The sequence below is a fragment of the Micrococcus sp. R8502A1 genome (assembly GCF_006704135.1).
Lineage (GTDB): Bacteria > Actinomycetota > Actinomycetes > Actinomycetales > Micrococcaceae > Micrococcus > Micrococcus luteus.
The window spans coordinates 1-113,126 of record NZ_VIGS01000001.1; the positions used below are offsets into that span (position 1 = coordinate 1).

Below are 113,126 nucleotides of genomic sequence, written 5' to 3' on the forward strand. Positions count from 1 at the left end.
AAAGCCCCCCCCCCCCCCCCCCCGCCCCCGCCTCGGATGAGGCCGTCGAGCGCGCCCCGGCACCTGATGGAGATCCCACCATGGACGATGTGGTCCGCCCCTGCACGCCCGCCGACGAGACCTCGTGGCTGCGGTGCCGCGTGCTCCCCTCCCTCCCGCGAACGGAGCCGCCGCGAGATCGTCGCAGCGCGGCGCCGCCCCCTGCCCACACGGCCGTGCGCGTCACCCGCCACGTCCGCCCCCTGCGGACAGCTGCCTAACGCGTCCGCGCACCCCTCTACCCTGAGAGCATCGGGCCACCCGACCGCGGCGGCCCAGAGGAGACCATGACTGAGAAGAACCAGCACACCCCCGGCCCCCAGGGCGCCCACGGCTCCGAGGACGAGATCCAGGCCGTGATCGACCGCATCCTGGCCGCCGATGACGCTCGCCGCGCCTCCGAGCGCGAGGCGACCGGGCACGGCTCCGCGGACGGCGCCGCCGAGCACCGGGACGCCCCCGACGCCGGCGCCCCGGACCGCTCCGGCGCGCTCGCGGGCCGCGCACTCGCCCTGGACGAGGGCGAGGACGGGCACACGGACGCCGACGGCGACCAGGACGAGCTCGCCGCGCGCCACTCCCTCAAGCGCGTGCAGGGTTTGTCCACCGAGCTCGAGGACATGACCGAGGTCGAGTACCGCCAGCTGCGCCTGGAGCGCGTGGTGCTGGCGGGCGTCTGGACCGAGGGCTCCGCGGAGGATGCGGAGAACTCCCTGCGGGAGCTCGCCGCGCTCGCCGAGACCGCGGGCTCGGAGGTGCTCGACGGCGTCATCCAGCGCCGCGCCACCCCGGACCCGGCCACGTTCCTCGGCAAGGGCAAGGCGCAGGAGCTCGCCGAGATCGTGGCGCTCTCCGGTGCGGACACCGTGGTGGTGGACTCCGAGCTCGCCCCGTCTCAGCGTCGCGCGCTGGAGGACGTGGTGCGGGTGAAGGTGATCGACCGGACCGCGCTGATCCTGGACATCTTCGCCCAGCACGCGAGCTCGCGTGAGGGCCGCGCCCAGGTCGAGCTCGCGCAGCTCGAGTACCTGCTGCCGCGCCTGCGCGGCTGGGGCGAGTCCATGTCCCGGCAGGCCGGCGGCCGTGCCGCCGCCGGCGAGGGCATCGGCTCCCGCGGCCCCGGCGAGACCAAGATCGAGCTGGACCGCCGCCGCATCCGCACCCGCATGGCGAAGCTGCGCCGGGACATCGCCGGGATGAAGCCGGCACGCGAGGCCAAGCGCGCCAACCGTCGTCGCAACCGGGTGCCGTCCGTGGCGATCGCCGGATACACCAACGCCGGCAAGTCGTCCCTGCTCAACCGCCTCACCCACGCCGGGGTGCTCGTGGAGAACGCCCTGTTCGCCACGCTGGACCCCACCGTGCGCAGGGCCATGACGCCGGACGGCATCGGCTACACCCTCTCGGACACGGTCGGCTTCGTGCGGAACCTGCCCACGCAGCTGGTCGAGGCGTTCCGCTCCACCCTCGAGGAGGTCGCGGACGCGGACGTCATCCTGCACGTCGTGGACGGCTCACACCCGGACCCGGAGGGCCAGATCGCCGCGGTGCGCTCCGTGTTCGCGGAGGTGGACGCGCACCGGATCCCCGAGATCATCGTGCTGAACAAGGCGGACGCGGCGGACCCGGCCGTCGTCGCCCGGATCCGGTCCAAGGAGCCCCACGCCGTGGTGGTCTCCGCGCGCACCGGCGAGGGCATCGACGAGCTCGAGCGCGCCATCGCGGCCACCATCCCGCGGCCGGACGTGCGGCTCGAACTGCTGATCCCGTTCACCCGGGGTGAGCTGGTCTCCCGCCTCCACTCGGCGGACGCGGAGATCCTGGCCGAGGGCTACGAGGAGGGCGGCACCCGCCTGTCCGTGCTGGTCCGTGAGGACATCGCGCCGGACTTCGCCGAGTTCGTCGTGGAGGCGGACGCGTTGTGAGCGGCGGGGCGGAGGAAGTCGGGGCGGGCGGCGCGCAGCCCCGCACGGAGCACGAGCGCGAGGCACTGCGCCTGCTGGACGCCGCGGTGCAGGCCACCGGCGGCCAGCACCGCGCGGGCCAGCGGGAGATGGTGCTGCAGGTGGCGCGCGCCCTCGAGTCGCGCCGCCACCTGCTCGTGCAGGCCGGCACCGGCACCGGCAAGTCCCTGGCCTACCTGATCCCCGCGATCCAGCACGCGATGACGCAGGAGGACCCCGTCGTCGTCGCCACGGCCACGCTCGCCCTGCAGGCCCAGATCATGAAGCGGGACGCCCCCCGGCTGGTCGAGGCGCTCAAGGACGAGCTGCCTCGCGAGCCCGTCGTCGCCCTGGTCAAGGGCCGCTCCAACTACCTCTGTCGCCACAAGGTGGACGGCGGCTACCCCGGGGATGAGGGCGAGGAGGCCCTCTTCACGGTCGCCGACGACGGCGGGGTGATCGGCTCCGCCACGGACGGCGCCGCCGGGCCCTCCTCCCTGTTGGGCAAGGAGGTCATGTACCTGCGGGCGTGGGCGGACCAGACCGAGACCGGGGACCGCGACGACCTCGAGGTCCCCGTCACCGACCGCGCGTGGCGGCAGGTCTCCGTCACCGCGGTCGACTGCCTCGGCGCGTCCCGCTGCCCCCAGGCCGAGGAGTGCTTCTCCGAGCGTGCCCGCGCGGACGCGGCGGACGCGGACGTCGTGGTCACCAACCACGCGATGCTCGCCATCAGCGCCTTCGAGGGCCTCGCGGTGCTGCCGGCGTACTCGGCCGTCGTCGTGGACGAGGCCCACGAGCTGCAGGACCGGGTGACCGGTGCGGTCACCGGGCAGCTGTCCGGGTCGATCGTGCACGGCGCGGCCACCTCGCTGCGCCGCCACACCACCGTGGCCGTGGAGGACCTGATCGAGGCCGGGGCGGCCCTGGACCGCGCGTTCACGGACACTCCGTCCGGTCTGATCGCCGCGGGCCCGGACGAGGTCCAGGAGCAGGCCCTCACCGGCGTCCTCACGGCCGCGCGCCAGTGCCTGTCCGACCTCGGCCAGGACAAGGACAAGGAGGCCGACGCCGACGGCGGACGGCAGATGGCGCGCTCGCGGATCCTCGAGGTCCTCGAGGTGGTGGAGCGCATGCTCGCGGCCCGGCCCGAGGCCGACTTCCCCGAGGTGCTGTGGGCCACCCGCCCCGGCCACTTCGAGCCCGGCGTGGGCTGGCAGCCGGGGGACGAGACCGACCCGCCCCAGCTCTACGTGGCCCCGCTCTCGGTGGCCGGCAAGCTGCGGGAGGGCCTGTTCGGCAAGGCGACGACGGTGCTCACCTCCGCCACGCTCACCGTGGGCTCGGGGGAGCGCCGGTTCGACTCGGTGGCCGGCGACGTGGGCCTGGCCGGCCCGGACGCCCCGAAGTTCGAGGCCCTCGACGTCGGCAGCCCCTTCGACTACCCGCGTCAGGGGGTGCTCTACGTGGCCCGGCACCTGCCCCGGCCCGGCCGGACGGCCTCGCCCGAGTCCCTGGATGAGCTCGAGGCGCTCCTGAGGGCGTCGCGGGGCGGGGCCCTCGGCCTGTTCTCCTCGCGCCGGGCGGCCGAGGACGCCGCCGCCGAGATGCGCCGTCGGCTCGGGCCGAAGACCACGATCCTGTGCCAGGGGGACGCGACCCTCTCCGCCCTCGTGCGCCAGTTCTCCGAGGAGCCGGACACGTCCCTGTTCGGGACCATGAGCCTGTGGCAGGGCGTGGACGTGCCGGGGAACTCGCTGCGGCTCGTGGTGATCGACCGCATCCCGTTCCCGCGGCCGGACGACCCGCTCTCCCAGGCCCGCACCCGGGACGTCGCCCGGCACGGCGGCAACGGGTTCATGCGGATCTCCGCCACGCATGCGGCCGTGCGCATGGCCCAGGGCGCCGGGCGCCTCGTGCGCTCCGTGACGGACCGCGGCGTGGTGGCCGTGCTGGACCCCCGCCTGGCCACCGAGCGGTACGGCGGCTACATCACGAGCGCCCTGCCGGACTTCTGGCGCACCACGGACCGCGACGTCGTCCGCGGGGTGCTGGCACGGCTCGCCTCGGGCGATTGACCTCGCTCGGCCTCGGGCCGTCGGCCCGGCCGGAGGGAGCGGGTCAGAGCGAACGCAGGACCGTGACGACCCGCCCCATCACGGTGGCGTGATCGCCGAGGATGGGCTCGTAGGCCGTGTTCTGGGGGAGGAGCCAGGTGTGCCCGTCGCGGCGGCGGAAGGTCTTCACGGTGGCCTCGTCGTCGAGGAGGGCCGCGACGATGTCGCCATTCTCCGCCGTGTCCTGCCGGCGCACCACCACCCAGTCGCCGTCGCAGATCGCGGCGTCCACCATCGAGTCGCCCGTGACGCGCAGCATGAACAGCTCGCCCTCGCCCGTGAGGCGTCGCGGGATCGCCATGACGTCCTCGACCTGCTGCTCGGCCAGGACGGGGCCGCCCGCCGCGATGCGGCCGACCCAGGGGACCGGCACGCTGTCCGCCTCGTCTGCGCCGGTGTGCCACGCGGGGATCGCGGAGACCCGCGACGACGGCGCAGCGGTGGGGGAGGCGGCCTCGCCCAGCGGGGTGCCGTCCACGTCGAGCAGCACCTCGAGGGCACGCGGGCGTCCGGGGTCGCGCCGGATGTAGCCGTGCCGCTCGAGACGGCCCAGCTGGTGCGTGACGGAGGAGAGCGAGGCCAGGCCCGCGGCGTCGCCGATCTCGCGCATGGAGGGCGGGTAGCCGTGGTCGGCGATCGCGTCCCGGATGGTCTGCACGATCCGCCGCTGGCGGTCGGTGAGCGGCGCGCGCGCCGCCGGCTGATCGTCGGTGGTGCTCATGGCTGCCGTCCGTTCTCCCGGGGTGATGGTGGCCGGACTCGTGTTCCGGCGTCCGGCTGCCGTCCGGACGCTTACCGTGTCCGCCCCCGCTGGTTGCCTGTGTCTTGGCGGTCCCGGGGCGTTCCGGGGCGTCCGTGCATGGCCTCGAGCCTAGAGGAGAGCCGCCTCTCCTTCAAAGATATGTTCGATCTCGTCGTGGCATGTCTCGAACACCTGTGCTAGAAAGGCATTCGAACGGATTCGAACACATGTTCGATCACCTGGAGGGCATCCGCCCCGGAGGAGGACACCATGACGCTCACCACCGCCCAGTTCGCCGGCTCGCCCGCGACGGCGCGGCCGCGTCCGGCCACCATCCGTCTGACCCGCCGCGGCCGCCTCGTGCTGCGGGGGATCCCCGTGATCGCCGCGGCCGTGGCCGCCACGCTGGCGGCCGCCTTCTTCCTGGGTGTGCTGCTGTCGCCCGCCGCGGTGTCCGCGGACACCGCGGGACCGGCCACCCAGTCCGTCACGGTCATGCCCGGGGACAGCCTGTGGACCATCGCCACCACGGTGGCGCCGGAGGCGGACGTCTACGAGGTGATCGCCACGATCGACGAGCTCAACGGGCTCGAGGGCCGGGCACCCGCCCCGGGTGAGGAGCTGTTCGTCCCGGCCATGCGGTGACGCACGGCGGGCCTCGCCCTGCACGGTTCCTAGACTGGCGGCCATGACCGACCTCAGCACTCTGCCCCTGCGCGAGAACCTCCGCGGCCTGAGCCCCTACGGCGCCCCCCAGCTGGACGTGCCGTACATGCTCAACACCAACGAGAACACGCACCCGGTGCCGGAGGAGGTCGCCGCCGCCATCGCCGAGCGGGTCGCGGCCGTCGCCGGGGGGCTGAACCGCTACCCGGACCGCGAGTTCACGGGGTTGCGCCGCGCGCTCGCCGGCTACCTCGGCCACGGCCTCACGGCGGATCACGTGTGGGCCGGCAACGGCTCCAACGAGATCCTGCAGCAGATCCTCCAGGCCTTCGGCGGCCCCGGGCGGACACTGCTGAGCTTCCTGCCCTCGTACTCGATGTACCCGCTGCTGGCCGGCGGCACGGACACCGTGTTCGTGGACGGCGGCCGCGCCGAAGACCACAGCCTCAGCGCCGAGCACGCGGCGGCCATGGTGCGGGAGCACCGTCCGCACGTCGTCTTCCTGGCCTCCCCCAACAACCCGACGGGCACCGCCCTGGACCTGGCGACCATCGAGGCCGTGTACGCCGCGCAGGCGGAGAACGAGGCTGCCGGCGGGCCCGGCGCGATGGTCGTCGTGGACGAGGCCTACGCGGAGTTCGCCCTCGCCGGCACCCGCTCCGCCCTCACGCTCCTGCCCGGCCGTGAGCGGCTGATCGTCACGCGCACCATGTCCAAGGCGTTCGCCCTGGCCGGCGCGCGCCTGGGCTACCTGGCCGCGGACCCCGCCGTCGCCGACGCCCTGCGCCTGGTGCGCCTGCCGTACCACCTCTCCGCGGTCACGCAGGCCACGGCGGAGGCCGCCCTCGATCACGTGGACGCGCTGCTGCGCACCGTGGAGGACATCAAGGCCCAGCGCGACCGCATCGTCTCCACCCTGCGCGGCCTGGGACTGAGGCCCTCGGTGTCCGACTCGAACTTCGTCTTCTTCGGTCACCTCGAGGACGCGTCCGACGTGTGGCGCCGCCTGCTCGACCGCGGCGTCCTCGTGCGGGACGTCGGCATCCCGCACCACCTGCGCGTCACCGCCGGCACCGAGGCGGAGACGACGGCGTTCCTCACCGCTCTCGCGGAGGTCCTCGGCGAGACCGGGCACCGGTCCTGAGGCGTCACCGGAGTCTCGGCGTCCGCCCGGCTCCCTAGGATAGGGACAGCGCGCGCGGCGCCCCGGCCCGCCGGCACCGGCCGCGCGCACCCGCATCCCCCCGCACCCGTCCCGGACCGGTGCGGACCCAGCCCGAGGAGGACCCGTGGCAGCCGAGTTGATCTCCGGACGCCGTGCGCGCATGACGCGCACCACGAGCGAGTCGGACGTGTACGTCGAGATGGATCTGGACGGCACCGGCCGCGCTGAAATCTCCACCACCGTGCCGTTCTACGACCACATGCTCACCGCGCTGTCCCGGCACTCCCAGATCGACCTGACGGTCCGTGCCACCGGGGACACGCACATCGACGTGCACCACACGGTCGAGGACGTCGCCATCACCCTGGGCGAGGTGCTCAAGACCGCGCTCGGGGACAAGTCCGGCATCCGCCGCTTCGGCGAGGCGTCCGTGCCGCTGGACGAGGCGCTGGCGCGCGCCGTCGTCGACGTCTCCGGCCGGCCGTACCTCGTGCACGAGGGCGAGCCCGAGGGCCAGCAGTACCACCTCATCGGCGGGCACTTCACCGGTTCCATGACCCGCCATGTGTTCGAGTCGATCACGTACCACGCGGCGATCTGCCTCCACATGGACGTCGTGCGAGGCCGGGATCCGCACCACATCGTCGAGGCGCAGTTCAAGGCCTTCGCCCGCGCCCTGCGCGCCGCCGTCGAGGACGACCCCCGCATGACCGGCGTGCCCTCCACCAAGGGCGCCCTCTGATGGCCCGCCCCACCACCGTCCCCGGCGTGCGGCCGCGCGTCGCCGTCCTGGACTACGGCTCGGGCAACGTGCACTCGGCGCTGCGTGCCGTGGAGCGGGCCGGCGCGGAGGTCGAGCTCACGCGCGATCCGCAGGCCGTGCAGGAGGCCGACGGGCTGCTCGTGCCCGGCGTCGGGGCGTACGCGTCCGTGATGCGGGCACTGACCGAGGTCGGCGGCACCCGCTGGATCGGCCGCCGCGTGGCCGGGGGCCGACCCGTCCTCGGCATCTGCGTGGGCCACCAGATCCTCTTCGACGCCGGCGTCGAGCACGGCGAGCGCACCGCAGGCATGGGGGAGTGGCCGGGTGTCGTCGCCGAGCTGCCCGCCGAGGTCCTGCCCCACATGGGCTGGAACACCGTCCGGCCGCCCGAGGGCAGCGCCCTCTTCGCGGGCATCGAGGACGAGCGGTTCTACTTCGTCCACTCCTACGGCGTGCTCGAATGGGAGTTCGACCAGACGATCTCCGCCATGCGTCCGCCCCAGGTCTCCTGGGCGCACCACGGCGCGGACTTCATCGCCGCCGTGGAGAACGGCCCCCTGTCGGCCACGCAGTTCCACCCCGAGAAGTCCGGGGACGCCGGGCTGCAGCTGCTGCGCAACTGGCTGGAGACCCTCTGATGCCCTACTGGTCCGTCCTCTACCTCGCCCTCGGCGGGCTGCTGCTCGGCGCCGCCTGGTCCATGCGCACGCAGAAGGCGCCGCTGTGGGCCATCGTGATCGTCCTCGTGCTGGCCGGCATGGCCATCGCCGCCTCCTTCCTGACCGTCGGCGCCTGACCGCGCCGGCCGCCCCACCCGAGAGGAACCCCATGACCCCGAACGCCCCCGCCCTCGAGCTGCTGCCCGCCGTCGACGTCCAGGACGGCCAGGCCGTCCGCCTCGTCCAGGGCGAGGCCGGCAGCGCCACCTCGTACGGCGACCCGGTCACCGCCGCCCTGGACTGGCAGCGCGCCGGCGCGGAGTGGATCCACCTCGTGGACCTGGACGCGGCCTTCGGTCGCGGTGACAACCGCGAGGTCATGCGCCGTGTGGTGGAGGAGATCGGCGTGAAGATCGAGCTGTCCGGCGGCATCCGCGACGACGCCTCGCTCGAGAACGCCCTCGAGATGGGTGCGGCGCGCGTGAACCTGGGCACCGCCGCCCTCGAGGACCCGGACTGGACCGCGCGCGTCATCGAGCGCTTCGGCGACCGGGTGGCCGTGGGCCTCGACGTGCGCGGCACCACGCTCGCCGCCCGCGGCTGGACCAAGGAGGGCGGCGACCTCTGGGAGGTGCTCGCCCGCCTCGAGGATGCCGGCTGCGCCCGCTACGTGGTCACCGACGTCACGAAGGACGGCACGCTCAAGGGGCCGAACACGGAGCTGCTCGCCCAGGTCTGCGCGAAGACCGCGAAGCCGGTCGTCGCCTCGGGCGGCATCTCCTCCCTCGAGGACGTTGCCGCGCTCGCGGCCATGACCGGCCAGGGCGTCGAGGGCGCGATCATGGGCAAGGCGCTGTACGCCGGCCGCTTCAGCCTGGAGCAGGCGCTGGCCGTCGCCGGCGGCGCCACGGTGGAGCAGGCGCGCTCCGAGCAGCCCGGCCCGGTCGCCCCGTGACGGGCTCGCACGACGACGGCGGCCTGGGCCGCGACGACGGGCTCGGTCCGATCGACGAGACGGTCGCGGTGCCGCATCCGGCGGCCCGGGAGCTGCCGGGGCACATCCGGGCCGCACTCGACCGCATGCGGGAGAAGACCGCGGGCGAGAACACCGCGGACACCGCGGGCGTCCCGTGGCAGGGCCGTGACCTCTCCGGCCCCGGCGTGGACGGCTCCGCGAACCCGTTGCACGTGTTCGACGAGGACGACGGCACCAGCCCGGCCGAGTGGACCGCCGTCATGGCGGCCCTGACGGACGGCTCCGCCGGTGAGCGGGAGGTGACGGAGGTGCTCGCGCGCATCCGCGTGTTCGCCGCCGTCGTGCCCACCCTTGCCGTGGACGAGGACGACGTCCACGACCACGCCGACCACACCGGTCACGAGCACGACGTCGCGGCGCACGGGGACAAGGCCGCGGACGTGGCCCTCGTGACCATGCGCGCGCCGGACGGCCGGCAGGCGCTGCCGGTGTTCACGAACGTGCCCGCGCTGACGGCGTGGAACCCGGTCGCCCGACCCGTGGCCGTGTGGCTGCCGCGTGCCTGCCTGTCCGCCGTGGACGAGGGCTGTGAGCTCGTCGTCATCGACGCCGGCGCCGAGCACACGTACGTGGTGCGACGCCCGGCCGTGTGGTCGCTCGCCCAGCAGAGGGAGTGGACCCCCGCCTATCGGGACCAGGAGATCGCGGACGAGATCGCCGAGGTCGCCGACCTGGTCCCGAACCTGCTCAACCTGGGCCTCGCACCCGGGTCGGGGGTGGCCACACACACGGGTTCCGGCGCGGTGATGAACGGAGGCGGGGCCGGGCCCGAGCTGCAGATCGTCGCGATGCCCACCCGGGACGCCGACGCGGCCGGGGTGCGCCTGATGACGGCCACGCTCAAGACCCTCCTGGCAGACCTGCCGCTGCTGGCCGAGCGGGCCGACTCCGTGGAGATCACGGTCCGCCGACCCTGATCGGTCGCCCGGCCTGTCCGGTACCGTTAAGGGGGAGGGGAGGGCCCGTGGTGGCCCCACCCCGTCCTGGAGGCCGTGCGCCGCGCGCCGGCCCCATGCCTCCCATCCTCCGAGGAGTACCCATGAGAACCAGAACCTTGACCGGCGTCGCCACCGCGGCGCTGGGCGCGGTGGTGGTGGCCGGCGCCGGCCCCGCCCTCGCGCAGACCACGCTCACCCAGGGCTCGGCGATCAGCGCGCCGGCCGGGGCGTGCAGCCTGACCATCGTCGACGAGGCCACCGCCTACACCGCTGCCCACTGTGGTGCGGGCCAATGGCAGATCGGCTCGACCGTCCGCGACGTCGACGGCACCGCGATCGGCACCGTCTCGGCACTGCCCGGCGATTCGGGCGTGGACGCGGTCCGCGTGGCCCTGGCCGACGACGTCGACGTCGTGGGCGACTGGTCCACGCGGCCGGCCTCGTCCATCGGTGTGGGCGAGACCGTCTACACCCACGGCTCGTCCGTGCCGCTGGGCGCGCCGAACACCGTGTCCCACACGCAGACCTTCGAGGCCGCCACGGTCTGCGACGACGCGTACGCGGATCAGGTTGCCCTCGACACCGCCTCGACCTACGCCGGCGACTCGGGCGGGGCCGTCTATGACGCCCAGCAGCGGGTGGTCGGGGTCATCTCGGGCATCGCCCCGGTGACCTTCGACGCCGAGGGCAACGTGGTGGGCTGCGACGCCCAGGCGATGTCCTCGATCATGGTCCCGGTCGAGTCCCTCGACGCGCTGGACGCCTCCGCGGCGCCCGCCGCCGAGACCGCCGCGGCCGCGGAGACCGCCGCGGCCGCGGAGACCGCTCCGGCCGCCGAGACCGCCCCGGCGATCGCCGACGTCGCGGGCCCCGTGGCCGACGAGGACCTGCCCACCGGCGGCGAGCCCGCCGTGGACGAGTCCGAGCTGACGGAGTTCACGCCGGCCGAGGAGGAGGCCATCGCGGCCGAGCTCAAGGCCCGCGCCGAGGCCGCCGCGGAGGAGGAGGCCGCCGAGGCGGCCCCCGCTGCTGAGACCCCGGCCGCCGAGGCCGCCGCGCCGGGCGTGACCGACGTCGTGGCCGCGCCCGCCGAGGGTGTCGCCTACGGCACCCAGGTGGTCGCGCAGACCGAACAGGGCGGCTTCGCCTCCGTCACCGTCACGGCCTATGACGCGGACGGCACCGTCCTGGGCCAGGACGGCCTGGACCTCACCGGCGAGTACCGCGCCTGGCTGCCCGTGCCGGCCGAGGTGCCCGCGGGCGGCTCCGTGGTGGTGACCGTGGTCGACGCGGCCGGCGCCGCCACGGACGCCACCGTGACCCTGGGCGGTCAGCTGGTCGGCTGATCGATTCCGCCCCCAACGGCACGACGAGGCCCGGTGATCCCGCACGGATCACCGGGCCTCGTGACGTCCCGGGGCGGCCCCGGCCAGGTGGGGACGCGGTCAGCACAGCCCCTCGAGTCGCCGCCCCAGGCGGGAGAAGATCCGGGTGAGGGACTCCGCCTCGCCCGGCGCCAGGTCGCCGAGGAAGAGCTCGTCCACCTGCCGGGCGTGCTCGATCGCAGCGCGTCGGAAGGCGGACCGGCCCTCGTCGGTGAGGACGGCCTCGAAGCCCCGCCGGTCACAGGCCACCGGGCGGCGGTCGATCAGGCCGCGGGCCACGAGCGTCTTCACCTGGTAGGTGATGCGGGACGGCGAGAAGACCATCCGGGACGCCAGCTCTCCCAGCCGGAGCCGGCCCTCGGGGGACTCGTAGAGGAGCAGCAGCAGGTTGTAGTCGGCCAGCGACATGCCGCAGTCCTGTTTCAGGCGGCGCTCCAGGACCTCCGTGAGCATCTGGGTGGCCTCGAAGTACGCGCGCCAGGCGCGCTTGGGCGGGTCCACCGGGCGGTGCGCCTCCGAGGCGGAGCCGAACCAGCCGCCGTCGGGCTCCGCCGGCGCCGCGTCCTGCGTGGCGGGCTCAGGGGCCGGGGTTGAGGAGCTGCTCAAAGGGGGTCACCTCCAGGTCGAGGTCCGCGGGCGCGGCGGCGCGTGCCCGCGGGGGGCGGTTCAGGGTGATCTCGGCCAGGTCGCGTCCGGCGGCCCGGATGCGGGACTGCAGCGGGTCGGTCCGCATCGAGGCCTGCACGCCGGCCGCCTCGCCCCAGTCGTCCGAGGCCGCGAAGACCGCGGTCGGCACGATGCGGGCCTTGAGGTAGGCGAACAGCGGCCGCATGGCGGTGTCGATCATGAGCGAGTGGCGGGCGGTGCCGCCGGTGGCGCCGAGGAGCACGGGCACCCCGACGACGGACGTGGGCTCCGCGAGGTCCCAGAAGGACTTGAACAGGCCCGAGTAGGAGGCCTTGTACGTGGGCGAGACCGCGATGACGGCGTCGGCCTGGGCGACCTCGTCCAGGGCGGCGCGCAGGGCCGGGGAGATCGCGAAGGTCACCAGGGCCTGCGCGATGTCCGTGGCGAGCTCCCGCAGCGTGATCAGGTGGATCTGCGGGACCACGCCGTGCTCGGAGAGCGCGGCCGAGGCGGACTCGGCCATGCGTTCGGCGAGCATGCGGGTCTGGGACGGGTCCCCGGATCCGCCGGAGACCACGGCGAGGTGCCGGGCCTGCGGCGTGAACGGGGCGGAGGCATCGGGGGCGCCGGGGGTGGTCACTGCGCGGCACCGCCCTTCGCGGCATCGGCGGTGGCGCGCTGCTCGGCGGCCGCCGCGCGGTCGAGCTGGGCCTGCGATCCCTCCTTGCCGCCGGGCACGGGAGCCTCGCCGCGGCGGGCGCGTGCCACGAGGAACTCGTGGGTCGGGGCCGCCGGGACGTCGTCCGGCTTCAGAGCGTCGAACTCCTTGCGCAGCACGGGCAGGACCTCCTCGCCGAAGAGGTCGATCTGCCGCAGGACGGTGTCCGTGGGCAGGCCGGCGTGGTCGATGAGGAACATCTGACGCTGGTAGTCGCCCACCCAGTCGCGGAACGTGAGCGTGCGCTCGATGACCTGCTGCGGCGAGCCGACCGTCAGGGGCGTCATCCTCGAGAAGTCCTCGAGGGACGGGCCGTGGCCGTAGACCGGCGCGTTGTCGAAGTAGGGGCGGAACTCCGCCACGGCGTCCTGCGAGTTCTTCGCCATGTAGGCCTGGCCGCCCAGGGCCACGTACGCCTGATGGGCCTTGCCGTGGCCGTAGTACTCGTAGCGCTGGCGGTACAGGCGCACCATCTGGATGACGTGCTCCTTGTTCCAGAAGATGTTGTTGTGGAAGTAGCCGTCGCCGTAGTAGGCGGCCTGCTCGGCGATCTCGGGGGAGCGGATGGAGCCGTGCCACACGAAGGGGGCGACGCCGTCCAGGGGCTGCGGGGTGAGGGTGAAGTCCTGCAGCGGGGTGCGGTGGTTGCCGCTCCAGTCCACGGTCTCCTCATGCCACAGGCGGTAGAGGAGGTTGTAGTTCTCCACGGCGAGTTGGATGCCCTGGCGGATGTCCTTGCCGAACCACGGGTACACGGGGCCGGTGTTGCCGCGGCCCATCGTCAGGTCCACGCGACCGTCGGCGAGGTGCTGCAGGTACGCGTAGTCCTCGGCCAGACGCACCGGGTCCATGGTGGTGATCAGGGTCGTCGCCGTGGAGAGCTGGAGGGTCTCGGTCTGCGCGGCCAGGTAGGCCAGCAGCGTGGGCGGGTTGCCCGGGGCCACGAAGGGCGGGTTGTGGTGCTGGCCGGTCGCGAACACCTCGAAGCCCGCCTGCTCGGCGTGGCGGGCGATCTTGACGGTGTCCTTGATCCGCTGATGCTCGGTGGGGGCGGTCCCGTTCGTCGGATCGGCGGTGATGTCGCCGATCGTGAAGACGCCGAACTGCATGGTGTGCTCCTCAGTGTGCCCGGGGGCGGGTCTCACGGTGCCGGCCGCGCCGTCGCCGTGTTCTTCAAAAATGAACTATACCGCACAACGAGCCGCCCCGTCCTGAATATTCCGCAGGGCCCGACACGGCAGACTGGTCCCATGAGCCCCGCCTTCGACGCCGGTCGCCTCGCCCACACGGACGTCCTCATCCTGCAGCAGGTGACGAGCTTCCTGTCCAACGACATCCAGGTGACGGACCCGGACGGGCGCACCGTCGTCTCGGTGGTCACTACGGGCGGGGGCCTGGGCCGAATGCTGATGGGGAACCGCAGCTTCGACGTGGTCGACGGTGACGACGGCCGCGTGCTCTTCCGCCTCGCCGACCCGGCCACGTTCGGCCGCGACCGCTTCGCGATCCTGGACGCCGACGGGCTGCCCCTGGCCCACCTCGTCCGCCAGTTCGCGTTCCTGCGGACGTCCGTGAACGTCGAGGTCGTGGACGGCACGTGCTTCGCGGTGACCGGCGACCTGTGGGACCATGACTACGCCATGACCGTGGGCCAGCAGCCGATCGCCCGCGTGACCGCGCGGTTCGGAGGCGTCATGAACGCCCTGGCCGGGCGCTCGCGGTATGAGATGCGCCTGGACCCCGGCATGCCGCCCGTGGTGCGCTGCGCCGTGCTCGGCACGGCCATCGCCCTCGACCTGATCAGGGCCAAGGACCGGCGCAGCAACGGCTGAGTCCGCCGAGCGCGCGGCCGTCTCGGCGGCGCCTCCGGGGCGTGCCTTGACGCCTCCCATAGGATTCGACGGTGGACTTCGGAGCGTACGGACGGCTGTTGCAGGACCCTCGGATCCGCCATCTGCTGGCGGTGGGGTTCATCGCCCGCTTCCCGCACACCGCGGCCGGGGTGATCCTCACCCTCCACGTGGCCCTCACGCTGGGCCTGGGCTACGGCCAGGCCGGCCTGGCCGGGGCGGCGATGACGCTGGGCATCGCAGTGGGCTCGCCGTGGCGGGGCCGCGTGGTGGACGCGAAGGGGCTGCGCCGTGCACTGCTGCCCTCCGTGATCGCGGAGGCGGTGATCTGGCCGATCGTCCCGTGGCTGCCGTTCTGGCCGATGCTCCTGGCCGTGTTCCTGGGCGGCGTGTTCTCGCTGCCGATCTTCTCGGTCGTCCGGCAGGGACTCGGCGTGCTCACCCACGGCAAGGACCGGCAGACGGCCTTCGCCCTGGACTCCATCGTCACGGAGACGATCTTCATGATGGGCCCGGCGCTGGGCGCCGTCGTCGCGGCCACGTGGTCGAGTGCCCTCGGCCTGACCATCGTGGGCCTGTCCAGCGCGCTGGGCGGCATCCTGCTGATGTGGTTCAACCCGCCCACGCGCTCGAGTCAGCTGGCCGTCGTCGGGCCGGCGACCGAGGACCCGTACACCGAGGAGCAGGACCGTCAGGAGGCGATCGCCCAGGCGGTGACCGCCGCGCCCATGCACGTGGAGATGGCCGCCCCCAGCCTGGCCACCGGCGCGCTGCCGGCGATCACCGAGGCCATCCCGATCGTCACCGGGGCGCTGCCGGTGATCGCCACGGACGGCTCCGGGCCGACGACGGCGCCGCGTCGGGCCCGGGCCGAGCGGCTGCGGCAGTGGCGGCGGAGCCACTTCTCCTGGGTCGGGTCGGAGGTGCTCGGCGTGCTCGTGGTGTCGATGGCGGCCGGGATCGTCATGGTCGGCACCGAGGTCTCGATGGTGGCCGAGCTGGAGTCCCAGGGCGCCGCGGCGTCGGTGGGTCTGGTGTATGCGTTCTGGTGCGGCGCCTCCGCCGTGGGCGGGCTGTTCTACGGGGCGTGGGGCCGCCAGGTGCACCCGTACCTGCTGATGGCGCTGTTCGCCGTGGCGACGGTGCCGCTCGCGGTCGTGGACGGGGTGTGGGCGCTCGCGCTGGCCTCGATCCCCTCGGGTCTGCTCACGGCGCCGACCTTGGCCTCGGCCTCGTCGCGGCTCTCGCACCTCGTGGTGGAGGAGCGGCGTGGCGAGGCGATGGGCTTCTACGGCTCGGCCATGACCGCGGGCGCCGCCATGGGCGCCCCGTTGGCCGGCGTGTTCATCGACGGCATCGCCCCGTCCGCGGGCTACGTGTTCGCGGCGGCCGCGGGCTTCGTGCTCGTGCTGCTGGCCGCCCTGGCGACGGTGGCGCGCGGGCGGCGCTCCGCCTGAGTCGGGCCCGCTCCGCGGCTCAGGCCAGGAGCTCGTGGATGCGTCGGATCAGCACGGCGGTGAGGTCCGCGTCGAAGTCCGCGGTGGAGGAGTCCATGAACAGGTGCCGGTCCGTGTCGTACTCGAAGAGGTCGGCGGGGCGGTCCGGGTGCTCGGCGGTGGCCGCGTAGGAGCGGGCGGTCTCGAGGTCGCCCTCGAGGGCCCAGGGGTCGCGGGTGCCGAGGTGGATCTGCAGGGCGGTGTGGGGCTGCCAGAGCGGGGCGTAGGCGTCGAGGGCCTCGGCGCCGGCCATGGCGATGCACGCGCGGAAGCCGGGGACCACCTGGGCGGCACGCCAGGCGGGCATCACACCCATGCTGATGCCCGCGACGACGGAGGCCTCCTGGTGCTGGGCACACGCCCGCATGCCGCGCCGGCCGATCTCCTCGAAGCCGATCTGTTGGGCGTGGGCGACACCCTCGTCCACGGTGGCGAAGGTGCGGCCGTCGTAGAGGTCAGGGGTGTGGACCGTGTGACCGCCGGCGGCGATCTGGTCGGCGAGCGCGCGCACGCCGTCCGTGAGACCGAGGGCGTGGTGGAAGAGGATGATCTGCGCCATGGGTCAGAGCGTAGACCGCGGTGAGCGGCTGCCCCATCGTGGGGGTGTGTGAGCGGGGGCGAAGACGTGAGGTGGCTCGCGTCTGTCGCCACGGGTGAGTTGGCGCTCATTGCGTGGAGGGCAAGCGCAGTGCTTCCCCGACTGGTGCCCTGGGTTCTCGTCTCGGCGGCCCCAGGACAGCACCGTCTCAGTCTTCACGTCGCGCGGTCGGAGACTGCGCGAGCGAGCGGCGAGGAATCTTCTGCATGAGTGCCGAGGCACTCGTGCGATCGGTCACGGGGCTGCTCGAGGCAGGAGCGGCCAGCGGCCTCCTGGCCTCATCCGTCCTGCGACCTTCGGGACGTCTTCGCCGGACGATGCCGCGGCCGCTTCGGACGTACGGCGACGAAGGGGCGCCCTGTCCGACTGCTCCTGGCGACCTCGACCACGGCATCCACGTTCGACGGAGGACGGGAGAACGTCTCGCCGGGTGGACGTCGGAGCTGAGTCCACCGTTCCGCTGCGGTCACACGGGAATCGCCGTCAGTGCGGTCACGCCGGGGCGGGAGACGCGAGCTGGCAGGGCATGCCGGGTTCGGGGACGGCGGGACTGATGTGCACGGCCCGCCCCGGCAGGGGCTCGACCTCGGTCAGCCGGGGCCAGATGAGCCGGTGCTCGGCGTTCGTCCCGGCCGGCACGAAGAAGCGGTGGGGCAGGTGCAGCAGCAGCCGGCCCGTCGCCAGCTCTCGGCCGCCGAACACCGCCAACCGCAGGCCGGCGGCGGTCGGACGGCCGAGCCAGTCGTGCACGTCCTCCTCGACCGTGCGGTAGGTGTCCCCGACGCGCAGGCCGGACCACGCGTTCCAGCCCGTGATCACCGCCGTGCCGCCGGCGGCCGCGAGCTCGCGCAGGCGGGCCAGGGCGGCCTCCCCGGCCCCCTCGACGTCCGGGGTCAGCACCGGCGTCCCGGACCGCGCGGCCGCCGCGGCCTCCCCGGTGCCGTCCAGCACGGCCACCGGCCGGCCGCTGCGCAGCGCCACTTCGACGACGGCGGCCAGCGTCTCCGCGCGACCGCCCGCGGCCTCGACGATCCATGCGGTGCGTCCCTCCGCGCCGGTCGGCCACCGCCAGGGACGGTGCCGGCCGTGGGCCGCGTCGTCGAGCAGGGCCAGGGCCGTGGCCTCCGCCCGGCGAGCGCGGTCCGGCACCCAGCGCTCCGGCAGGGCGGGGGTGACCACGGGCGGGGGTGTCGGCCAGTCACCCGCCGCGTACTTCTCCACCAGGACCGAGACGACGGCCTCCCAGGGGGCGACGGCCGGGGCGGCCGCGGCCTCGCCCAGCCGTCGCCACACGGGCGTGCCGCCGTCGACCGTCCACTGGGACGCGCGGAACGCGACCGTCGGGCGCCCCGCCGTCGAGAGGATCGCGGAGCCGGGGCGACGCGGGTCGAGCCGGGCCGCGGCGGCCGTGCCCACCAGGTCCCACGACTCCTGCTCCGTCGCGGTGCGCAGGGCGATCGTGCTGCCCAGGTTCGAGCGCAGGTCCGAGCCCACCGCGCCCGTGGCCCGCTGCGTGGCCAGGATGAGGTGGAAGCCGAGGGAACGGCCCGTGGCGGCCAGACGCTGCAGGACGGCGGCCGCGTCCGGGTGGTCGTCCACGAGCACGCGCAGTTCGTCGATCGCCACGACGAGCCGAGGCAGCGCCGCGTCCGGATGGCGGCGACGGAAACCGGGATAGTCGCTGACCCCGGCCTCTGCGAAGAGGGCCTCGCGGCGATGCAGCTCCGCCCGGATGGCGCTCAGCGCCCGCAACGAGGCCGTTCCCACGTGGTTGGTCTCCAGGCTCATCGTGTGGGGGAGCGCGCCCAGCGGACCGAACGACGCGCCGCCCTTGAAGTCCAGCAGCAGGAACGCGACCTCGGCCGGCGGGTGGTGCGCCGCAGCCCCCAGCAGGAGGGACAGCAGGAGATCCGACTTCCCGGATCCCGTGGTGCCCGCGATGAGCAGGTGCGGCCCGTCGGCGGCCAGGTCCATCTCGACGACGCCCGTCTCGTCGCCGCTACGGGCGAGGGTCACGGTGAGCCCGTCGACGGCATCGCGGGCGCCCACCTGCCCCGGTGGTGTGAGCGTGCCGTCGCCGTCGTCGGTGGGCAGCAGGCCGAGGTCCACGACGTCGTCGGCCAGCTCGGTCAGCCAGGCGACCAGGGTGCCGTCGGCGAGGCCGTCGGCGGTCACGTCCTCGAAGCGCTGTTGTTCGGCCGGGACCACGACGGTGCGCCCGCGCAGGTCGACGACGGCGTCCCCCGGCGCAGGCGACGGCCCGGTGAAGTCGTACCGCGTCCAGGGCAGATCCGCCCGGGCCGTGGGCGTCGTCCCCGCGTCGCCGCCGATGGCGGCCCGCCACGCTCGCCACGCCGGATCCAGTGCCGCGTCCTCAAGAGCCGACACCAGCAGCCGCGGGCCGGACCCGCCCGACCACCAGGTGCGGCGGACTCCACCGGCCTCCACCACGAACGCGCCGTCGGCGGCCACCGCGTGCCGCAGGAGCTGGAACACCGCCCACCGGCAGGCCCCGGCCACATCGCGCGGCGGCCCGAGCACGACGACGCGCGACTCCGGCGGTGACGTCGTCATCACGGTGCGCCGCGACGTGACGGCCTCCACCCATGCCTCGTCCGGGTCGTCCCGCGACAGGGACAGCGCCCCGACGCCGGAACCCCACGAGACCGCCACGGCCTCGTCGGCCCCCGACGTCAGCCCGAAGCGGTCCGTCGCGCCGGAGCGGACGGCGCGGGCCACCGCACCGGGGCTCAGTGCCGCCTGAGCCCGCCGGCGCACGACCGCGTCCGCGCGGGCGGCGAGCAGCCGCGCATGCCGCAGCCGGGTACGGCGCTGCATCGCCAGCATGACCAGCGCCACCGTCACGGACAGCACACCGAACAGCAGGAACACCGGGTTGCCCATCATCAGGACCAGGGCGACCCCGAGCACCAGCGGGCCCAGGGCCGCCACCAGCGGGATCACGACGGACTGCCGGGCCGGTGGGGATCCGAGGTCGACGGCGGGCGGCTCCGGCGTGACCGGCCGCGGCAGGGCGGCCCCGGGCCCGCGGACCAGGCCCAGGGCGGTCCGGCCCACAGGGAGCGGGCTGCGGCCGTCCCACAGGCGTCCGGTGTCCCGAGGACCGTCGTGGACGTGCAGCCCGGTGGGCGCGAGCCGCAGACGCATCGGCCGCGACGGGGCAGAGGGGTCGTCCAGCAGCAGCCGCGCCCCACCGCGTCCCGTGCTCAACCCGCCCTCCCCCAGAGGGACGAGGCGGCCGGCGTCGGGTCCGTGCTCGGTGACCACCGCGAGCTCCGGCCCCCGGGCCGGTGCACTCCCGACCCGTTCCGCGTACGTCACGCTGCGCGGCCCGGCAGCGCACCGGTGCAGCGACCGGGCGGGAAAACGTTCCCGCACCGCCCGGTCCTGCTCGTCCGCGTCGGCGGGGAAGTGCTCCACCCGCCATGTCTCGGGAGCGGCCCCGCCCAGGATCCGCACGCTCCAGGCCATCCCCGCCCCTCCCTCCTGAGACCGGCGACCGGCCCGTCCGGCCGCCTGGGGACGACCCTGCCACGGCCTGATGGCGGTTCGGGCGGCCTGTGGACAACTCCCCGTCGAACGGGACCGCCGCCACGTTGTCCACAGTCATGGTGTCCTGGACCACACGCATCGACGGAACGGGGTATCTTCCTGATCGAGACATGTGCGGCGCTGGGGATGGCGCCGAATCGGGCACAGGAGGGACACATGGATGCGGTGCGCATTCTCGAGGACGAGATCCGGGAGATCGTCCGGCGGCAGGGCATCGACCCGCAGCGTGAGCACGCCCGGGTCCTGACGCTCATCCAGGACGCGGCCGCGGACTACGAGTCCCGCGCGATGGTCAGCTCGCTGCCGGACCTGGAGGATCCCGTGGCGGCGCGGCAGGACCTGTTCGACCGCATCGCGGGCCTCGGGCCGCTCCAGCGGCTCATGGACGATCCCTCCGTGGAGGAGATCTGGCTGAACGCGCCGGACGCCGTCTACTGCGCGCGGTCCGGCCGCTCCGAGCTGACGGGCATCGTCCTGACCGAGGAGGAGGTGCAGGACCTCGTCGAAGTCATGTTGAAGTCCTCGGGCCGGCGGCTGGACCTGTCGATGCCGTTCGTCGACGCGGCCCTGCCAGACGGTTCGCGCCTGCACGTGGCCATCCCCGACATCACGCGGCGGCACTGGGCCGTGAACATCCGGAAGTTCATCGCCCGGGCGCGCCGGCTGGACGACCTCGTCCGGGGCGGTTCCCTCACTCCGACGGCGGCCCGCTTCCTGGACGCGGCCGTGGACGCGGGCATGAACATCCTCGTCAGCGGGGCCACCCAGGCGGGCAAGACCACCCTGCTCAACTGCCTGGCTTCGGCCATCGGCCCGCGGGAGCGGGTGATCACCGTGGAGGAGATCTTCGAGCTGCAGATCCCGGTGCGCGACGTCGTCGGGCTGCAGTGCCGCCAGCCGAACCTGGAGGGCCACGGCGAGATCCCGCTGCGTCGCCTCGTCAAGGAGGCGCTGCGGATGCGCCCGGACCGCCTGATCGTCGGCGAGGTGCGCGAGGCCGAGGCGCTGGACATGCTCGTCGCTCTGAACTCCGGCCTGGCCGGCATGTGCACGATCCACGCGAACTCGGCCGCGGACGCGCTCACGAAGCTCTGCACGCTGCCGCTGCTGGCCGGGGAGAACATCTCCCGGGACTTCGTCGTCCCGACGGTCGCCACGTGCATCGACGTCGTCGTGCACTGCGAGCGCGACCGTCAGGGCCGCCGGCGGGTGCGGGAGATCCTCACCGTCGGCTCACGGGTGGAGGGCGGGGTCATCGAGACGTCGGCGCTCTTCCAGCGTGACGCCGAGGGCGACCTGCGCCTCAACGAGGGTGCGAACCTGGAGTTCGAGGCGCTCGCCCGTCGCGGCGTGGACGTCCACGAGCTGGTGGGGCTGCGCTGATGGCCGCGCTGCTGGGGCTCGCGCTCGGCTGCGGCCTGTTCCTGCTGTGGTGGTCCCTCTGGTCCCCTCCCACGGAGAAACCCGGGGCCGCCCGCCCCGACTCGCGCCTGCGTGTGCTGATCGCCCAGTCCGGCATCCAGCGTCTCAGCCCGGCCGGCGTCGTGTCCGCCATGGCCGTCGGCGGTCTCGTGGTCGGGCTGCTCGTCCTGTCGCTGACCAGTACGTGGACCATCGCCGCGTGCTTCGCCGTCTTCGGCGCGGCCGTGCCCTGGCTGCTGTTGTCCTGGCAGGCCCGCCGGCGGTCCACGGCACTGCGCGAGCTGTGGCCGGACGCGATCGACCACGCCCGGTCGGCCATCCGCGCGGGCCTGACTCTCCCGGAGGCGCTCATCCAGCTCGGGGAGACCGGGCCGGAGGGGCTGCGCGAGCCGTTCCAGCAGTTCGCCCGGGACTACCGGGCCGGAGCCCGCTTCGTGGACGCACTGGACCGGCTCAAGGCCCGGATGGCCGACCCCGTCGCGGACCGCCTGGTGGTCTCGCTGCGCCTGACCCGCGAGGTCGGCGGCGCCGACATCGGCCGTCTGCTGCAGACCCTCTCCGAGTTCCTCCGGCAGGACGCCCGCATCCGCGCCGAGCTCGAGGCCCGGCAGTCGTGGACCGTGAACGCGGCCCGGTTGGCGGTGTGCGCCCCGTGGCTCGTGCTCCTGCTGCTGGGGACCCAGCCCGCCGCGGTCGCGGCCTACCGGTCCGCCGCCGGCGGGGCCGTGCTCCTCGCCGGCATGGTGGCCTCCGTCGTCTGCTACCGCGTCATGCTCCGCATCGGCGCGCTGCCCCGGGAGAAGCGGGTGTTCGCATGACGTCCGCGCTGATCTGGGCCGCGCTCCTGGGCCTCACCCTCGGGGCGGGACTGCTCCTCATCCTGGTCACCCAGCCGGTGGGCTGGCGCCCCAGCCTCGAGCAACGGGTCGAACCGCAGCTGCGCCACCACATCCCGGCCTCCCGCCTCCTCGAGGAGGAACGTGCGGGCGCCTCACCCTGGGGAGCGTGGGGACGCATCCTCGATCCCGTGGTGCAGGCCGGAGTCGGCTGGGTCCAGCGCATCTCCCCGGGCGGGGTGGCGCTCGACCGCAAGCTGGCCGCCGCGGGGCTCGCGGTCACGTCGACGGACTTCCGTGCCCAGCAGGTCCTGAGCGGAGCCGCGGGGGCCGCCGTGGCGGCCGTCCTCGCGCTCAGCCTCACCGTCACGGGCCGCGTGCCGGTGATCACGGGGGTCGCCCTCGTGATCGCCGGCGGCATGGCCGGGTTCCTGCTCCGGGAGCAGCTGCTCTCCCTGCGGGTGCGACGGCGGCGCGAGGCCATCCTCTCCGAGTTCCCGTCCGTGGCCGAGCTGTTCGCGCTCTCGGTGGGCGCGGGGGAGAGCGCCGCCGGAGCGCTCGAACGCATCGCGGGGACGGCGCGCGGGGAGCTGGCCGGCGAGTTCCGCACCACGCTCGCCGACATGCGTGCCGGGGCGTCGCTGTCCGCGGCGCTCAAGGCCATGGGACGGCGCGTGCAGCTGGCCCCCGTCGAACGGTTCATCGGGGGCGTGCTCATCGCGCTCGACCGCGGCACGCCCCTCGCCGACGTCCTGCGCGCGCAGGCCCAGGACGTGCGTGAGATGGGTCGCCGCGAGCTCATGGAGGCCGCCGGCCGGAAGGAGATACAGATGATGGTGCCCCTCGTGTTCGGCATCCTCCCGCTCACGGTGATCTTCGCCGTCTTCCCCGGCATCTCCCTGATGCGCCTGGGGTTCTGAAGACCCACAACTGAATAGTCCATCCATCCACCCACGATCACCATCCACTCCGGCCGCACGGGCGGCCGGCCACCCGAGGAGGGGACCATGCTCCACCACCACGCCATCACCGTCCTGGCCGCCCTGCGCGCCCTCATCCACGACGACGTCCGCGACGAGCGCGGCGACGTCCCCGGCTGGGTGATGATCACCCTCATGTCCGCCGTGCTCGTGGCCGGCCTGCTGGCCCTCGCCCTGCCGGCGCTCCAGGGACTGTTCAACCAGGCCATCTCCCAGGTGTCCCAGGGCGGCTGAGCATGCCCCGGGGTGCTGCCCACGGCGCGCAGGCGCCCCGTGGCGGCCACACGGGTGTCCGCTGGCGGGACGACCGGGGCGCCGCGGTGGCCGAGTCCACCATGGTGATGACCCTGGTCGTCCTGCTCTTCGCGGCGCTGCTCCAGGCCGGCGTCGTGATCCACACGCGCAACGTGATGATCGACGCCGCCTCCGCCGGCGCCCGGTACGGGGCGCTCGCGGACCGGAGCCCCGAGGACGGCGTCCAGCGGGCTCGGGAGCTGCTCTCGGCCGGCGTGCCCGGCCAGTCCGGGGCCGACGTCGCCGCGGAGCTCACCAGCCAGGACGGGGTCCCGGTCCTGCGCGTCACGGTCTCGAGCTCGCTGCCCGGCCTGGGGTTCCTGCCGGGCCCGATCCCCGTGGAGGTGAGCGGTCATGCGTTCCGTCAATGACGTCCGCGACGAGCGGGGAGCGGCCACGGTCGAATTCCTGGGCCTCACCCTCGTCCTGTTGATCCCCGTGGTGTACCTGATGATCTACGTCTCCCAGGTCCAGGCCGCGGCGTTCGCCTCGGTCGCCGCCGCTGACCAGGCCGTCAAGGCCGTGGTCGCCGAGGCTGATCACCCCAGCGCAGGCGCCGCCCACGCCACCGTCGAGCTCACGCTGGCCGACTACGGCGTGGGCGCCGGCCAGTACGACCTGACCGTCGGCTGCGATCAGGGCGGCTGTGGCACGCTCGAACCGGGCGAGGTCGTCGCCGTGCGGGTGGACGTGGGGGTGCCCGTCCCTCTCACGCCGGCAGCGTGGTCGCTGACCCCCGTGACGGTGGGTTCCGACGCCCGGCAGACTGTGCCGAGGTTCTGATGCGCCGCCGCCTCACCGCTCGCCTGGGTCACGACGACGGGCAGACCACCGTCCTCACCGTCGGCCTGTGCGCCGTGCTCGTGGCCCTCATGCTGGTCATGCTCGCGGTCACCACCGTGCAGTTGCAGCACCGCCGCCTGCAGTCGCTCGCGGACTCGGCCGCCATCGCCGGGGCAGAGGAGCTCGGCTTCCGGCTGGGGGAGGACCCGGGCGTCGTGCTCTCCGACGACGACGTCGCCGCCTCCGCCAGCGCACACCTCGCGGCCGTCGGTGCCCAGGAGGCCGTGCCCGGGCTCGGCGGGATGAACGCCCGCGTGGCCGACGACGGCACCACCGTCGTCGTCACCCTCGACGCCCGGGCCGATCTGTTCGCCATGACCGGCCCGTTCGCGGGGACACTGCCCCTGTCGGTCCCCCTCGAGGCGACGGGCAGCAGTCGCACTAGCCTGGCCCGGTGATCCGCTTCCTCCACGGCATCGGTGGCCGGCCCGCCCACTTCGAGCCCCTTGCTGACGCCCTCGGCGCCGTGGCCGACCTCGCCGCCTCGCCCGCCCTGCCCGGCCACCCGGGCACGGACGCCGGCGGTCAGGGCCGCCCCCGGGCCGCACGGCCGGCGACCGATGCGGACCCCGTCCTCGACGCCGCCCGCACCTGGGCGGCGCAGGCCGGCCCCGTGCCGGGGCTGCTGATCGGCCACAGCACGGGCGGGGTCATCGCGCTGCGCGCCGTCGCCGACGGGCTGGTGCGGCCCCGCGCCCTCGTGGTCATCGACTCGAACGTCCCGGTGACGGACACCGCCCTGGCCGCCCGGGCGGCCAAGGCCCGCCTCGCCGCCCGCCCGGACTGGCGGAGCGTGCTCCGCGCCTCGCTCGCGCGGGACCTCCTCGTCCCGGAGCCGTGGCGCGAGCGGATCCTGACCGACCTGGACGCCACGCCGGACCATCCGATGCGCGAGCTCTGGGCCGCCGTCCTCGCCGCGGACACCCGTGCCCTCTGGGCCGGCATCACCGTCCCGACGCTATACGTGCGCAGCACCCGGGACGTCCACCAACGGGACCTGGACGCGGTCACGCAGCACGCCACCGTCGTCGATGTCAGCACGGGCCACTGGCCGCACGTCACGGAGCCCGAGGCCGTCGCGGCGGCGATCCGCCGCTGGCACACGACCGGCGTCCACCCCACGCGGTAGGCTGGCCGAATCATGGCTGACACTGACTTCTCCGCGGAGATCGACTCCCTGCGCCACACCCTGGCCTCCATCGAGCAGGTCTCGGACCTCGACCGCATCAAGGCGGACATCGCCGAACTGGAGCAGCAGGCCTCCGCACCGGACCTCTGGGACGACCCGGAGGAGGCCCAGAAGGTCACCTCCAAGCTCTCCCACCGTCAGACGGACCTCAAGCGCATCACCTCCCTGGAGAGCCGCATCGAGGACCTGGAGACCATGGTCGAGCTCGCCGCGGAGGAGGACGAGCCCTCCCTCCTCGACGACGCGAACCAGGAGCTGACCTCCATCCGCAAGGCCCTGGAGGAACTCGAGGTCGTCACGCTGCTCAGCGGCGAGTACGACCAGCGCGACGCCGTCGTGACCATCCGCGCGGGCGCCGGCGGCGTGGACGCGGCCGACTTCGCCGAGACCCTCATGCGCATGTACCTGCGCTGGGCTGAGCAGCGCGGCTGGTCCACCAAGGTCATGGACACCTCCTACGCGGAGGAGGCCGGCCTGAAGTCCGTCACCTTCGAGGTCAACGCGCCCTTCGCGTTCGGCACCCTCTCCGTGGAGGCCGGCACGCACCGCCTCGTGCGCATCAGCCCCTTCGACAACCAGGGCCGCCGCCAGACGTCCTTCGCGGCGGTCGAGGTGGTGCCGCTGATCGAGTCGGACGACTCCATCGAGATCCCCGAGTCCGAGATCAAGGTGGACGTGTTCCGCTCCTCGGGCCCCGGCGGCCAGTCCGTGAACACCACGGACTCCGCCGTCCGCATGACGCACCTGCCCACCGGCATCGTCGTGTCCATGCAGAACGAGAAGTCGCAGATCCAGAACCGTGCCGCCGCCCTGCGCGTGCTCCAGTCTCGCCTGCTGCTGCTGCGCAAGGCCGAGGAGGACGCGAAGAAGAAGGAGATGGCCGGCGACGTCAAGGCGTCCTGGGGCGACCAGATGCGCTCCTACGTGCTGAACCCGTACCAGATGGTCAAGGACCTGCGCACGGGCCACGAGGAGGGCAACCCCTCCTCCGTGTTCGACGGCCACATCGACGATTTCGTGGACGCCGGGATCCGCTGGCGCGCCGAGCAGGTCAAGGCCGCCCAGGAGGACTGAGCCCCGCGGCACGGCCCCGTCGCCCGGGCCACCACGACGCCGGCCCGCACCTCCGCAGTGAGGCGCCGGCCGGCGTCGCCGTTCAAGCCCCCGCAGGGGCCTCGGGCCTGGCCCGGGAGACCGGCCCGGTGGGATGCTCGAAGCACCGGGCAGGCGCCCCCGCGCGCCGGTCCGGCACCAGACTCCATTCCCACCCAGGAGGTCGACCAGCATGACCATGCGCGCCGCCCGTTGGCACGGCAAGAAGGACATCCGCATCGAGGAGATCGACTCGCCCACGGCCGGCCCGGGGCAGGTCCTCGTGGACGTCGCGTGGTGCGGCATCTGCGGCACGGACCTGCACGAGTACCTCGAGGGCCCGATCTTCATCCCGCCGGCCGGGCACCCGCACCCGATCTCCGGCGACGCCGCCCCCGTCACGCTCGGCCACGAGATGTCCGGCACCGTCGCCGCCCTGGGCGAGGGCGTCACGGACCTCGAGGTCGGCCAGAAGGTCGTCGTGGAGCCGTACATCGTGCGCGAGGAGGACCGGGACCGACCGGACTACAACCTCGCGCCGGACATGAACTTCATCGGCCTGGGCGGCGACGGCGGCGGACTGGCCGAGCAGATCGCGGTGCAGCGCCGCTGGGTCCACCCGGTGGCCGACTCCGTGCCTCTCGACCAGGCCGCGCTCATCGAGCCGCTCTCCGTGGCCCACCACGCGTGGGTGCGGGCCGGCTCTCCGACGTCGGGCGTGGCAGTGATCGGTGGCGCCGGCCCCATCGGCGCGCTCACGGCGGCCGTGCTCAAGGGCAAGGGCCTGACGGTGTACGTCTCCGAGCTCTCGGAGCTGCGCCGCCAGAAGGTGCTCGAGGCCGGCGTGGTAGACGAGGCATTCGACCCCCGCGAGGTGGACGTGCCCGCGAAGATCCGCGAGCTGCACGACGGCCAGGGCGCGGACGTGGGCTTCGAGTGCACCTCGGTGGACGTGGTGCTGGACATGCTGCTGGACGCGGTGCGTCCCGGCGGGGTGATCGTCAACGAGTCCATCTGGGGCCACGAGCCCGCCGTGGCCCTGCACAAGCTGGTGATGAAGGAGATCGACCTGCGCGGCACCATCGCGTACGCGAACGACCACGCGGACACCATCCGCATGGTCGAGGACGGCGCCGTGGACCTCGCGCCGTTCATCACCGGCAAGATCGGCCTCGACGACCTGGTCGACCAGGGCTTCGAGACCCTCATCCACCACAACGAGACGGCCGTGAAGATCCTCGTCTCGCCCACCGGCCAGGGCCTCTGAGGCTCCGGCCCGATCCCCGGACGTCCCGACGACGGCCCGCACCCGCGCGCTGCGGGTGCGGGCCGTCGTGGTCCCTGTGCCGCGGCGCGCCGTCACAGACGCGTCGCTCCCTGGCGCGCCTGTGACCGGGGTCATAGACTGCATTTGAGTGAATCGTGATGAACCGAGTTGAACGTCCCAGGAGGACCGCATGACCGCCGAGCTGCCCCAGCCTCAGCCCACCGATGCCGTGATCGTGGGCGGTGCCCGCACGCCCTTCACCCGGCTGCTCTCGCAGCAGGCCGACCTGCGCGCCGTGGACCTGGGCGCCCACGCGATCACGCACGCGCTCGAGCGCGCCGGCGTGGCCCCCGAGGACGTGGACATGGTCTACATGGGCCAGGTCGTGCAGGCCGGCGCGGGCCAGAACCCGGCCCGCCAGTCCGCGCTCGCCGCGGGCATCCCGTTGAACGTCCCGGCCATGACGATCAACAAGGTGTGCCTGTCCGGCCTCACCGCCGTGATCGACGCCGCCCGTCTCATCCGCCTCGGCGAGGCGGACGTGGTGGTGGCCGGCGGTCAGGAGTCCATGACCAACGCCCCGCACCTGCTGCCCGGCGCGCGCAAGGGCTTCAAGTACGGCCCGGCCACCATGCTCGACGCCGTCGCGTGGGACGGCCTCACCGACTCCCTGAGCCACGAGGCCATGGGCGAGCTGACCGAGTCCGGCAACGGCGAGCGGAACATCGCCCGCGCCGAGCAGGACGAGGTCGCCGCGGCCTCGCACCAGCGGGCCGCCCGGGCCCAGTCCGAGGGCGTCTTCGAGGGCGAGATCGCCCCGGTGGAGATCCCGCAGCGCAAGGGCGACCCGCTGGTCGTCTCCCAGGACGAAGGGGTCCGCCCGGACACGACCGCCGAGTCGCTGGGCGCCCTGCGCCCGGCGTTCGCGAAGGACGGCACCATCACGGCCGGCAACTCCTCGCCCCTGTCCGACGGCGCCGCCGCCCTCGTGGTGACCTCGCGGGCCTTCGCCGAGGAGAAGGGCCTGACGATCCTCGCCACGGTGGGCGCACCCGGCCAGACCGCCGGCCCGGACAGCTCGCAGCTGCACTCGCAGCCTTCGGACGCGATCGCCGCGGCGGTGCGGAAGCAGGGCTGGGACGTGGCCGACCTTGACTTCATCGAGATCAACGAGGCGTTCGGCGCGGTGGCCGTGCAGTCCCTGCGCGACCTCGGCTACCCGCACGAGAAGACCAACATCCACGGCGGCGCCATCGCCCTGGGCCACCCGATCGGCGCCTCCGGCGCCCGGCTGGCCCTGCACGCCGCCCTCGAGCTCGACCGGCGCGACGGCGGCCGCGCGGCCGTCTCGCTCTGCGGCGGCGGCGGCCAGGGCGAGGCCCTGATCCTCTTCCGCTGACAGACCGCCCCTGACAGAAAGGACCCCGGACATGGCTCTCGACAAGACCGTGGCCACGCCCGCCGAGGCGGTGGCGGACGTGCCGGACGGCGCGTCCCTGGCCGTCGGCGGCTTCGGGCTCTCCGGCAACCCCGTGCAGCTCATCGAGGCCCTGCTCGAGCAGGGCGCCACGGACCTGTCCGTCGTCTCCAACAACTGCGGCGTGGACGGCTGGGGCCTGGGCATCCTGCTCGGCGCGCGCCGGCTGCGGAAGATGACCTCCTCCTATGTGGGGGAGAACAAGGAGTTCGCCCGCCAGTACCTCAAGGGCGAGCTCGAGGTGGAGCTCGTCCCGCAGGGCACCCTCGCGGAGAAGCTCCGCGCCGGCGGCGCCGGCATCCCGGCGTTCTACACCCGCTCCGGCGTCGGCACCCAGGTGGCCGAAGGCGGCCTGCCCATGCGCTACGACGCGGACGGCACCGTGGTGAAGTCCTCGCAGGCCAAGCCCACGGACACGTTCGTGCTCGGCGAGGGCTACCTCAGCCAGACCCCGGACGAGCCCGAGACCTATGTGCTCGAACGCTCCATCGTCACCGACTTCTCCCTCGTGCACGCGTGGAAGGGCGACCGCCACGGCAACCTCGTGTTCCGCAAGGCCACCCGCCAGTTCGGCCCGCCCGCGGCCATGGCCGGCCGCGTGTGCATCGCGCAGGTGGAGGAGCTCGTCGAGCCCGGCGAGATCGACCCGGATGACGTGCACCTGCCCGGTGTCTTCGTGCACCGGATCGTGGAGGTCGGCACGGACATCGAGAAGCGGATCGAGAAGCGCACCGTGCGCGCGTCGGGGGAGGGGCGGGCATGAGCGAGCAGACCACCGGGCGCCCCCGGGGCCTGAGCCGCGACCAGATGGCGGCCCGCGCCGCGCAGGAGCTGCCGGACGGCGCCTACGTCAACCTCGGCATCGGCATGCCCACGCTGATCCCCAACCACATCCCCGCCGGGCGGTCCGTGGTGCTGCAGTCCGAGAACGGCATCCTCGGCACGGGCCCGTACCCCACGGAGGACGCCGTGGACCCGGACCTGATCAACGCGGGCAAGGAGACCGTCACCGTGAACCCGGGGGCGTCCTTCTTCGACTCCGCGCTGAGCTTCGGCATGATCCGCGGCGGCAAGATCGACGTCGCCGTCCTGGGCGGCATGGAGGTCTCCGCCGCGGGCGACCTGGCCAACTGGATGGTGCCCGGCAAGATGGTCAAGGGCATGGGCGGTGCGATGGACCTCGTCCACGGCGCCGGCCGCGTGATCGTCATGATGGACCACGTGTCCAAGGACGGCACCCCCAAGATCGTCGACCAGTGCACCCTGCCGCTGACCGGCCGCGCCGTCGTCGACCGCATCATCACGGACCTGGCCGTGATCGACGTCGTCGGCACCCCGGAACAGCCCCGCCTGGCGCTCGTGGAGACCGCGCCCGGCATCACCGAGGAGCAGGTCCGCGCGCTCACCGGCGCGCCGCTGGACTGAGCCGACGACGCCGCCCCGCGGCCCCGGCGCACCGCCTCGGCGGGCATCGGGCCGGCACGGGATAGACTGGACGGCCGCGCCCTGATCGGGGCGCGGCCGTCGCCGTGGACGCTGGAAGGACGTGAGGCCATGGGCAAGAACAGCAAGGGCAAGGCCGCCAAGCAGCCGGCCCCCGGCGAACGCCAGGTGATCGCCAACAACAAGAAGGCGCGCCACGACTACACCATCCTCGACACGTACGAGGCCGGCATGGTGCTCACCGGCACCGAGGTGAAGTCGCTGCGCGAGGGCAAGGCCTCGCTCGTGGACGGCTTCGCGGTCTTCTACCGGGACGAGCTGTGGCTCGAGCAGGTCTACATCCCGGAGTACCTCAACGGCTCGTGGACCAACCACGCCGCCCGCCGCCGCCGCAAGCTGCTGCTGCACCGCGCCGAGCTGACGAAGATCTCCCGCCAGATCCAGGATCCGGGCCTGACCATCGTGCCGCTGTCCCTGTACTTCCTGAACGGGCGCGTGAAGGTGGAGATCGGCGTCGCGCGCGGCAACCGCGAATACGACAAGCGGCACAAGCTGCGCGAGCAGCAGGACAACCGCGAGGCCCAGCGGGCCATGCGGATGCGCAACCGGCGCGCCGGCGTGGCCTGAGCGCGGTGGACCCCTTGGGAATGCCTCGGGGGCGTGCTACGTTGTATCTCTCGCAGGGCCGGTTTCAGGACCGGCGGGCCTCGCGCCCTCCGCCTGCAGTGGTGATTGACAACCTCATAGAGGAGTCGCCCCCATGGGGCCGATCGGTTTCGACGGTGTGTGTCGCGTCGGGAGAAGCGGGCCGAGGATGCAGAGTCATCTCGTCAAACGCTCTCTGCAAACCAATAAGTGCCGAATCCAAGCGCACTGACTTCGCTCTCGCTGCCTGATCAGTGATCGAGTCCGTCACCCCGAGGTCGCTGTCGCCTCGGATCGTGGCGTCAGCTAGATAGCCACTGGGCGTCACCCTCGCCGGGGGTCGTGACGCCGACATCAATCCGGCTGGGTCCGGGTTGGCCGCCCGTCTGCGGGACGGCCAGGACCGAGCAACACCCACAGCAGACTGCGCCCGGAGAAGACCTGGCAACACCTCATCGGACGCGGGTTCAATTCCCGCCGGCTCCACTCACCACCACGGGAAGGCCCCGGAATCGTCACGATTCCGGGGCCTTCGTCGTGTCCGCGCCCGGTGTGCGGCGGCCCGTCCCTCAGCCGGCCAGGACGGTGTGCAGCCCCAGGCCGGCGCCCCAGCCGACGACGACGGCCACCAGCCCCAGCCCCAGATGCGCGGCCCACAGGCGGGCGGCCGCGCCCCATCGACGGGCGAGCACGGCGTCGGCGGCCTCAGCGGCCACGGTGGACCACGTCCCCAGGGCGAGGCAGAACCCGGACACCACGGCGGACACCGCCGCGACGAGCATGAGCGCCTGCCCGTCGCCCCAGCCCCCGGACGCGTACACCAGCTCCGGCACGGCCAGGCCGACGGTGACGCCGAGGAGCAGGGCCGCCGTCGTGTTGGCGGTGAGCAGACCCCGGGGGCCGAGCCGGTCGGTCAGGCGCCCGCGCGCCAGGGCGCCGAGCGCCCCGCCCGCCGCGAGGCAGGCCAGGAGGGCCCCCTGGAAGAGAGCGAAGACCTCGTATCCCGCGCCGCTCATGCGTCCTCCTCCGAACGATCCGTCCCGACCACGCGCGACCCCGGGGCGCCCCCGGCGTGCAGGCCGAGCACGGCCGCCGCCGTCGAGAGTGCAGCCATCAGCGCGAGCACCAGCAGCACCGAGGCCGCCGCGGCGAGGACGACACCCGCCCCGGACGCCGCGGCGCCCAGCCGCACCGGCCACAGCGCCAGGGCGACGGCGCTGGAGATGGTGGTGAACGCACCGAGGAAGCCGGTTCCCAGCCCCGCCACCAGGCGTGGACGCCAGTCCGGCCCGCGGCGTCGCGAGGCCGCCCACAGCAGGCCGAGCAGGAACGAGCCGAGCACGTTCACCACGAACAGCGGCAGGGCCTGGACGAGGACGTCGACCACCCCGAACGCGCCGCCGAACGCGCCGCGGAAGTTCGGCGCCCCGGCCAGCGCGGTCACCGCGTTCATCACCCCCACACCGCACAGCACGCCCGCGGCACCGCCGAGGGCCACCGCACCCGCAGTGCGGGGCCGGCGATCTGTCCCGCGCCCGCCCCTCCGGTCGGCCGCCGGCTCCCCCCGCGCGGCCATCAGGCGCCGTCCTCGGTTTCGTCACCCGTGCGCAGGCGGGCGAGGACGTCGTCGTGGAGCAGGCCGTTCGTGGCCAGCGCGTGCCCGCCGAACGGGCCGTCCTCGCCGTCCAGCGAGGTGAAGCGGCCGCCGGCCTCGCGCACGATCGGCACCAGAGCGGCCATGTCATGCAGCTCGAGCTCGGGCTCGGCCGCGATGTCCACGGCGCCCTCGGCGACGAGCATGTAGGACCAGAAGTCGCCGAAGCCGCGCACGCGCCACACGTCCGAGGTGAGCTGCAGGAACGCGCGGATCGAGCCGCGTTCGCGCCAGCCCTCGATCGAGGAGAAGGACAGCGACGCGTCCTCGACCCGGTCCACGCCGGACACGGTGATCCGCTGAGCACGCGTGAGCGAGGTGCCCGCGAAGGCGCCCTGGCCGGCCGCGGCCCACCAGCGACGGTGCAGGGCGGGGGCGGAGACGACGCCGACGACGGGCTCGCCGTCGATCAGCAGCGCGATGAGGGTGGCCCACACGGGCACGCCGCGCACGAAGTTCTTGGTGCCGTCGATGGGGTCGACCACCCACTGCCGGCCGGAGCGGCTCAGAGATCCGCCGAACTCCTCACCCACGATGCCGTCGCGCGCCCGGGCACGGGACAGGGTCGAGCGGATGGACTCCTCGGCGGCGCGGTCCGCATCCGTGACAGGGGTGAGATCCGGCTTGGTGCTGACCTCGAGGTCCTGGGCCTTGAACCGGGACATCGTGATCGAGTCCACGTTGTCCGCCAGCATGTGGGCCAGCCGCAGGTCCTCCGTGAGGTCGCGGCCGCGGGTCGCAGGGTTCTCAGGTCGCTCCATGCCGCCCACGCTATACCGCGCGGGCCGCCTCAGTCCTCGGACGACGCCGCGTCCTCCGCCCCCGAGGGGGCCAGCCGGTTGCCGAGCAGACGCCGCAGCGAGGCCAGGCGTGCCGCTCCCGAGGGGCCGGCGTGGCCCGCGGCCACCCATGCGTCCAGGCCGCAGCCGGGGGAGTCGGCGGTGTGGGTGCAGCCGCGCGGGCAGTCCGCCAGCCCGCCGGCGAGGTCGTCGAACGCCTCCACCACGCGGTCCGGCTCGACCCAGCCCAGCCCGAAGGACCGGATGCCGGGGGTGTCCACCACCCAGGTGTCCGGCAGGGGGGCGCCGTCGTCGCCCGTCAGCGGCAGTGCGAGCGCGGACGAGGAGGTGTGCCGGCCCCGGCCGGTGACGGCGTTGACGTGGCCGGTGGCCCGTTCCGCGCCGGTGAGCGCGTTCAGCAGCGTGGACTTGCCGACGCCGGAGGGCCCCACGAACGCGCTCGTGTGCCCGATCAGCCGCTCGGCCACCCGGGCCACGAGCGAGGCGTCCAGGGCGGTGTCCCCGGTCTCGGCCTCGAAGGTCGCCGCACCGGAGGTCATCACCTCCAGGTCCAGGGCCTCGTAGTGCGCCACCAGCGCGGCCGGATCACGCAGGTCGGTCTTCGTGATGAGCAGCACCGGGTGGATGCCGGCGTCGTAGCAGGCGACCAGGGCGCGGTCGATGAAGCCGGTCCGGGGCTCCGGATTGGCCGCGGCCACCATGATCACCAGCAGGTCGGCGTTGGCCACCACCACCCGCTCGACCTCGTCCGAGTCGTCCGCCGACCGGCGCAGGACCGTGCTGCGCTCCTCGACACGGACGATGCGTGCGAGCGTGCCCTCGTCCCCGGAGAGGTCCCCGACGACGGCCACCCGGTCGCCCGTGGCGATCGGCGTGCGGCGCAGCTCGCGGGCGCGCATCGCCGTGATCCGCTCGTCCAGGCGATCCGGCAGCACCACGGCGTACCGGCCGCGGTCCACCGTGGTGACCATGCCGACCTGCGCATCCTCGTGCTTGGGCCGCTCCTTGGTGCGCGGGCGGGTGCCGCGTTTGGACGGGCGCACCCGGACATCGGACTCGTCCCACGCCGAGGGATCGAGGCGCCGGGCCATCAGCGGGCCTCCTCGGCCGCGTCGCCGGGTGCCACGAGCGCGGTCCACAGTGCGGGGAAGTCCGGCATCGTCTTCGCGGTGGTCGCCACGTCCACGATGCCGGTCCCCGGCACGCGCAGGCCGACGACGGCGGCGAAGGTCGCCATCCGGTGGTCGTGGTAGGTCTCGAGGGCGGCCGGCGACAGCGGCCCCGACGCGTCCGTGCCCGGGAAGCCGAGCGTCGTCTCTCCCTCGTCCACGGTGACCCCCAGGCGGGCGGCCTCGGCGGTGAGCGCGGCGAGCCGGTCCGTCTCATGGCCCCGCAGATGGCCGATCCCCGTCAGGCGGGTGGGCCCGGAGGCCAGCAGGGCGAGCGCGGCCGCGGTGGGGGCGAGCTCGGCCGTGTCCGCGATCTCACCGGCGCCGGTGATGCGGGGCGTGCCGTCGTCCTGGACCACCCCGGTCACCGTGAGGCGGCCGCGGGAGCGGTCCGTGCGGTCGACCGTGAGCGCCACGCTCGCCCCGAACTGCGGCAGGATCCGCCGCCAGCGGTCGCCGATCTGCGTCGTGCGGGTCGGCCAGTCCGGCACCGTCACGGAGCCGCCCGTGGCCACGGCGGCGGCCAGGAAGGGGCCCGCGTTGGACAGGTCCGGCTCGACGGTCGCCTCGTGCCCCGGGATGCGCCCCGGGGCCACGGTCCACGCCCCGGGGCCCGTCTCGGCGACGTCCACCTCGAGCGCGCGCAGCACCCCGACGGTCATCGCGACGTGCTCCGGGCTCGGCACGGTCTCCCCGGTGTGCCGCAGCCGAAGACCGCGCGGCATCCCCGCGGCCGCCAGCAGCGCGGCGGACAGGAACTGGGAGGAGCCGGAGGCGTCGACCGCGACCTCCGGCACGTCGCCGTCGGGGGCCACCGTGGCCGCGTCCGCGCGGGTCGTCGTCGTGAAGGGCAGGCGACCGGGCTCACCCTCCTCGACGACGGCCACCCCGAGCTGGCGCAGCGCGTCCAGGACCGGGGCCATCGGGCGCAGGCGCGCGCCGGTGTCGCCGTCGAAGCGGACCCGGCCGGGCCGCAGCGCGGCGACGAACGGGACGAAGCGCATGACCGTCCCCGCCAGTCCGCAGTCCACGGCGACATCCCCGGCCAGCGGCGCGCCGACCGGCATCGGATGCACCCGCAGTCCGCCGTCGGACAGGGGCTCGAACCGGGCCCCGAGCGCTGTGAGCGCCGTGCGCATCAATGCCGTGTCCCGCGACTCGAGGACGCCGTGCAGGACGCACGGACCGTCGGCGAGCGCGGCGAGCACGAGATGCCGGTTCGTCAGCGACTTCGATCCCGGCAGCCGCACCTCTCCGCGCACCGGGCCGCGCGCCACGGGCGCGGGCCAGGTCTCGGCGGCGTCGGGACGGGGGGCGGGGGAGTGCGCGGCGGCACGCGTGGGGCGGGTCACCGGACCAGCCTATCCGGCGGCTGTCGGCCGGGGTCGGCCTGTCGCGGGGGAATACCTGGAACGCTCCTGGCGCTCCACTGGACGACCCCGTACCCGTGTCGGCGCACCGGTCCCGCTCGCCGCGGACCGCAGCCGGAGAGGAGCCCCGCATGAGCGCCGCCCTGCTGACGCATCCCTCCCGGACCGTAGACTGGCCCGCGATGAGCACTGACAACAGCCGGCCGGAATTCGCCCGGCCCGAGGACGCCCCCGAGCACGACCGCGCCGACATCGACGTCGCCGCCGAGTCCGAACAGCAGCGCCGTGCCCGGTTCGAGCGTGACGCCCTCGAGTTCGTGGACCAGTTGTACTCCGCTGCGCTGCGCATGACGCGCAACCCGCAGGACGCCGAGGACCTGGTCCAGGAGGCGTACACGAAGGCCTACTCCTCGTTCCACCAGTACCGGCCCGGCACCAACCTCAAGGCCTGGCTCTACCGGATCCTCACGAACACGTACATCAACCTCTACCGCAAGCGGCAGCGCCAGCCCCTCGAGGCGGACAACCCTGAGGTGGAGGACTGGCAGATGGCCCGGGCCGCCGAGCACACCTCCGGTGGCCTGCGCTCGGCCGAGACGGAGGCCCTCGACCGGCTGCCCGACTCCCAGGTGAAGGACGCCCTGCAGGCGATCCCGGAGGAGTTCCGGCTCGCCGTCTACTTCGCGGACGTGGAGGGCTTCGCCTACAAGGAGATCGCCGAGATCCTCGACGTGCCGATCGGCACCGTCATGTCGCGGCTGCACCGCGGCCGCAAGCAGCTGCGCGAGCGCCTCGCGGACTACGCGGCCGCGCGCGGCATCAAGGCCCAGCCGAAGAAGAAGACCGGGCGCGGCGGCACGAAGCAGACCGAGACGAGCACGAAGGAGGCCACGCGATGACCGCGGACCAGCACGGCCATGAGTGCCGCGACGCCCAGGACGCCTCCCTGGAGCGGCTGTACCAGTACCTGGACGGCGCCCTGACGCCCGAGGACATCGAGCAGGTGCGCGCCCACGTGGCGGAGTGTCCGGACTGCCGGCACCAGAAGGAGCTCGAAGAGCTCATCCGCTCGGCGGTGCGTCGGTGCTGCCAGGAGAAGGCGCCCGCGCAGCTGCGGGCCACCATCATGACCCGCATCACCCAGATCTCGACGACGACCGTCACCTGGGGCTGACACCGCGACATGCGGACCCGTGGGCACCCGATCGGGCGCCCCGACGATGACGAAGGGCCGTCCCCTGAGGGGACGGCCCTTCGTGGTCTGCGGTCGCCGGGTGGCACCCGGCCGGTCCGCGACGCCGATCAGCGGATCAGGCGTTGGGACGCTTGCCGTGGTTGGCGCCGTTCCTGCGGCGGTCGCGACGCTTGCGTGCACGCTTGCTCATGACGTCTCCCTTCAACGAGTCGGTCGGTGGTCCATTCTGTCACATCAGGCCGTGGGCTCAGGCAGACCGAGCCACTGGTACCAGCCCCGGTGCAGCACGAGCCACGCGATGAGCCCGTGGCCCGCCTGGCCCGGCCGGCCCTGGCCGGAGGCGAGGTCCGCGCGCCACTGCTCGTGTCCCACCAGCGGGGTGAACGTGTCCACGTACACGTGGTTGCGCCGGTCGGCCACATCCAGGTAGGCGGCGTTGAGCTCGGCGAGCCGGGCGTTGCGCTGCTCGTCCAGGGTGGGCGTGGGGCCCACCACGAGCACCGGGATGTTCCGCTGCGAGGCGGTGTCCAGGACGTTGGCCAGGTTCAGCCGCGAGCGGGCGGTCGAGGTGGCCTCCAGGTCCAGGTCCGCGTCGGACAGGGCCACGACGAGGCGGTTCTCCGTCTCCTCGGAGAAGCGCCGCGAGGCCTCGCCCCACCAGCGCTCGTTGAGGTCCTCGGTGGTCTCGTGCGGCACGGCCAGCACGTAGTTCTCCAGCTCCACGTCGGGGGCCTGGGTGCGGGCGAGCACGCGGCCCCACCAGCCGATGGCGCGGGCGTCGCCCGCACCGGCCAGCAGCTGGTCGCCGACGGCGGCGATCCGGATCCGGCGGTTGTGCACAGTGTGTCCTTTCGTCGGCCGATCCGGCGCCGCCGCCGCACCGGAGGGTGCGGCGGCGGCGCAGGGTCGGTCCGGGTCAGCGGCCGAAGGCGGCGTCCAGCAGCGTGCTGAGCTCCTGGTCGTGGCGGCCCTTGGTGCCCGCGGAGGTCGCGGCCGAGGCCGGGCGGGACACGAGGGTCACGGGGCCGTCGAGCTGCGGCACGAGGTTCAGTGCCATGAACGGCCACGGGCCCTGGTTCGCGGGCTCGTCCTGCACCCAGGTGACGTCGGCGACCGGGTAGGCGCGGAGCGCCTTGCGGATCTCGTCGAGCGGCAGCGGGTAGAGCTGCTCCACCCGCACGATCGCGGTGGACGTGTCACCGGACTTCTCGCGGCGGGCGAGCAGGTCGTAGTACAGCCGGCCGGAGACCAGCACCACGCGCGTGACGTCCTTGGCGTCCACCCCGGCGTCCGGGATGACCGGCTGGAAGCCGCCCTCGGTGAAGTCCTCCACCGAGTTCGCGGCGGCCTTGAGGCGCAGCAGCTGCTTCGGGGTGAACACGATGAGGGGCCGACGCGGGCGGGCGTAGGCGTGCTCGCGCAGCAGGTGGAAGTGGTTCGCGCCCGTGGAGGGGTTGACCACGCGCATGTTGTCCTCGGCGCACATCTGCAGGAAGCGCTCGATGCGGGCGGAGGAGTGGTCCGGCCCCTGTCCCTCGTAGCCGTGGGGGAGGAGCAGGACCACGGACGAGGTCTGCGACCACTTCTGATCGGCCGAGGAGATGAACTCGTCGATGATCGTCTGCGCGCCGTTCACGAAGTCGCCGAACTGGGCCTCCCACAGCACGAGGGCGTCGGAGCGCTCCACGGAGTAGCCGTACTCGAAGCCGAGGGCGGCGTACTCGGACAGCAGCGAGTTGTAGACCCAGAACTTCGCCTGGTCCTCGGAGAGGTGCCTCAGCGGCGCCCACGTGTCGCCGGTGATCCGGTCGTGGAACACCGAGTGGCGCTGCGTGAAGGTGCCGCGCTGGGAGTCCTGGCCCGCCAGGCGGACCGGCACGCCCTCCATGAGCAGCGAGCCGAAGGCCGCCAGCTCGGCGAAGCCCCAGTCGATGCCGCCGTCGACGGCCATCTTGGCGCGGCGCTCGAGCAGGGCCGCGAGCTTGGGGTGGACCGTAAAGCCCTCGGGCACGTCGATGTGCGCCTGCCCGATGGCCCGCAGCGTCTCGGCCGAGATGGCCGTGGACGCCGGCGCCTCCGGGGCCGCGTCCCGGTCCTCGGCCGGGCGGAGGCCCTCGTCGCCGGAGGTGGGCGCGTCCTCGTGGGTCTCCGCGAAGACCCGCTCCAGCTGCTGCTGGTAGTCCTTCAGGGCGCTGTCCGCCTCCTCCTGCGTGATGTCGCCGCGGCCCACGAGGGACTCGACGTACAGCTTGCGGGTGGAGCGCTTCTGCTCGATGAGGTTGTACATGCGCGGCTGCGTCATCGACGGGTCGTCGCCCTCGTTGTGGCCGCGGCGGCGGTAGCAGACGAGGTCGATGACGACGTCCTTGTTGAACCGCTGGCGGTACTCGAAGGCGAGCTGGGCCACGTGCACCACGGACTCCGGCTCGTCGCCGTTGACGTGGAAGATCGGGGCCTGGATGGTCTTGGCCACGTCGGTGGAGTACACCGCGGAGCGCGCCTGGGTCGGCGGCGTGGTGAAGCCCACCTGGTTGTTCACGATCACGTGGATCGTGCCGCCGGTGCGGTAGCCGGGCAGCTGCGAGAGCTGCAGGACCTCGGTCACGACGCCCTGGCCCGCGAAGGCCGCGTCGCCGTGCACGAGGATCGGCAGCACGGAGAAGGAGTCCGGGCGCTGGCCACCCAGATCGAGGCGGTCCTGCTTGGCGCGCACGACGCCCTCGAGGACCGGGTCCACAGCCTCCAGATGCGAGGGGTTCGCGGCGAGATACACGCGGGTGCTGTTGCCGGCGTCGGACACGAAGGTGCCCTCGGTGCCCATGTGGTACTTCACGTCGCCCGAGCCCGAGGCGCCGCCCGGGGTGGCCCCCTCGAACTCGCGGAAGACCTGGCTGTAGGTCTTGCCGGCGATGTTGGTGAGCACGTTCAGGCGACCGCGGTGCGCCATGCCGATGGCGACCTCGTCCAGTCCGGCGTCGGCGGCGTCGCCGAGGATGCCGTCCAGCAGCGGGATGAGGGACTCGCCGCCCTCCAGGGAGAAGCGCTTCTGGCCGATGTACTTGGTCTGCAGGAACGTCTCGAACGCCTCCGCGGCGTTGAGGCGGCCCAGGATGCGCAGCTGCTCCTCGCGGGTGGGCTTGGCGTACGGCTGCTCGAGCTTCTCCTGCAACCAGGCGCGCTCGGCCGGGTCCTGGATGTGCATGTACTCGACGCCGATGGCGCGGCAGTACGCGTCACGCAGCACGCCGAGGATCTTGCGCAGGGTCAGGCTGCTCGCCCCGCCGAAGCCGCCGGTGGGCCACTCGCGGTCCAGGTCCCACAGGGTGAGCCCGTGCTCGCGGATGTCGAGGTCCGGGTGGTAGGCCATCGAGTACTCGAGCGGGTCCACGTTGGCCAGCAGGTGGCCGCGGTCCCGGTATGCGTGGATGAGCTGCTGGATGCGGGCGACCTTGCCGACCTGCTCCTCCGGGTTCACCTGCACGTCCTGGGCCCAGCGGACGGGCTCGTAGGGGATGCGCAGGGAGTGGAAGACCTCGTCGTAGAAGCCGTCCTCGCCCAGCAGGAGGCCGTGCACGATCTTCAGGAACTCGCCCGAGCCGGCGCCCTGGATCACGCGGTGGTCGTACGTGGAGGTGAGGGTGATCGTCTTGGAGATCGCCAGGTCGTGCAGCGTGGACTCGGCGGCGCCCTGGAAGGCGGCCGGATAGGTCAGCGCGCCGACGCCGATGATGGCGGCCTGGCCCTGGGACAGGCGGGGCACCGAGTGCACGGTGCCGATGCCGCCCGGGTTGGTCAGGGAGACCGTGGTGCCGGCGTAGTCGTCCATCGTCAGCTTGTTCTTGCGGGCGCGCTGGACGAGGTCGTCGTACGCCTTCCAGAAGCCGCGGAAGTCGAGGGTCTCGGCGGCCTTCACGTTCGGGACCACGAGCGCGCGGGTGCCGTCCGGGCGGGGCAGGTCGATGGCCAGGCCGAAGTTCACGTGGGCCGGCTCCACCATGGTGGGCTTGCCGTCGCGCTCCTCGTAGGTCACGTTCATCGAGGGCATGGCCGCGAGCGCGCGGACCACGGCGTAGCCGATGAGGTGGGTGAAGGAGACCTTGCCGCCGCGGGTGCGGGCCAGGTGGCTGTTGATGACCACGCGGTTGTCGATCAGCACCTTGGCCGGCAGGTCGCGCACGGTGGTGGCGGTGGGCATGGATAGGGAGGCGTCCATGTTCGTGGCCACGGCCTTGGCCATGCCCTTGAGGACGGTGGCCTTCTCCTGCTTCTCGTCCGCGGTGGTGGCGGTGTCGGCGGGCTCGGAGGGCACGGCCTGGGCCGCCGGGGTCTTCTTGGGCTTGGGGCCGGTGCTGACCGAGGTCTCCTTGGGCTGCGCACCCCGGGCCGGGGCGGTCGCCGCCTTCGGCTCGGTCACCTTGGCGGTGGCCTTCGGCTCGGCCTTGGCGGCGGTCTTCGGCTCGGTCTTGGCGGCGGCCTTCGGCTCGGCCTCGGCGGCGGGGGCGCTGGCCTCGAGACGGGCGAAGATCTGTGCCCACTGCCGGTCCACGGAACCGGAGTCCTCGCGGTACTTCCGGTAGATCTCGGCCACCAGCCGTTCGTTCCCCGGGAACTCCTGTGCGAGCCGGTCCGACGTGAGTTCTGGCACTGTGTAACGCCTCTTCCTGAGCCTTGGGATGCGATGTGCTGCGCCGGGCCACCCGCGCGGCGCGCGTGGGGCCGGGAACGCCTCGAGACATCATAGTTCTTCGACGCCCCCGGTCGGAATGCCGCGGCCTCGGCTCGACTCCGCTCCCGGCGGACGCGCGGGGGCCTCACGGCGTCCGCCTCGTCTGGGAGACTGACGCCATGCGCTTCCTCACCGACCCGGCCGTCGACCTGACGTACAACGACGTCTTCCTCGTGCCCTCACACTCGGACGTCGCCAGTCGCATGGACGTGGACATCGCCCCGGATGACGGCACGGGCGCCACCATCCCCCTGGTCTCCGCCAACATGACCGCCGTCACCGGGCGCCGGATGGTCGAGACCATGGCCCGGCGCGGCGGTCTCGGGATCCTGCCGCAGGACATCCCGGCGGACGTGATCCGGGACGTCGTGCGTCGGGTGAAGGCGGCCCACCCCGTGGCGGACACCGCCCTGACCGTCGGCCCGCAGGACACGGTGCTGGACCTGCTCCACCTCGTGGACCGCCGCAACCACGGGGCCGTCTGCGTGGTGGACGCGCACGGCGGGCTGCTCGGCGTGGTCCGCCCCCAGGACTGCGAGGACGTGGACCGCTTCACCTCGGCCGCCTCCGTCATGCACCCTCCGGTGGTGACCCTCACGCTCGCCGAGCTCGGCGGCACGGACGGCGCCCCGGACAAGGACGCGCTGCGGGCGGCCTTCGAGCGCCTGCACGCCGCGCACCAGGAGATGGCCCCCGTCGTGGACCCGGCGGTGGGCACCGCCGCCCCCGTGCTGCGCGGGGTCGTCACCGCGGCGGGCCTGCTGCGCTCGTCCTTGTTCACGCCCGGTCTCGACGACGGCGGACGGCTCCGGGTCGGCGCCGCCGTCGGCATCAACGGGGCGGTGGGGGAGAAGGCCGCCGCCCTGGTCGAGGCCGGCGTCGACGTGCTCGTCGTGGACACCGCGCACGGTCATCAGCAGACCATGCTGGATGCGCTCGCCGCCGTGCGGGCCCTCGACCCCGGTGTGCCCGTGGTGGCCGGCAACGTCGTCTCCGGCGACGGCGTCCGGGACCTGGTCGCGGCGGGCGCGGACATCGTCAAGGTGGGCGTGGGCCCGGGCGCGATGTGCACCACGCGCATGCAGACCGCGGTGGGCCGACCGCAGTTCTCGGCGGTCCTGGAGTGCGCCGCCGCGGCCCGCGAGCTCGGGGCACGCGTGTGGGCGGACGGCGGGGTGAAGCACCCGCGGGACGTGGCGCTCGCGCTGGCCGCCGGAGCCAGCTCGGTGATGATCGGCTCGTGGTTCGCGGGGACGCTCGAGTCTCCGGGCGACCTCGTGCACGGTCCGGACGGTCGGCGGTACAAGGAGAGCTTCGGCATGGCCTCGGCCCGCGCGGTCCAGCACCGCACCCGCCACGAGGACGCCTTCACCAAGGCCCGCAAGGCGATGTTCGAGGAGGGCATCTCCTCCTCGCGCATGTACGTGGACCCGCGCCGCCCCTCGGTGGAGGACCTGCTGGACACCATCACGTCCGGTGTGCGCTCGTCGCTGACCTACGCCGGCGCCCACGACCTGGCGGAGTTCCGTGAGCGCGCCGTCGTCGGCCTGCAGTCCGCGGCGGGCTACGAGGAGGGCCGGCCGGTCGCCTCGTCGTGGTGAGGCGGCCGCATGCCCCTGCTCGTTCCGCCGGGGCCTGACGCCCCTATACTGGGCGGACTATGGATCACCCTGACACCTGTGTGCCAGACCGCTCGTCCGCCCACGCGGACGCGGCCGGATCGGAGCCTTCCAGTCCCGGTGCCCCGCACCGCCGCCCGGCCCGCCGTCGAGGGGGTGAGGTCGGGTGGAGTGGCTCCTGCTGATCCTCGGCCTGGCCCTGATCGTGGGCACCGGGTTCTTCGTGGCCGTCGAGTTCGCCATGATCGCGATCGACGTGCCCACCGTGCAGCGCATGGTGGACGCGGGTGACCGCGGCGCCGAGCCCCTGCTGCGCTGTCTCAAGTCACTCTCGACCCAGCTCTCCGCGTGCCAGCTGGGCATCACCCTGACCACACTGCTCACCGGCTACGTGATGGACCCGGCGATCAGCCGGCTCATCGACCCGCTGCTGCTCCAGGTGGGGCTGCCGGCCGGCGTGGTGGGCACCGTCTCGCTCGTCGTCGCGATGGTCGTGGCGACCCTGCTCTCGATGCTCCTCGGCGAGCTGATCCCCAAGAACATGTCCATCGCCGAGCCCATGGCGATCGGCCGCGCACTCGCCCGGCCCCAGCTCGTGTTCAGCACCGTGTTCAAGCCGGCGATCCTGGTCCTGAACGGGTTCTCCAACGGCGTGCTGGCCCGCGTGGGCATCGAGGCCAAGGAGGAGATCTCCGGCGCCCGCAGCCCCGAGGAGCTCTCCTCGCTGGTCCGCCGCTCGGCCCAGCTGGGCACGCTCGACGCGCAGACCGCCACGTTCCTGGACCGGACGCTGCGCTTCGCGGACCGCACCGCCGCGGACGTGATGACCCCGCGCATCCGCGTGGAGACGGTGAGGGAGGACCAGGCTCTGCCCGAGGTCCTGGACCTGGCCCGCAGCACCGGCTACTCGCGGTTCCCCGTGATCGGCGACTCCTCGGACGACATCCGCGGCGTGGTGCACGTGAAGAAGGTCGTGGCCGTGCCGCGGGAGCGCCGCGCCGACCTCGAGGCCGGTGCACTGATGACGGAGGTCATCCGCGTGCCGGAGACCGTGCACCTGGACCAGCTGCTGGCCGAGCTGCGCGACGCGAACCTGCAGATGGCCGTCGTCGTGGACGAGTACGGGGGCACCGCAGGGGTGGTCACGCTCGAGGACGTGGTGGAGGAGATCGTCGGCGAGGTCGCGGACGAGCACGACCGCGTCACCCCGGGGGTCCTCCAGACGGCCTCCGGCCGCTGGTACTTCCCGGCGGAGCTGCGGCCCGACGAGGTGCGGACCCAGATCCCGGCCCTCGTGGTGCCGGAGGACGGGGCCTACGAGACCGTCGGCGGGTACATCCTGGCCCGACTGGGGCGCCTGGCGGAGGTCGGGGACGTGGTGGACGTGGACGGCGGCACCCTGACGGTCGAGCGGATGGACGGCCGCCGCATCGAGCGCGTGCGCTTCGACCCGGCCGCTGAGGACGAGGAGACGCGCGCATGAACGGGGACGTCGTCGGACTGCTGTGGCTGGTGGTCCTGTTGGCCGCCAACGCCTTCTTCGTGGCGGGCGAGTTCGCCGTCATGGGCGCCCGCCGGGCGCAGATCGAGCCGCGGGCCGAGGCCGGCTCCCGCCAGGCCCAGGTGGCGCTCTACGCGATGGAGCACGTCTCCCAGATGCTGGCCGTCTGCCAGCTCGGCATCACGGTGTGCTCCCTGCTCATCCTCAACGTGTCCGAGCCGGCGCTGCACCACCTGCTCGTCGTCCCGATGGCCGCCCTCGGGGTCCCGTCCGCGGCGGCGGACGTGACCGCCTTCGTGCTCGCGCTGCTGGTGGTCACCTTCCTGCACGTGACCCTGGGCGAGATGGTGCCCAAGAACGCCGCCGTCTCGTTCGCGGACCGCGCCGTGATGCTGCTGGCCCAGCCGCTCGTGTGGCTCTCGAAGCTGCTGCATCCCGTCGTGGCCGCGCTGAACTGGACGGCCAACCTCGTGCTGCACGCCCTGCGCATCGAGCCGAAGGACGAGGTGGCCTCCTCCTACACGCTCGAGGAGGTGCAGTCGATCGTGGCCGAGTCCACCCGCTCGGGCACCCTGGAGGACGAGTCCGGCGTGCTGCACTCGGCCCTCGAGTTCTCGGACCACCGGGCCGGGGACGTGATGGTGCCGCTCGAGCGGGTCGTCACCGTCCCCGAGGGGATCACGCCGCACGACTTCGAGTGGACCGTGGGCCGCGTGGGCTTCTCCCGGTTCGTGGTCGAGGACCCCGACGGCGGCTACACCGGCTACCTGCACCTGAAGGACGTCCTCACCGTGGGCCCGTCGGGACACGACGAGCCGATCCCGCTCACGCGCGTGCGCTCGCTGGCCAACGTGCGGCTCGAGGACGAGGTCGAGGACGCACTCGCGCTCATGCAGCGCACGGGCTCCCACCTCGCCCGGGTCATCACGCCCGAGGGCGAGACCGCGGGCATCCTCTTCCTCGAGGACGTGCTCGAGGAGCTCGTCGGGGAGATCAACGACGTGACGCAGTCGCCACGTCGGTTCCGGCCCGCGTGAGCGTCGCGCGGGCGGCGCGGTGCTACTGTTGAGAACCGATTTCACACATCCTCCCGACACGAACGAGGTCGCCCCATGCTCCGCCGCCGTCGTCTGCCCGCCCTGACCGGGGCCCTCACCGCGCTCACCCTGAGCCTCGCCGCGTGCGGCGGGACCAGCGGCGACTCCGCGGGCGAGCAGGCCGCGGGCGCCTCTGCTGCCGCCGGGTCCGGCTCGGCCGCGGGCGCGCCCGTGGCCGTCGCCACGACGACGCAGCTCGGCTCCGTGCTCGACCGCGTGGTCGCGTGCGCCGACGCCCGCAGCGTCACGGTGATGGGCCCGGGGGATGATCCGCACGACTTCTCCGCCTCGTCCGCGCAGGTGAAGGACATGGTCTCCTCCGGCCTCGTGTTCTCCAACGGCCTCGGCCTCGAGGGCGGCATGGAGTCCGCCCTCGCCAACGCCGAGGCGGACGGCGCGACCGTCGTCGAGGTGGCGCCCCAGCTGGATCCGCTGCCCTTCGGCGGCCATGACCACGCCGAGGAGGGGGCGGGCCACGAGGGCCATGACCACGGGTCCGAGGACCCGCACGTCTGGATGGACGTCGCCCGCATGGCGAGGGCCGCCGAGCTGATGGGCGACACGCTCGCCCAGGAGCGGGGTGACGAGAGGTTCGCCGAGTGCGGCGCGACCGTGCGCGGGGAGCTCGAGCAGACGGACACGCAGGTCCGGGAGATCCTCGCCGGGGTCCCGGAGGACCGCCGCACGCTGGTCACGGACCACGACGCCTACGGCTACTTCAGCGAGGCCTACGACTTCACCGTGTCCGGCGTCGTCGTCCCGGGCGGCTCCACCGACGGCGAGCCCTCCTCCCAGGAGATCGCCGAGCTCGCCCGGTCCATCCGCGACGGCGGCGCAGACGCCGTGATCACGTCCGTGGGCGCGCGCAACAGCCTCGTGGACACCGTGGCCGAGGAGGCCGGCGACCTGCCGGTCATCGAGGTCTACGAGGGCGGCGTCGGCCCGAAGGACACCCCGGAGGCGGACTACGCCGAGGCCATGCTCCTCAACGCCCGCACCCTCGCCGACGCGCTGGAGGGCTGAGGATGGACTGGCTGCTCGAGCCCTTCCAGATGGGATTCCAGCAGCGCGCCCTCGTCGGCGGACTCATCGCCGTGGTGATGTGCTCGGTCGTGGGCACGTGGCTGGTGCTGCGCGGGATGAGCTTCTTCGGGGACGCGTTCGTGCACGGTGTCCTGCCGGGCATCGCCCTGGCGGTCGTCACCGGTGGCAGCCCCCACCTCGGTGCGGCGGTGGCCGCCGTCGTCATGATGGCGGGCATCTCGCTGGTGCACCGGGCCACCACCCTCAAGGAGGACACCGCCATCGGCCTGCTCTTCGTGGGGATGATGGCCCTGGGCGTGGTGATCATCTCCAAGTCGGACTCCTACACGGGATCGCTCACGTCGATCCTGTTCGGCGATGTGCTGGGGGTCAGCGTGGACGGCATCGTGACCCAGGCGGTCATCGCCGTCGTGGTGATCGCCCTGGCCCTGCTGCTCTACCGGCCCCTGCTGGCACTGAGCTTCTCCGAGGTCAAGGCGCGCTCGCTGGGCATGCGACCGGGGCTGACGCACACGCTGCTGCTGGTGATGATCGGCGCGGCCGTGATCGGTTCGTTCCAGGCGGTGGGCACGGTGCTCGTGTTCGGCCTCCTCGTGGGACCGCCCGCGACGGCGGCGCTGCTGACGCGCAGCGTGCCCCAGATGATGCTCGTCTCCGTCGTGATCGGCGCGGCGTGCGTCGTCACCGGGCTCACCCTCAGCTACCGGCTGGGCACGGCGGGTTCGGCCACCATGGCGCTCATGCCGATCCTGCTGTTCTTCGTGGTGCTCGCCGTCCGCGCCGCCGTGCTGGCGCTCCTGGGCCGGCACGTGCGCTCGCGCGCGCAGCGTGAGCAGGAGGCGCCGGTCGTGGCCCTGCCCGGAGCGGAGGCCCCCCGATGAACGCGTCCTTCCCCGCGGGCGCCGCGGCGACCCCGCCTCCCCTCGCGGTCGCCCGGGCGCTCGAACTGCGCCACGGCTCGCACGTGGCCGTCCGACCCTCCGACTTCACCCTGCCGGCCCGGCGGCTGATCGCGGTGATCGGGCCCAACGGCTCCGGCAAGTCCACGCTGCTGACCGCCCTGGCGGGCCTGAGCGACCCGGCCTCCGGTGCGCTGGAGGTGCTCGGCGAGAACCCGCGGCGGCGCTCGCAGCGCACCTCCTTCGTGATGCAGTCCATCGGCGTGCCCCAGGGAGTGCCGGTGACGGTGCGCGACGTCGTCGGGATGGGCCGGTACCCCACGCTCGGGTGGTTCCGCCCGTTCCGGAAGCAGGACCGGGACATCGTGCGGGCCGCCATGGAGCGCATGCAGGTCGCGGACCTGGCACGGCGGCACCTCGACCAGCTCTCCGGCGGCCAGCGCCAGCGCGCCTACGTGGCCCAGGGCCTCGCCCAGGACCACGACGTGCTGCTGCTCGACGAGCCGATGACGGGCCTCGACATCGTCTCCGCCCGCACGATCGACGACCTCCTCCACGAGGAGCCGACGCGCGGGGTGTCCGTGGTCTACACGACCCACGATCTCGACGAGGCCGCGGAGGCGGACCATGTGGTCCTGATGGGCGGGCGTGTCGTGGCCTCCGGCCCGCCGCGGAACGTGCTCACGGTCGAGAACCTGGACATCGCCTACGGCCGGGGCGCCCTGCACGGGCCCTCCACGGCGGTCGAGGACCCGGCGGACTTCCTGGACGACCCCGCGGGCGGCATCCGCCACTGACCGGGGCCCGGCCCGGGGTCAGGCCGCGCGGGTGCGCCCCTCGGCCCGGCAGCGGGCACACACACCGGTGATCTCCACCGTGTGGTCCGCGTCCGTGAAGCCGTGCTCCGCGGCGACGGCGGTGGCCCATGCCTCGACGTGGGGGGCGGTGACCTCGACGGTGGTCCAGCAGATCCGGCACACCAGGTGGTGATGGTGGCCCTCGTCCTCGCACCGGCGGTACACGGACTCGCCGTCGTCGCGGCGGAGCATGTCCACGAGCCCGTCGTCGAGCTGCTGCTGCAGGGTCCGGTACACGGTGGCCAGCGAGACGCGTTCGCCCTGGTCCTGGAGGCGGGCATGGAGCTCCTGCGCGCTCACGAAGTCCGGGATGCGGTCCAGGGCTCGGTCGACGGCGGCCTTCTGCCGGGTCGCCCGGGGACGGGCGGCACGGGGGCTGGGCTCGGGGGCGCTCACGGTGCTCACGACTCCTTCTGCGGCGGCTGCCGCCTCCTCCGCGCGGTCCGGAACAGGTCCGCGCGGGCCATCCTCCAGGTTATCAGCGACGCCGAAGGGGGCGTGGAGTAGGGTGTCCGGGTGCACAGCGAGACCCCGGACCCATCCCCTGTCCCGGACCGCGACGGCGCCGCCCCCGATCGACCCGACCCGCTGATCGTCGTCGACGAGGGGCAGGGCCGCGTCGTCCCGGCGCCCACGGCGGCCCCGTCCTCGCCCCATGACGCCGGCGGCGACCCCGACGCGGACGCCGACGGCGTCGATCCCGAGGCTGCCGTGCCGCCCACCCTGGTGACGGTGGACGTGCTGGCCGGCTGGCTCGGCCTGGCCCCCGTCGAGGACCTGCCGCCGGTGCCCGAGGGCCCGGCCTACGCCCAGCCGGGACGATGCCGCCCGAACCGGGTGATCCTGCTCGACGTCCGGTTCCGGGCCACGGCGGGCGGGCCCGACCACGCCGCCTATCTCCAGGGCCATCTGCCGGGCGCCGTCTACGTCTCCCTGCCCAGCCAGCTCGCCGGCCACGCCGGCCCGGCGGCGGGGCGTCACCCCCTGCCGGACGCGCGCCAGTTCGCGGAGACCGTGCGGATGTGGGGGATCGACGAGGGCGACACCATCGTGGTCTACGACGACGACCACGGCCTGTCCGCCGCGCGCGCCTGGTGGCTGCTGCGCCACGCGGGGCTGCGGGACTCCATGCTCCTGGACGGCGGCCTCGAGGCGTGGCGCGCCGCGGGCCTGCCCCTGCAGCCCGGCGAGGTCATCCCGGTGCCCGGCACCGCCCGGCCGTCGTGGGGCCGCATGCCCGTCGTGGACACGGCCGGCGCGGAGGCGATGGCCTCCGGCGGTCTGCTCCTCGACGCGCGGGCGGCCGAGCGGTACCGCGGGGAGGTCGAGCCCTTCGACCCCGTGGCCGGTCACATCCCCGGGGCGCGGAACGTGTCCACGGCGGAGAGCATCGCCGAGGACGGCCGCCTGCGGCCCGCCGCGGAGCTGGCGGAGCGGTTCGACGCCGTCGGCGTGGACGACGCCACTCCCGTGGCCGTGTACTGCGGCTCGGGCATCACCGCGGCGCACGCCGTGCTCACCCTGGCCGTCGCGGGGCGACCCGGAGTGGCGCTCTACCCGGGTTCGTGGTCAGCATGGGTCCAGGACCCGTCCAACGCCGTCGCGGTCGGCCCCGAGCCCGACGGCGCGTCCGGCCGGGACTGACGAGCCCCGGGGCCCCGCCCCGCCGACCCCCAGGAGGACCCTCCATGGCCACCGTCTTCAGCAGGATCATCGCCGGCGAGCTGCCCGCCCGCTTCGTGTGGCAGGACCAGACGTGCGTCGCGTTCCTGTCCGCCGCGCCGCTCCAGCCGGGGCACGCGCTCGTGGTGCCCCGTGCGGAGGTGGACGAATGGGTGGAGGTCGACCCGGCGCTGGTCACGCACCTGACGACGGTCGCCCAGCAGATCGGCAAGGCGCAGGTGGCGGCGTTCTCCGCCCGCCGGGCCGGGCTCATGATCGCCGGCTATGAGATCCCGCACCTGCACGTGCACGTGTGGCCCTCCACCTCGCTGGCCGACTTCGACCTGGCCCGCGTGGACAACGCCCCCGATCCGGCGGACCTGGACGCCGCCGCCGCCCGCCTCCGCGCGGCCCTGCGGGACCTGGGCCACGGCGAGGTCGTCCCGCAGGACTGACGGCCCGCGCCGCCCGGGCCCGACTCAGGCGCGCGTGGCCCGGGCGAGCGCCTGACGCACCCGCTTCTCGGAGACCGAGACCGCCGTGCCCAGCTCCTGGGCGAAGAACGAGACGCGCAGCTCCTCGATGAGCCAGCGCACCCGCTCCAGCTCCGCGGGCACGGGCGTGCCCGCGAACCGGGCGCGATGGGCCGCGACGGCGGCGTCGAACTCGTCCTCGAGCCCCTGCACCACCGCCATGTGCTGCCCGTCGCGCTGCAGGTGGCCGCCGGCGTCCAGCCGGTCCAGGCGCGTCAGCATGCCCTGCAGGTAGCGCGGCAGGTGCTGCAGCCGCTCCCAGCCCGTGGCGGCCACGAAGCCGGGGAACACGAGCTGCTCGAGGTGTGCCTTCACGTCCGACAGCGCCGGTGCGAGGGCGAGCGAGACCGAGCCCTTGAGCCGGCGTCGCACCTGCGCGGCCCGGGAGAGCACCTGCTCCACCAGGGACGTGACGGCGAAGACCGTGTCGATCAGGTCGGCCCGCACCCGGTCGAACAGGGCGCGGAACGCGGCCTCGTCGAACGGCAGCTCGTCCCCGACGAGACGGTCCACGGCGGCCTGGGTGCAGTCCGCGACGAGGGAGTCCACCGAGCCGTGCGGGTTCTGGGTGAAGGTGAGCTTCTCCCTGTTGTCCAGGTGGTCCAGCACGTAGCGCTGGGGGCTGGGCAGGGTGGCCAGCAGCAGCCGGATCACCCCGGCCCGGTGCCAGGCCGCCTGGTCCTCCGCGGACCGGGCCACGGTCAGGCCGGCCGCGGGGCCGCCGTCGGGCGTGGTCTCGGGCACCAGGCTCGGGTAGCCCGTGATGGCGGGGCCGCGCGCCCCGGCCGCGGTGGAGACGGTCTTCGGCACCGTGCCGATGCTCCACGAGGTCAGCCCGTGCCGCTCCTCGAAGGCCGGCGTCGCGCCGGACCGCCCGGGGCCCTCCGGGCGACGGCGTCCCTCGGCCCCGGCCCGCGCGTCGGCCTGGGCACGGCCGCCGCGGCCCTTGCCGCGCGGCCCCGGCCGGGCCGAGGCGGGGTCGTCGGTGCCGGCGAGCCGGGCGGCGATCGCGGAGCGGTTGGCCTGCGCGAGCCGGGCCTGCAGCGCGGGCAGGTCCTGGCCGGCGCCCATCACGGCGCCGCGGGCGTCCACGACGCGGTAGTCCATCCGCAGGTGCAGGGGCACCGCGTCCGGGGCCCACAGTCCGGGCTCCACCACCACGCCGCGCACCCGACGCACGGCCGCGGACAGCGCCTCCGGCAGCTCGTCCCGCAGCGGGTCGGCGTGGGCCTCGAGGTCCGCCACGAGCTGCTGGGCCACGTCCGGGGCGGGCACGAGGTTCTTGCGCACCGCCTTGGGCAACGCCTTGATGAGGGCGGTGACGAGCTCGACCCGCAGGCCGGGGACCAGCCATGCGAAGGGACCGGGGGAGACCTGGTTGAGCAGCAGGATCGGCACGGCCACGGTCACGCCGTCGGTGCCGGCCGCGCCGGTCGGGTCGAACGTGTACTCGAGGTCGAGCTCCACGTCGCCGCCGGGCATCGGATACGAGAACGTGGTGGGGAACGCGTCGGTGTCCAGGTCCTCGGCGTCGGCGGTGAGCAGGGCGGCGACGTCGAGGTCTAGCAGGTCCGGCTGCTCCTGGCGCGCCTTCTTCCACCACGCGTCGAAGTGCCGCTCGGAGACGACGTTCGCCGGGATCCGCGCGTCGTAGAAGGCGAACAGGTCCTCGTCCCCGATCCGCAGGTCGCGGCGGCGCAGGCGCGTCTCGAGGGCGTCGACCTCCTCGAGCGCGGCCCGGTTGCGGGCGAAGAACCGGTGGCGCGTGCGCCAGTCGCCCTCCACGAGGGCGTGCCGGATGAACAGCTCGCGGGAGAGCTCCGGGTCGATGCGGCCGTACCGGACCGAGCGGTCCGGGATCAGGGTGACGCCGAACAGCGTCACCTTCTCGCGCGCGACGACGGAGCCCGCCTGCCGCGACCAGTGCGGCTCGTTGTAGGCCCGCTTGACGAGGTGGCCGGCGACCTCCTCGGCCCACTCCGGCTCGATCCGGGCCACCGTGCGCGCCCACAGCCGTGAGGTCTCCACGAGCTCGGCGGCCATGACGAACGGGTGGCGCTTCTTGAACAGGGCGGAGCCGGGGAACACGGCGAAACGGGTGCCGCGGGCGCCCGCGTACTCGCGACGGCGCTCGTCGTAGGCGCCGATCTGCGCGAGCAGGCCGGTGAGCAGGGACTTGTGCACCGCCTCGTGCCGGCCCACCGGGTCCACGGGTCCGGCCTCGACGGTGAGGCCCACGTCCTTGGCGAGCTGGCGCAGCTGGCGCACCAGGTCCTGCCACTCCTGCACGCGCAGCCAGTTGATGTGCTCGCGGCGGCACAGCTTCCGGAACTGGGAGCCGGAGAGCTCCTGCTGCCGTTCGCGCAGGTAGGCCCACAGGTTCAGGATCGCGGAGAAGTCCGAGTTCTCGTCCGCGAACCGGCGGTGCAGCTCGTCCGCGGCCTCACGCTGCTCCGTGGGGCGCTCGCGGGGATCCTGGATGGTCAGGGCCGCGGCGATCACCATGACCTCCCGGACGCAGCCGCGCTCACCGGCCTCGAGGATCATGCGACCCAGCCGCGGGTCCACCGGCAGTCGGGCCAGGCGGCGTCCGACCCGGGTGATGGTGCCCGCGCGGGCGCCGCCGGCCTCGAGCGCGCCGAGCTCGGTGAGCGTGGTGGCGCCGTCGGTGACCTGGCGGCCGTCCGGCGGCTGGACGAAGGGGAACTCCTGGACGTCGCCCGGGGTGCGGGCCACGCCGAGGGAGAGCATCTGCAGGATCACCGAGGCCAGGGAGGTGCGCAGGATCTCCGGGTCCGTGAACTCGGGGCGGGAGAGGTAGTCCTCCTCCGAGTACAGGCGGATCGCGATGCCGTCCGAGGTGCGGCCGGACCGGCCCGAGCGCTGGTTCGCGCTGGCCTGGGAGACGCGCTCGATCGGCAGGCGCTGCACCTTGGTGCGGTTCGAGTACCGCGAGATGCGCGCGGTGCCCGTGTCGATCACGTACTTGATGCCCGGCACGGTCAGGGACGTCTCGGCGACGTTCGTGGCCAGCACGATCCGCCGGCGCACCCCGGCCCCGGCGCGGCCGAACACGCGGTGCTGCTCCGCCATGGACAGGCGGCCGAACAGCGGCAGGATCTCCGTGCCGGCCAGGCGCGTGGTGCCGGCGACGACGCCGGTCAGGTGGTCCGCGGCCTCGCGGATCTCCCGCTCGCCCGGCAGGAACACGAGGATGTCGCCCGGCGGCTCGGCGGCCAGCTCGAGGACGGCGTCGCCGATCGCGTCGAGGGGGTCGCGGGTCTCGGCGGCGTCGTCCGCGTCGTCCTCGGGGTCGTCCGGGGAGGGCTCGTCGGTCAGCGGCCGGTAGCGGATCTCGACGGGGTAGGTACGCCCCGAGACCTCGATGATCGGCGCCGGGACCACGTGTCCGCCGTCGTCGGCCTCCACCGCGTCCGCATGGTCCTCGCCCTCGGCCAGCGGCCGGCCGAAGTGGCGGGCGAAGCGCTCCGGGTCGATGGTGGCCGAGGTGATGATCACCTTCAGGTCCGGGCGCTGGGGCAGCAGGTTGCGCAGGTAGCCCAGGAGGAAGTCGATGTTGAGGCTGCGCTCGTGGGCCTCGTCCACGATGATCACGGAGTAGCGGCGCAGCTGCGGGTCATGGGGGATCTCGGCCAGCAGGATGCCGTCCGTCATGACCTTGACCCGGGTGGCCTTCGAGGTCTGGGCCGTGAAGCGGACCTGGTAGCCGACCGTCTGCCCGATCTCCTCGCCCAGCTCCTGCGCGATGCGCTCGGCCACGGAGCGGGCGGCGATGCGCCGGGGCTGGGTGTGGCCGATCGAGCCGACCTCCCCGAGCCCGAGGGCCAGGCACATCTTCGGCAGCTGCGTCGTCTTGCCCGAGCCGGTCTCACCCGCGACGATCACCACCTGGTGGTCGCGGATCGCGGCCATGATCTCCTCGCGACGCTCCGCCACCGGCAGGTGTTCGGGGAACGTGATCGCGGCGGCGTCGTGGGGTGTCGCCGACGGCTGCGCGGCGGGCGTGGAGGGCGGGGGAGTCTGCGTCATGACGGCCTCCATCCTAGGCGCGCGGGGGCCCGGGCCGACCCGGACGGGGACGAATCGGGGCGGATCTGGGACTGGGGCTGAGAGTTCGAATGTGATTCTCTGGAGCCCATGGACACGAACACCGTCTCCCTGTTAGCGGCGATCGGCCTCTATTTCCTCGCGATGATCGCGATCGGCCTGTACGCCTCCCGCAAGAACACCGACCTCGACGACTACATGCTCGCCGGACGCGACATGAAGCCGTCCGTCGCGGCGCTCTCCGCGGGTGCGTCCGACATGTCCGGCTGGCTCCTGATGGGCCTGCCCGGCGCGATCTACGCCGCGGGCCTGGTCGAGGGCTGGATGGCGGTCGGCCTGACCGTGGGCGCGTGGGTGAACTGGCGCGTGGTCGCCCCCCGCCTGCGCTCCTACACCGAGGTGGCCGGGAACTCGATCACGATCCCGTCCTTCCTCGAGAACCGGTTCAAGGACCGCACGCACATCCTGCGGATCGTGGCCGGCCTGATCATCCTCGTGTTCTTCACCTTCTACGTCTCCTCGGGCATGGTGGCCGGCGGCAAGTTCGTCGAGTCGACCTTCGGCCCCGAGTCCTTCTACGCCCAGGGCATCAGCATCAACTACCTCACCGGCATGCTCGTGGTCGCGGGCATCACGGTGCTCTACACCCTGTTCGGCGGCTTCCTCGGCGCCTCGCTGACGGACGTGGCCCAGGGCGTCCTCATGTTCCTCTCGCTGCTGGCCGTCCCCATCGTCGTGATCCTGACCATGGGAGGCTGGGACGCCGTCGTCGAGGGCATCCGCGCCGCCGACGCCGCCGGCGGCGGAGTGAACCACTTCTCGATGTTCGAGAACGCCACGCTGATCGGCGTCCTGTCCTCCCTCGCCTGGGGCCTGGGCTACTTCGGCCAGCCGCACATCATCGTCCGCTTCATGGCCCTGCGCACCCCGCACGACGCGGCCGTCGCCCGGCGCGTCGGCATCGGCTGGATGGCGCTGTCCGTGTTCGGCGCCGTGATGGTCGCCCTCGTCGGCATCGCCTACTTCCAGGCCAACCCCGGCACCACGCTCGAGGACCCGGAGACCGTGTTCCTGGTGCTGGCCTCGATCATGTTCCACCCGTTCGTGGCCGGCCTGGTGCTGGCCGCCGTCCTCGCCGCGATCATGTCCACGCTCTCCTCGCAGCTGATCGTGTGCTCCTCCGCCCTGGTGGAGGACCTCTACATGCTGCGCGGGCGCACCGGTTCCCCGACGTTCACCCTGTGGCTCGGCCGCATCGGCGTGCTGGTGGTGGCGCTCGTGGCGGGTCTGCTCGCCCTCAACCCGGACTCCTCCGTGCTCGAGCTCGTCTCCTTCGCGTGGGCCGGCTTCGGCGCCGCCTTCGGCCCTGTGATCTTGCTCGCCCTGTACTGGCCGCGGTTCACCTCGTGGGGGGCGATGGCCGCCATGGTCACCGGCGCCGCCGTCGCCTGGGTGTGGTCCGAGGCCAGTGCCGAGACGTGGGAGTGGTTCGGCCTGTACGAGCTGCTGCCGGGCTTCGTCGCCGCCTTCGTGGTGGGTGTGGTGGTGTCCCTCGTGACCCAGCGCTCGCGCCGGGTGCAGCGGCGGATCGACGCCGAGTTCACCGGCGCGATCGACATCGTGGCCGGCCGCGAGCCGCACCCGGACGTGGCCCCGGCCGCCATGACGCGCGACGCCGCCGGGGGCTCGACCGCAGCCGCCACGGATCCGCGCGCGCAGGCGTGAGGCTCTTCCTCGCGATCCGTCCGCCGAGGGCCGTGCTCGACCACCTCGAGCCGGCCCTCGACGGCGTCCGGGACCGGGCCGGGGGTCTGCCACCGCACGCTCTGGGTGGGCGGGCCCCGACGAACAGAGTGGTCACGACGTGCCGTCACCGGACTCCGGTGACGGCATGTCGTGACCACTCTGTGTGCCTCAGGCGGCCGACGGGCCGGCCGGAGCGGTGGACCCGCCCGGCCGACCCGGCCCGGGGTCAGCCCTCTAGGGGGCCCTGCACCGCGTACAGGCGCTTGTTGGCGAACTCGTCCACGGCCATGGGGCCGAGCTCGCGGCCGAAGCCCGAGCGCTTCACGCCGCCGAAGGGCAGGTTCGCGCCGGCGGCGGAGGCGAGGTTCACGTTCGCCATCCCCACCTCGAGCTGGTCGGCCACGCGCTTGGCCTCGTCCAGGTCCGTGGAGAACACGGCGCCGCCGAGACCGTACTGGGAGTCGTTGGCCAGCGCCACGGCCTCCTCGGCCGAGGACACCTTGTAGACCACGGCGGCCATGCCGAACAGCTCCTGCGTGTAGGCGGGGTTCTCCTGGTCCACGTCCGTGATCACGGCCGGGGAGACGTAGAAGCCCTCGCCCTCCGGGCCGGAGACGCGCTCGCCGCCCACGTGGACGGTGGCGCCGGCCTCCTTGGCCGCGGCGATCTGCTCGGTGAGCCCGTCGGCCGCGGACTCGGAGGACAGCGGGCCGTAGACGTCGGCGTCGCGCGAGGTCGGGTCGCCGGGCTTCATCGCCGAGGAGCGCTGGACCAGCTCATCCACGAAGTCGTCGTAGATGTCCTCCATGACGATCATGCGCTTGTTCGAGTTGCAGGCCTGGCCCCAGTTGCCCATCCGGGTGGCCAGTGCGTCGCGGGCGGCGGCGCGGGCGTCCGGCGCGGAGAGCACGATGTACGGATCGGAGCCGCCGAGCTCGAGCACAACCTTCTTGAGGTGCCGGCCGGCCTGCTCGGCGACGGTGGCGCCGGCCCGCTCCGAACCGGTGAGGGACACGCCCTGCACGCGCGGATCGGCGATGATCGTGGAGATCTGGTCGTGGGTGGCGAACACGTTCTGGTACACGCCCTCCGGGAGCCCGGCTTCGGTGAAGAGCTCTTCCAGCAGCTGCGCCACCTGCGGGTTGATCTCGGCGTGCTTGAGCAGGATGGTGTTGCCCAGCACGAGGTTCGGCGCCACGAAACGGGCCACCTGGTACACCGGGAAGTTCCACGGCATGATCCCCAGCAGCGGGCCGAGCGGCAGCCGCTGGATGAACGCCTCCTGCCCGGAGAACTGCTTGATCCGCTGGTCCGCGAGCAGCTCCTCGGCCTCGTCCGCGTAGTACCCGAAGATCTGGGCGCCGTAGCGCACCTCGCCGACTGCCGCGCCGAGGGACTTGCCCATCTCCGTGGTGATCAGCGCGGCGATGTCCTTGGAGCGCTCGGCCAGCAGCTCGGAGATCCGCTTCACGACGGCGGCGCGCTCGGCCACCGACTTCCGGGACCACTGCTCGTACGCGGCCTGCGAGGCGTCGAGGGCGTCGGCGATCTGCTGATCCGTGGCGTTGTCGAAGGACTTCAGCAGCTCCCCGGTGGCCGGGTTGATCGTGCGGTAGCCCTGAGAGGCGGAGGTGGTGGTCATCAGTCGTCACCCTTTCGTGTGGACGTCCTGCGTTGAGCTCCCCATCCTGCCGGAGGCCCCCGCTCACTCCCAGATCCCGGACGCCCCTCTTCGCCAGGAGCCGAGAAGGTGGGTGTCCACGATCCCGGCGGCCTCCATCAGGGCGAAGCACGTGGTCGGCCCCACGAATCGGCAGCCGTGCGCCTTCAGCGCCCTCGCGAGCGCGCGCGACTCGTCCGAGGTCGAGGGGACCTGCGCCACCGTCTCCGGCCGTGGGGTCGCGGCAGGCTGGTGCGCCCAGACCAGCCCCGGCAGACCGCGGACCGGCCGGTCGCCGTCGCCGTGCCAGGCGGGGCCCGCGCCGGGGGAGCCCGGGTGCAGCGGGGCGAACCGCTCACCGCGCATCCCGACGACGGCCTGCGCGTTCGCGATCGCCGCCTCGATCTTGCGCCGGTTCCGGATGATGCCGGGGTCCGCCAGCAGCGCCTCGACCTCCGCGTCCCCGAACGCCGCGACGGCGTCCGCGTCGAAGCCCGCGAACACCTCCCGGAACCGGGGCCGCTTGGCCAGGACGGTCCGCCAGCTCAGGCCCGACTGGAACGCCTCGAGGACGAGGCGCTCGAACAGGCCCCGCTCGTCCGTGACGGGCAGGCCCCACTCCGTGTCGTAGTACTCCCGCAGCAGCGGATCCCGTGCCGCCCACGGCGGGCGGGCCCGCCCGTCCTCACCCACGACGACGCCACTCGGCGGCGCCTGTCGCCCGTCGGCCGGTGGATCCTCGGCGAGGGTGGAGACGGGGGCGGGGAGGCCGTCGTCGGCGTGGTGCGCGCTCATGCATCCGAGCCTAGGAGCGGCCCCGGACATCCGGAACCGGAACGCGACGCCCGGGGACGCCACGCCGTCTGCGGACACCTGTGCAGGAGGCACGGCCGGACCTCGTCACTCGAGCCGCCCGGCCCGCAGCCGCCACGTGTGGTCGCACCGGGCCGCCACGGCGGGGTCATGCGTCACGATCACGATCGCCCGCTCCGGCTGGGACATGGAGCGGAAGAGCCCCATCACCTCGTCGGTGCGCTCCTCGTCCAGGGCGCCCGTCGGCTCGTCGGCGAGCAGCAGGGAGGGCCCCATGATCACGGCCCGGGCGATGGCCACGCGCTGGCGCTCGCCGCCGGAGAGTCGGCCGACGGGGTGGTGGAGACGGTCTCCGAGCCCGAGCCGCGTCAGAAGCTCGGCGGCCATGTCGCGACGCTCGCGCTTCGCCGGGCGCGGCCGCGCGTAGAGCAGCGGCAGGGCCGCGTTGTCCATGGCGGTCGCCCGATCGATGAGCAGATGGTCCTGGAGCACGATGCCGCACGTCCGGTTCCGGTAGGCGTCGCCGTCGGACGACCACGGTGCCGGCAGGCTCCGCCCAGCCACACGGATGCTGCCGGCGTCCGGTGTGTCAAGGCAGGCGAGGAGCCGCAGCAGGGTGGACTTGCCGGACCCGGAGGGTCCCATGATCGCGTGGACGCCGCCCTCGGGGACCTGGAGTGAGACGCCTCGGAGCACGGGGACATCCCCGGCGGGGCCGCGGTAGGAGCGGTGCACGTCGTGCACGGTGAGCAGGGACATCACACGGTCCTTTCGACGAGTGCCGCCGTGCGGACGGCCCGGTGCAGCCGGCGGAGGGGATGACGGGTGCACGCAGCGGCGATCGCCAAGACGACCGCCAGCCCGACCACGACGACGGCAGGCGCCGGACGCAGTCCGCCCGCTTCCGAGGCGATGCCGAGGCCGAGCAACGATCCGAGCACGGCCGGAATGCCCCATACCGCGGCCACGGATGTGGCGATCCGGAGCCGGATCAGTCGTCTGGGCGCCCCGACCGTCAGGTGCGCCAGCCACGTGGGCGTGAGTCGACGGGTCATGGTCGTCAGGAGGCTCACCACCGTCACGACGGCGCTGGCAAGCCCGGCGGTGTAGGCGGTGACCATGAGCGCGGCACCGCGGGCTTCTCGGGCGATCGGAGACCTGGCCGAGGCGATCGGGGCCAACTCGGCGACCACGCCCGTCTCGTCCTCGAGGACGTCGAGTGCCGCTCTCACCGCGGAGGCCGCGTCCTGGCATGCCACGACGGAACCGTAGACCGCCGCGAGCTGGGCCGGTTCGATCAGGCCGGCCATGGTCGTCGTGCTGGTGACGATGACGGGCGACTCACCCAGGGGCCAGAGGGATCCGTCGGCCCGCGGCGCGGCCGCGTCCCCGGGGAGTGGGCCGGCATAGCTGTGGGGTGTGGACCCCACGTACACGGTGCCGCCCGGTGCCCCGGAGGTGATCGCGGCGGGAGCGAAGTACACACCCTCGGCGGGACTGACGGCAGCAGCGGCGCCGAACTCCCGGGCCAGACCAGGCGTGGCGATGACCGCCCCCTGCAGCCGGGGGTCCTCGATTCCGATGGCGTCCGTCACGAGGAAGGCACGGGGGTCGACTCCGTCGACATGGGCGGCGAACGCCCGGGAGACGGTGTCGACGGCGCGGGGGTGGAGGTCGGTCGTGACGGCGGGGTCCAGGATCCTGGTTGCCACCAGGCCCGACGACTCGGCGTCCTCGAGCACCTCGAGCGCCGTGGTCACTCCGCCGGCGACGCCCAGGGCCAGTCCGAACACGACCGACGCCACGGTCGTGTGCAGCAGGGACAGGAACAGCAGTCCGGGCGTGTCGAACAGGTCGCGGAGGCCGTCCGCAACGGCCCGCATGGCTGCCGTCATGCGTGTGCCCTTCGGACCCAGAGGGTGGACAGGGTCGTGCCGAGGATGAGGATGGCGTCCACGACGAGCACGGCGGACCAGAGGAGAGCGGTGTCGCCGGTGAGACCGATCTCCGCGTCCCACCGGGGCCATGCCACGAGCCAGACTCCGCCGGCACTCGCGGCGGCGGTCGTCCAGGCGACCATGGCGGGCCGGACACCGAGCCGGGCCGCTCGCAGTGGGGAGGCACCGACGAGGCGGTGCGAGGTGACGGCAGGGAGCAGTCGACTGCGCAGGGTCGTGCGCCAGACGACCTGTGCGCCCAGCAGGGCGAAGCCGGCGATCACGGCGAGCAGGGGCACATGGACACTGCGTCGCATCGCTGCCTCCCACGGCGGCGGGAGCGGGACGACGTCGACGACGACACCGGCCCGCCGCAGCGATTGGACGAGCTCGTCGACCTGGGCCGGTGAGCCGCCGATCACGCCGGCAAGGGACGAACTGTCGGTGGAGAGGAACGGGACCAGGAGGTCTGCTTCGGTGGCGCGATCCGGCGCGGAGGAGAGGTCTCGGACGACGACCCGATCGACGTCCGGCCAGCTCAGTTCGCCCGCAGCGGCACGTGCGGCAAAGGGGGAGGTGCTGGGGACGACCGCGGTCGGGGCGACGCCATCCGGGAGCACGTCCAGAGCAGGTCGGCCGGCGAGGGCAGTCACGTGGGGGCTCGTGGACGTGGCCGCAGAGCCGGAGTCCGGTCCCGTCAGCGACGTCCGGATCATGGGCCAGGCCTCGCCAGCGGGGAATGCCGAGATCTCGTACACCGTGCCGTCCATGCGCCAGCGTTCCTCCTTCTCCACCCCGACGTAGGACGCGAGGAGCGCTGCTGTTCCGAGCGTGATCAGGAGAAGGAGGAATCTCGAGACGAGCATCCGGGTCATCACGGCTGGCCCGAGGAGAGCTGAGCGGCTGGATGATGCCTCACCTGGGAAGCGCCCCTGGGGTGCGGACCGGCGGGGTCATGTCGACTTTCACGTCATATTCCATCCACTCAATTCCTGTGGGCGAATGGGACACGCATCACAGGGGCCTGACGGAATAGTGAGCCCAGTGTGTGTGTGAGTCAAGAGGCATCACCACTCGATCGACCACCGAGCGCACTGCCCCGTCCGTGGGGCCGCGCCTTCGCCGTCCCGGAGGGCCTTGTCCTGGCGATCGCGTCATGACCTGGTGGCGGCCCTCAGGTCATGACGCGATCGTCAGGTGGCGCAGGGGCGGGCCATCCCGCCCCACCTCACCCCGCGTCCGGCCTCAGGCGTCCGAGGCGGTGCGGATCGTCGGCTCGGGCAGGTACACGGACCCGCCGGCGGCCCGGAACTCCGCGGACTTCGCGGCCATGCCGGCCTCGGCGATCCGCGCCTGCTCGGACGCGCCGCCGAACTCGCTGCGGATGTCCTGGCTGATGCGCATGGAGCAGAACTTCGGCCCGCACATCGAGCAGAAGTGGGCGGTCTTGGCGGGCTCGGCCGGCAGCGTCTCGTCGTGGTACTCCTCGGCGAGCTGCGGATCCAGGCCGAGGCCGAACTGGTCGCGCCAGCGGAACTCGAAGCGCGCCTTGGACAGCGCGTCATCGCGGTCGCGGGCGCCGGGGTGGCCCTTGGCGACGTCGGCGGCGTGCGCGGCGATCTTGTAGGTGATCACGCCCGTCTTCACGTCGTCCCGGTCCGGCAGGCCCAGGTGCTCCTTGGGCGTGACATAGCAGAGCATCGCGGTGCCGTAGCGGGCGATCTCGGTGGCGCCGATGGCCGAGGTGATGTGGTCGTACGCCGGGGCGATGTCCGTGACGAGGGGGCCGAGCGTGTAGAACGGGGCGCCCTTGCACAGCTCCTGCTGGCGCTCCACGTTCTCCCGCACCAGGTGCAGCGGGATGTGGCCGGGGCCCTCCACCATGACCTGGACGTCGTACGCCCACGCCCGCTCCGTCAGCTCGGCGAGCGTGTCGAGCTCGGCGAACTGGGCGGCGTCGTTGGCGTCCGCCACGGAGCCCGGCCGCAGGCCGTCGCCCAGGGAGAACGCGACGTCGTAGCGCGCGAAGATCTCGCAGAGCTCGTCGTAGTTCTCGTAGAGGAAGTTCTCCTTGTGGTGGCCCAGGCACCAGCCGGCCATGATCGAGCCGCCGCGGGAGACGATGCCGGTCACGCGGTCCGCGGACAGCGGCACGTGGCGCAGCAGCACGCCGGCGTGCACGGTCATGTAGTCCACGCCCTGCTCGCACTGCTCGATCACGGTGTCGCGGAAGATCTCCCAGGTCAGGGCCTGGTGGTCGCCGCCGACCTTCTCGAGGGCCTGGTAGATCGGCACGGTGCCGATCGGCACGGGGGAGTTGCGCAGGATCCACTCGCGGGTGGTGTGGATGTCGTCGCCCGTGGACAGGTCCATCACGGTGTCCGCGCCCCAGCGGGTGGCCCACTGCAGCTTCGAGACCTCCTCGGCGATCGACGACGTCACCGCCGAGTTGCCGATGTTCGCGTTGACCTTCACGGCGAACGCCTTGCCGATGATCATCGGCTCCGACTCGGGGTGGTTCACGTTCGCCGGGATGATGGCGCGGCCGGCCGCGACCTCGGAGCGCACCAGCTCCACGTCCACGCCCTCGCGCAGGGCGACGTAGCGCATCTCCGGGGTGATCTCGCCGCGCCGGGCGTAGTGCATCTGGGTGACGCGCGCGCCCTCCTTGGCGCGCAGCGGGGGGCGGCGCTCGCCGGCCCACTCCTGTGAGGCGGCGCCGCGGCGCACGGCCGAGCGGCCGTCGTCGAGCAGGTCGCGCTCGCGGCCCTCGTACTCCTCGACGTCGCCGCGGGCGCGGATCCACTCGGCGCGCTGGGCCGGCAGGCCGCGCTCGGGCACGGAGCCCGGGCCCATGGTGCGGTAGACGGTCAGGGGCGCGTTGGGCGTGCCGTCGGGAGAGTCGTCCTGGTGGACCTCGGTGACGGGCACGCGGATGCCGTGCTCGGCGTCCTCGAGCCATCCCAGACGGTGCGTGGGGTAGTTCTCCTCGGCGACGACCTCGGCCGTCGACTCGGCTGCGGGCAGGGGGGTGCGCTCGGAAACGGACATGGCCGCGGCTCCTTCTTCCTTCGCCGGAATGACCCGGACAGGTTCAGACGGTCTCCGGGCGGCGTCAGCCCGGTCTCAGCCCCGTGCCGTGGGGCTCCCGTGGGATGCGAGCGACCCTAGCACGTCCCCCGCGGCGCCTCACCGTCCGCCGTCCGGCCATGCGGCGGGACGTTCAGGCGCGCGCCGCGCGGGCCGCCCGGCGGCGCACCGTGGTGCGCTCGACGATCCACGTCACGACCAGCATCACGATGATGACAATGCCGGCGTAGCCGAGGACGGGGTAGACGGTGCCCACGAGGTCGGAGAAGCCGACGCTCGAGAGCAGGGTGGCGGCCAGGGCCGTGACGACGGCGATGACCCAGCCCGGCACGCGGCGCATCGAGGACAGCAGGGCGATGCGCTCCACCCCGCCGTACAGGCACGAGACTGCCGTCGTGAACTGCGCCAGCAGCAGGACGACCGTGTACAGCAGGGCGGCCCAGCCGCCGATCATCGCGGCCAGCTCGACCATGGGCAGCTCGGCGCGGCCGATGAGCTGGGCGTGGGCGGTCATCGCGGCCATCACCGCGCCGGCCATCACCACGAGGCCCAGGGCCCCGAGCCCGGCCCCGGCGACGAGGGAGCGGCCCGACGAGGAGCTCTCCTCGCCGATCGGGGCGAGCACCGCGTAGGCCAGCTGGATGTTGAAGGCCACGTACAGCACGCCCGAGAGCCACCACTGGTTGATCAGCGGGGACGAGGTCACGAGCGCGGCGACGTCGTCCACCGCGGCCCCCGGGTTCGCCAACCCCCACACCGCGACGCCGACGGCGATCACGATGATCAGGGGGACCACCACGGCCTGGACGCGCACGAGGCCCGTGATGCCGGCCAGCACCGAGACCACGCAGACGGCGGCCATCACCAGCGAGCCCACGAGCGAGGGCAGCCCGAACGCGGTGTGCACCGCCGCCCCGGCCCCGGCCAGCATGATCACCAGCGTCCCCAGCAGGGACGTGGTGATGCACAGGTCCGCGAACCAGGTGGGCACGCGCGAGGTCGTGGGGTTCACGATCCGGTGGATGTCCGTGGTCCGCAGCTTCTGCGCCAGCCGCAGCACGATCACCGCGAGCAGGAAGAACAGCGCGCCGGCGATCACGAGCGCCCCCGTGCCGCCCCAGAGGCCGAAGCTCACGAAGTACTGCAGGATCTCGTTGCCCGAGGCGTACCCGGCGCCGATGGTGGTGCCGATGAACGTGGCGGCGATCCCGAACGGGGAGGTCGGCCGCAGCGGCGCCGACTCCTCGGCTCGGCCGGGGTGCGCGGGGGAGCTCTCTGTGACGTGGGACATGCGACTACATTCTCATGGGCGGGATCGGCCCGGCCCGGGCGGCCGATCCGCCCCGACCCGAAGGAGCCCCCGCATGACCCCCGCCGTCCCCCGTGTGCTCAGCATCGCCGGCTCCGACTCCGGCGGCGGCGCCGGTGTCCAGGCCGACCTGAAGACCATCGCCGCGTGGAGCGGCTACGGGATGACCGCGATCACCGCGATCACCGCCCAGAACACGCAGGGCGTGCAGGCCGTCCACCCGCTGCCGGTGGACGTGGTGCGCGCCCAGCTCGACTCGGTCGCCGCCGACATCGCCGTGGACGCCGTGAAGATCGGCATGCTCGGCACGGTGGAGCTCATGCGGGCTGTCGCCGGCTGGCTCGAGGAGACCCGACCCGCCGTCGTCGTGCTGGACCCGGTCATGGTGGCCTCGAGCGGTGACGCCCTCACCGCGGTGGGCGACGACGACGGGCGCGCCGCGTGGGCCCGGCTGCTGCGGGTGGCGCACCTGGTGACACCCAACCTGCCCGAGCTGGCCCGGCTGACCGGGCGGGACGCGACGGACTGGGACGCCGCCCTCGACGCGGCGCGGGGCCTGGCCGCCGAGCACGGGGTGACGGTGCTGCTCAAGGGCGGGCACCTGGACGAGACCGAGGCGCCCGAGGCCGCAGCGGCGGAGGTGCCGGACGCCGTCGTGCGCGTGGACGGGGCTGTGCACGAGGTGCGCGGCCCGCGCGTGACGACCCGCGCCTCGCACGGCACCGGCTGCACCCTCTCCTCGGCCCTGGCCACGCTGGCCGGGGCGGGCCTGAGCTGGGAGGACGCACTCGAGCGGGCCAAGCCGTGGCTGGCCGACGCGATGCGGGCGGGGGAGGCGCTCGCGGTCGGGGACGCCTCGCGGCCGACGTGGCACGGGCCCGTCGACCACGGTCATGCGCAGCGGGGCTGAGGGCGGGACCTCCGGGCTTCGACACGTTCGAGGCGGGAAATCCGGCGAATACGCACCTCGGGACGTCCCATGAGGTCGATTTCCCGCCTCGAATGCCGGTGACCCGGACCTCCCGCTCCGCTCGAGCGTCCGGGTCCGCAGAACGCAGAAGAGCCGGACCACCGTGTCGCCACGGGGGTCCGGCTCTGTTCGCTCGTGCCCCCGGCAGGATTCGAACCTGCGGCCTTCTGCTCCGGAGGCAGACGCTCTATCCCCTGAGCTACGGAGGCGGGGGTCGCGACGCGTCGAGCGCGTTGCGGACTCGTCGACTCTACACCATCAGGACGGCCCGTCCGTGACCTCCCCGCGGGGCGCGTCAGCCGGGCAGGCCCGCGCGCAGGGTCCGGGCCGCGGCCTCGGGGTCCTCGGCCTGCGTCACGGCGCGGACCACCACGATCCGTTCCGCCCCGGCCGCGCGGACCTCGGGCAGCCGGTCCGCGTCGACGCCGCCGATGGCGAACCACGGCCGCGCCCCCGCCGGGTCCTCCGCGTCCAGGCGTGCGGCGAGGGTCGGCAGTTCCAGTCCGACGGCGGCCCGGCCCGGCTTCGTGGGCGTCGCCCACACCGGCCCCGTGCAGAAGTAGTCCAGGCCGTCCTCCGCGCGGGCGCCGCGCACCTGCGCCTCGGTGTGGCACGAGCGGCCGAGCACCACGTCCGGGCCCAGCAGGGCGCGGCACTGCGCGGTGGTCAGGTCGGTCTGGCCCGTGTGGAACACGTCCACCCCGGCCAGGGCGGCGACGTCGGCGCGGTCGTTGGCGGCCGAGAGCGCCCCGTGCTCCCGGGCCAGCGGGACGAGCGTGGCGAACGCGGCCAGCTCGACCGCCACGTCCACGGCCTTGTCCCGCACCTGGATCACGTCTACTCCGCCGCGGAACGCCGCCGCGCAGAAGTCGGCGAACGCGGCCGTGTCGAGCGTGCCGTCCGGGCGCAGGAACCGCTGCAGGTCGGTGCAGACGTACAGCCGGGAGGCGGCGAGGCGGGCGCGGCGGCGCGCGCCGGGGCCGGTGCCGCCGTCGTCGCGGCCGGCCGCGGTCATCAGGAGCGGATCGGGGGAGTGCATGCGCCCACTGTGGCAGACTGGCCGCTGTTCCATGGGAGCCCGGGCCGCACACGCCGGGCTGAGAGGGCCGCAGGGGCGCACCGCGCCGGCGCGGCCGACCATCACCACTCGATGCGGGTCATGCCGCCGTGAGGAGGACCGGTCCGTGCACGTGGCCGTCGTCGGGGCCGGGATCATCGGCCTCACCGCCGCCGTGCGTCTGCGTGCCGCAGGCCACGCCGTCACCCTGATCGCCCCCGAGCTGGACGCCGCCGGGCGCCCGCACGCCGTGGCCGGGGCCACCCACGCCGCGGCGGGGATGCTCGCGCCGCTCGCCGAGACCCAGTTCAGCCAGGACGACCTCGCCCCGCTGCTGCAGGCCGGCTGGGAGGCCTACCCGGCCCTCGTGGACCTGCTCGCCGCCTTCACCGATGTGGAGACGGGCTTCCTCGCACAGGGCGCCTGGATCGTGGCCGCGGACCCCTCGGACGCCCGCGCCTGGGACCACGTGCTCGAGCACGCCTCGATCCTCGGTCGCCGGGTCGAGCCCGTCTCCGTCCGCGCGCTGCGCCGCGCCGAGCCCGCCCTGGCCCCGGGCCTGGCCGCCGGCTTCGACGCCCCGGACGACCATCAGGTGGACCCGCGACGGCTCGCCGCCGCCTGCGTCGCCGCCCTGCGCGCCGAGACCGGACCCGACGGCGGCCCGCTCCCGGTCGGCGCCGGACCCGCCGCCCGGTTCGTGGCCGGACGCGTCACCGCCGCCGGCCCGGAGGGCGAGGGGGTGCGCCTCACGCTGGCCGACGGGGGCGTCCTCACCGCCGACGGCGCGGTCCTCGCCGCGGGCCTGGGCCACCGCGGGATCGGCGGCGCGGCCACCGCCGTCGAGGTCCCGCTGCGCCCCGTCCACGGCGACGTGCTGCGTCTGCGGGTGCGCCCCGAGCAGCTGCTGCCGGGGGAGTCGCACCTGATCACCCGCACCGTCCGCGGCCTCGTCCACGGGCGCCAGGTCTACCTCGTGCCCCGCGCGGACGGCACCCTCGTGGTCGGCGCCTCGGCCCGCGAGGACGGCCTGGCCGGCACCTCCGCCGGGGCCGTGCTGGACCTGCTCGCCGACGCCGCCGCGATCCTGCCCGCCGTCCGCGAGTGCGAGCTGGTCGAGATCACCACCGCCGCCCGCCCCGGCACCCCCGACGACGCCCCGCGCGTGCTCGCCGTGCCCGAGGCTCCGGGCGCCGTCGTCGCCACCGGCTTCCACCGTCACGGGATCCTGCTCGCCCCCTGGGCGGCCGGGCGGATCCTCGAGCTGCTGCACGCCCGCCTGAAGGAGATCGCATGAGCACCCTCCCCCTGACCCTCAACGGAGAGCCCGCCGAGCTGGCCGTGGCCACCGTCCGCGACGTCGTCGCGCACGTCACCGGGCGCGCGATCGGCGAGGACGGCGCCGCCGCGGATGGGCGGCGGCTCGGCGTGGCCGTGGCGGTCGGCGGCGAGGTCGTGCCCCGGTCGGCCTGGGCCACCCGGGAGCTGGCCGCCGGGGACGAGGTCGACGTCGTCACCGCGGTGCAGGGGGGCTGAGCGATGGCCGAGCACCGCACCCCGCCCGCCGCCCCCGCGATCCCGCCGCTGCGGATCGGCGGCTACGACCTGGCCTCCCGGCTCATCATGGGCACGGGCGGCATCACCGACCTGACCGCCCTCGAGGGCGCCCTCGTCGCCTCCGGCACCACGCTCACCACCGTGGCGCTGCGCCGCTGGTCCGCGGACACCCGTGACGGCCTGGTCGCGCTGCTGGACCGCCTCGGCATCGACGTGCTGCCCAACACCGCCGGCTGCTACACCGCCCGTGACGCCGTGCTCACCGCCCGGCTCGGCTGCGAGGCGCTCGAGACCGACCTCGTGAAGGTCGAGGTCATCGCCGACGAGCGCACCCTGCTGCCCGACGTCGTCGAGACCCTCGAGGCCACCGAGCGGCTCGCCGCCGACGGCTTCACCGTCCTGGCCTACACGTCGGACGACCCCGCCATGGCGCTGCGCCTCGAGCAGGCCGGCGCCGCCGCCGTCATGCCGCTGGGCTCGCCGATCGGCTCGGGGCTGGGCATCCTCAACCGCGCACACCTGGAGCTGATCGTCTCGCGCGCCTCCGTGCCGATCGTGCTCGACGCCGGCGTGGGCACCGCCTCGGACGTCGCCCTGGCCATGGAGGCCGGCTGCGACGCCGTGCTCGCCGCCTCCGCCATCACCCGCGCCGCCGAGCCCGCCCGCATGGCCCACGCGTGCCGGCTCGCGCTCGAGGCGGGCTTCCACGCCCGCCGTGCCGGGCGCATCCCGCGCCGCGAGCACGCCCTGGCCTCCTCGCCGATGGCCGGGCGGGTCACGGCCGAGGAGGACGAGCGGTGACCGCCGCCCGCGAGCCCCGCGACCTCACCGCGCTGTCCGACACCCAGCTGGAGCGCTTCGCCCGCCACCTGAGCCTGGACGGCTTCGGCCCCGAGGCCCAGCTGGCGCTGCTGCGCTCCCGCGTCCTCGTGGTCGGCGCCGGCGGCCTCGGGGCGCCCGTGCTGACCTACCTCGCCGCCGCGGGCGTGGGGGAGGTCCACGTGATCGACGACGACATGGTGGACCGCTCCAACCTGCACCGCCAGGTGATCCACGCCGAGGCGGACCTCGGCCGCCCCAAGACCGCCTCCGCCGCCGCGACGATGCGCGGCCTGCACCCCGAGGTGCGCGTGGTCGAGCACCGCGAACGCCTGACCGCGGCCAACGCGCTCGAACGGGTCGGCGCCGTGGACCTCGTGCTCGACGGCACGGACAACTACGCGACCCGCTACCTCGTGGCCGACGCGTGCGAGATCGCGGGCGTGCCCGTGGTGTGGGGCGCGATCCTGCGGTTCGCGGGGCAGGTGAGCGTGTTCGCCCCGGGCGGGCCGCTGTACCGGGACGTGTTCCCGGAGCGGCCCGAACCCGGCGAGGTGCCCTCGTGCGCGCAGGCCGGGGTGCTCGGGGTGCTGCCCGGGATCATCGGCTCCCTCATGGCGGCCGAGGCGATCAAGCTGCTCACCGGGGTGGGCGAGCCCCTGGTCGGGCGGCTGCTCTCCGTGGACGCCCTGACGATGCGCTTCCGTGAGCTGCGGCTCGTGGCCGACCCCGAGCGGACCCCCGTGACGGACCTGTCCGCCCACGCGGCCCAGGCCCCCCGCCCGGACGACGCCGACGCCCCCGACTCGGCGGAGGCGTGCGGCGCCGCGGGCGGGGAGATCGCCCCCGCCGCGCTGGCCGCCCTGCTCGCCGACCCCGCCCGGGCCGCGTCCCTCACCCTGCTCGACGTCCGCGAGGACTGGGAGCGCCGCCTGCGCCGCGTCGAGGCCCCCGCGGCGGTGGCCGATCGACACGTCCCGCTCGAGGCCGTCCTCGCGGAGCCGGCGGCCCACGCGCCCGGGCAGGACCGCGTCCTGGTGGTCTACTGCGCCGCCGGAGCCCGGTCGGCCCGGGCGCGGGACGCCGTCGTCGGGGCCGACCCGGGCGCCGGCGGGCGCGTCCTGTCCCTCGCCGGCGGCCTCGCCGCCTGGCCCGCCTGACCCCCCCACCCCGACGAACCCTGCGAGATGGCCCCCACCGCGGGCCGGAGGGGGCCATCTCGCAGGGTTCGTTCGCACGCGCACGGGCGCGGCGGCCCTTCCGTAGACTTGCGCGGGTGAAGCCCGAAGACCTCTCCGCCCTGCTGTCCGCTGTCCTCACCGACGCCGTCGATGCCGGTGACCTCCCCGCCGCGCTGCGGGAGGAGATCACCCCCGCGCGCGTGAAGGTGGAGCGACCCCGCAGCCGCGAGCACGGCGACTGGGCCACCAACGTCGCCCTCCAGCTGGGCAAGAAGGCCGGGATGGCCCCGCGCGACCTCGCCGGGCTCGTGGCCGAGCGCCTGACCGACAAGCCGGGCATCGCCGCCGTCGACGTCGCCGGCCCCGGCTTCCTCAACGTCACCCTGGACGCGGCCTCGGCCGGTGCCCTGGCCCGCGAGATCGTCGAGGCCGGCCCGGAGTACGGCCGCAACGACGCCCTGGCCGGGCACACCGTGAACATGGAGTTCGTCTCCGCCAACCCCACCGGCCCGCTGCACATCGGCCACACCCGCTGGGCCGCGCTGGGCGACGCGATCGCCCGCCTGCTGCGCGCCTCGGGCGCGGACGTCACCGCCGAGTACTACGTCAACGACGCCGGCAACCAGATGAACGTGTTCGCCGACTCGGTCCTCGCCCGCCTGCACGGCCGTGACGTCCCCGCGGGCGGCTACCCGGGCGCGTACGTGCAGGAGCTGGCCGACGCCGTCGCCCTCGAGCACCCGGACGTGCGCGAGCTGACGGACGAGGCCGCCCGCCCGGTGGTCCGCGAGGCCGCGTACCGGCTCCAGATGCAGGACATCAAGGACACGCTCGCCGCCTTCGACGTGCACTTCGACGTGTTCACCTCGGAGCAGACGCTCCACGACTCCGGCGCGATCGAACAGGCCGTGCAGCGGCTGCGCGAACAGGGCCACATCGAGGACCGCGAGGGCGCCGTGTGGCTCAAGACCACCGACTTCGGCGACGACAAGGACCGCGTGCTCATCCGCGCCAACGGCGAGCCCACCTACTTCGCCGCCGACGCCGCCTACTACCTCCACAAGCGCGACCGCGGCTTCGAGGAGAAGGTGTACCTGCTCGGCGCCGACCACCACGGCTACGTGAACCGCCTCAAGGCGATCGCCGCCGCCGCCGGCGACGACCCGGCGACGAACATCGAGATTCTCATCGGCCAGCTCATCTCGGTCAACGGCGCGAAGCTCTCCAAGCGCGCCGGCAACATCATCGAGCTCAAGGACCTCGTGGAGTGGCTCGGCCGCGACGCCCTGCGCTACGACCTGGCCCGCTACCCCGCGGACTCGCCCCTGACGATCGACCCCGAGCTGCTGCGCTCCGCCACGAACGACAACCCCGTCTACTACGTGCAGTACGCCCACGCCCGCGCCTCGGGCGCGGCGCGCACCGCGCAGGCCCACGGCGTGGACCGCTCCGAGTTCGACGCCGCCCTGCTCACCCACGCCACCGAGTCGGAGCTGCTGGCCCAGCTGGCGGAGTTCCCGGCCGTCGTCGGCGCGGCGGCGCGCCTGCGCGAGCCCCACCGCGTGGCCCGCCACCTCGAGGTGATCGCCGGGGCCTACCACTCGTGGTACGCCGCCTGCCGCATCGTGCCCATGCCCACCGACGACGGGACGCCGCGTCCCGTGGAGACCCTCAACCGCACCCGCCTGTGGCTCAACGACGCCACCGCCCAGGTGCTGGCCAACGGTCTCGGCCTGCTCGGCGTGACCGCCCCGGAGAAGATGTGAGCGCCCGGATGACGACGCCGCAGCCCGCCCCCGCCTCCCCGCTCGCCCCCGCCTGGCTCCCCGCGCCGGGGGACCCGGACGCGCTCGTGCCCGGCCTGTGGGCCGCCGGCGTGGACCGCGCCGCCGACGGCGAGCTCACCGTCCAGGGCCTGCGCGCGAGCGCGCTCGCCGCGGAGTTCGGCACGCCGCTGCTCGTGGTGGACGAGGACGACTTCCGCGCCCGCGCCCGCGCGTTCCGCGAGGGCTTCGACGCCGCGTTCGCCGACCTGTGCGGGGGAGCGGACGTCTACTACGCCGGCAAGTCCATGCTCACCCTCTCCACCGCCCGCTGGGCGGCCGAGGAGGGCCTGCGCGTGGACACCGCCTCCGGCGGCGAGCTGGCGATCGCGCTGGCCGCCGGCGTCGACCCGGCCCACATCGGCCTGCACGGCAACAACAAGTCGGACGCCGAGCTGCGCACCGCCCTCGAGGCGGGCGTGGGCCGGATCATCGTGGACTCGCTCGACGAGCTCACCCACCTGGCCGCGCTCGCGGCCGAGGTCGGCCGCCGCGCCCCCGTGATGCTCCGGCTGACCCCGGGCGTGCACGCGCACACCCACGACTTCATCGCCACCGCGCACGAGGACCAGAAGTTCGGCCTCTCCCTGGCCCCGGCCTCCACCGACCGGGACGGCAACGTGGCCGGCCGCTCGCCGGCCGCCGTCGCCGTGGCCGCGGCCCTGGCGGCCGAGTCGATCGACCTGCTGGGCGTGCACTGCCACATCGGGTCCCAGATCTTCGAGGCCGAGGGCTTCGGGCTGGCGGCCGGACGCGTGCTCGAGTTCCTCGCCGAGGTCAAGGCCGAGCACGGGGTGGAGCTGGCCGAGCTTGACCTCGGTGGCGGCCACGGCATCGCCTACACGGCCGTGGACGAGCCGCGCCCGGCCGCGGAGATCGCCGACGCCCTCGCCGACGACGTCCAGAAGACCGTCGAGCGCCTCGGCCTGAGGTGCCCGCGGGTCTCGCTCGAGCCGGGGCGGGCCATCTCAGGCCCCGCGGGCCTGACCCTCTACACGGTCGGGGTGACCAAGACCGTGGACGCGGACGCCCCCGACGGCGCAACCGCGGCCCGCCGCTACGTCGCCGTGGACGGCGGCATGTCCGACAACCCGCGTCCCGTGCTCTACGACGCCGACTACACCGCCGTCTCCGCGCGCCGCACCTCGGAGGCCGAGCCGGTGCTCTCCCGTGTGGTGGGCAAGCACTGTGAGTCCGGCGACATCCTGGTCCGCGACGTGTACCTGCGGGCCGACCTGGGCCGCGGCGACCTGCTGGCGGTGCCGGCCACGGGCGCGTACACGCACGTGATGTCCTCGAACTACAACGCGCTGGCCCGCCCGGCCGTCGTCGCGGTCTCCGGCGGGCAGGCGCGGGTGATCATCCGCCGCGAGACGCAGGAGGACCTGTTCGCCCGCGAGGCCGATCCGCGCCTCGCCCGCTGAGGACGCAGAAGCCCGGCCCGGCCGCCGGCCTCGCGGCCGGGCGTGGGCGTCCCGCTCTGCGGACACCGAGTGTCGCGCGGCGGGACGCGTCCGCCCGCCGCGCTAGATTCGAGGCCAGCCGAGCCGCGCGGTCGCGCGGCGTCGCCCCCACCCTGGACCACGGAGGACCATGGCCGAGCACACCGACGCCCCCACCGCACTCAAGGTCGCCCTGCTGGGCGGCGGGACCGTGGGGTCCCAGACCGCACGGATCCTCACCGAGGACGCCGACATCCTGCGGGACCGCGTGGGCGCCGACCTCGAGCTCACGGGCATCGCGGTGCGCCACACGGGCGCGACGCGCGACTGGCAGGCGGACCCGGCGCTCTACACGACCGACGCCGAGGCACTCGTGGACGGCGCCGACGTCGTCATCGAGCTGATGGGCGGCATCGAGCCGGCCCGCACCCTGATCCTGCGCGCCCTGGCCGCCGGCACGTCCGTGGTGACCGGCAACAAGGCGCTGCTCGCCCAGCACGGCGAGGAGCTCTATGCCGCGGCCGCCGCCACCGGCGCACAGCTCAGCTTCGAGGCCGCCGTCGCCGGCGCCATCCCGATCCTGCGCCCGCTGCGCGACTCCCTGGGCGGCGACCGCGTCACCCGTGTGATGGGCATCGCCAACGGCACCACCAACTTCATCCTGGACCGCATGGACACCGAGGGGGCGGACTTCGACGACGCCCTGGCCGAGGCCCAGCGGCTCGGCTACGCCGAGGCCGACCCGACCGCCGACGTCGAGGGCCACGACGCCGCCGCGAAGGCCGCGATCCTGGCGACCATCGCGTTCGGCGCGCCGTACACCCTGGACCAGGTGGCCGTCGCGGGCATCACCGCGATCACGGCCGAGGACAACGCCGCCGCCGCGGAGGCGGGCTACGTCATCAAGCTGCTGGCGATCGCCGAGCGCGGCCGCGCCGCCGACGGCGCCGAGGGTGCGGTCCTGCGCGTGCACCCTACCCTGCTGCCGCGGGAGCACCCGCTGGCCTCCGTGCGCGGGGCGTTCAACGCTGTCTTCGTGGAGGCCGAGAACGCCGGCGAGCTCATGTTCTACGGTCCCGGCGCCGGCGGCGCCCCCACCGCGTCCGCGGTGATGGGCGACGTCGTCTCGATCGCCCAGCGCATCGTGCGCGGCGGCCCGGCGCGCCTGCGCACCCCCGTCACCGCCCTGCCCGCCCTGGACCCGGCCGAGGCCCACACCTCCTTCATGGTCGTGCTGCGCGCGGCGGACCAGCCCGGCGTGCTGCGCCGCGTCGCCGGGGTGTTCGAGGAGCACGGCGTCTCCATTGAGACGCTGCGCCAGGTCCCGTCCGAGCGCGAGGACGCCCCCGGCGCGTCCCTGCGGCTGATCACCCACCGTGCGCGGCAGCGCGACCTCGACGCCACCGTCGAGGCGCTCGCCGCCCTGGACGTCGTCCACGAGGTCGCGTCCGTCCTCCGAGTCGAAGGGAACTGACCCATGGCCCACCAGTGGCGCGGCGTCGTCCGCGAGTACGCCGACCGCCTGCCCGTCACCGAGGACACGCGCGTGATCACCCTCGGCGAGGGCGGCACCCCGCTCATCCACGCCCCCCACCTCTCCGAGCTGGTGCAGGGCACCGTGCACGTGAAGTTCGAGGGCATGAACCCGACCGGTTCCTTCAAGGACCGCGGCATGACCATGGCGATCACCGCCGCCGTCGCGGACGGCGCGAAGGCCGTCGTCTGCGCGTCCACCGGCAACACGTCCGCCTCGGCGGCGGCCTACGCCGCGCAGGCCGGGATCACGTGCGCCGTGCTCGTGCCCGAGGGGAAGATCTCGATGGGCAAGATGTCCCAGGCCGTGGCCCACGGCGCGGAGATCCTCCAGGTGCAGGGCAACTTCGACGACTGCCTCGAGGTGGCCCGCAAGCTGGCCGAGAACTACCCCGTGTTCCTCGTGAACTCCGTCAACCCGGCCCGCATCGAGGGGCAGAAGACCGGCGCGTTCGAGGTCGTGGACACCCTCGGCGACGCCCCGGACTACCACCTGCTGCCCGTGGGCAACGCGGGCAACATCACCGCGTACTGGAAGGGCTACCGCGAGTACGCCGCCCCCTACGTGAACCCGCACGAGGGCGCCTCGGACGCCGAGCTGCCCGCGGTGGCCACGAAGACCCCCGTGATGTGGGGCTTCCAGGCCGCGGGCGCCGCCCCGATCGTCCAGGGCCACCCCGTGACCGACCCGGACACGATCGCCACCGCCATCCGGATCGGCAACCCGGCCTCGTGGGAGCAGGCCGAGGCCGCCCGCGACGAGTCCGGCGGGATGATCGACTCCGTCACGGACGAGGAGATCCTCGAGGCCCATCGCTGGCTCTCCGCGAAGGAGGGCGTGTTCGTCGAGCCCGCCTCCGCCGCCGGCGTCGCCGGGCTGCTCAAGCACCACGCCGCCGGGAACGTGCCGGCCGGCAAGAGCTGGGTCATCACCGTCACCGGCCACGGCCTCAAGGACCCGCAGTGGGCCCTGCGCGGCGCCGACGGCGCCGACGTGACCCCGCGCTCGGTGCCGTTCGACGTGGTCACCGTCGCCCAGGCCCTCGGCCTGAGCTGAGCCATGGCCGCACCGCAGCCGCTGGCGCCCGGGACCGCCGCGTCCGTCTCCGTCCCCGCCACCTCCGCCAACCTCGGCCCCGGCTTCGACTCGATGGGCCTGGCCCTGGAGCTGCGCGACGAGGTGACGCTCACGGTCGTGGCGGGCCCCGACGTCGCGGAGGTCGAGGGGGAGGGCGCGGCCACCCTGCCGCGGGACGGCGCGCACCTGATCCTGCGCCTGGCGCACGAGCACCTGCGGGACCGCGGGTTCACCGCGCCGGGGCTGCACCTGCGCGCCGTGAACCGGATCCCGCACGCCCGCGGACTCGGCTCGTCCGCGGCCGCCGTCGTCGCGGCCTACGCCGCGGCCGAGGCCCTGCTGCCGGCCGCGCTGCGCCGGGCGCCCGCGGACCTGCTCGAGGCGGCCACCCGCTTCGAGGGGCACCCGGACAACGTCGCCCCCGCGCTCGTGGGCGGGGCCACCGTCTCCTGGACCCGTGACGACGTCCCCGGCCCGGCCACGGCGCGGCTGCGGCTGCACGAGCGCGTGGTGCCGGTGGTCGCGATCCCGGACACCGAGCTGTCCACCCACGTCGCCCGGGGCGTGCTGCCCGCCGAGGTGCCCCACGCCGTGGCGGCGGCCCAGGCCGGCCGTGCCGCGCTGCTCGTCCACGCGCTGGCGGAGGACCCCGCGCTGCTGCCGGCCGCCACGCGCGACTGGCTGCACCAGGAGCCGCGCGCCGTGACCATGCCGGCCAGCGCCGCACTGGTCGCGGGGCTGCGCGAGCGCGGCCACGCCGCCGTCGTCTCCGGCGCGGGTCCCACGGTGCTCGCGCTGTGCGACGGCGTCCAGGCGGCCGAGCACGCCACGGAGGCGGCGCGTGCTCTGACGGCGGACGGGGCGGCCGCCTGGCGCGTGCTGGTGCCGTGCGTGGCCGTGGACGGTGTTAGGGTGGAATCACTCCACCACGGCTGACCCCACCGCCTCGCGCGGCCCGGGTCTCCGGTGCCCGGGCCTGTGACGGCCGGACGCACCGTGCGCCGTCGGCCGGAACCCCGCCGCGATCCATCCCGTGCTGCGCACGGCCGGCGTGCGGGATCCGCTCCGGCTCGGTCGAGTCCGGACGCCTCCGCCCCGTCACGCAGCGACTGCGCACGATCAGGGGAGGCGCCACTGCTGAGTTCACACCATGAAACCCGGTTTTCTGGGGCGCCGCTGCGCGGCCCGACCGGATGCACACCGCAGCCCGACGCGCCACGCGCCGCCGGGCCGCATTCGAGGGAGAAGGAACCTTCGTGACCGAATCCACGGAACAGACCACGCCGACGAACGGCGGTGGCCTGGCCTCGCTCAAGCTCGCCCAGCTCCAGGCCCTGGCCTCCCAGCTCGGCATCGCCGGCGGCTCGCGCATGCGCAAGGCCGACCTGGTGACCGCGATCTCCGACCACCAGCGCGGCGGCTCCGTGGCGGACCGCGACGCCGCCGAGCGCGCGGCCCAGGCCCCCGCGGCCCCCGCCGCCGAGACCGCCCCGGCGGCCGCGTCCTCAGAGGACGCCGCCCCGGCCGCCGAGCGCCCGGCCCGCCGCCGCTCGCGCCGCGCCGACGCCGACACCTCCGCTCCGGCCGCCGCCCAGGACGGGCAGCCCCAGGCCGAGGCCCGCGAGGCCCAGACCGAGCAGGCCCCCCGGGAGACCGCCTCGGACCAGGATCGGTCCGGGGGGTCCGAGACCCGCGACGAGGGCGAGGACCGCCCGCAGTCCGAGCGCCGCTCCCGCGGCCGCCGCCGCGCCGGCGACGACGACGCCCAGCAGGCTCAGGACCGTCGCTCCGACGGCGCCCAGGGCGAGGACGTCGCCGACGCGGACCGCCGCGGCGACCGGGAGGACCGTGACGACAACGGGCGCGAGAACGGCCGCGGCCGCAACGGCCGCAACGGGCGGGACCGCGAGAACGGCCGCGACCGCGAGAACGGCCGCGAGAACAACCGGGACCGTGAGAACGGCCGCGACGGCTCGCGCGAGCAGCGCGGCGACAAGTCCGAGGACGGCGGTCGGGGCGACGGCGGACGCGGGGACCGCAGCCGCCGCGACGACCGCGACGACGAGGGCGGCCGCAACCGTCGCAACCGCCGCAACCGCAACGAGCGCGGCCGCAACCGCCGTGGCCGCGGCGGCCCCGAGGTCGACGAGACCGAGCTGACCGAGGACGACGTCCTGCAGCCCGTGGCCGGCATCCTCGACGTGCTGGACAACTACGCGTTCGTCCGCACCTCCGGCTACCTGCCGGGCCCGAACGACGTCTACGTCTCCCTGGCCATGGTGAAGAAGTACGGTCTGCGCAAGGGCGACGCCGTCGTCGGCGCGATCCGCGCCCCGCGCGACGGTGAGAAGCAGCAGCACCACGGCGGCGGCTCCCACCGTCAGAAGTTCAACGCCCTGGTGAAGATCTCCTCGGTCAACGGTCAGCCCGCCGTCGAGCACCCGCAGCGCGTGGAGTTCGGCAAGCTCGTGCCGCTGTACCCGCAGGAGCGCCTGCGCCTGGAGACCGATCCCAAGCTGATCGGCCCCCGCGTGATCGATCTGGTCAGCCCCATCGGCAAGGGCCAGCGCGGCCTCATCGTCTCCCCGCCCAAGGCCGGCAAGACGATGATCCTGCAGTCGATCGCCAACGCGATCAAGACGAACAACCCCGAGGTCCACCTCATGATGGTGCTCGTCGACGAGCGCCCCGAGGAGGTCACCGACATGCAGCGGTCGGTGGACGGCGAGGTCATCGCCTCCACGTTCGACCGCCCGGCGGACGACCACACCACCCTCGCCGAGCTGGCCATCGAGCGCGCCAAGCGCCTCGTGGAGATGGGCCGCGACGTCGTCGTGCTGCTCGACTCCATGACCCGCCTGGGCCGCGCCTACAACCTGGCCGCCCCGGCCTCGGGCCGCATCCTCTCCGGCGGTGTGGACTCCTCGGCGCTGTACCCGCCGAAGAAGTTCTTCGGCGCCGCCCGCAACATCGAGAACGGCGGCTCGCTGACCATCCTGGCCACCGCGCTGGTCGAGACCGGCTCGCGCATGGACGAGGTGATCTTCGAGGAGTTCAAGGGCACCGGCAACATGGAGCTGCGCCTGTCCCGCCACCTCGCGGAGCGCCGCATCTTCCCGGCGGTGGACGTCAACGCGTCCGGCACGCGCCGCGAGGAGGCCCTGCTCTCGCAGGAGGAGGTCAAGATCATGTGGAAGCTGCGCCGGGTGCTCTCCGGCCTCGAGCAGCAGCAGGCCCTCGACCTGCTCACCAACAAGATCAAGGACACCGCGTCCAACGCCGAGTTCCTCATGCTGGTCTCCAAGACCACGCTGGGGTCCAAGGGCGACGACTGACCGCCCCGTCGCACGGCCCCGTCCCGCCCGGGGGAGCTCGTCTCCGCCGGACGGGGCGGGGCCGTCCGCGTCGGACAGCCCGGCCCGCTGAGGCCGGAGGAGGAGAGGCACGCACGTGTTCGATTCGGAGCAGCGGCGCGAGGCCGTGGATCGGCTCCTGGCGGAGCATCGCGAGCTGACGGCGCGCCTGTCCGACCCGGCGGTGCACCAGGACCCGGCGCTCGCCCGGAGGCTGAACCGGCGGTTCGCCGAGCTCGGCGCCGTGGTGACGGCGCACCGCGCCTGGTCGGCGGCCGCGGAGGAGCTGGCCGACGCGCGGGAGCTGGCCGCGGCCGGCGACGACGACGCGGCGGCCTTCGCGGCCGAGGTGCCCGGTCTGGAGGCGGCCGAGGCCGAGGCCGCCGAACGGCTGCGCCGGCTGCTGATCCCGCGCGACCCCGACGACGCGCGTGACGTGATCCTCGAGATCAAGGGCGGCGAGGGCGGCGAGGAGGCGGCCCTGTTCGCCGGCGACCTGCTGCGCATGTACCTGCGCTACGCCGAGTCCCGGGGCTGGAAGACGGAGGTCCTCTCCGCCACGCACTCCGACCTGGGCGGCTACAAGGACGTCCACGTGGCGGTGCGGGGGAGCGCGGCCGACCCGGCCGACGGCGTCTACGCCCGGCTCAAGTTCGAGGGCGGCGTGCACCGAGTGCAGCGCGTGCCCGTCACCGAGTCCCAGGGCCGCATCCACACCTCCGCCGCCGGCGTGCTCGTGCTGCCCGAGGTGGACGCCCCGGACGAGGTCCACCTCGATCCGAACGACCTCAAAGTGGACGTCTTCCGCTCCTCCGGGCCGGGCGGCCAGTCCGTCAACACGACCGACTCCGCGGTGCGTCTGACGCATCTGCCCACGGGGATCGTCGTCTCCATGCAGAACGAGAAGTCCCAGATCCAGAACCGCGAGGCCGCGCTGCGCGTGCTGCGGTCGCGGCTGCTCGAGCGGCAGCGGGCGGAGCAGGACGCCGAGAACTCCGCGGCGCGCGCCGCGCAGGTGCGCACCATGGACCGCTCGGAACGCATCCGGACCTACAACTTCCCGGAGAACCGGATCGCGGACCACCGCACCGGCTACAAGGCGCACAACCTCGACGCGGTCCTCGACGGCGACCTCGAGGCCGTGATCGCCTCCTGCCTCGCCCTCGACGAGGAGCGGCGGCTCGCCGCGCTGGGCGGGGACGCGTGAGCGCACCGGCCTGGTCCGCGCTGCTGCGCGACGCCGCCGCCCGCCTGACCGCGGTGGGCATCGACTCGCCGCGTGTGGACGCCGAGCTGCTGCTGGCCCACGTGCTCGGCCTCGACCGCGGCGCGCTGCTGGCCCGGGTGTTCGCCGGGGCCGTGGCCGAGCCCGCGCAGGCGGCGGCCTTCGAGGCGCTCGTCGGGCGCCGCGCCGCCCGCGAGCCCGTCCAGCACCTGACCGGCGTCGCGCACTTCCACGGGCTCGACCTGGCGGTCGGCCCAGGCGTCTTCGTCCCGCGGCCGGAGACCGAGCTGCTCGTGGAGACCGTCGTGGCCGACTTGGCCGCGCGGCCCGCGGCGGGCGCCGTGGTGGACCTGTGCACCGGCTCCGGCGCGATCGCCGCGGCCGTCGCGGCGTGGGGCGAGGCGCGGGGCCGCCCGCTCGCCGTCACCGCCGTCGAGCTCGACCCGACGGCGGCCGACTGGGCCCGGCGGAACCTCGCCCCGCGCGGGGTCGACCTGCGACAAGCCGATGCCCTTGTCGCGTGCCCCAACCTCGAGGGCCGCGTGGACGTCGTCGTGAGCAACCCGCCCTACGTGCCCGAGGCCGAGGTGCCCGCCCAGCCCGAGGCCCGACTGGACCCGGCGCGGGCGCTCTACGGCGGGGACGCGCCCGGGCTGCGGATCCCGCGGGCCATCGCGCACCGGGCGGCGGACCTGCTCGCCCCGGGCGGTCTCTTCGCCATGGAGCACCACGAGACGCAGGGCCCGGCGCTCCTGGCCGCCCTCGGCGCGGACCCCCGGTTCACGGGCGTCCGCGTGCACCCGGACCTCACCGGACGAGACCGGTTCCTGACGGCGCGCCGGTCCTGCGAAGCCGCGGCGGGCGCGGAGGTGGAAGAATGACCGACGTGAGTGACTTCATCGACGTCTCGGATCCGGCCGCCCTCGAGAATGCCGTGGCCCGCGCCCGCGAGGTCCTCGCGGACCGCGGCTGCGTGGTCCTGCCCACGGACACCGTCTACGGCATCGGAGCGGACGCGTTCTCCCCGCTGGCCGTGGCCGTGCTGCTGGCCGCCAAGGGCCGTGGCCGCACCATGCCGCCGCCCGTGCTCATCGCGGACCGCCGCGTCATGGCCGGCCTCGCGTACGACGTGCCGGAGGAGGCCGAGGCCCTCGCCGGGCGCTTCTGGCCCGGCGCCCTCACGCTCATCCTCAAGTCCCAGCCCACGCTGACCTGGGACCTCGGCGAGACCCGCGGCACCGTCGCCCTGCGCGTGCCCGACGACGCGGTGGCCCGCGAACTGCTCTACGCCGTCGGCCCCATGGCCGTCTCCAGCGCGAACCGCACCGGCATGGACGCCGCCACCACCGCCGACGCCGCCCGCTCGATGCTGGGGGAGTCCGTGGCCCTCTACCTCGACGCCGGCCCCCGCGAGAGCCGGGATCCCTCGACGATCGTGGACTGCACCGTCACCCCGTTCCGCGTGGCCCGGCAGGGCTCCGTGCCCCTGGAGGAGCTGCGCGCGGTGGTGCCGGACCTGCTCGCCGAGGGCGAGGAGCCGCCGGTCGCCGCCGAGCGGATCGCGGCCGCCGACGACGCCGCCGCGGCGCGCCCCGCCGACCGGGAGGCCTGACCGGCCCCCATGCGCGCGTATCTCGTCCTGGTCATGGTCACGGCCGTCGCCTGCGGGGCCCTGACGCCCCTCATGCGCCGGCTGGGGCTGCGCGCGCACGTGTTCACCCCGCTGCGCCAGCGGGATGTGCACCGGCACCCCGTGCCGAAGCTGGGCGGCGTGGCCATGGCCGCGGCCGTGCTGGTGGGATTCGCCGTCGGGGGAGTCGTGCCGTTCCTCCAGGGGATCTACGCGGACGACGCCGCGATGCGCGGGCTCCTGGTCGCCGTCGCCGTCGTGCTCGTCGTGGGCATCGCCGACGACATGTGGGACCTGCGCTGGTGGGTGAAGATGGCCGGCCAGGTGCTGGCCGGACTCGCGGTGGCCCTGGGCGGGATCCGCATCGAGGCGATGCCGGTGGGCTGGATCCCGGTGGGGAACGAGACCACGCAGGTCATCCTCACCGTGTTCGCCGTGGTGCTGACGATGAACGCGATCAACTTCGTGGACGGTCTGGACGGCCTGGCGGCGGGCGTCGCGCTGATCGGCGGCTCGGCCTTCTTCGTCTACTCGTATCTGCTGACGCGGACCATCAACCAGTTCGACTACGCCAACCTCGCCACCCTGCTCATGGCCCTGCTCGTCGGCGCGTGCGTGGGCTTCCTGCCGTGGAACCTGTCCCCGGCCCGCATCTTCATGGGCGAGGTGGGGGCCATGCTCATCGGCCTGCTGATGGCCGCGGCCGCGGTCGCCGTGACCGCCGACGTCAACGCCCTGGACGGGATGCGCTTCCGCAACGTCCCCGCCTACACGCCGATCCTGCTGCCCGTCGCCGTCCTCGCCCTGCCGCTCGCGGACCTCGCCCTGGCCGTGCTGCGGCGCACGGCCAAGGGCACCAGCCCCTTCTCGGCGGACCGCGGGCACCTGCACCACAAGCTCGTGGACGGCGGCTACACCCAGGCGCAGGCCGTCGCGCTGCTCTGGCTCTGGGCGTTCCTCGTGGCATGGGGCGCGGTGTCCCTGAACTTCGTGGACCACATGATCGTCCTACCCGTGCTCGCCGTGGCCCTGGCCGGAGCCGGCTACCTCACCCTGCATCCGATCGTGGAGCGCCGTCGCGCGGACCGGCACGACGCCGCGGCCCACCCGGACGAGCGGGGGGACGCGTGACCCGGGCGGGCGGCCGCCGACGCCGGCGCCGCTGGGAGAACCGCCGCGGCTGGTGGGGGATCCTCGGGTGGTCCCTGACCGCGGCGGGGGCTGCCCTGGCGATCACGTGCGCCGCGTGGCTGCTCTCCGTCGGCGGGGAGGCGGCCGGGAGCGCCCTGCTGGGCGGCGGCGCGGTGCTCGCGCTCTCGGCGCTCACCGGGGCGACGACGGCACTCGTCTGGGACCGGGCGCGCGAGGCGGCGCTGCCGGTCAGCGTGGGGCTGTTCGTGCTCAAGATCGCGGTGTTCGCGGTGCTGCTGGGGGTCCTGCCCCGCCCCGGCTGGGTCCGGGCGGACGCGGCGGCGATCGCCGCCCTCGTGACGATCCTCGTCTGGCAGGCCGCGGAGGTCCTCGTCTTCGCGCGGACCCGCCGCGGGATCTACACCGACTGACCCGCCCGAGGGGCGAAGACACCGAGCCGGGGGCCATGTCGTGGGCCCCTTCTGCGGTACGGAGCACGGGTCACCGTTTGGTATCGTTGGCGGCGAACACTTCGACGGCGCCCACCTGCCGCCATCCGTGTCTCGCATCGCACCGGTACCCCCGCAATGTCGCGGCGCCCGCCTGTGGTCCGGGGACGAGGCTGCGGTCCCGTCGACTGCATCACTTCGGAGAGGAACCGCGTGCTGACCCTCGTGCTGGCCAACGCATCATTCGTGCCCCCCACCATCTCTGATGGTCACCTCCCGGAGATCTTCCCCTGGGGTGCGGAGTACGGCACCGGCTTCGGCAAGCAGATGCTGCTCGTCCTGCTCTCCGTAGTGCTCATCACCGCCTTCTTCGCGTGGGCCATGCGCCGTCCCCGGCTCGTGCCCGGCAAGGCCCAGTGGCTCGCCGAGTCCGGCTACTCCTTCGTCCGGAACGACATCGCGAAGGACATCCTGGGCGAGAAGAACTTCAAGCAGTGGGTCCCGCTGCTCTTCTCCATCTTCTTCTTCGTGCTGCTGAACAACCTGTTCGGCGCCATCCCGGTGCTGCAGCTGCCGACCTTCTCCCACGCGGGCGCCGCCTACGGCCTGGCCCTCATCGTCTACGCGATCTGGATCGGCGTCGGCATCAAGCGCCACGGCGTGCGCTACCTGAAGCTGGCCGTCGTGCCCTCGGGTGTGCCCGGCTGGATCCTGCCGCTGCTCGTGCCGCTGGAGATCATCTCCAACTTCATCGTGCGCCCGCTGACCCACTCCCTGCGTCTGATGGCCACCATGCTCTCTGGCCACATGATCGTGATGCTCGCCGGCGCCGGTGCCGCCTACCTGATCACGCAGACCGGCAGCCTGGCCCTGCAGGGCACCGGCATCCTGGTCATCCTCGGCTCGGTGGCCCTGTACTTCCTCGAGCTGCTGATCATGTACCTGCAGGCCTTCGTCTTCACGCTGCTGACCGCGATCTACATCCAGGGCGCGATCGACGCGAACGACCACTGATCTTCCGGGGCCGCCTCGGGCACGACCCAGGCGGCCGCGGTACGGCGGGAGAGCCCGCCACCAGTCTTCCCGGCCCTCCGCAGGAGGACCACCCGGGAGGCCGACCCTCCACAACCCGGCCGGACACCTCGGCCTCGTGAAAGGAACACCATGGAACTGCACGGTTCGCTCAACATGATCGGCTACGGCCTCGCCGCCATCGGCTCCGCCATCGGCGTGGGCCTGATCTTCGCCGCCTACATCAACGGCGTCGCCCGTCAGCCGGAGGCCCAGCGCATCCTGCAGCCGATCGCCCTCCTGGGCTTCGCGCTCGCCGAGGCCCTCGCCATCCTGGGCCTCGTCTTCGCCTTCGTCATCGGCGCCTGACGCGCCGCGTCCACGGAGCGCCCGCACGGTGAGACCGTCGGTGCTCCATCTCCACAGGACTCTTGACCGAAGGATGGTTGAAACATGATCAGCAACGGACTGATCCTCGCGGCGGCTGAGGGGGCCAACCCCCTGATCCCCAACCCGTGGGAGATCCTCGTCGTCGTGGTGGGCTTCGCCCTGCTCATGTTCATCGTCATCAAGTTCATCGTCCCGACCCTCGAGAAGTCCTACCAGGACCGTGTCGAGGCGATCGAGGGCGGTCTGGCCAAGGCTGAGAAGGCCCAGGCCGAGGCGAACGCGATGATGGCGGACTACGAGTCGCAGCTGGCGGACGCCCGCACCGAGGCGAACCGCATCCGCGAGGATGCCCGCACCGAGGCCGCCGAGATCGTGGCCGAGGCGCGCGAGCGCGCGACCGCCGAGGCGACGCGCATCTCCGAGCAGGCGCAGGCGCAGATCGCCGCCGAGCGTCAGCAGGCCGCCGCGCAGCTCAAGGGCGAGGTCGGCTCGCTGGCCACGACCCTGGCCGGCAAGATCGTGGGCGAGTCCCTCGAGGACGACGCCCGCTCGCAGCGCGTGGTCGACCGCTTCCTGGCTGACCTGGACCGTCACCAGAGCGCAGGTGTCGCCGAATGATGACGGGCGCATCGAGGGACTCCCTGGCCGCCTCCCTGGAGGCCGTCGGTCCGGTGCTGGACGAGGGCGGCGTGGCCCTGGCACGCGAGCTGTTCGGCGCGCTGGACGTGGTGGACGAGCACGGCGCGCTGCGCCGCGCCCTGACCGACCCCGCCTGGACCACCGAGCGCCGTCACGGCCTCGTCGACTCGCTGTTCGGCGCCCGGGTGACCCCCGGTGCACTGCAGGTCCTGAAGGACCTGGCCGGCCGCCGCTGGTCGGCGGAGCGCGATCTCGGGGACGCCCTCGAGACGGTGGCCGCGCACGCGGCCGCCGCGGAGGCCGCACGCGGCGGACACGCGGGCCTGGCCGCCCTCTCGGGCGAGCTGCTGGCCTTCAACCGCACGGTGGAGGACTCGCACGAGGTGCAGCGGGCGCTCACCGATCAGCACGCACCCCTCGAGGCACGGGCCGCTCTGGCCGGTCGTCTCCTGGGCGAGTCGGCCAGCCCGGCCGGCCGACTGCTGGTCGAGCGCGCCGTCTCGGCCCCGCGCGGCCTGAAGCCGTCGGCCGCCGTCCGCAAGGCCGCGGACGTCGTCGCCGAGCGGCAGCGCCAGTGGATCGCCGAGGTGACCGTGGCCCGGCCGCTCGAGGCCGAGCAGCAGGAGCGGCTGGCCCTGGGCCTGCGCCGCGCCTTCGGCCGCGATCTCGTCATGGACGTGACGGTGGACCCCCACGTGGTGGGCGGCATCCGCGTCCAGGTCGGCGACGACGTCGTCGACGGGTCCATGGCCTCGCGCCTCCACGACCTCCAGCGGCGGATGGCCGGCTGACGCCGGCTCCCGCCCGCATCCGGAACACCCACGAACGTAAGCATCATCGTCACGTCGATGATCACCAAGCACAGAGAGCAGGGACTGCAGATGGCCGAATTGACCATCAACGCTGACGATGTCCGCAATGCCTTGAATGATTTCGCGGCATCGTACGAACCGTCGGGCACCGATCGCACCGAGGTCGGCCGTGTCATCTCCGCGGCGGACGGCATCGCTCGTGTGGAGGGTCTGCCCTCCGTCATGGCGAACGAGCTGCTGCGCTTCGAGAACGGCATCCAGGGCCTGGCCCAGAACCTCGACACCCGCGAGATCGGTGTCGTCGTCCTCGGCGAGTTCCAGGAGATCCGCGAGGGCATGGAGGTGCAGCGCACCGGCGAGATCCTCTCCGTCCCGGTGGGCGACGCCTTCCTGGGCCGCGTGGTGGACCCGCTGGGCCAGCCCATCGACGACCTGGGCCCGATCGAGGCCGAGGGCCGCCGTGCCCTCGAGCTGCAGGCGCCGACCGTGACCGAGCGCAAGTCGGTCCACGAACCGCTGCAGACCGGCATGAAGGCCATCGACGCCATGATCCCGATCGGCCGTGGCCAGCGTCAGCTGATCATCGGTGACCGCCAGACCGGCAAGACCGCGATCGCCGTCGACACGATCCTCAACCAGAAGGCCAACTGGGAGTCGGGCGACGTCGAGAAGCAGGTCCGCTGCGTCTACGTGGCCGTGGGCCAGAAGGCCTCCACCATCGCCGGCGTCCGCGCCACGCTGGAGGAGCACGGCGCCCTGGAGTACACCACCATCGTGGCCTCCCCGGCGTCCGACCCGGCCGGCTTCAAGTACCTCGCCCCCTACGCCGGCTCGGCCATCGGCCAGCACTGGATGTACGGCGGCAAGCACGTGCTGATCATCTTCGATGACCTGTCGAAGCAGGCCGAGGCCTACCGCGCCGTCTCCCTGCTGCTGCGCCGCCCGCCGGGCCGCGAGGCCTACCCGGGCGACGTCTTCTACCTGCACTCCCGGCTCCTCGAGCGCTGCGCCAAGCTCTCGGACGAGATGGGCGCAGGCTCGATGACCGGCCTGCCGATCATCGAGACCAAGGCGAACGACGTGTCGGCCTACATCCCGACCAACGTCATCTCCATCACCGACGGCCAGATCTTCCTGCAGTCGGACCTGTTCAACGCCAACCAGCGTCCTGCCGTGGACGTGGGCATCTCGGTGTCCCGCGTGGGCGGCGCCGCCCAGGTCAAGGCCATGAAGAAGGTCTCCGGCACGCTGAAGCTGGACCTGGCGCAGTACCGCGACCAGCAGGCGTTCTCCATGTTCGCCTCCGACCTGGACCCGGCCACCCGCCGCCAGCTCGCCCGCGGTGAGCGCCTCATGGAGCTGCTCAAGCAGCCGCAGTACTCGCCCTACCCGGTCGAGGAGCAGGTCGTGTCCATCTGGGCCGGCTCCAAGGGCCACCTCGACGAGGTGCCGGTGCAGGACGTGCTGCGCTTCGAGCGCGAGTTCATCGACCACCTGCGTCGCCACACCTCCGTCCTGACCGACATCGCCTCCACCGGCAAGCTCGAGGACGGCACCGTGTCCGCGCTCGAGTCGGCCGTCGCCGAGTTCTCCAAGGGCTTCCAGTCCTCCGAGGACGGCGGCGTGCAGGCCGGCCACGAGGAGCACCGCGCGATCGAGCAGGACCAGGTCGCGCAGGAGCAGATCACCAAGCAGAAGCGCTGACCGCCGGTCGGTGAGGGAGCGGTCCGGCGTCGGACCCCACGGGGACGACGCCGGGCCGCCCTCCCGCCAGGGAAAGGACCACCATGGGAGCCCAGATCCGGGTCTACCGTCAGAAGATCGCGTCGACGTCGTCGATGAAGAAGATCTTCAAGGCGATGGAGCTGATCGCCACGTCTCGCATCACCAAGGCACGTGAGCGCGTCAGCGCGTCGCTGCCCTACGCGAACGCGATCACCCGCGCCGTCTCGGCCGTGTCGAGCCAGCACGACATCGATCATGTCCTCACCACGGAGCCCGAGAACCCGACCCGGGCGGCCGTGCTCATCATGTCCTCGGACCGCGGCCTCGCCGGCGCGTACTCCGCGAACGTGCTGCGCAAGGCCGAGCAGCTCCTCACCCGCCTCGGCGAGGAGGGCAAGGACGTGGACGTGTACGTCGTCGGCCGCAAGGCGCAGACGTACTTCGACTTCCGCGGCCGCGGCTACAAGAAGCTGTGGACCGGTCAGACGGACGCCCCCGTCGCCGAGCGCGCCGCCGAGATCGGCGAGGTGCTCGTGGATGCGTTCCTCACGGACACGGCGGACGGCGGCGTGGACGAGATCCACGTCGTGTTCACCGAGTTCGTCTCGCTCGTGAAGCAGAACCCCCACGTGGTGCGCCTGTTGCCCCTCGAGGTCGTCGAGGAGGAGGCCGCCACCGCCGAGGACGTGCTGCCGCTCTACGAGTACGAGCCGGACGCGGAGGAGGTCCTCGACGCGCTGCTGCCCAAGTACATCGAGTCGCGCATCTTCAACGCGATGCTGCAGTCGGCGGCCTCGGAGCTCGCCAACCGTCAGCGCGCCATGAAGTCGGCGGGCGACAACGCCACGAGCCTCATCAAGGACTACACCCTCCTGATGAACAACGCCCGTCAGGCCGAGATCACCCAGGAGCTCACCGAGCTCATCGCGGGCGCGGACGCGCTCAACAACTCCTGAGCCCGTTCGGGACTCACCAGACTCGCCATCCACACACGATAGAAGTGAGAGAGATGACTGCCACCATCACTGACCAGGGCACCGGGACCCCCACCGGCGGTGCCACCGGACGCGTGTCCCGCGTCATCGGCCCCGTGATCGACGCCGAGTTCCCGGCCAACGCGATGCCGGAGATCTACAACGCGCTGACCACCGAGATCGACTTCAACGGCCAGCGCCGCACGGTCACCTTCGAGGTCGCCCAGCACCTCGGCGACAACATGGTCCGCGCCATCTCCCTGCAGTCCACCGACGGCCTGGTGCGCGGCACCGACGTCGTGGACACCGGTGCCCCCATCTCGGTGCCGGTCGGCGACGCCGTGAAGGGCCACATCTTCAACGTGCTCGGCGAGACCCTGGACATGCCCGCCTCGCAGCTGCAGGCCGAGGACCGCTGGCCGATCCACCGCCCGGCCCCGAACTTCGCGTCCCTCGAGGGCTCCACCGAGATGCTGGAGACCGGCATCAAGGTCATCGACCTGCTGACCCCCTACATCAAGGGCGGCAAGATCGGCCTGTTCGGCGGCGCCGGCGTGGGCAAGACCGTGCTCATCCAGGAGATGATCACCCGTGTGGCCCGCAACTTCGGCGGCACCTCCGTGTTCGCCGGCGTCGGCGAGCGCACCCGTGAGGGCAACGACCTCTGGGTCGAGATGGACGAGGCGGACGTCCTGAAGGACACCGCCCTCGTGTTCGGCCAGATGGACGAGCCGCCGGGCACGCGTCTGCGTGTGGCCCTGTCCGCGCTGACCATGGCGGAGTACTTCCGCGATGTGCAGAACCAGGACGTGCTGCTGTTCATCGACAACATCTTCCGCTTCTCGCAGGCCGGTTCCGAGGTCTCCACGCTGCTGGGCCGCATGCCCTCCGCCGTGGGCTACCAGCCGAACCTGGCGGACGAGATGGGTGTGCTCCAGGAGCGCATCACCTCGACCCGCGGCCACTCCATCACCTCGATGCAGGCCGTGTACGTCCCCGCGGACGACTACACCGACCCGGCCCCGGCCAACGTGTTCGCGCACCTGGACGCGACCACCAACCTGACCCGTGACCTCGCGTCCCGTGGCCTGTACCCGGCCGTGGACCCGCTGGCCTCGACCTCGCGCATCCTCGACCCGCAGTACGTGGGCCAGGACCACTACGACGTGGCCATCCGCGTGAAGCAGATCCTGCAGAAGAACAAGGAGCTGCAGGACATCATCGCGATCCTCGGTGTGGACGAGCTCTCCGAGGAGGACAAGATCACCGTGGGCCGCGCCCGCAAGATCGAGCAGTTCCTCTCGCAGAACACCTACACCGCCAAGCAGTTCACCGGCGTCGAGGGCTCCACCGTGCCGGTCAAGGACACCGTCGAGGGCTTCAAGGCCATCGCCGACGGCGACCTGGACCACGTCGCGGAGCAGGCCTTCTACAACGTGGGCGGCCTGGACGACGTCGAGCGCGAGTGGGCCAAGATCCAGGCCGAGGGCTGATCGATCATGGCTGAGCTCAACGTCGAGATCGTCTCCGAGGAGCGGTCCATCTGGTCGGGCGCCGCGTCGGCCGTGTCGGCGCGCACCGTCAACGGTGAGATCGGCATCCTCCCGGGCCACACCCCGATGCTCGCCGTCCTCGGCGACGGCGAGGTCGTGGTGCGGACCACGGACGGCGGCACCGTCACCGCGCAGGCCCGCGGCGGCTTCTTCTCCGTGGACCACGACCGTGTCGTGATCGCCGCGACGTCCGCCCGGCTGGGCGACGCCGCGGCGGCCTGACGCGGCGCGGCAGGACCTGACGGTGGAGGGCCCGGTGCTCATCGCCTCGGCGACCGTGGTGGCAGTCATCGTGCTGTCGGCACTCGCCCTGGTGATGCGGCGCCGGGCCCTCGCCCGTGTCACGGCCGCCTTCCCTGCGGTCCTGGAGCGGGAGGGCCCGGGGCGTGAGCGTGTGATCGGCGTGTACGACGAGTCCCGCCTGCGCCTCACCGGGGGCTGGCGCCTCTCGCGGGAGCGCTGGAGCGCGGACCGGAGCCGCCTGCAGATCGACCGCCTCCCGGCGGACGAGGCCGGTCGGACCGTCCTGGAGCTGAGCGCCGGAGCACGTCCGGTGCGCGTCGTCGTCGACCCCGACGACGCCGGCGCCCTGCGCGCCTGGAGCGAGGCGGGGCCGTCCGCGGCGTCGTCCTTCTGGCGTCGCTGAGCCCGCCCGGCGTCTCAGAACAGGCGGGACTCGGCGTCGTCCACGCCGCGCATGGCGTCGTAGTCGAGGGTGACGCAGCGGATGCCGCGGTCCTCGGCGAGGGTGCGGGCCTGGGGCTTGATCTGCTGGGCCGCGAACACGCCGCGCACGGGCGCCAGGAGCGGGTCCCGGTTCATCAGCTCGAGGTAGCGGGTGAGCTGCTCGACCCCGTCGATGTCCCCGCGGCGCTTGAGCTCGACCGCCACGGTGCCGCCGTCGGCGTCGCGGGCCAGGATGTCGACGGGGCCGATCGCCGTCATGTACTCGCGGCGCACGAGGGTGTGGCCGTCGCCGAGCAGGCTGATCTGCTCGGCCAGCAGACGCTGCAGATCCGCCTCCACGCCGTCCTTGACGAGGCCGGGGTCCACGCCGAGCTCGTGGGAGTCGTCCGCCAGGACCTCCTCGATGAGCACGATGAGCCGGTCGTCGGACTTCTTGGCCTGCACGCGCCAGACCTGCGTCACTCCCTGGTCGGCCTGGTCGGGGGAGGGCTCCTCCACGTGCAGGGTCGCGGGCGGCGACATCCAGTTGAGGGGCTTGTAGGAGCCGCCGTCGGAGTGCACCAGCACCGAGCCGTCCGCCTTCACCATGAGCAGGCGGGTGGCGGTGGGCAGGTGGGCGTTCAGGCGGCCCTCATAGGTCACGGAGCAGCGGGCAATGACGAGTCGCACCGGTCCATCCTAGGCGGACCGCGCCCACCGGCTCGTGTGCCAGCATGGAGGCATGCCCCGTTCGAACCGCCCCCGCCGCTCGTCCGCGCCTCGGCGGAGCGAGCGCGGGGCCTCCGGCGCCTCCCGGCGGTCCCGGCCGTCGCCGGGGCGCGCCGACCCGCTCGAGGAGCTCCTCGGCCTGGACGCGGGCTACTCGCGCCAGTCCGGGTCCGACGGCGGCTGGCACGTCCGGCAGATCCCCGCGTGGCGCGCGGTGAAGGACTACACGTGCCCCGGCTGCGGCCGGGTGATCCGGCAGGGCCAGGCGCACCTCGTGGCCTGGCGCGCCGACTGGATCATGGGGGACGAGGACGCGGGAGCGGACCGGCGGCACTGGCACCCGGTGTGCTGGCGCACCCGCCCGAGCCGCTGACCGCGACGGTCCGGGCCGCGCCGCCGTCGTGGGCCTACCGGGCGTCCTGGCGGGGGATGAAGACCTCGCGGACCAGCAGCAGCAGCGCGGCGGCGAGCGGGATCGCCATGAGGGCGCCGAGGACGCCCAGCAGCGCGCCACCGGCGATCACCGCGATCACGGCCACGGCCGCCGGCACGGACACCGCGCGCGCCATGACACGCGGCGAGATGACGTAGGCCTCGATCTGCAGGTAGACGAAGTAGATGGCCGCGAACACGGCGGCGGTCTGCCACGAGGTCAGCAGGCTCACGAGGGTCAGCAGCGTGCCGCCGATCGCGGCGCCCACCAGCGGGATGAACGCCATGAAGGCGGCGATCGCGGCGAGCAGGACGGCGAAGGGGGCGCCGGCGATGGCCAGCGCCGTGAACGCCACCGCGCCGTTGAGGGCGGCCACGAAGGACTGGCCCATCACGTAGTGGCCGACCGAGGAGGTGATCTGCTCGGACAGCGCCTCGATCCGGGGCCGGCGCGAACGCGGTGCGAGCCGGTAGGCCCAGTACTTCATGTGCGGCAGGGAGGAGAGGAAGTACAGCGTCAGCACGACCACCACGAGCACCGAGAAGACGGCGTTCAGCACGGTCTGGCCGAAGCCGAGGAGCCCGCCGAACAGGTCGGTGACGGCGACGCCGTCGGCGGCGAGGCGCTCGGTCTGGGCGCGGACGGCCTCCTCGAGGTGGAACTCCTCGTCGAGCTGCACGAACCACTCGGCGGTCATCACCCCGTCGATGATGGCCGGCAGGTCCTGGACCAGCTGCGTGGACTGCTCGATCACCGTGGGGACCAGGAGGGCGACGAACGCCCCGGCCACGGCGGCCAGGCCGAGCGCGGCCGTGAGCACGCCGACCCAGCGGGGCGCGCCCCAGGCCTCGACCCGGCGCACCAGCGGGTCCAGGCCCAGGGCGATGAACAGGGCGGCGGCGATCCACACGATCAGCTGCCCGTTCGTGCGCAGCACCGAGACGACGCCGATGGCCAGGGCCACGCCGACCGCGAGCAGGAAGCCGGTCAGCACGGGGGACTCGACGACCACGGCCGCGACCGCCGGATCCTCGGCGCCGTCGACGGGGACCGACTCGGGGTCCACCCGGTCCTCCTCGAGAAAGGGACGGCGCCGCCGCAGGACCGAGCCCAGGCGGGGCAGTCGACGACGCCCGGCGGGCGCCGGCCCGTGCGACCGCGGCGCGGCGGCCACCCCGACCGGCTCCACGGGGACGCCGGCCACGGGCGGCTGCTCGGCGCCCTCGGGCTCGGCCGGGGCGCGGACGTCGGCGACGCCGGTGGCATCCGGGCCGGATGCGGTCTCCTTCTCCTCCACGCGCTCAGCGTACGTCAGGGCCCCGGCCTGACCGCGCCGCGCCCGGGAGGCTACCGTGGGGCCCAGTGACAACGCCCCTCGCCCCGGCGACGGGGCGGCCCCGGACCGGAAGGATCGTGACCGACGTGACCGCCCAGCCCCCCTCCGACGCCCCGTCCCACCTGCGCGGCGCCGTCGACCTGTCCTCGCTCGGCACCCCGGCCCCGGCCGGGCGCACCGCGCCGGGGGCCGACGCCGGCGCCGGCGGCGGCTCGTGGGTGATCGCGGACGCCGACCAGGGTCTGCTGCAGCAGCTGGTCCAGCTCTCCGCCCAGGTGCCGGTGCTGCTGCACCTGCACGTGCCCGGGGATGCGGCGAGCGAGGCGCTCTACCGCCAGTTCGCGGACGCGGCCGACGCCCAGGCGGGACGGCTCGTGCTCGCGCGTCTGGACGTGGCGAAGGAGCCCGCCGTGCTGCAGGCGCTCGGCCTGGGGGCCGGCCCCGCGGTCATGGCCGTGGTGGCGGGGCAGCCGGTGCCGCTGGTCAATCAGGAGGTGCCGGAGGAGACGCTGCGCCAGCTCATGGGGGAGATCCTCGAGGTGGCCCGTCAGAACGGCGTCGCCGGCACCGTGCCCCCCGTCGCCCCGGCGCGCCAGGACGCCGACGCCGCGGCTGCGGAGGCTCCGCCCGTGCCGCCGCTGCACCGGGCCGCCCATGAGGCCCTCGCCGCCGATGACCTGCCCGGGGCCGTCTCGGCGTGGGAGGCGGCGCTGGCCGACAGCCCCGCGGATGCCGTGGCCCAGCAGGGCCTGTCGGCGGCCCGCCTCATGCTGCGCACCCGTGACGCCGACGCCGCGGCGGTGCGCGCGGCCGCCGCGGACGGCCCGGACGACGTCGCCGCCCAGCTCGCCGTCGCGGACCTGGACGTGCTCGGCGGCCACGTGGAGGACGCCTTCGCCCGGCTCGTGCGGTTCATCGCCCTCCACCCCGGCGACGACCGGGAGACGGCGCGCGCCCACCTCGTGGACCTCTACACCGTGGTGGGCACGGACGACCCCCGTGTGCAGGCCTCGCGGCGCCGGCTGGCCGCAGCGCTGTTCTGAGGGGCCCACGGTTCATCCTTGAGGGGGTCGCCGTGGCCGCCTGACGGTGGGTAACGTCCCAGGCATGACTCCGCACGAGCCTGAGCCTGCCCCCGCCCACCTCGCGGCCGCCGCCCGTCGGCGCGCGGCGGACGCCCCCGATCCGGACCTCGCCCTCGTCACACGCGGGCTGACCCAGCGGTTCGGGGACAAGCTGGCGCTGGACGCGCTGGACCTGGACGTCCCGGCCGGGTCGTTCTTCGGGGTGGTCGGGCCCAACGGGGCGGGCAAGACCACCGCCCTGTCGATGGCCACCGGTCTGCTGCGCCCGGACCACGGCCGCGCCTGGATCCACGGCGTCGACGTGTGGGAGCAGCCCCTCGAGGCCAAGCGACGGGTCGGCGTGCTCGCCGACGGCGTGCGCACCTTCGACCGCCTCACGGGCGCGCAGCTCGTGACCTACGCCGGGCTGCTGCATGGCCTCGACGCGGACACCGTGGCCGAGCGGACCGCGGACCTGCTGCGGGTGATGGACCTGGAGGACGCCGGCCGCAAGCTCGTGGCCGACTACTCCGCCGGCATGACCAAGAAGGTGTCCCTGGCGGCCGCCATGGTCCACGCCCCGGACCTGCTCGTCCTGGACGAGCCGTTCGAGGCCGTGGACCCGGTCTCCGCCGCGAACATCCGGGACATCCTGCACTCGTACGTGGAGCGGGGCGGCACCGTGATCGTCTCGAGCCACGTGATGGACCTCGTCCAGCGCATGTGCACCCACGTCGCCGTGATCGCGGCCGGGACGCTGCGGGCCGCCGGCACGCTCGAGGAGGTCCGGGACGGGCACGACCTCGAGGACCGCTTCGTGGACCTCGTCGGCGGCCGCCACGGCTCGGAGGGGCTGGCATGGCTCTGACGCTCGTCCGACTGCGCTGGACGCTGACCCTGAACCAGTGGCGGCGGTCCCCGTTCACCCTGGTGATGAGCGTGCTCGGCGCGCTGTACGTGCTCGGCATGGCCGCCGTGGCGGTGACGCTGCTCGTCACGGGCCTGCCCGCCCTGCCGGACGAGGCCCGCGGCGCCACGACCGTGCTGGCCGCCGCCGTCGTGGTGCTCGCCTGGCTCGTCATCCCGCCGTTCGTCACGGGCGTGGACGCCACCCTCGACCCGCACAGCTTCGTGCTCTTCCCCGTCCCGGCCCGCACCCTCATCGCCGGGCTGGTCCTGAGCGCCTTCACGACGCCGGTCGGGCTCGCCACGCTGGCCGTGCTGGTGGGCCTGGGGGCCAGCTGGTGGGACCGGCCGGCCGCGCTGGCGGCGGGCCTGGCCGGGGGCGCGCTGACCGCGGTGACCGCCGTGGCGATCGGCTCCGGCCTCGCCGGCCTCCTGGCCGCCTACGCGAGCCGGCGTCGGGTGCGGGACGTCGTCTCCGTCCTGCTGTTCATCCCGCTCATGCTCGGCGGCGTCGCCCTCTCGCAGGCCATCGCATCGTTCGAGGACTTCCTGGCGATCGCGCCCCAGGTCGCCCGCGGCGCGGCGTGGACCCCGTTCGGGGCGGGCCCCGCCGCGGCGTGGGCGGCCGCCGAGGGCCGCGGCGCCGCCGTCGCGCTCCACCTCGCGGTGGCGGCGGCCTGGTGCCTGGCCGCCCTGGCCCTGTGGCACCTGGCCGTGCGCCGCACCGTGGAGCCGGTGGCCGTGGGCGGCGGTCGGTCCCGCCGCGTCGCCGCGGGAGCGGACCCGATGCCGCTGCGCTGGCTGGGCCGACGGGCCACGGGCCCGCGCACCGCGATCGCGGCCCGCGCCCAGCGCTACTGGCTGGCCGATCCGCGGTACGCGGCCGGGCTCGTCATCATCCCGCTCATGGCCGTCCTGCTGTGGTTCACCGGGGGCATGGCCGGGGAGGGGGGTCCCGGACTGGGCCTGCTGCTGGTCCTCGGGCCGATCACCGCCTGGTCCCTGGCCTACTCGATCTCCGCGGACATCGCCTACGACCACACGGCGTTCCACCTGCACGTCGTCTCGGGCGTGCGGGGCGTGGACGACCGCTGGGGCCGGGTCCTGGGCCTGGCGGGCTGGGGGGTGCCGATGATCCTGCTCGTGACGACGGCGACGGTGGCGGCGGCGGGGGACTGGTCCCTGTTGGCGCCGATGCTGGGCCTGGCCCTCGGCCTGTTCGGGACGACCGCCGGGCTGTCCGCACTCGTCTCCGCCCGTTTCGTGTACCCCGTGCCGAAGCCGGGAGACAGCCCGTTCAAGACGCCGCAGGGCGCGGCCATGCGCACGATGCCCGTCCAGGGCGCCTCGCTGCTGGTGAGCCTCGCGCTCGCGGTGCCGTTCCTGGCGCCCTTCATCGTCCGGCTCGTCACCGGGGCCGCCGTGTGGGGCTGGGTGACGGTGGCCCTCGGGCTCGTGTGGGGCGCCGTCGCGCTGTGGCTGGGCGTGCGCCTGGGGGCGCGCTGGTACGACCGCGCGCAGGCCGAGACCTACCAGGCCGTGGCCGCCTTCTGAGGGGCGCGGCTAGACTGGCCCGTATGAGTGTGACCGGCGAACCCGACCTGAACGACCCCTTCGCGCCCGCCGGCGGCGGCACGTCCGTCCTCGAGCGCGAGGAGCTGCGGCAGGAGATCGAGCCGGGCGACCACGAGCGCTTCGCCCACTACGTCCGCAAGGAGAAGATCACGGAGTCCGCCGTCACCGGCGCCCCCGTGATCGCCCTGTGCGGCAAGGTGTGGGTGCCGGGCCGGGACCCGAACAAGTTCCCCGTGTGCCCCACGTGCAAGGAGATCTACGAGGACCTGCGCGAGCCGCAGGACGGCGGCGACGGCGACGGCGGCGGCAAGCGCGGTGGCTGGTTCGGAGGCCGCGGCCGTGGCTGACGGCCGCTCCCTGACGAGCGGCACCCAGGACGGCAGCGTCCAGCACGATCTGTTCCACATCGGCGAGGACCTTCCTCCCGCCATGCCCGAGCGCGCGGCGTGGGGAACGGCCCCCAAGCTGCGCCAGTGGCAGCAGGAGGCCCTGGAGCGCTATCTCGAGACCGCACCGCAGGACTTCCTGACGGTCGCGACCCCCGGCGCGGGCAAGACCACGTTCGCGTTGCGCGTGGCCAAGATCCTGATGGACTCCGGCGTGGTGCAGCGGCTGACCGTCGTCGCGCCCACGGACCACCTCAAGCGCCAGTGGGCGGACAACGCCGCGCGCGTGGGCATCGCGATCGACCCGAACTTCAAGAACGCGGACGGGCGGCACGGCGCCGAGTACCGCGGGGTGGCGCTGACGTACGCCCAGGTGGCGAACAAGCCCGTCCTGCACCGGAACCGCACCGAGGCCGCCAAGACCCTGGTGATCCTCGACGAGATCCACCACGGAGGCGACGCCCTGAGCTGGGGCGAGGGCATCCGCGAGGCATTCGAGCCGGCCACGCGGCGTCTGTCCCTGACCGGCACCCCGTTCCGCTCCGACACCGCCTCCATCCCCTTCGTCCGCTACGAGCTCGGCGCGGACGGCATCGAGCGGTCGAAGGCGGACTACACGTACGGCTACGGCCCGGCGCTGCGGGACCACGTGGTGCGCCCGGTGATCTTCATGGCCTACTCCGGGCAGATGCGCTGGAAGACCTCCACCGGCGAGGTCATGGAGGCTCAGCTCGGCGAGGCCGCCACGAAGGACATCACCGCCTCCGCCTGGCGCACCGCGCTGGACCCGGCGGGCGAGTGGATCCCGTCCGTGCTGCGCGCGGCCGACCGGCGGCTCAGCGAGGTGCGCCGCAACGTGCCCGACGCCGGCGGCCTCGTGATCGCCTCGGACCACCAGGACGCGCGCGCGTACGCCGCGCAGCTCGAGGCGCTGACCGGCCAGCGGCCGGCCGTGATCCTCTCGGACGACAAGGGCGCCTCGGACCGCATCGAGGAGTTCGCCGCGTCGGACGAGCGGTGGATGGTGGCGGTGCGCATGGTGTCCGAGGGCGTGGACGTGCCCCGCCTGTGCGTGGGCGTGTACGCCACGTCCACGTCCACGCCCCTGTTCTTCGCCCAGGCCGTGGGCCGCTTCGTGCGCTCCCGGCGGCGTGGGGAGACCGCCTCGGTGTTCCTGCCGTCCGTGCCCGCGCTCATGCTGCTGGCCAACGAGATGGAGCTCGAGCGGGACCACGCGCTGGACCGCAAGGAGGGCGCCGTCGACGTCGAGGACCTCGAGGACGCCCCCGAGGAGGACCTGATCGCGGAGGCCAACCGGGCCGAGAGCGGCTCGGACGCGCTGACGCGGGAGAAGTTCGAGGCCCTCGAGTCCCGGGCCAGCTTCGACAAGGTGCTCTTCGACGGCGGGGAGTTCGGCCTCGGCGGCGCGGTCGGCTCGGAGGAGGAGCAGGACTTCCTCGGCATCCCGGGCCTGCTGGACGCCGAGCAGGTCTCCGCCCTGCTGCGGCAGCGGCAGGCCGAGCAGATCCAGCGCCGGCCGCGTGCGCAGGCGGCCGAGCCCGCCGACGTCGTGGACCACCGGCGCATGAAGGAGCTGCGCTCCGAGCTGTCGAAGACGGTGTCCGCCTGGGCGGCCCGTTCCGGCCAGCCGCACGGGGTGATCCACAACCGCCTGCGGGAGATCTCCGGCGGCCCCGCCGTGGCCCAGGCCTCCCGCGAGCAGCTGGAGAAGCGGCTGAGCACCCTGCGCGGGTGGTTCGTCGGCCGGACCTGAGGTCCAGATTCGAGACTCTAGGGGGCGGGTGTGTCAATCGTAATCGGATCTTTAGGGGGAATATTTTTATGGCTAATTTACCAGGCTATTGGCACTAGATGGCCCGAAGTGTATGCGACAGCTCGGGACTCTCTTGATTTAATGCCAAGAGGAAGCTCGGTAAAGTATCTACTTATATACAGGGGAATACCTACATTTTCCGTGACTGTCCTGGCCCTGAACTTGGCCGTGGAGTCCGGAGGGGACCCGTATTGGACGTCAGCATTCGTATTCTGGACCTATTCGACCTTGGCGGAAATTCGGTCTACTTTCAGCCCAAAGGGCGCATTGAGACAATTGTCTACAGTGAATACTGTCTACCTTTCGGCGTCTGTAGTTGTCACAACGATTTATTGCAGTGTCGCAGTGTTGGTATACCCGCACTTCTCTGTCCTGGTTCCGTCGGTCAGGGAGCTTGTGATTGCACTCTGGACAGCCCTGTTCGCTTCCGTTTTGGCGATATCTTTCCAGCGATTCAACACCCGGTCCGGTCCGGATGTGCAAATGGAAATCGATTACTCCATTAAGGACATCGGACAGAAGACGTGGTCTCAGATCGATTCCATATGTATGCGTGAAAATATCGACCCTTGCCTCATTAAGGCCCTTGCTGCTGCCGAAGCGCAGCAGCGGCCTCGGTGGATCCGGCAGGCGGAGCGCGTGGCGGGGCGACTCTTCGGCGGTGGGACTTTTGGTGTCGGCCAATGGCCGTCATCACGGCCAATTGATGATCTAACGTCTATAGAGTTCCGCGCCAAGCAGTTGGCGCCTGTGGGCTTAACTCCACATGAGTGCGACATTGCTGGGGTCTATGATATCCTTGATATTGACTATTTCATCTATTCATGGAACTCGGATGAGTCATTTGCAGATAGTGCGAGGGTTTTTTACTCTGCATTCAGGAGGGCAAAAATGGTTGAACATGTTGCCGAAAGCGATGCGCGACATGCCATCCCGTCAGCGAGGGGCTCCGCCGACTGGGCCTGAAGGCCCGCACGCGGCGGGCTGAGGCTCGTCTCGCCTGGCTCTAATCCAGCGCGCGGACAGGCTGGAATGGGGGCACGTCGTCAGGAGCCGCCATGCCCGTGTCCGCCCCGTCCCCGTCGACCGCCCCGCCGTCGTCGCCCCCCGCTGTCCTCGGCCTCGCCGCGCGGTACCCGTGGGTGCTGGCGACGCTCGGCGTTGTCGCCCTCACCCTTGGCCTGCACGTGGGGGGCGGAGGATCCGGCGCGCTGGATCGCCTCTGCGTATGCCCTGGTGGTGACCGCGTGGACCTCGGTGGGCATGGTCAGGGACCTCCTGCGCGGGCACTGAGGTGTGGACATCCTCGCCGTCACCGCGATCGTCGCCACGGTGCTGGTGGGGGAGTACCTCGCCGCCGTGCTCGTCTGCTTGATGCTCACCGGCGGGGAGGCCCTCGAGGACTACGCGGCCGGCCGCGCCCGGCGGGATCTGTCTGCCCTGCTGGACCGCGCCCCGCAGCGCGCGCATCGCCTGCGTCCGGACGGCTCCGTGGAGGACGTGCCGGTGGAGCAGGTGCGTGCCGGCGACCGGCTCCTGGTGTGTCCCGCCGAGGTGCTTCCCGTGGACGGCATCATGGCCTCCGCCGAGGACGGCGGTGAGGTCGCCGTGGACCTGGACGAGTCCTCCCTGACCGGCGAGCCCCTGCCCGTCACGCACCGCACCGGCTCGGCCGTGATGTCCGACGCGCTCAACGGCACCCGCGCCTTCGTGCTCGAGGCGACCGCCTCCGCGGCCGACTCGCAGTACGCGGCCATCGTCTCCCTCGTGCAGCAGGCGGCCTAGTCCCGCGCCCCCATGGTGCGCCTGGCCGACCGCTACGCCGTGCCGTTCACCGCCGTCGCCTACCTGATCGCCGGCCTGGCCTGGTCGCTGTCCCAGGACCCGGTCCGCTTCGCCGAGGTGCTCGTGGTGGCCACGCCGTGCCCGCTGCTCATCGCCGCTCCGGTGGCCTTCCTCGGCGGCATGTCCCGCGCCGCCACGTCCGGGGTGATCGTGAAGTCCGGCGGGACCACCGAGGCCCTCGGCTCCGTGCAGACCGTGGGCTTCGACAAGACCGGCACCCTCACCGCCGGCCGCCCCGAGCTGGTCGGCGTGCGACCGGCCGCCGGCTTCGCCCAGGACGAGCTGCTGCGCCTGGCCGCCTCCGCCGAGCAGTACTCCGTGCACGTGCTCGCCGACGCCATCCGCACGGCGGCCGAGGAACGCGGGCTGTCCCTGGCGACCGCGCAGGATGCCACGGAGGAGGCCACCCACGGCGTCGTGGCGGTGCTGGAGGGACGCCGCGTCGTCGTCGGCAAGCGCGTCTACGTCACGCAGGCCGCCCCGGACACCGCCACCGCCGACCTCGCCCCCGGCCAGTCCGCCGTCTACGTGGCCGTGGACGGCGCCTCCGCCGGCGTCCTGCTGCTGGCCGACCGCATCCGCCCCGAGTCCGCCGCCACCGTGCAGGCGCTCCACCGCCTCGGCGCACGACAGGTCCTCATGCTCACGGCGATGCCGAGGCCACCGGACGGCACATCGCCGGGGAGGCGGGCATCGACGAGGTCCACGCGGACCTGCTGCCCGCGGACAAGGTCCGCCTGCTCTCCGAGCGCCCGCAGCGCCCGGTGATGATGGTCGGTGACGGCGTCAATGACGCCCTCGTGCTCGCCGCCGCGGACGTGGGCGTGGCCATGGGCGCCCGCGGCACGACCGCCGCCTCCGAGTCCGCCGACGTCGTGGTGCTCGCCGACGACGTCTCCAAGGTCGCCGTCGCGGTGGCCGCCGGCCAGCGCACCCTGCAGGTGGCGACCCAGTCGATCTGGGTCGGCATCGCGCTCTCCCTGGTCCTCATGGTCATCGCCGCAACGGGCGCCATCCCGGCCCTGGTCGGCGCGCTGTTCCAGGAGCTCGTGGACGTCGTGGCCATCGTCACCGCGCTGCGCGCCATGCAGCCCGGCCCGCACGAGGCCGAGCGGCTCGGCGATCTCGCCGCCGCCCCCGCCCGGGGGCAGCGGCGGGCCGTGGCGGCCTGAGCGCCGGATTCAGCCGTCCCGGGACTGGAAACGCACGAAGGCGCGCAGCTCGTCGCCCTCCACGTCACGGGACTCGCGGAATCCATGGGCCTCGTAGAAGGCGCGCTGGCGCTCCTCGGTGTCCGTGAGCAGCACGTGCTGACGCACGTGGCCGAACCGGGCGAAGACGCGGCGCAGCATCTCGGAGGCGATGCCGCGGCGCTGGTGCCCCGGATCCACGAGGATGTCCTGCAGGTAGGCGATGGTGTGGCCGTCGGAGACCACGCGGGCCAGACCGACCAGACGGCCGCCGTCGAAGGCGGTCACCACCGTGGCCGAGCCCTGCAGCCCGCCCATGAGCGTGTCCATGTCCGCCGTGTAGGCGGACCAGCCCACGGCGTCGTAGAGGGCGCGGACGTCGTCGGCGGCCGGGATCGCTCCGGAGAGGTAGCGGATGCCGTCCCGGTCGGCGGCGATGGGGGAGTCGGTCATGGCTGCTCTCCTCGTCTGCGTCGGGCACCGGGTGTCCCGCCATTCTGCCCCATGACGTGATATCCGCCACAGTGTCGGCCGACGCGTGGAGGAGGGCCGGCGGCACGGGTCTCTGCGCCCTCCGCCTCACAGATGCCGCAGATACCGCTCCGGGCCCGCGAGGAAACGGCGCCAGTGGTCCACGGTCTCCAGGTCCTCCCAGCGGGCCTCGCGCAGGCCGTGCTCGCCGGCCTCGAGAATCCGCGCCCCCGGCAGGGCCGCGAGGACCGGGGAGTGCGTGGAGAGCAGGACCTGACAGCCGGCCTCGAGCCGTTCCAGCAGAAAGGCGGTGAGGGCGAGGCAGTTCTCGAAGGAAAGGGCGGACTCGGGCTCGTCCAGGACCCATAGCCCGCGCACCGAGGCCCGCTCGCGGCAGAACGCGAGGAAGGACTCCCCGTGGCTCATGCGGTGCAGGCTCGGTCCCCTGGACACGCCCTCCAGGTAGGTGAACAGCCCGTGCATGGCCTCGGCCCGCAGGAACACGCCGCCGCGCGGCGCGCCGGCGCCGCGGGTCAGCTGCAGGTGCTCGGCCAGCGCGGACTCGGTGACGCGCGTCGAATGGCGGACGTGGTGGGTGCCGCCCTCCGGGTTCAGCCCGGCGGCCTCCGCGATCGCCTCCACGAGCGTGGACTTGCCCGCACCGTTCGCGCCGACCAGGACGGTGGCCGGTCCGAGGTCCAGTCCGTCGTCCAGCAGCTGCCGGACCGCGGGGACCGTGGCCGGCCAGCCGGAGCGGTCCAGGCGCTCGCCGAGCGCGTGCTCCGTCACCCTGCGGACGGGCAGGGCGGGGCCCAGGCCGGTATCGCCGTCGCCGCCGTCGTGGGGCCGGACGGGGCACCGGCCGCGACCGGGCCGCAAGTCGTCCACGGGGCTCAGGAGGTCGCCAGGATGGCCCCGGCGGCCTCCATCTCGTGGAGCGCGGCCTGGGCGGCCGCCTCGTCGACGCCGGCCACCAGGTCGGTCAGCACCGTGACCTCGTAGCCGGCGTCGAGGGCGTCGAGCACGGTGGCGCGCACGCAGTGATCCGTCGCGATGCCCACCACGGTGATCGCGTCCACGCCCTGCTCACGGAGCCACTCGTCGAGGCCGGGGGCGCCGGACTCGACGGCGGCCGCGGCCACGGCGGTGGCCCCGTACGGGCCGACGGTCCCGGAGGGGCGCTCGCCCGCGGCCCCGGTCGGGACGGCGTCGGGCTCGCCGAGGGCGCCGTCGAAGCCGGAGTAGGCGTCCGTGTGCAGGCCCTTGAGGAACTCGGCGTCGAGGTGCTCGGCGTCCAGGTCGGGATGCAGCTCGGCGCCGGCGGTGCCGGCCACACAGTGCACCGGCCAGGTGGTGCGGAAATCCGGCTCGGCGCCGGTGGCCGCGGCGAAGTGCGTGCCCGGGTCGACGTGCCAGTCGCGCGTGGCGGCCACGGCCGCGTAGGCGTCCGCGTGCTCGGCCAGGTGCTCGCTGACCCCGGCCGCGACGGCGGCGCCGCCGGTCACGCCGAGGGCGCCGCCCTCGCAGAAGTCGTTCTGCACGTCCACGATCACCAGGGCGCGGTTCAGGTTCTCCATGGGTCAGTCCTCCAGGAAGATGGTCGGGATGGCGGGGTCGCCCGGCTGCAGGCGGCCCACCGAGGCGGGCAGCTCGCGCAGGGAGGCGGCGTGCCGCTCGGCGGCGCGGGTCACGGCCTCGGGGCCGGTCCAGCCCTCGGCCAGCTCGCCGGCGTGCACGAAACGGTGCAGCAGGGGACGGTCGTCGGCGTCGGGCGCGGCGCTGCGGTTGACGCCGATCACCTCGGCGGTGGCCCGGCCCCGCGGGTCGCGGCGGCGCGCGGCCTCCTTGCGGCCGCCCCGGCTGGCCTTGCCGGAACTGGCCTTGGCCACGTCCACCCACGTGCCGTCGTCGTCCTGGCGGGCCACGAGCTTGTAGACCATGGAGGCGGTGGGCGCGCCGGACCCGGTGACCAGGCGCGTGCCCACGCCGTACGAGCTGACGGGGGCGGAGCGCAGGGCGGCGATCGCGTACTCGTCCAGGTCCGAGGTGACCATGATCCCGGTCTCGGTGTTGCCCAGCTCGTCGAGCAGCTCGCGCACGCGGTGGGCCTGGATCACGAGGTCGCCGGAGTCGACCCGGACGTTCCGCAGGGCCGGGCCGGCCACCTCGACCGCGGTGCGCACGCCCTGCTCCACGTCATACGTGTCCACGAGGAGGGTGGTGTCCGCTCCGAGCGCGGCGACCTGGGCCTCGAAGGCGGCGCGCTCCGAGTCGTGCAGCAGGGTGAAGGAGTGGGCGGCGGTGCCGACGGTCGGGATGCCGTACCGGCGGCCCGCCTCGAGGTTCGAGGTCGCGGTGAAGCCCGCGATGGCCGCGGCGCGGGCGGCGGCCACGGCGGACTCCTCGTGCGTGCGGCGCGAGCCCATCTCGGCGCACGGGCGGCCGTCCGCGACGGCCGTCATGCGGGAGGCGGCGGAGGCCACGGCGGAGTCGTAGTTGTAGATGGAGAGCAGGTAGGTCTCCAGGATGCACGCCTCGGCGAACGTCGACTCCACCTGCAGGAGGGGGGAGTGCGGGAAGTAGGCCTCGCCCTCGGCGTAGCCCACGATGTCGCCCGTGAACTCGTAGTCGGCGAGCCAGGCCAGCGTGGCGTCGTCGAGGGCGGTGGTGTCCGCGAGGAAGTCGAGCTCGGGCGTGTCGAACCGGAAGCGGGACAGGCCCTCCAGCGCGCGGCCCACGCCGGCCACCACGCCGTAGCGGCGGCCGCTGGGCAGGCGTCGGGTGAACAGCTCGAAGCGGGAGCGGCGGTGCGCGGTGCCGGCCTTCAGCGCGGCCTGGAGCATGGTCAGCTCGTAGTGGTCGGTCATCAGCGCCGTGGGGATCTGCCAGTCGTCGGCGGTCCGCGGGGCGCTGGGCACGGGGTTCTGGCTCACGCGCCCACCCTAGTGGACCGTGGCGGGGCCGGTCCTGGCCCGCCCGCCTCGTACACTGGGGCGCATGTCCGTGCTGACCCGCCACGATCCGTCCGCGCCGCGCGCCGTGCGTCCGGCGCCGGGTGAGTCCGTCCCCGCCGGCGCCACCGACACCGCCCTGCTGGAGCGGCCTCACGAGGACACAACCCGGGACCGGCCGTGGAACGTGGTGGTGTGGAACGACCCGGTGAACCTGATGAGCTACGTTGCCTACGTGTTCCGCACTCACTTCGGCTACTCCGCGGCCAAGGCGCAGCGGCTCATGCTCGAGGTCCACGAGCGGGGCCGGTCCGTGGTGGCGACGGGCACCAAGGAGAAGGCCGAGCTGCACGTGGGCGCGATGCACGGCTACGGGCTGTGGGCCACGCTCGAGCAGGCGGAGGACTGAGGAGGGGCATGGCAGAACGGTTCCGCTGGACGCGGCGGGGGTACACGGCGCAGCTGGAGCTGCCGGAGGTGCGCCTGCTGCGCGGGCTGGTCAGGGACGTCGTCGCCCTGCTCGAGGGCCGACGCGCGGACGTGCGCCCCGCCGAGGCGGACCCCGCCGGGGCCCCGGCCGCCGACGACGGCGTCGACACGCCCGAAGATCTCCCGGCGGCGCCGCCGTCCGTGTCCGCCGCGGAGGACGCGGGCCCCGTGGCCGGGCTGGACGCGTCCGACGCCGCGTTCTGGGGGCTGGTCTCCGGGCTGCACCTGAGCCAGGACCCGGAGCCGCAGCGCTCGGCCCCCGCCGACCCGGCCGTCGCACGCCTCCTGCCGGATGCGATGCCCCAGGCCGGCGCCGCCGAACAGGGCGCCCACCGGGCCCTGACCGAGGACGCCCTGTCGGAGGGGAAGCTCGCGGACGCGCGCCTGGCACTCGAGCTGCTGCGCTCGACGCGCGTGGAGGTCCCGCACGACCAGGCGCCGGCCTTCGGCCGCGCGCTCAACGACGTGCGCCTCGTCCTCGCCGCCCGCCTGGGCGTCGAGACCGAGGAGGACGCCGCCCGCGTGCACGCCGTGGACGACTGGCGCAGCGCGGAGGACGTCGAGTCCACCATGGCCCTGCTCTACAACTTCACCTCGTGGCTGCTGGAGACGCTCATGACGGAGATGCTCAGCGAGCTGCCCGAGGGCTCGGACGAGTCCGCGCCCGGCGCCGGGGACGCGGAGGACGAGCAGTGACCGGCCAGCGCGCCGCCGTGGACGCCGCCGCGCCGATCGGCGTGTTCGACTCGGGCGTGGGCGGGCTGACCGTGGCCCGGGCGATCATGGACCAGCTGCCCCACGAGTCCATCCTCTACGTGGGCGACACGGAGCACTCGCCGTACGGCCCGCGGCCCATCGCCGAGGTGCGGGCCCTCGCCCTGGCGATCATGGACGAGCTCGTCGCGCGCGGCGTCAAGGCGCTCGTGATCGCGTGCAACTCCGCGTCGGCCGCCGTGCTGCGCGACGCCCGCGAGCGCTACACGGGAGGCCACGGCATCCCCGTGATCGAGGTGATCCAGCCCGCCGTGCGCCGCGCCGTGGCCGCCACCCGCACGGGCCGGATCGGCGTGATCGGCACCGAGGCGACCGTCGGGTCCCGCGCCTACGAGGACTCGTTCTCGGCCGCCCCGCACCTCGAGATCACCTCGGTCGCGTGCCCGCGGTTCGTGGAGTTCGTGGAGGCCGGCATCACCACCGGCCCCGAACTGCTGGAGACCGCCCGGGAGTACACGGCCCCGCTGCGCGCGGCGGGCGTGGACACCCTCGTGCTGGGATGCACCCACTACCCGCTGCTGACCGGCGCCCTCTCGCTCGTGATGGGGGAGGACGTCACGCTCGTCTCCTCCGCGGAGGAGACCGCCAAGGACCTCTACCGGGAGCTGGTCCGCCTCGGCCTCGAGCACCCCCACTCGGCCGCGGGCTCCGGCCAGGCCACCCGCCACCGCTTCGCCGCCACCGGCGACCCCGACCACTTCCAGGCCCTCGCGCGCCGCTTCCTCGGACCCGAGGTCGAGTCCGTGCGACGCCTGGAGACGATCGGCGCGCCCCGCCCCGCGGCCGCGCCGGTCCCGACGCGCTCGGCGGCCTTCGTGCGGCTGGGCGCCGAGCAGGAGGGTGTGACGTGAAGCTGACCATCATCGGGGCCTCCGGGTCCTTCCCCGGCCCGGGCTCACCCGCCTCGTGCTACCTCCTCACCGCCGAGGGCGTGGCCGCGGACGGCGTCACCCCGCGCACCTGGCGGATCCTGCTCGACCTCGGCAACGGCGCCCTCGGCGTGCTGCAGCGCTACGTCGAGCTCGAGGACCTGGACGGCATCCTGCTCTCCCACCTGCACCCGGACCACTTCATGGACCTGTGCGGGATGCACGTGGCCATCCGCTGGAACCCGGCCGGCTGGGGACGCGGCCGGCTGCCCGTCTACGGACCCGCCGGCACCGCCGACCGCATCGCCGAGGCGTACGGGATGGACCCCGAGCCGGGGATGCACCAGGACTTCGAGTTCCGGTGCTGGGCCGCCGGCCGCACCGAACGGCTCGGTCCGTTCCGGTTCACCCCGGTCCCCGTACGCCATCCCATCGACGAGGCCTACGCGATCCGGGTCGAGGTGGACCGCGTCGACGACGACGGCGGCGTCACCACCCGCGTGCTCACCTACTCCGGGGACACCGACGCATGTGAGGGGCTCGTCGAGGCCGCGCGGGACGCGGACGTGTTCCTGTGCGAGGCCGCCTTCCACGAGGGCCGGGACGACGGCATCGACGGCGTCCACCTGACCGGCCGACGGGCCGGCGAGACGGCGGCGCAGGCCGGGGCCCGGAAGCTGCTGCTCACACACCTGCCGGTGTGGAACGATCCGCAGCGCGCCGTCCAGGAGGCCCGCGAGGTGTACGACGGCCCGCTGGCCGTCGCCGTCTCGGGGCTGAGCTACGGCGTCTGAGGGCGTGCCTAGACTGGAGGCCATGAGCTCTCCCGCCCCCACCGCCCCCCGCCCGGACGGCCGCGCCGTCGACGAGCTGCGCCCCATCACCATCACCCGGGGCTGGTCCCGGCAGGCGGAGGGCTCGGCCCTGATCGAGTTCGGGAACACCCGCGTGCTGTGCACCGCCTCCTTCACCGAGGGCGTGCCGCGCTGGCTCAAGGGCGAGGGGACCGGCTGGGTCACCGCCGAGTACGCGATGCTCCCGCGGGCCACCAACGAGCGCAGCCAGCGCGAGTCCGTCAAGGGCCGGATCGGCGGGCGCACCCACGAGATCTCCCGCCTGATCGGCCGGTCCCTGCGCGCCGTCATCGACCTGTCCGCCCTGGGGGAGAACACCATCGTCCTGGACTGCGACGTCCTCGACGCCGACGGCGGCACCCGCACCGCCGCCATCACGGGCGCCTACGTCGCCCTCGCCGAGGCGGTGGCCTGGGCGCGGCGCGAGGGGATCCTCGCGAAGGGCGCCGCCGTCCTCAAGGACTCCGTCGCCGCGGTGTCCGTGGGCATCGTGGACGGGGTGCCCGTCCTCGACCTGCCGTACGTGGAGGACGTGAAGGCGGAGACGGACATGAACGTGGTCGTCACCGGGGCCGGGGAGTTCGTGGAGGTGCAGGGGACCGCCGAGGGCGCGCCGTTCACCCGCGCCGAGCTGGACACCCTGCTGGACCTGGCCCTGATCGGCACGGGCGAGCTGGCCCGCATCCAGGCCGAGACCCTGGCCGCCGCCACGGAGGACCGGGCGTGAGCGTGCCCGCCGCCTCGTCGCCGGGCCTGCCGGAGGGCGCCCGCGTCGTGCTCGCCACGCACAACGCGGGCAAGGTGCGCGAGCTGCGCCAGCTGCTCGCCGGTGCCGTGCCCGGCCTCGACGTGGAGACCGCGGTGGTGGACGCGGGCGCCGTGGGCGCCCCGGACGTCGTCGAGGACGGCGTCACGTTCGCCCAGAACGCGCTGAAGAAGGCCCGCGCCGTGGCCGCGCACACCGGGCTGATCGCCGTCGCGGACGACTCCGGTCTGGCCGTGGACGTGTTGCACGGCGCCCCCGGGATCTTCTCGGCCCGCTGGGCCGGGCGTCACGGGGACGACCGTGCCAACCTCGAGCTGCTGCTGGCCCAGCTGGCCGACGTGCCGGACGAGCATCGGGGTGCCCAGTTCGTGTGCGCCGCCGCGCTCGCGGTCCCCAGCGGCCCGGACGCCGCGGGCGCCCGGGCCATCCACGTTGAGCACGTCGAGCACGGCCGCCTGCCCGGCACGCTGCTGCGCGAGCCCGTGGGGGACGGCGGCTTCGGCTACGACCCGATCCTGCGGCCCGAGGGCCGGGACGTGTCCACCGCGCAGCTGAGCCCCGAGGACAAGAACGCGATCAGCCACCGGGGGCACGCCTTCCGCGCCCTGCTGCCCTACCTGGTGGACGCGCTCGACGCGCGCCCGTGAGCGGCGGGCGGGCCCCCGTGCCGGGGCTGGACTTCACCGCGATCGACTTCGAGACCGCCAACGGCTTCCGCGGCTCCCCGTGTGCCGTGGGCGCCGTCCGGGTGCGGGACGGGGTGATGGTGGACCGTGCCGAGTGGCTGATCCGTCCGCCCGTCGGCTTCGACCGGTTCGATCCCCGCAACGTGCGCATCCACGGCATCACCGAGGACCGCGTCCTGGACGCTCCCCGGTTCGCGCAGGTGTACGACGAGCTCGCGGACTTCGTGGGGACGGACGTGCTCGCGGCGCACAACGCGGGCTTCGACGTCGGCGTCATCGAGTCCGGCCTCGAGGTCTCCGGCCGGGACGTGCCGGGCCTGGAGTTCGTGTGCACCCTGGTGCTGGCGCGCCGCGTCTACGACCTGCCCTCGTACGCCCTGCCCTCCGCGGCGCGCGAG

General features: G+C 73.5%; 106 protein-coding genes, 1 tRNA gene, 1 other RNA gene, 1 pseudogene and 2 riboswitches (1 of these 111 running past the window's edge). Of the genes and pseudogenes, 78 read left to right on the forward strand and 31 right to left on the reverse strand.

Features of this window, described 5'->3' with window-relative positions:
- The first annotated feature begins 326 nt into the window (after positions 1 to 326).
- Both hflX and FLM69_RS00010 read left to right on the forward strand, forming a co-directional pair.
- Entirely contained in the window at positions 327 to 1,964 is a 1,638-nt protein-coding gene (gene hflX, locus FLM69_RS00005) for a GTPase HflX (protein ID WP_135039694.1), read from the forward strand.
- Positions 1,961 to 4,060, forward strand: coding sequence for an ATP-dependent DNA helicase (locus FLM69_RS00010; protein WP_036383346.1), 2,100 nt, complete (start codon positions 1,961 to 1,963; stop codon positions 4,058 to 4,060). Before hflX ends, FLM69_RS00010 begins: the two co-directional genes overlap by 4 nt.
- 43 nt (positions 4,061 to 4,103) lie before the next feature.
- Here FLM69_RS00010 and lexA read toward each other — a convergent pair whose 3' ends face one another.
- Entirely contained in the window at positions 4,104 to 4,820 is a 717-nt protein-coding gene (gene lexA, locus FLM69_RS00015) for a transcriptional repressor LexA (RefSeq protein ID WP_020628152.1), read from the reverse strand.
- 291 nt (positions 4,821 to 5,111) lie between these two features.
- Between lexA and FLM69_RS00020 the strand changes: the two genes are divergently transcribed.
- The 8 genes from FLM69_RS00020 to FLM69_RS00050 all read left to right on the forward strand — a co-directional run bounded on the left by FLM69_RS00020 (position 5,112) and on the right by FLM69_RS00050 (position 11,414).
- Positions 5,112 to 5,486: a LysM peptidoglycan-binding domain-containing protein gene (locus FLM69_RS00020; protein WP_004167706.1), complete on the forward strand. Its 375-nt coding sequence runs from the start codon at positions 5,112 to 5,114 to the stop codon at positions 5,484 to 5,486.
- A 43-nt stretch (positions 5,487 to 5,529) separates the two neighbouring features.
- The gene (locus FLM69_RS00025) at positions 5,530 to 6,651 is read left to right on the forward strand and encodes a histidinol-phosphate transaminase (protein WP_141842599.1); all 1,122 of its coding nucleotides are present in this window, start codon (positions 5,530 to 5,532) and stop codon (positions 6,649 to 6,651) included.
- Positions 6,652 to 6,832: 181 nt separating this feature from the next.
- Complete coding sequence (gene hisB / locus FLM69_RS00030; RefSeq protein ID WP_152743305.1) at positions 6,833 to 7,414, forward strand: imidazoleglycerol-phosphate dehydratase HisB; 582 nt, start codon at positions 6,833 to 6,835, stop codon at positions 7,412 to 7,414.
- The gene (gene hisH / locus FLM69_RS00035; RefSeq protein WP_036383340.1) at positions 7,414 to 8,073 is read left to right on the forward strand and encodes an imidazole glycerol phosphate synthase subunit HisH; all 660 of its coding nucleotides are present in this window, start codon (positions 7,414 to 7,416) and stop codon (positions 8,071 to 8,073) included. Before hisB ends, hisH begins: the two co-directional genes overlap by 1 nt.
- Positions 8,073 to 8,231, forward strand: a complete 159-nt coding sequence (locus tag FLM69_RS11340) for a hypothetical protein (protein WP_004167696.1) — start codon at positions 8,073 to 8,075, stop codon at positions 8,229 to 8,231. The genes hisH and FLM69_RS11340 overlap by 1 nt, the downstream gene beginning before the upstream one ends.
- A gap of 32 nt (positions 8,232 to 8,263) precedes the next feature.
- Positions 8,264 to 9,049, forward strand: a complete 786-nt coding sequence (gene priA, locus FLM69_RS00040; protein ID WP_020628149.1) for a bifunctional 1-(5-phosphoribosyl)-5-((5-phosphoribosylamino)methylideneamino)imidazole-4-carboxamide isomerase/phosphoribosylanthranilate isomerase PriA — start codon at positions 8,264 to 8,266, stop codon at positions 9,047 to 9,049.
- Positions 9,046 to 10,047, forward strand: a complete 1,002-nt coding sequence (locus FLM69_RS00045; protein ID WP_036383338.1) for an SseB family protein — start codon at positions 9,046 to 9,048, stop codon at positions 10,045 to 10,047. The genes priA and FLM69_RS00045 overlap by 4 nt, the downstream gene beginning before the upstream one ends.
- Before the next feature lie 122 nt (positions 10,048 to 10,169).
- Positions 10,170 to 11,414: a trypsin-like serine protease gene (locus FLM69_RS00050; protein ID WP_255502611.1), complete on the forward strand. Its 1,245-nt coding sequence runs from the start codon at positions 10,170 to 10,172 to the stop codon at positions 11,412 to 11,414.
- Positions 11,415 to 11,513: 99 nt separating this feature from the next.
- On the opposite strand, the gene FLM69_RS00055 is transcribed toward FLM69_RS00050, so the two are convergent.
- The 3 genes from FLM69_RS00055 to FLM69_RS00065 are packed head-to-tail and all read right to left on the reverse strand — an operon-like array spanning position 11,514 to position 13,907.
- Positions 11,514 to 12,059 (reverse strand): MarR family winged helix-turn-helix transcriptional regulator, encoded by a 546-nt coding sequence (locus tag FLM69_RS00055; RefSeq protein ID WP_227717910.1) that lies wholly within the window; start codon positions 12,057 to 12,059, stop codon positions 11,514 to 11,516.
- On the reverse strand, positions 12,031 to 12,720 hold the full coding sequence (locus FLM69_RS00060) for an FMN reductase (protein ID WP_061867916.1): 690 nt from the start codon (positions 12,718 to 12,720) through the stop codon (positions 12,031 to 12,033). Before FLM69_RS00060 ends, FLM69_RS00055 begins: the two co-directional genes overlap by 29 nt.
- Positions 12,717 to 13,907: an LLM class flavin-dependent oxidoreductase gene (locus tag FLM69_RS00065; RefSeq protein WP_036313995.1), complete on the reverse strand. Its 1,191-nt coding sequence runs from the start codon at positions 13,905 to 13,907 to the stop codon at positions 12,717 to 12,719. Before FLM69_RS00065 ends, FLM69_RS00060 begins: the two co-directional genes overlap by 4 nt.
- Positions 13,908 to 14,048: 141 nt before the next feature.
- Here FLM69_RS00065 and FLM69_RS00070 point away from each other — a divergent pair, with 141 nt between their 5' ends.
- Positions 14,049 to 14,630, forward strand: coding sequence for an LURP-one-related/scramblase family protein (locus FLM69_RS00070; protein ID WP_036313994.1), 582 nt, complete (start codon positions 14,049 to 14,051; stop codon positions 14,628 to 14,630).
- Positions 14,631 to 14,701: 71 nt separating this feature from the next.
- On the forward strand, positions 14,702 to 16,105 hold the full coding sequence (locus tag FLM69_RS00075) for an MFS transporter (protein WP_135039693.1): 1,404 nt from the start codon (positions 14,702 to 14,704) through the stop codon (positions 16,103 to 16,105).
- 19 nt (positions 16,106 to 16,124) lie between these two features.
- Here FLM69_RS00075 and FLM69_RS00080 read toward each other — a convergent pair whose 3' ends face one another.
- Positions 16,125 to 16,703, reverse strand: a complete 579-nt coding sequence (locus FLM69_RS00080) for a dienelactone hydrolase family protein (RefSeq protein ID WP_135039692.1) — start codon at positions 16,701 to 16,703, stop codon at positions 16,125 to 16,127.
- A gap of 531 nt (positions 16,704 to 17,234) precedes the next feature.
- Positions 17,235 to 20,234 (reverse strand): FtsK/SpoIIIE domain-containing protein, encoded by a 3,000-nt coding sequence (locus FLM69_RS00085; RefSeq protein WP_141842602.1) that lies wholly within the window; start codon positions 20,232 to 20,234, stop codon positions 17,235 to 17,237.
- A 237-nt stretch (positions 20,235 to 20,471) separates the two neighbouring features.
- On the opposite strand from FLM69_RS00085, the gene FLM69_RS00090 reads away from it, so the two are divergent.
- From FLM69_RS00090 to ssrA, 15 genes are all read left to right on the forward strand, one after another.
- The gene (locus tag FLM69_RS00090; RefSeq protein WP_010079081.1) at positions 20,472 to 21,698 is read left to right on the forward strand and encodes a CpaF family protein; all 1,227 of its coding nucleotides are present in this window, start codon (positions 20,472 to 20,474) and stop codon (positions 21,696 to 21,698) included.
- Positions 21,698 to 22,555, forward strand: coding sequence for a type II secretion system F family protein (locus tag FLM69_RS00095; protein WP_010079080.1), 858 nt, complete (start codon positions 21,698 to 21,700; stop codon positions 22,553 to 22,555). The genes FLM69_RS00090 and FLM69_RS00095 overlap by 1 nt, the downstream gene beginning before the upstream one ends.
- Entirely contained in the window at positions 22,552 to 23,493 is a 942-nt protein-coding gene (locus tag FLM69_RS00100; RefSeq protein ID WP_041104286.1) for a type II secretion system F family protein, read from the forward strand. Before FLM69_RS00095 ends, FLM69_RS00100 begins: the two co-directional genes overlap by 4 nt.
- Positions 23,494 to 23,580: 87 nt before the next feature.
- Positions 23,581 to 23,787, forward strand: a complete 207-nt coding sequence (locus FLM69_RS00105; protein ID WP_010079078.1) for a hypothetical protein — start codon at positions 23,581 to 23,583, stop codon at positions 23,785 to 23,787.
- A gap of 2 nt (positions 23,788 to 23,789) precedes the next feature.
- Complete coding sequence (locus FLM69_RS00110) at positions 23,790 to 24,218, forward strand: TadE/TadG family type IV pilus assembly protein (protein WP_036381779.1); 429 nt, start codon at positions 23,790 to 23,792, stop codon at positions 24,216 to 24,218.
- On the forward strand, positions 24,202 to 24,630 hold the full coding sequence (locus FLM69_RS00115) for a hypothetical protein (protein ID WP_036313982.1): 429 nt from the start codon (positions 24,202 to 24,204) through the stop codon (positions 24,628 to 24,630). Before FLM69_RS00110 ends, FLM69_RS00115 begins: the two co-directional genes overlap by 17 nt.
- On the forward strand, positions 24,630 to 25,088 hold the full coding sequence (locus FLM69_RS00120) for a Tad domain-containing protein (RefSeq protein ID WP_036381775.1): 459 nt from the start codon (positions 24,630 to 24,632) through the stop codon (positions 25,086 to 25,088). Before FLM69_RS00115 ends, FLM69_RS00120 begins: the two co-directional genes overlap by 1 nt.
- The gene (locus FLM69_RS00125) at positions 25,085 to 25,819 is read left to right on the forward strand and encodes an alpha/beta fold hydrolase (RefSeq protein WP_049147203.1); all 735 of its coding nucleotides are present in this window, start codon (positions 25,085 to 25,087) and stop codon (positions 25,817 to 25,819) included. The genes FLM69_RS00120 and FLM69_RS00125 overlap by 4 nt, the downstream gene beginning before the upstream one ends.
- 12 nt (positions 25,820 to 25,831) lie before the next feature.
- Positions 25,832 to 26,953 carry a peptide chain release factor 2 gene (gene prfB, locus FLM69_RS00130; RefSeq protein WP_012750800.1) on the forward strand — a complete coding sequence of 374 codons (1,122 nt, stop codon included), beginning with the start codon at positions 25,832 to 25,834 and terminating at the stop codon, positions 26,951 to 26,953.
- 217 nt (positions 26,954 to 27,170) lie between these two features.
- Positions 27,171 to 28,238: a 2,3-butanediol dehydrogenase gene (locus FLM69_RS00135; RefSeq protein ID WP_041104337.1), complete on the forward strand. Its 1,068-nt coding sequence runs from the start codon at positions 27,171 to 27,173 to the stop codon at positions 28,236 to 28,238.
- 190 nt (positions 28,239 to 28,428) lie between these two features.
- Complete coding sequence (locus tag FLM69_RS00140; protein WP_041104293.1) at positions 28,429 to 29,637, forward strand: acetyl-CoA C-acetyltransferase; 1,209 nt, start codon at positions 28,429 to 28,431, stop codon at positions 29,635 to 29,637.
- 31 nt (positions 29,638 to 29,668) lie between these two features.
- Positions 29,669 to 30,478, forward strand: coding sequence for a CoA transferase subunit A (locus tag FLM69_RS00145; protein WP_041104295.1), 810 nt, complete (start codon positions 29,669 to 29,671; stop codon positions 30,476 to 30,478).
- Entirely contained in the window at positions 30,475 to 31,140 is a 666-nt protein-coding gene (locus FLM69_RS00150; protein WP_036381762.1) for a CoA transferase subunit B, read from the forward strand. Before FLM69_RS00145 ends, FLM69_RS00150 begins: the two co-directional genes overlap by 4 nt.
- 129 nt (positions 31,141 to 31,269) lie before the next feature.
- Positions 31,270 to 31,785 (forward strand): SsrA-binding protein SmpB, encoded by a 516-nt coding sequence (smpB, locus tag FLM69_RS00155; protein WP_044659238.1) that lies wholly within the window; start codon positions 31,270 to 31,272, stop codon positions 31,783 to 31,785.
- A 135-nt stretch (positions 31,786 to 31,920) separates the two neighbouring features.
- Positions 31,921 to 32,292: a transfer-messenger RNA gene (gene ssrA / locus FLM69_RS00160) on the forward strand.
- Positions 32,293 to 32,372: 80 nt separating this feature from the next.
- Here the strand turns inward: ssrA and FLM69_RS00165 are convergent.
- From FLM69_RS00165 to aroA, 5 genes are all read right to left on the reverse strand, one after another.
- The gene (locus FLM69_RS00165; RefSeq protein WP_036381759.1) at positions 32,373 to 32,819 is read right to left on the reverse strand and encodes a CrcB family protein; all 447 of its coding nucleotides are present in this window, start codon (positions 32,817 to 32,819) and stop codon (positions 32,373 to 32,375) included.
- Complete coding sequence (locus FLM69_RS00170; RefSeq protein ID WP_061867906.1) at positions 32,816 to 33,301, reverse strand: CrcB family protein; 486 nt, start codon at positions 33,299 to 33,301, stop codon at positions 32,816 to 32,818. Before FLM69_RS00170 ends, FLM69_RS00165 begins: the two co-directional genes overlap by 4 nt.
- A 77-nt stretch (positions 33,302 to 33,378) precedes the next feature.
- Positions 33,379 to 34,218: a histidinol-phosphatase gene (gene hisN, locus FLM69_RS00175; protein ID WP_036334996.1), complete on the reverse strand. Its 840-nt coding sequence runs from the start codon at positions 34,216 to 34,218 to the stop codon at positions 33,379 to 33,381.
- A gap of 29 nt (positions 34,219 to 34,247) precedes the next feature.
- A complete protein-coding gene (rsgA, locus tag FLM69_RS00180; RefSeq protein ID WP_044659234.1) occupies positions 34,248 to 35,348 on the reverse strand; it encodes a ribosome small subunit-dependent GTPase A in 1,101 nt (366 codons plus the stop codon).
- Positions 35,348 to 36,778 (reverse strand): 3-phosphoshikimate 1-carboxyvinyltransferase, encoded by a 1,431-nt coding sequence (gene aroA / locus FLM69_RS00185; protein ID WP_135019364.1) that lies wholly within the window; start codon positions 36,776 to 36,778, stop codon positions 35,348 to 35,350. The genes rsgA and aroA overlap by 1 nt, the downstream gene beginning before the upstream one ends.
- Positions 36,779 to 36,978: 200 nt before the next feature.
- On the opposite strand from aroA, the gene FLM69_RS00190 reads away from it, so the two are divergent.
- Both FLM69_RS00190 and rsrA read left to right on the forward strand, forming a co-directional pair.
- A complete protein-coding gene (locus tag FLM69_RS00190) occupies positions 36,979 to 37,695 on the forward strand; it encodes a sigma-70 family RNA polymerase sigma factor (RefSeq protein WP_036314006.1) in 717 nt (238 codons plus the stop codon).
- Entirely contained in the window at positions 37,692 to 37,970 is a 279-nt protein-coding gene (gene rsrA / locus FLM69_RS00195; protein WP_036381745.1) for a mycothiol system anti-sigma-R factor, read from the forward strand. The genes FLM69_RS00190 and rsrA overlap by 4 nt, the downstream gene beginning before the upstream one ends.
- A 136-nt stretch (positions 37,971 to 38,106) precedes the next feature.
- Here rsrA and FLM69_RS11695 read toward each other — a convergent pair whose 3' ends face one another.
- The 3 genes from FLM69_RS11695 to FLM69_RS00205 form a co-directional block, all read right to left on the reverse strand.
- Complete coding sequence (locus FLM69_RS11695; protein ID WP_095346645.1) at positions 38,107 to 38,181, reverse strand: 50S ribosomal protein bL37; 75 nt, start codon at positions 38,179 to 38,181, stop codon at positions 38,107 to 38,109.
- 44 nt (positions 38,182 to 38,225) lie between these two features.
- Positions 38,226 to 38,831 (reverse strand): GDSL-type esterase/lipase family protein, encoded by a 606-nt coding sequence (locus FLM69_RS00200; protein ID WP_041104309.1) that lies wholly within the window; start codon positions 38,829 to 38,831, stop codon positions 38,226 to 38,228.
- A 76-nt stretch (positions 38,832 to 38,907) separates the two neighbouring features.
- Positions 38,908 to 42,636: a multifunctional oxoglutarate decarboxylase/oxoglutarate dehydrogenase thiamine pyrophosphate-binding subunit/dihydrolipoyllysine-residue succinyltransferase subunit gene (locus FLM69_RS00205; protein ID WP_135040049.1), complete on the reverse strand. Its 3,729-nt coding sequence runs from the start codon at positions 42,634 to 42,636 to the stop codon at positions 38,908 to 38,910.
- Positions 42,637 to 42,836: 200 nt separating this feature from the next.
- Here FLM69_RS00205 and FLM69_RS00210 point away from each other — a divergent pair, with 200 nt between their 5' ends.
- From FLM69_RS00210 to FLM69_RS00235, 6 genes are all read left to right on the forward strand, one after another.
- Positions 42,837 to 44,318, forward strand: coding sequence for a GuaB1 family IMP dehydrogenase-related protein (locus tag FLM69_RS00210; RefSeq protein WP_141842604.1), 1,482 nt, complete (start codon positions 42,837 to 42,839; stop codon positions 44,316 to 44,318).
- A 184-nt stretch (positions 44,319 to 44,502) separates the two neighbouring features.
- The gene (locus tag FLM69_RS00215) at positions 44,503 to 45,819 is read left to right on the forward strand and encodes a hemolysin family protein (protein WP_041104315.1); all 1,317 of its coding nucleotides are present in this window, start codon (positions 44,503 to 44,505) and stop codon (positions 45,817 to 45,819) included.
- Entirely contained in the window at positions 45,816 to 46,874 is a 1,059-nt protein-coding gene (locus tag FLM69_RS00220; RefSeq protein WP_041104317.1) for a hemolysin family protein, read from the forward strand. The genes FLM69_RS00215 and FLM69_RS00220 overlap by 4 nt, the downstream gene beginning before the upstream one ends.
- 75 nt (positions 46,875 to 46,949) lie before the next feature.
- Positions 46,950 to 47,957: a metal ABC transporter substrate-binding protein gene (locus FLM69_RS00225; RefSeq protein ID WP_041104319.1), complete on the forward strand. Its 1,008-nt coding sequence runs from the start codon at positions 46,950 to 46,952 to the stop codon at positions 47,955 to 47,957.
- Positions 47,958 to 47,959: 2 nt separating this feature from the next.
- On the forward strand, positions 47,960 to 48,859 hold the full coding sequence (locus FLM69_RS00230; RefSeq protein WP_041104321.1) for a metal ABC transporter permease: 900 nt from the start codon (positions 47,960 to 47,962) through the stop codon (positions 48,857 to 48,859).
- Positions 48,856 to 49,674: a metal ABC transporter ATP-binding protein gene (locus tag FLM69_RS00235; protein ID WP_141842605.1), complete on the forward strand. Its 819-nt coding sequence runs from the start codon at positions 48,856 to 48,858 to the stop codon at positions 49,672 to 49,674. Before FLM69_RS00230 ends, FLM69_RS00235 begins: the two co-directional genes overlap by 4 nt.
- Before the next feature lie 18 nt (positions 49,675 to 49,692).
- Here the strand turns inward: FLM69_RS00235 and FLM69_RS00240 are convergent, their stop codons facing one another.
- Positions 49,693 to 50,139, reverse strand: a complete 447-nt coding sequence (locus FLM69_RS00240) for a Fur family transcriptional regulator (RefSeq protein WP_036381728.1) — start codon at positions 50,137 to 50,139, stop codon at positions 49,693 to 49,695.
- A 111-nt stretch (positions 50,140 to 50,250) separates the two neighbouring features.
- Here FLM69_RS00240 and FLM69_RS00245 point away from each other — a divergent pair, with 111 nt between their 5' ends.
- Complete coding sequence (locus tag FLM69_RS00245; RefSeq protein ID WP_036381724.1) at positions 50,251 to 51,378, forward strand: sulfurtransferase; 1,128 nt, start codon at positions 50,251 to 50,253, stop codon at positions 51,376 to 51,378.
- A gap of 44 nt (positions 51,379 to 51,422) precedes the next feature.
- Positions 51,423 to 51,851, forward strand: coding sequence for an HIT family protein (locus FLM69_RS00250; protein ID WP_036381721.1), 429 nt, complete (start codon positions 51,423 to 51,425; stop codon positions 51,849 to 51,851).
- Positions 51,852 to 51,875: 24 nt separating this feature from the next.
- Here FLM69_RS00250 and hrpA read toward each other — a convergent pair whose 3' ends face one another.
- Entirely contained in the window at positions 51,876 to 55,979 is a 4,104-nt protein-coding gene (hrpA, locus tag FLM69_RS00255) for an ATP-dependent RNA helicase HrpA (protein ID WP_141842607.1), read from the reverse strand.
- A 108-nt stretch (positions 55,980 to 56,087) separates the two neighbouring features.
- Here hrpA and putP point away from each other — a divergent pair, with 108 nt between their 5' ends.
- Entirely contained in the window at positions 56,088 to 57,722 is a 1,635-nt protein-coding gene (gene putP, locus FLM69_RS00260; protein ID WP_036381715.1) for a sodium/proline symporter PutP, read from the forward strand.
- Positions 57,723 to 57,969: 247 nt separating this feature from the next.
- Here putP and FLM69_RS00265 read toward each other — a convergent pair whose 3' ends face one another.
- The 7 genes from FLM69_RS00265 to FLM69_RS00295 form a co-directional block, all read right to left on the reverse strand.
- Entirely contained in the window at positions 57,970 to 59,385 is a 1,416-nt protein-coding gene (locus FLM69_RS00265) for an NAD-dependent succinate-semialdehyde dehydrogenase (protein ID WP_036381712.1), read from the reverse strand.
- A 63-nt stretch (positions 59,386 to 59,448) separates the two neighbouring features.
- Positions 59,449 to 60,198 (reverse strand): DNA-3-methyladenine glycosylase I, encoded by a 750-nt coding sequence (locus FLM69_RS00270; RefSeq protein ID WP_141842609.1) that lies wholly within the window; start codon positions 60,196 to 60,198, stop codon positions 59,449 to 59,451.
- Between the two features lie 105 nt (positions 60,199 to 60,303).
- A complete protein-coding gene (locus FLM69_RS00275) occupies positions 60,304 to 60,975 on the reverse strand; it encodes an ABC transporter ATP-binding protein (RefSeq protein WP_036381706.1) in 672 nt (223 codons plus the stop codon).
- Entirely contained in the window at positions 60,975 to 62,111 is a 1,137-nt protein-coding gene (locus tag FLM69_RS00280) for a hypothetical protein (RefSeq protein ID WP_255502616.1), read from the reverse strand. The genes FLM69_RS00275 and FLM69_RS00280 overlap by 1 nt, the downstream gene beginning before the upstream one ends.
- Entirely contained in the window at positions 62,108 to 63,028 is a 921-nt protein-coding gene (locus FLM69_RS00285) for a hypothetical protein (RefSeq protein WP_049147226.1), read from the reverse strand. Before FLM69_RS00285 ends, FLM69_RS00280 begins: the two co-directional genes overlap by 4 nt.
- Before the next feature lie 370 nt (positions 63,029 to 63,398).
- Positions 63,399 to 65,204: a phosphomethylpyrimidine synthase ThiC gene (thiC, locus tag FLM69_RS00290; RefSeq protein WP_036341386.1), complete on the reverse strand. Its 1,806-nt coding sequence runs from the start codon at positions 65,202 to 65,204 to the stop codon at positions 63,399 to 63,401.
- Positions 65,201 to 65,315: riboswitch (TPP riboswitch) on the reverse strand. Its footprint overlaps the gene before it by 4 nt.
- 61 nt (positions 65,316 to 65,376) lie before the next feature.
- Positions 65,377 to 66,534: a hypothetical protein gene (locus FLM69_RS00295; protein ID WP_141842611.1), complete on the reverse strand. Its 1,158-nt coding sequence runs from the start codon at positions 66,532 to 66,534 to the stop codon at positions 65,377 to 65,379.
- 73 nt (positions 66,535 to 66,607) lie between these two features.
- Here FLM69_RS00295 and thiD point away from each other — a divergent pair, with 73 nt between their 5' ends.
- Positions 66,608 to 67,462: a bifunctional hydroxymethylpyrimidine kinase/phosphomethylpyrimidine kinase gene (gene thiD / locus FLM69_RS00300; RefSeq protein WP_036381696.1), complete on the forward strand. Its 855-nt coding sequence runs from the start codon at positions 66,608 to 66,610 to the stop codon at positions 67,460 to 67,462.
- A 196-nt stretch (positions 67,463 to 67,658) separates the two neighbouring features.
- On the opposite strand, the gene FLM69_RS00305 is transcribed toward thiD, so the two are convergent.
- Positions 67,659 to 67,731, reverse strand: a tRNA-Arg gene (locus FLM69_RS00305).
- Between the two features lie 86 nt (positions 67,732 to 67,817).
- A complete protein-coding gene (gene thiE, locus FLM69_RS00310; RefSeq protein WP_036316591.1) occupies positions 67,818 to 68,561 on the reverse strand; it encodes a thiamine phosphate synthase in 744 nt (247 codons plus the stop codon).
- A gap of 21 nt (positions 68,562 to 68,582) precedes the next feature.
- A riboswitch (TPP riboswitch) is annotated at positions 68,583 to 68,713 on the forward strand.
- Between thiE and FLM69_RS00315 the strand changes: the two genes are divergently transcribed.
- The 24 genes from FLM69_RS00315 (at position 68,707) to FLM69_RS00430 (ending at position 93,550) form a co-directional block, all read left to right on the forward strand.
- Entirely contained in the window at positions 68,707 to 69,876 is a 1,170-nt protein-coding gene (locus tag FLM69_RS00315; RefSeq protein ID WP_036316589.1) for an FAD-dependent oxidoreductase, read from the forward strand. Its footprint overlaps the riboswitch before it by 7 nt.
- On the forward strand, positions 69,873 to 70,115 hold the full coding sequence (thiS, locus tag FLM69_RS00320; RefSeq protein ID WP_041105270.1) for a sulfur carrier protein ThiS: 243 nt from the start codon (positions 69,873 to 69,875) through the stop codon (positions 70,113 to 70,115). The genes FLM69_RS00315 and thiS overlap by 4 nt, the downstream gene beginning before the upstream one ends.
- A gap of 3 nt (positions 70,116 to 70,118) precedes the next feature.
- Complete coding sequence (locus FLM69_RS00325) at positions 70,119 to 70,937, forward strand: thiazole synthase (protein WP_135019786.1); 819 nt, start codon at positions 70,119 to 70,121, stop codon at positions 70,935 to 70,937.
- On the forward strand, positions 70,934 to 72,115 hold the full coding sequence (moeB, locus tag FLM69_RS00330; protein WP_141842613.1) for a HesA/MoeB/ThiF family protein: 1,182 nt from the start codon (positions 70,934 to 70,936) through the stop codon (positions 72,113 to 72,115). The genes FLM69_RS00325 and moeB overlap by 4 nt, the downstream gene beginning before the upstream one ends.
- A gap of 116 nt (positions 72,116 to 72,231) precedes the next feature.
- A complete protein-coding gene (argS, locus tag FLM69_RS00335) occupies positions 72,232 to 73,902 on the forward strand; it encodes an arginine--tRNA ligase (protein WP_115165162.1) in 1,671 nt (556 codons plus the stop codon).
- Between the two features lie 8 nt (positions 73,903 to 73,910).
- Positions 73,911 to 75,383, forward strand: a complete 1,473-nt coding sequence (gene lysA, locus FLM69_RS00340) for a diaminopimelate decarboxylase (protein WP_041103243.1) — start codon at positions 73,911 to 73,913, stop codon at positions 75,381 to 75,383.
- Between the two features lie 169 nt (positions 75,384 to 75,552).
- Complete coding sequence (locus FLM69_RS00345) at positions 75,553 to 76,875, forward strand: homoserine dehydrogenase (protein WP_041103241.1); 1,323 nt, start codon at positions 75,553 to 75,555, stop codon at positions 76,873 to 76,875.
- Positions 76,876 to 76,878: 3 nt separating this feature from the next.
- Positions 76,879 to 77,991, forward strand: a complete 1,113-nt coding sequence (thrC, locus tag FLM69_RS00350) for a threonine synthase (protein WP_036313078.1) — start codon at positions 76,879 to 76,881, stop codon at positions 77,989 to 77,991.
- Between the two features lie 3 nt (positions 77,992 to 77,994).
- Entirely contained in the window at positions 77,995 to 78,948 is a 954-nt protein-coding gene (gene thrB, locus FLM69_RS00355; protein WP_041103240.1) for a homoserine kinase, read from the forward strand.
- 320 nt (positions 78,949 to 79,268) lie between these two features.
- Complete coding sequence (gene rho, locus FLM69_RS00360) at positions 79,269 to 81,347, forward strand: transcription termination factor Rho (RefSeq protein WP_141842615.1); 2,079 nt, start codon at positions 79,269 to 79,271, stop codon at positions 81,345 to 81,347.
- A 115-nt stretch (positions 81,348 to 81,462) separates the two neighbouring features.
- Positions 81,463 to 82,572: a peptide chain release factor 1 gene (gene prfA, locus FLM69_RS00365; RefSeq protein ID WP_036382191.1), complete on the forward strand. Its 1,110-nt coding sequence runs from the start codon at positions 81,463 to 81,465 to the stop codon at positions 82,570 to 82,572.
- Entirely contained in the window at positions 82,569 to 83,471 is a 903-nt protein-coding gene (gene prmC, locus FLM69_RS00370) for a peptide chain release factor N(5)-glutamine methyltransferase (protein WP_141842617.1), read from the forward strand. The genes prfA and prmC overlap by 4 nt, the downstream gene beginning before the upstream one ends.
- On the forward strand, positions 83,468 to 84,202 hold the full coding sequence (locus tag FLM69_RS00375) for an L-threonylcarbamoyladenylate synthase (RefSeq protein WP_141842619.1): 735 nt from the start codon (positions 83,468 to 83,470) through the stop codon (positions 84,200 to 84,202). The genes prmC and FLM69_RS00375 overlap by 4 nt, the downstream gene beginning before the upstream one ends.
- 9 nt (positions 84,203 to 84,211) lie before the next feature.
- Complete coding sequence (locus FLM69_RS00380; protein ID WP_141842621.1) at positions 84,212 to 85,351, forward strand: MraY family glycosyltransferase; 1,140 nt, start codon at positions 84,212 to 84,214, stop codon at positions 85,349 to 85,351.
- Complete coding sequence (locus tag FLM69_RS00385; protein WP_141842623.1) at positions 85,348 to 85,782, forward strand: hypothetical protein; 435 nt, start codon at positions 85,348 to 85,350, stop codon at positions 85,780 to 85,782. The genes FLM69_RS00380 and FLM69_RS00385 overlap by 4 nt, the downstream gene beginning before the upstream one ends.
- 231 nt (positions 85,783 to 86,013) lie before the next feature.
- Complete coding sequence (gene atpB / locus FLM69_RS00390; RefSeq protein ID WP_036382182.1) at positions 86,014 to 86,814, forward strand: F0F1 ATP synthase subunit A; 801 nt, start codon at positions 86,014 to 86,016, stop codon at positions 86,812 to 86,814.
- A 150-nt stretch (positions 86,815 to 86,964) separates the two neighbouring features.
- Entirely contained in the window at positions 86,965 to 87,180 is a 216-nt protein-coding gene (locus FLM69_RS00395) for an ATP synthase subunit C (protein WP_002857264.1), read from the forward strand.
- An 84-nt stretch (positions 87,181 to 87,264) separates the two neighbouring features.
- The gene (locus FLM69_RS00400) at positions 87,265 to 87,819 is read left to right on the forward strand and encodes a F0F1 ATP synthase subunit B (RefSeq protein WP_002857262.1); all 555 of its coding nucleotides are present in this window, start codon (positions 87,265 to 87,267) and stop codon (positions 87,817 to 87,819) included.
- Entirely contained in the window at positions 87,819 to 88,631 is an 813-nt protein-coding gene (locus FLM69_RS00405; protein WP_044659210.1) for a F0F1 ATP synthase subunit delta, read from the forward strand. The genes FLM69_RS00400 and FLM69_RS00405 overlap by 1 nt, the downstream gene beginning before the upstream one ends.
- Positions 88,632 to 88,721: 90 nt before the next feature.
- On the forward strand, positions 88,722 to 90,356 hold the full coding sequence (gene atpA, locus FLM69_RS00410) for a F0F1 ATP synthase subunit alpha (RefSeq protein WP_036334989.1): 1,635 nt from the start codon (positions 88,722 to 88,724) through the stop codon (positions 90,354 to 90,356).
- Positions 90,357 to 90,439: 83 nt separating this feature from the next.
- Entirely contained in the window at positions 90,440 to 91,333 is an 894-nt protein-coding gene (locus FLM69_RS00415) for a F0F1 ATP synthase subunit gamma (protein ID WP_041103232.1), read from the forward strand.
- 53 nt (positions 91,334 to 91,386) lie between these two features.
- Positions 91,387 to 92,844 (forward strand): F0F1 ATP synthase subunit beta, encoded by a 1,458-nt coding sequence (atpD, locus tag FLM69_RS00420; protein ID WP_141842625.1) that lies wholly within the window; start codon positions 91,387 to 91,389, stop codon positions 92,842 to 92,844.
- 6 nt (positions 92,845 to 92,850) lie between these two features.
- Positions 92,851 to 93,126 (forward strand): F0F1 ATP synthase subunit epsilon, encoded by a 276-nt coding sequence (locus FLM69_RS00425; RefSeq protein WP_036313044.1) that lies wholly within the window; start codon positions 92,851 to 92,853, stop codon positions 93,124 to 93,126.
- 34 nt (positions 93,127 to 93,160) lie between these two features.
- Positions 93,161 to 93,550, forward strand: a complete 390-nt coding sequence (locus FLM69_RS00430; protein WP_255502619.1) for a DUF2550 family protein — start codon at positions 93,161 to 93,163, stop codon at positions 93,548 to 93,550.
- A 14-nt stretch (positions 93,551 to 93,564) separates the two neighbouring features.
- On the opposite strand, the gene nucS is transcribed toward FLM69_RS00430, so the two are convergent.
- Positions 93,565 to 94,260 (reverse strand): endonuclease NucS, encoded by a 696-nt coding sequence (gene nucS / locus FLM69_RS00435; RefSeq protein WP_002857250.1) that lies wholly within the window; start codon positions 94,258 to 94,260, stop codon positions 93,565 to 93,567.
- A 52-nt stretch (positions 94,261 to 94,312) separates the two neighbouring features.
- Between nucS and FLM69_RS00440 the strand changes: the two genes are divergently transcribed.
- Positions 94,313 to 94,672 (forward strand): hypothetical protein, encoded by a 360-nt coding sequence (locus tag FLM69_RS00440; RefSeq protein WP_049145255.1) that lies wholly within the window; start codon positions 94,313 to 94,315, stop codon positions 94,670 to 94,672.
- Between the two features lie 34 nt (positions 94,673 to 94,706).
- Here the strand turns inward: FLM69_RS00440 and FLM69_RS00445 are convergent, their stop codons facing one another.
- Positions 94,707 to 96,029, reverse strand: coding sequence for an AI-2E family transporter (locus FLM69_RS00445; RefSeq protein ID WP_134416593.1), 1,323 nt, complete (start codon positions 96,027 to 96,029; stop codon positions 94,707 to 94,709).
- Between the two features lie 125 nt (positions 96,030 to 96,154).
- Here FLM69_RS00445 and FLM69_RS00450 point away from each other — a divergent pair, with 125 nt between their 5' ends.
- The 7 genes and pseudogenes from FLM69_RS00450 to FLM69_RS00480 all read left to right on the forward strand — a co-directional run bounded on the left by FLM69_RS00450 (position 96,155) and on the right by FLM69_RS00480 (position 104,850).
- On the forward strand, positions 96,155 to 97,111 hold the full coding sequence (locus FLM69_RS00450) for a co-chaperone YbbN (protein ID WP_223247526.1): 957 nt from the start codon (positions 96,155 to 96,157) through the stop codon (positions 97,109 to 97,111).
- Between the two features lie 64 nt (positions 97,112 to 97,175).
- Positions 97,176 to 98,000 (forward strand): ABC transporter ATP-binding protein, encoded by an 825-nt coding sequence (locus tag FLM69_RS00455; protein ID WP_073115736.1) that lies wholly within the window; start codon positions 97,176 to 97,178, stop codon positions 97,998 to 98,000.
- A complete protein-coding gene (locus tag FLM69_RS00460; RefSeq protein WP_141842628.1) occupies positions 97,991 to 99,592 on the forward strand; it encodes a Tat (twin-arginine translocation) pathway signal sequence in 1,602 nt (533 codons plus the stop codon). The genes FLM69_RS00455 and FLM69_RS00460 overlap by 10 nt, the downstream gene beginning before the upstream one ends.
- A gap of 23 nt (positions 99,593 to 99,615) precedes the next feature.
- Positions 99,616 to 99,960 (forward strand): DUF3039 domain-containing protein, encoded by a 345-nt coding sequence (locus FLM69_RS00465; RefSeq protein WP_141842630.1) that lies wholly within the window; start codon positions 99,616 to 99,618, stop codon positions 99,958 to 99,960.
- Entirely contained in the window at positions 99,953 to 101,773 is a 1,821-nt protein-coding gene (locus FLM69_RS00470; protein WP_141842632.1) for a DEAD/DEAH box helicase, read from the forward strand. The genes FLM69_RS00465 and FLM69_RS00470 overlap by 8 nt, the downstream gene beginning before the upstream one ends.
- A gap of 543 nt (positions 101,774 to 102,316) precedes the next feature.
- Positions 102,317 to 102,799 (forward strand): hypothetical protein, encoded by a 483-nt coding sequence (locus tag FLM69_RS00475; RefSeq protein WP_141842634.1) that lies wholly within the window; start codon positions 102,317 to 102,319, stop codon positions 102,797 to 102,799.
- 92 nt (positions 102,800 to 102,891) lie between these two features.
- Positions 102,892 to 104,850 (forward strand): annotated as a pseudogene (locus FLM69_RS00480) (heavy metal translocating P-type ATPase).
- A 9-nt stretch (positions 104,851 to 104,859) separates the two neighbouring features.
- Here FLM69_RS00480 and FLM69_RS00485 read toward each other — a convergent pair.
- From FLM69_RS00485 to FLM69_RS00500, 4 genes are all read right to left on the reverse strand, one after another.
- Positions 104,860 to 105,321 (reverse strand): GNAT family N-acetyltransferase, encoded by a 462-nt coding sequence (locus tag FLM69_RS00485; protein ID WP_036382162.1) that lies wholly within the window; start codon positions 105,319 to 105,321, stop codon positions 104,860 to 104,862.
- A 126-nt stretch (positions 105,322 to 105,447) separates the two neighbouring features.
- Positions 105,448 to 106,128: an AAA family ATPase gene (locus FLM69_RS00490; protein ID WP_223246448.1), complete on the reverse strand. Its 681-nt coding sequence runs from the start codon at positions 106,126 to 106,128 to the stop codon at positions 105,448 to 105,450.
- A 104-nt stretch (positions 106,129 to 106,232) separates the two neighbouring features.
- Positions 106,233 to 106,916, reverse strand: coding sequence for an isochorismatase family protein (locus FLM69_RS00495; RefSeq protein ID WP_036382159.1), 684 nt, complete (start codon positions 106,914 to 106,916; stop codon positions 106,233 to 106,235).
- A gap of 3 nt (positions 106,917 to 106,919) precedes the next feature.
- Complete coding sequence (locus tag FLM69_RS00500; RefSeq protein ID WP_010079001.1) at positions 106,920 to 108,272, reverse strand: nicotinate phosphoribosyltransferase; 1,353 nt, start codon at positions 108,270 to 108,272, stop codon at positions 106,920 to 106,922.
- Positions 108,273 to 108,336: 64 nt separating this feature from the next.
- On the opposite strand from FLM69_RS00500, the gene clpS reads away from it, so the two are divergent.
- The 7 genes in view from clpS to FLM69_RS00535 are tightly spaced (at most 22 nt apart) and all read left to right on the forward strand, a layout consistent with a single transcriptional unit that may run on beyond the window.
- Positions 108,337 to 108,699 carry an ATP-dependent Clp protease adapter ClpS gene (gene clpS, locus FLM69_RS00505; protein ID WP_036382156.1) on the forward strand — a complete coding sequence of 121 codons (363 nt, stop codon included), beginning with the start codon at positions 108,337 to 108,339 and terminating at the stop codon, positions 108,697 to 108,699.
- An 8-nt stretch (positions 108,700 to 108,707) separates the two neighbouring features.
- Positions 108,708 to 109,475, forward strand: coding sequence for a DUF2017 family protein (locus FLM69_RS00510; protein ID WP_036382154.1), 768 nt, complete (start codon positions 108,708 to 108,710; stop codon positions 109,473 to 109,475).
- Entirely contained in the window at positions 109,472 to 110,404 is a 933-nt protein-coding gene (gene murI, locus FLM69_RS00515) for a glutamate racemase (RefSeq protein ID WP_036382151.1), read from the forward strand. The genes FLM69_RS00510 and murI overlap by 4 nt, the downstream gene beginning before the upstream one ends.
- Positions 110,401 to 111,216, forward strand: coding sequence for an MBL fold metallo-hydrolase (locus FLM69_RS00520; protein WP_036382148.1), 816 nt, complete (start codon positions 110,401 to 110,403; stop codon positions 111,214 to 111,216). Before murI ends, FLM69_RS00520 begins: the two co-directional genes overlap by 4 nt.
- Before the next feature lie 22 nt (positions 111,217 to 111,238).
- Entirely contained in the window at positions 111,239 to 112,003 is a 765-nt protein-coding gene (gene rph / locus FLM69_RS00525; RefSeq protein WP_036382145.1) for a ribonuclease PH, read from the forward strand.
- Complete coding sequence (locus FLM69_RS00530) at positions 112,000 to 112,689, forward strand: non-canonical purine NTP pyrophosphatase (RefSeq protein ID WP_141842636.1); 690 nt, start codon at positions 112,000 to 112,002, stop codon at positions 112,687 to 112,689. Before rph ends, FLM69_RS00530 begins: the two co-directional genes overlap by 4 nt.
- Positions 112,686 to 113,126, forward strand: the 5' portion of a protein-coding gene (locus FLM69_RS00535; RefSeq protein ID WP_141842638.1) for an exonuclease domain-containing protein. It continues 705 nt past the right edge of the window; the window shows 441 of its 1,146 coding nt (coding positions 1-441); it begins with the start codon at positions 112,686 to 112,688; its stop codon lies beyond the right edge, outside the window. Before FLM69_RS00530 ends, FLM69_RS00535 begins: the two co-directional genes overlap by 4 nt.

Excerpts from the sequence above, each read along its gene's own strand:
- FLM69_RS00190 (WP_036314006.1), top strand. The coding sequence starts at position 36,979 with ATGAGCACTGACAACAGCCGGCCGGAATTCGCCCGGCCCGAGGACGCC.
- FLM69_RS00455 (WP_073115736.1), top strand. The coding sequence starts at position 97,176 with ATGACTCCGCACGAGCCTGAGCCTGCCCCCGCCCACCTCGCGGCCGCC.
- FLM69_RS00115 (WP_036313982.1), top strand. The coding sequence starts at position 24,202 with ATGCGTTCCGTCAATGACGTCCGCGACGAGCGGGGAGCGGCCACGGTC.
- FLM69_RS00345 (WP_041103241.1), top strand. The coding sequence starts at position 75,553 with ATGGCCGAGCACACCGACGCCCCCACCGCACTCAAGGTCGCCCTGCTG.
- FLM69_RS00275 (WP_036381706.1), bottom strand. The coding sequence starts at position 60,975 with ATGTCCCTGCTCACCGTGCACGACGTGCACCGCTCCTACCGCGGCCCC.
- FLM69_RS00165 (WP_036381759.1), bottom strand. The coding sequence starts at position 32,819 with ATGAGCGGCGCGGGATACGAGGTCTTCGCTCTCTTCCAGGGGGCCCTC.
- FLM69_RS00405 (WP_044659210.1), top strand. The coding sequence starts at position 87,819 with ATGACGGGCGCATCGAGGGACTCCCTGGCCGCCTCCCTGGAGGCCGTC.
- FLM69_RS00150 (WP_036381762.1), top strand. The coding sequence starts at position 30,475 with ATGAGCGAGCAGACCACCGGGCGCCCCCGGGGCCTGAGCCGCGACCAG.
- rsrA (WP_036381745.1), top strand. The coding sequence starts at position 37,692 with ATGACCGCGGACCAGCACGGCCATGAGTGCCGCGACGCCCAGGACGCC.
- FLM69_RS00460 (WP_141842628.1), top strand. The coding sequence starts at position 97,991 with ATGGCTCTGACGCTCGTCCGACTGCGCTGGACGCTGACCCTGAACCAG.
- FLM69_RS00295 (WP_141842611.1), bottom strand. The coding sequence starts at position 66,534 with ATGTCCCACGTCACAGAGAGCTCCCCCGCGCACCCCGGCCGAGCCGAG.
- FLM69_RS00230 (WP_041104321.1), top strand. The coding sequence starts at position 47,960 with ATGGACTGGCTGCTCGAGCCCTTCCAGATGGGATTCCAGCAGCGCGCC.
- FLM69_RS00105 (WP_010079078.1), top strand. The coding sequence starts at position 23,581 with ATGCTCCACCACCACGCCATCACCGTCCTGGCCGCCCTGCGCGCCCTC.
- FLM69_RS00090 (WP_010079081.1), top strand. The coding sequence starts at position 20,472 with ATGGATGCGGTGCGCATTCTCGAGGACGAGATCCGGGAGATCGTCCGG.
- priA (WP_020628149.1), top strand. The coding sequence starts at position 8,264 with ATGACCCCGAACGCCCCCGCCCTCGAGCTGCTGCCCGCCGTCGACGTC.
- FLM69_RS00225 (WP_041104319.1), top strand. The coding sequence starts at position 46,950 with ATGCTCCGCCGCCGTCGTCTGCCCGCCCTGACCGGGGCCCTCACCGCG.
- FLM69_RS00065 (WP_036313995.1), bottom strand. The coding sequence starts at position 13,907 with ATGCAGTTCGGCGTCTTCACGATCGGCGACATCACCGCCGATCCGACG.
- atpA (WP_036334989.1), top strand. The coding sequence starts at position 88,722 with ATGGCCGAATTGACCATCAACGCTGACGATGTCCGCAATGCCTTGAAT.
- FLM69_RS00100 (WP_041104286.1), top strand. The coding sequence starts at position 22,552 with ATGACGTCCGCGCTGATCTGGGCCGCGCTCCTGGGCCTCACCCTCGGG.
- FLM69_RS00210 (WP_141842604.1), top strand. The coding sequence starts at position 42,837 with ATGCGCTTCCTCACCGACCCGGCCGTCGACCTGACGTACAACGACGTC.
- FLM69_RS00380 (WP_141842621.1), top strand. The coding sequence starts at position 84,212 with ATGCGCGCGTATCTCGTCCTGGTCATGGTCACGGCCGTCGCCTGCGGG.
- thrC (WP_036313078.1), top strand. The coding sequence starts at position 76,879 with ATGGCCCACCAGTGGCGCGGCGTCGTCCGCGAGTACGCCGACCGCCTG.
- FLM69_RS00145 (WP_041104295.1), top strand. The coding sequence starts at position 29,669 with ATGGCTCTCGACAAGACCGTGGCCACGCCCGCCGAGGCGGTGGCGGAC.
- FLM69_RS00140 (WP_041104293.1), top strand. The coding sequence starts at position 28,429 with ATGACCGCCGAGCTGCCCCAGCCTCAGCCCACCGATGCCGTGATCGTG.
- FLM69_RS00280 (WP_255502616.1), bottom strand. The coding sequence starts at position 62,111 with ATGACGGCAGCCATGCGGGCCGTTGCGGACGGCCTCCGCGACCTGTTC.
- FLM69_RS00375 (WP_141842619.1), top strand. The coding sequence starts at position 83,468 with ATGACCGACGTGAGTGACTTCATCGACGTCTCGGATCCGGCCGCCCTC.
- atpD (WP_141842625.1), top strand. The coding sequence starts at position 91,387 with ATGACTGCCACCATCACTGACCAGGGCACCGGGACCCCCACCGGCGGT.
- FLM69_RS00050 (WP_255502611.1), top strand. The coding sequence starts at position 10,170 with ATGAGAACCAGAACCTTGACCGGCGTCGCCACCGCGGCGCTGGGCGCG.
- thiS (WP_041105270.1), top strand. The coding sequence starts at position 69,873 with ATGAGCACCCTCCCCCTGACCCTCAACGGAGAGCCCGCCGAGCTGGCC.
- FLM69_RS00080 (WP_135039692.1), bottom strand. The coding sequence starts at position 16,703 with ATGGCGCAGATCATCCTCTTCCACCACGCCCTCGGTCTCACGGACGGC.
- FLM69_RS00095 (WP_010079080.1), top strand. The coding sequence starts at position 21,698 with ATGGCCGCGCTGCTGGGGCTCGCGCTCGGCTGCGGCCTGTTCCTGCTG.
- putP (WP_036381715.1), top strand. The coding sequence starts at position 56,088 with ATGGACACGAACACCGTCTCCCTGTTAGCGGCGATCGGCCTCTATTTC.
- FLM69_RS00475 (WP_141842634.1), top strand. The coding sequence starts at position 102,317 with ATGGAAATCGATTACTCCATTAAGGACATCGGACAGAAGACGTGGTCT.
- FLM69_RS00510 (WP_036382154.1), top strand. The coding sequence starts at position 108,708 with ATGGCAGAACGGTTCCGCTGGACGCGGCGGGGGTACACGGCGCAGCTG.
- FLM69_RS00135 (WP_041104337.1), top strand. The coding sequence starts at position 27,171 with ATGCGCGCCGCCCGTTGGCACGGCAAGAAGGACATCCGCATCGAGGAG.
- FLM69_RS11340 (WP_004167696.1), top strand. The coding sequence starts at position 8,073 with ATGCCCTACTGGTCCGTCCTCTACCTCGCCCTCGGCGGGCTGCTGCTC.
- FLM69_RS00270 (WP_141842609.1), bottom strand. The coding sequence starts at position 60,198 with ATGAGCGCGCACCACGCCGACGACGGCCTCCCCGCCCCCGTCTCCACC.
- lysA (WP_041103243.1), top strand. The coding sequence starts at position 73,911 with ATGACGACGCCGCAGCCCGCCCCCGCCTCCCCGCTCGCCCCCGCCTGG.
- smpB (WP_044659238.1), top strand. The coding sequence starts at position 31,270 with ATGGGCAAGAACAGCAAGGGCAAGGCCGCCAAGCAGCCGGCCCCCGGC.
- FLM69_RS00020 (WP_004167706.1), top strand. The coding sequence starts at position 5,112 with ATGACGCTCACCACCGCCCAGTTCGCCGGCTCGCCCGCGACGGCGCGG.
- FLM69_RS00250 (WP_036381721.1), top strand. The coding sequence starts at position 51,423 with ATGGCCACCGTCTTCAGCAGGATCATCGCCGGCGAGCTGCCCGCCCGC.
- thiD (WP_036381696.1), top strand. The coding sequence starts at position 66,608 with ATGACCCCCGCCGTCCCCCGTGTGCTCAGCATCGCCGGCTCCGACTCC.
- FLM69_RS00025 (WP_141842599.1), top strand. The coding sequence starts at position 5,530 with ATGACCGACCTCAGCACTCTGCCCCTGCGCGAGAACCTCCGCGGCCTG.
- hisH (WP_036383340.1), top strand. The coding sequence starts at position 7,414 with ATGGCCCGCCCCACCACCGTCCCCGGCGTGCGGCCGCGCGTCGCCGTC.
- clpS (WP_036382156.1), top strand. The coding sequence starts at position 108,337 with ATGTCCGTGCTGACCCGCCACGATCCGTCCGCGCCGCGCGCCGTGCGT.
- FLM69_RS00070 (WP_036313994.1), top strand. The coding sequence starts at position 14,049 with ATGAGCCCCGCCTTCGACGCCGGTCGCCTCGCCCACACGGACGTCCTC.
- FLM69_RS00495 (WP_036382159.1), bottom strand. The coding sequence starts at position 106,916 with ATGGAGAACCTGAACCGCGCCCTGGTGATCGTGGACGTGCAGAACGAC.
- hrpA (WP_141842607.1), bottom strand. The coding sequence starts at position 55,979 with ATGACGCAGACTCCCCCGCCCTCCACGCCCGCCGCGCAGCCGTCGGCG.
- FLM69_RS00395 (WP_002857264.1), top strand. The coding sequence starts at position 86,965 with ATGGAACTGCACGGTTCGCTCAACATGATCGGCTACGGCCTCGCCGCC.
- thrB (WP_041103240.1), top strand. The coding sequence starts at position 77,995 with ATGGCCGCACCGCAGCCGCTGGCGCCCGGGACCGCCGCGTCCGTCTCC.
- FLM69_RS00465 (WP_141842630.1), top strand. The coding sequence starts at position 99,616 with ATGAGTGTGACCGGCGAACCCGACCTGAACGACCCCTTCGCGCCCGCC.
- FLM69_RS00325 (WP_135019786.1), top strand. The coding sequence starts at position 70,119 with ATGGCCGAGCACCGCACCCCGCCCGCCGCCCCCGCGATCCCGCCGCTG.
- lexA (WP_020628152.1), bottom strand. The coding sequence starts at position 4,820 with ATGAGCACCACCGACGATCAGCCGGCGGCGCGCGCGCCGCTCACCGAC.
- FLM69_RS00440 (WP_049145255.1), top strand. The coding sequence starts at position 94,313 with ATGCCCCGTTCGAACCGCCCCCGCCGCTCGTCCGCGCCTCGGCGGAGC.
- FLM69_RS00425 (WP_036313044.1), top strand. The coding sequence starts at position 92,851 with ATGGCTGAGCTCAACGTCGAGATCGTCTCCGAGGAGCGGTCCATCTGG.
- prfB (WP_012750800.1), top strand. The coding sequence starts at position 25,832 with ATGGCTGACACTGACTTCTCCGCGGAGATCGACTCCCTGCGCCACACC.
- FLM69_RS00085 (WP_141842602.1), bottom strand. The coding sequence starts at position 20,234 with ATGGCCTGGAGCGTGCGGATCCTGGGCGGGGCCGCTCCCGAGACATGG.
- rph (WP_036382145.1), top strand. The coding sequence starts at position 111,239 with ATGAGCTCTCCCGCCCCCACCGCCCCCCGCCCGGACGGCCGCGCCGTC.
- FLM69_RS00235 (WP_141842605.1), top strand. The coding sequence starts at position 48,856 with ATGAACGCGTCCTTCCCCGCGGGCGCCGCGGCGACCCCGCCTCCCCTC.
- FLM69_RS00220 (WP_041104317.1), top strand. The coding sequence starts at position 45,816 with ATGAACGGGGACGTCGTCGGACTGCTGTGGCTGGTGGTCCTGTTGGCC.
- thiC (WP_036341386.1), bottom strand. The coding sequence starts at position 65,204 with ATGTCCGTTTCCGAGCGCACCCCCCTGCCCGCAGCCGAGTCGACGGCC.
- rsgA (WP_044659234.1), bottom strand. The coding sequence starts at position 35,348 with ATGGCCCGGCGCCTCGATCCCTCGGCGTGGGACGAGTCCGATGTCCGG.
- FLM69_RS00415 (WP_041103232.1), top strand. The coding sequence starts at position 90,440 with ATGGGAGCCCAGATCCGGGTCTACCGTCAGAAGATCGCGTCGACGTCG.
- hisB (WP_152743305.1), top strand. The coding sequence starts at position 6,833 with ATGACGCGCACCACGAGCGAGTCGGACGTGTACGTCGAGATGGATCTG.
- FLM69_RS00400 (WP_002857262.1), top strand. The coding sequence starts at position 87,265 with ATGATCAGCAACGGACTGATCCTCGCGGCGGCTGAGGGGGCCAACCCC.
- hflX (WP_135039694.1), top strand. The coding sequence starts at position 327 with ATGACTGAGAAGAACCAGCACACCCCCGGCCCCCAGGGCGCCCACGGC.
- FLM69_RS00285 (WP_049147226.1), bottom strand. The coding sequence starts at position 63,028 with ATGACCCGGATGCTCGTCTCGAGATTCCTCCTTCTCCTGATCACGCTC.
- hisN (WP_036334996.1), bottom strand. The coding sequence starts at position 34,218 with ATGGAGCGACCTGAGAACCCTGCGACCCGCGGCCGCGACCTCACGGAG.
- FLM69_RS00120 (WP_036381775.1), top strand. The coding sequence starts at position 24,630 with ATGCGCCGCCGCCTCACCGCTCGCCTGGGTCACGACGACGGGCAGACC.
- FLM69_RS00485 (WP_036382162.1), bottom strand. The coding sequence starts at position 105,321 with ATGACCGACTCCCCCATCGCCGCCGACCGGGACGGCATCCGCTACCTC.
- FLM69_RS00110 (WP_036381779.1), top strand. The coding sequence starts at position 23,790 with ATGCCCCGGGGTGCTGCCCACGGCGCGCAGGCGCCCCGTGGCGGCCAC.
- FLM69_RS00265 (WP_036381712.1), bottom strand. The coding sequence starts at position 59,385 with ATGACCACCACCTCCGCCTCTCAGGGCTACCGCACGATCAACCCGGCC.
- thiE (WP_036316591.1), bottom strand. The coding sequence starts at position 68,561 with ATGCACTCCCCCGATCCGCTCCTGATGACCGCGGCCGGCCGCGACGAC.